Annotated in this window: 95 protein-coding genes and 1 pseudogene; 49 read left to right on the plus strand and 47 right to left on the minus strand. The window is 65.5% G+C overall.

From position 1 onward, the window contains the following. Positions 1-262 precede the first annotated feature (262 nt). The gene (locus V7E00_RS17320; RefSeq protein ID WP_333574157.1) at positions 263-481 is read left to right on the plus strand and encodes a UvrB/UvrC motif-containing protein; all 219 of its coding nucleotides are present in this window, start codon (positions 263-265) and stop codon (positions 479-481) included. A 338-nt stretch (positions 482-819) separates the two neighbouring features. Here the strand turns inward: V7E00_RS17320 and V7E00_RS17325 are convergent, their stop codons facing one another. The 4 genes from V7E00_RS17325 to V7E00_RS17340 all read right to left on the minus strand — a co-directional run bounded on the left by V7E00_RS17325 (position 820) and on the right by V7E00_RS17340 (position 2,771). Next, positions 820-1,293, minus strand: coding sequence for an alpha/beta hydrolase (locus V7E00_RS17325; protein ID WP_333573901.1), 474 nt, complete (start codon positions 1,291-1,293; stop codon positions 820-822). 140 nt (positions 1,294-1,433) lie between these two features. Next, entirely contained in the window at positions 1,434-1,580 is a 147-nt protein-coding gene (locus tag V7E00_RS17330; RefSeq protein ID WP_333573902.1) for a hypothetical protein, read from the minus strand. A gap of 28 nt (positions 1,581-1,608) precedes the next feature. Further along, positions 1,609-1,905 (minus strand): putative quinol monooxygenase, encoded by a 297-nt coding sequence (locus V7E00_RS17335; RefSeq protein WP_333573903.1) that lies wholly within the window; start codon positions 1,903-1,905, stop codon positions 1,609-1,611. A gap of 71 nt (positions 1,906-1,976) precedes the next feature. After that, positions 1,977-2,771 carry a type 1 glutamine amidotransferase domain-containing protein gene (locus V7E00_RS17340; protein WP_333573904.1) on the minus strand — a complete coding sequence of 265 codons (795 nt, stop codon included), beginning with the start codon at positions 2,769-2,771 and terminating at the stop codon, positions 1,977-1,979. A 120-nt stretch (positions 2,772-2,891) separates the two neighbouring features. Here V7E00_RS17340 and V7E00_RS17345 point away from each other — a divergent pair, with 120 nt between their 5' ends. Further along, entirely contained in the window at positions 2,892-3,788 is an 897-nt protein-coding gene (locus V7E00_RS17345; protein WP_333573905.1) for a LysR family transcriptional regulator, read from the plus strand. Between the two features lie 175 nt (positions 3,789-3,963). Here the strand turns inward: V7E00_RS17345 and V7E00_RS17350 are convergent, their stop codons facing one another. Beyond that, positions 3,964-4,374 carry a (R)-mandelonitrile lyase gene (locus tag V7E00_RS17350; protein ID WP_333573906.1) on the minus strand — a complete coding sequence of 137 codons (411 nt, stop codon included), beginning with the start codon at positions 4,372-4,374 and terminating at the stop codon, positions 3,964-3,966. Positions 4,375-4,825: 451 nt separating this feature from the next. Between V7E00_RS17350 and V7E00_RS17355 the strand changes: the two genes are divergently transcribed. Continuing rightward, positions 4,826-5,827 (plus strand): SGNH/GDSL hydrolase family protein, encoded by a 1,002-nt coding sequence (locus V7E00_RS17355; RefSeq protein ID WP_333573907.1) that lies wholly within the window; start codon positions 4,826-4,828, stop codon positions 5,825-5,827. A gap of 397 nt (positions 5,828-6,224) precedes the next feature. Beyond that, complete coding sequence (locus V7E00_RS17360) at positions 6,225-7,424, plus strand: cation:proton antiporter (protein WP_333573908.1); 1,200 nt, start codon at positions 6,225-6,227, stop codon at positions 7,422-7,424. Positions 7,425-7,481: 57 nt separating this feature from the next. Here V7E00_RS17360 and V7E00_RS17365 read toward each other — a convergent pair whose 3' ends face one another. Further along, the gene (locus V7E00_RS17365; RefSeq protein ID WP_333573909.1) at positions 7,482-9,389 is read right to left on the minus strand and encodes a BCCT family transporter; all 1,908 of its coding nucleotides are present in this window, start codon (positions 9,387-9,389) and stop codon (positions 7,482-7,484) included. Between the two features lie 1,065 nt (positions 9,390-10,454). Between V7E00_RS17365 and V7E00_RS17370 the strand changes: the two genes are divergently transcribed. The 5 genes from V7E00_RS17370 to pelA all read left to right on the plus strand — a co-directional run bounded on the left by V7E00_RS17370 (position 10,455) and on the right by pelA (position 18,791). Next, positions 10,455-13,478, plus strand: a complete 3,024-nt coding sequence (locus tag V7E00_RS17370; RefSeq protein WP_333573910.1) for a TonB-dependent receptor domain-containing protein — start codon at positions 10,455-10,457, stop codon at positions 13,476-13,478. A gap of 127 nt (positions 13,479-13,605) precedes the next feature. Further along, positions 13,606-14,613 carry a glycoside hydrolase family 43 protein gene (locus V7E00_RS17375; RefSeq protein WP_333573911.1) on the plus strand — a complete coding sequence of 336 codons (1,008 nt, stop codon included), beginning with the start codon at positions 13,606-13,608 and terminating at the stop codon, positions 14,611-14,613. A gap of 409 nt (positions 14,614-15,022) precedes the next feature. Further along, entirely contained in the window at positions 15,023-16,618 is a 1,596-nt protein-coding gene (locus V7E00_RS17380) for a family 43 glycosylhydrolase (RefSeq protein ID WP_333573912.1), read from the plus strand. Positions 16,619-16,628: 10 nt separating this feature from the next. Continuing rightward, positions 16,629-17,435, plus strand: coding sequence for a rhamnogalacturonan acetylesterase (locus tag V7E00_RS17385; protein WP_333573913.1), 807 nt, complete (start codon positions 16,629-16,631; stop codon positions 17,433-17,435). Between the two features lie 63 nt (positions 17,436-17,498). Next, positions 17,499-18,791, plus strand: coding sequence for a pectate lyase (gene pelA, locus V7E00_RS17390; protein ID WP_333573914.1), 1,293 nt, complete (start codon positions 17,499-17,501; stop codon positions 18,789-18,791). A 23-nt stretch (positions 18,792-18,814) separates the two neighbouring features. Here the strand turns inward: pelA and V7E00_RS17395 are convergent, their stop codons facing one another. The 3 genes from V7E00_RS17395 to V7E00_RS17405 form a co-directional block, all read right to left on the minus strand. Then, complete coding sequence (locus tag V7E00_RS17395) at positions 18,815-20,185, minus strand: DUF1501 domain-containing protein (protein WP_333573915.1); 1,371 nt, start codon at positions 20,183-20,185, stop codon at positions 18,815-18,817. An 11-nt stretch (positions 20,186-20,196) separates the two neighbouring features. Beyond that, positions 20,197-21,867 carry a DUF1800 domain-containing protein gene (locus V7E00_RS17400; RefSeq protein ID WP_333573916.1) on the minus strand — a complete coding sequence of 557 codons (1,671 nt, stop codon included), beginning with the start codon at positions 21,865-21,867 and terminating at the stop codon, positions 20,197-20,199. Positions 21,868-21,982: 115 nt separating this feature from the next. Further along, positions 21,983-22,381: a TlpA family protein disulfide reductase gene (locus V7E00_RS17405; RefSeq protein ID WP_333573917.1), complete on the minus strand. Its 399-nt coding sequence runs from the start codon at positions 22,379-22,381 to the stop codon at positions 21,983-21,985. 112 nt (positions 22,382-22,493) lie between these two features. On the opposite strand from V7E00_RS17405, the gene V7E00_RS17410 reads away from it, so the two are divergent. Beyond that, positions 22,494-24,449: an energy transducer TonB gene (locus V7E00_RS17410; RefSeq protein ID WP_333573918.1), complete on the plus strand. Its 1,956-nt coding sequence runs from the start codon at positions 22,494-22,496 to the stop codon at positions 24,447-24,449. Positions 24,450-24,467: 18 nt separating this feature from the next. Here V7E00_RS17410 and V7E00_RS17415 read toward each other — a convergent pair whose 3' ends face one another. Next, on the minus strand, positions 24,468-25,448 hold the full coding sequence (locus V7E00_RS17415; protein WP_333573919.1) for an SDR family oxidoreductase: 981 nt from the start codon (positions 25,446-25,448) through the stop codon (positions 24,468-24,470). 89 nt (positions 25,449-25,537) lie between these two features. On the opposite strand from V7E00_RS17415, the gene V7E00_RS17420 reads away from it, so the two are divergent. Then, entirely contained in the window at positions 25,538-26,635 is a 1,098-nt protein-coding gene (locus tag V7E00_RS17420) for a lactonase family protein (RefSeq protein ID WP_333573920.1), read from the plus strand. Here V7E00_RS17420 and V7E00_RS17425 read toward each other — a convergent pair. Continuing rightward, positions 26,606-28,102, minus strand: coding sequence for a DUF4403 family protein (locus V7E00_RS17425; RefSeq protein ID WP_333573921.1), 1,497 nt, complete (start codon positions 28,100-28,102; stop codon positions 26,606-26,608). The genes V7E00_RS17420 and V7E00_RS17425 overlap by 30 nt on opposite strands. A 96-nt stretch (positions 28,103-28,198) precedes the next feature. Beyond that, positions 28,199-28,750: a hemerythrin domain-containing protein gene (locus V7E00_RS17430; RefSeq protein WP_333573922.1), complete on the minus strand. Its 552-nt coding sequence runs from the start codon at positions 28,748-28,750 to the stop codon at positions 28,199-28,201. Positions 28,751-28,941: 191 nt separating this feature from the next. On the opposite strand from V7E00_RS17430, the gene V7E00_RS17435 reads away from it, so the two are divergent. Genes V7E00_RS17435 through V7E00_RS17450 form a run of 4 tightly spaced genes read left to right on the plus strand, consistent with a single transcriptional unit; the run spans position 28,942 to position 32,301 of the window. Further along, the gene (locus tag V7E00_RS17435; RefSeq protein ID WP_333573923.1) at positions 28,942-29,853 is read left to right on the plus strand and encodes an ABC transporter ATP-binding protein; all 912 of its coding nucleotides are present in this window, start codon (positions 28,942-28,944) and stop codon (positions 29,851-29,853) included. Continuing rightward, on the plus strand, positions 29,850-30,602 hold the full coding sequence (locus tag V7E00_RS17440) for an ABC transporter permease (RefSeq protein ID WP_333573924.1): 753 nt from the start codon (positions 29,850-29,852) through the stop codon (positions 30,600-30,602). Before V7E00_RS17435 ends, V7E00_RS17440 begins: the two co-directional genes overlap by 4 nt. A 32-nt stretch (positions 30,603-30,634) precedes the next feature. Next, positions 30,635-31,693: a sensor histidine kinase gene (locus V7E00_RS17445; RefSeq protein WP_333573925.1), complete on the plus strand. Its 1,059-nt coding sequence runs from the start codon at positions 30,635-30,637 to the stop codon at positions 31,691-31,693. Then, entirely contained in the window at positions 31,690-32,301 is a 612-nt protein-coding gene (locus tag V7E00_RS17450) for a response regulator transcription factor (protein WP_333573926.1), read from the plus strand. The genes V7E00_RS17445 and V7E00_RS17450 overlap by 4 nt, the downstream gene beginning before the upstream one ends. On the opposite strand, the gene V7E00_RS17455 is transcribed toward V7E00_RS17450, so the two are convergent. After that, positions 32,298-33,734: a carboxylesterase/lipase family protein gene (locus V7E00_RS17455; RefSeq protein WP_333573927.1), complete on the minus strand. Its 1,437-nt coding sequence runs from the start codon at positions 33,732-33,734 to the stop codon at positions 32,298-32,300. The two genes, V7E00_RS17450 and V7E00_RS17455, sit on opposite strands and share 4 nt — an antisense overlap. Positions 33,735-33,901: 167 nt before the next feature. Between V7E00_RS17455 and V7E00_RS17460 the strand changes: the two genes are divergently transcribed. Further along, positions 33,902-35,107: an alginate export family protein gene (locus tag V7E00_RS17460; protein WP_333573928.1), complete on the plus strand. Its 1,206-nt coding sequence runs from the start codon at positions 33,902-33,904 to the stop codon at positions 35,105-35,107. A gap of 118 nt (positions 35,108-35,225) precedes the next feature. Continuing rightward, positions 35,226-36,665: an MFS transporter gene (locus V7E00_RS17465; protein ID WP_443019216.1), complete on the plus strand. Its 1,440-nt coding sequence runs from the start codon at positions 35,226-35,228 to the stop codon at positions 36,663-36,665. A gap of 835 nt (positions 36,666-37,500) precedes the next feature. On the opposite strand, the gene V7E00_RS17475 is transcribed toward V7E00_RS17465, so the two are convergent. Both V7E00_RS17475 and V7E00_RS17480 read right to left on the minus strand, forming a co-directional pair. Then, on the minus strand, positions 37,501-38,655 hold the full coding sequence (locus tag V7E00_RS17475; protein ID WP_333574158.1) for a YdcF family protein: 1,155 nt from the start codon (positions 38,653-38,655) through the stop codon (positions 37,501-37,503). Then, positions 38,655-41,156 carry a TonB-dependent receptor gene (locus tag V7E00_RS17480; RefSeq protein ID WP_333573930.1) on the minus strand — a complete coding sequence of 834 codons (2,502 nt, stop codon included), beginning with the start codon at positions 41,154-41,156 and terminating at the stop codon, positions 38,655-38,657. Before V7E00_RS17480 ends, V7E00_RS17475 begins: the two co-directional genes overlap by 1 nt. 135 nt (positions 41,157-41,291) lie before the next feature. Between V7E00_RS17480 and V7E00_RS17485 the strand changes: the two genes are divergently transcribed. Next, on the plus strand, positions 41,292-42,413 hold the full coding sequence (locus V7E00_RS17485; RefSeq protein WP_333573931.1) for an ROK family transcriptional regulator: 1,122 nt from the start codon (positions 41,292-41,294) through the stop codon (positions 42,411-42,413). 7 nt (positions 42,414-42,420) lie between these two features. On the opposite strand, the gene V7E00_RS17490 is transcribed toward V7E00_RS17485, so the two are convergent. The 5 genes from V7E00_RS17490 to V7E00_RS17510 form a co-directional block, all read right to left on the minus strand. Next, positions 42,421-45,369 carry a sensor histidine kinase gene (locus tag V7E00_RS17490; protein ID WP_333573932.1) on the minus strand — a complete coding sequence of 983 codons (2,949 nt, stop codon included), beginning with the start codon at positions 45,367-45,369 and terminating at the stop codon, positions 42,421-42,423. Between the two features lie 125 nt (positions 45,370-45,494). Beyond that, positions 45,495-45,848 (minus strand): response regulator, encoded by a 354-nt coding sequence (locus tag V7E00_RS17495; protein WP_333573933.1) that lies wholly within the window; start codon positions 45,846-45,848, stop codon positions 45,495-45,497. Beyond that, positions 45,817-49,263: a CheR family methyltransferase gene (locus tag V7E00_RS17500; protein WP_333573934.1), complete on the minus strand. Its 3,447-nt coding sequence runs from the start codon at positions 49,261-49,263 to the stop codon at positions 45,817-45,819. Before V7E00_RS17500 ends, V7E00_RS17495 begins: the two co-directional genes overlap by 32 nt. Further along, the gene (locus tag V7E00_RS17505) at positions 49,260-49,820 is read right to left on the minus strand and encodes a PAS domain-containing protein (RefSeq protein ID WP_333573935.1); all 561 of its coding nucleotides are present in this window, start codon (positions 49,818-49,820) and stop codon (positions 49,260-49,262) included. The genes V7E00_RS17500 and V7E00_RS17505 overlap by 4 nt, the downstream gene beginning before the upstream one ends. Before the next feature lie 135 nt (positions 49,821-49,955). After that, complete coding sequence (locus tag V7E00_RS17510) at positions 49,956-51,851, minus strand: NPCBM/NEW2 domain-containing protein (protein WP_333573936.1); 1,896 nt, start codon at positions 51,849-51,851, stop codon at positions 49,956-49,958. Between the two features lie 114 nt (positions 51,852-51,965). Here V7E00_RS17510 and V7E00_RS17515 point away from each other — a divergent pair, with 114 nt between their 5' ends. After that, the gene (locus tag V7E00_RS17515; RefSeq protein ID WP_333573937.1) at positions 51,966-53,492 is read left to right on the plus strand and encodes a tryptophan halogenase family protein; all 1,527 of its coding nucleotides are present in this window, start codon (positions 51,966-51,968) and stop codon (positions 53,490-53,492) included. Here V7E00_RS17515 and V7E00_RS17520 read toward each other — a convergent pair. Next, entirely contained in the window at positions 53,489-54,853 is a 1,365-nt protein-coding gene (locus V7E00_RS17520) for a cation:proton antiporter (protein ID WP_333573938.1), read from the minus strand. The two genes, V7E00_RS17515 and V7E00_RS17520, sit on opposite strands and share 4 nt — an antisense overlap. Positions 54,854-55,054: 201 nt before the next feature. Between V7E00_RS17520 and V7E00_RS17525 the strand changes: the two genes are divergently transcribed. The 6 genes from V7E00_RS17525 to V7E00_RS17550 all read left to right on the plus strand — a co-directional run bounded on the left by V7E00_RS17525 (position 55,055) and on the right by V7E00_RS17550 (position 59,141). Further along, positions 55,055-55,273 carry a type II toxin-antitoxin system Phd/YefM family antitoxin gene (locus V7E00_RS17525; RefSeq protein ID WP_333573939.1) on the plus strand — a complete coding sequence of 73 codons (219 nt, stop codon included), beginning with the start codon at positions 55,055-55,057 and terminating at the stop codon, positions 55,271-55,273. Next, positions 55,274-55,762 carry a PIN domain-containing protein gene (locus V7E00_RS17530; protein WP_333573940.1) on the plus strand — a complete coding sequence of 163 codons (489 nt, stop codon included), beginning with the start codon at positions 55,274-55,276 and terminating at the stop codon, positions 55,760-55,762. It abuts the gene before it with no gap. 50 nt (positions 55,763-55,812) lie between these two features. Beyond that, positions 55,813-56,061: a glutaredoxin family protein gene (locus V7E00_RS17535; protein ID WP_333573941.1), complete on the plus strand. Its 249-nt coding sequence runs from the start codon at positions 55,813-55,815 to the stop codon at positions 56,059-56,061. A gap of 171 nt (positions 56,062-56,232) precedes the next feature. Beyond that, positions 56,233-56,505 (plus strand): hypothetical protein, encoded by a 273-nt coding sequence (locus V7E00_RS17540; protein WP_333573942.1) that lies wholly within the window; start codon positions 56,233-56,235, stop codon positions 56,503-56,505. A 198-nt stretch (positions 56,506-56,703) separates the two neighbouring features. Then, the gene (locus V7E00_RS17545) at positions 56,704-58,017 is read left to right on the plus strand and encodes an MFS transporter (RefSeq protein ID WP_333573943.1); all 1,314 of its coding nucleotides are present in this window, start codon (positions 56,704-56,706) and stop codon (positions 58,015-58,017) included. Continuing rightward, positions 58,014-59,141: a glycoside hydrolase family 68 protein gene (locus V7E00_RS17550; protein WP_333573944.1), complete on the plus strand. Its 1,128-nt coding sequence runs from the start codon at positions 58,014-58,016 to the stop codon at positions 59,139-59,141. The genes V7E00_RS17545 and V7E00_RS17550 overlap by 4 nt, the downstream gene beginning before the upstream one ends. Here V7E00_RS17550 and V7E00_RS17555 read toward each other — a convergent pair. Beyond that, positions 59,138-60,163, minus strand: coding sequence for a LacI family DNA-binding transcriptional regulator (locus V7E00_RS17555; RefSeq protein WP_333573945.1), 1,026 nt, complete (start codon positions 60,161-60,163; stop codon positions 59,138-59,140). The genes V7E00_RS17550 and V7E00_RS17555 overlap by 4 nt on opposite strands. 148 nt (positions 60,164-60,311) lie before the next feature. On the opposite strand from V7E00_RS17555, the gene V7E00_RS17560 reads away from it, so the two are divergent. Further along, a complete protein-coding gene (locus tag V7E00_RS17560; protein WP_333573946.1) occupies positions 60,312-62,822 on the plus strand; it encodes a TonB-dependent receptor domain-containing protein in 2,511 nt (836 codons plus the stop codon). 58 nt (positions 62,823-62,880) lie between these two features. Here the strand turns inward: V7E00_RS17560 and V7E00_RS17565 are convergent, their stop codons facing one another. Continuing rightward, a complete protein-coding gene (locus V7E00_RS17565; RefSeq protein ID WP_333573947.1) occupies positions 62,881-64,950 on the minus strand; it encodes a M13 family metallopeptidase in 2,070 nt (689 codons plus the stop codon). Positions 64,951-65,092: 142 nt separating this feature from the next. On the opposite strand from V7E00_RS17565, the gene V7E00_RS17570 reads away from it, so the two are divergent. The 3 genes from V7E00_RS17570 to V7E00_RS17580 all read left to right on the plus strand — a co-directional run bounded on the left by V7E00_RS17570 (position 65,093) and on the right by V7E00_RS17580 (position 68,252). Then, positions 65,093-65,482 carry a nuclear transport factor 2 family protein gene (locus V7E00_RS17570; RefSeq protein ID WP_333573948.1) on the plus strand — a complete coding sequence of 130 codons (390 nt, stop codon included), beginning with the start codon at positions 65,093-65,095 and terminating at the stop codon, positions 65,480-65,482. A gap of 92 nt (positions 65,483-65,574) precedes the next feature. Continuing rightward, the gene (locus tag V7E00_RS17575; protein WP_333573949.1) at positions 65,575-65,736 is read left to right on the plus strand and encodes a hypothetical protein; all 162 of its coding nucleotides are present in this window, start codon (positions 65,575-65,577) and stop codon (positions 65,734-65,736) included. A gap of 104 nt (positions 65,737-65,840) precedes the next feature. After that, positions 65,841-68,252 carry a TonB-dependent receptor plug domain-containing protein gene (locus V7E00_RS17580; RefSeq protein WP_333573950.1) on the plus strand — a complete coding sequence of 804 codons (2,412 nt, stop codon included), beginning with the start codon at positions 65,841-65,843 and terminating at the stop codon, positions 68,250-68,252. An 87-nt stretch (positions 68,253-68,339) separates the two neighbouring features. On the opposite strand, the gene V7E00_RS17585 is transcribed toward V7E00_RS17580, so the two are convergent. Next, complete coding sequence (locus V7E00_RS17585) at positions 68,340-68,708, minus strand: response regulator (RefSeq protein WP_333573951.1); 369 nt, start codon at positions 68,706-68,708, stop codon at positions 68,340-68,342. A gap of 395 nt (positions 68,709-69,103) precedes the next feature. Here V7E00_RS17585 and V7E00_RS17590 point away from each other — a divergent pair, with 395 nt between their 5' ends. After that, positions 69,104-69,544, plus strand: coding sequence for a response regulator (locus V7E00_RS17590; protein WP_333573952.1), 441 nt, complete (start codon positions 69,104-69,106; stop codon positions 69,542-69,544). 178 nt (positions 69,545-69,722) lie between these two features. Here the strand turns inward: V7E00_RS17590 and V7E00_RS17595 are convergent, their stop codons facing one another. Both V7E00_RS17595 and V7E00_RS17600 read right to left on the minus strand, forming a co-directional pair. After that, positions 69,723-70,304: a PEPxxWA-CTERM sorting domain-containing protein gene (locus V7E00_RS17595; protein WP_333573953.1), complete on the minus strand. Its 582-nt coding sequence runs from the start codon at positions 70,302-70,304 to the stop codon at positions 69,723-69,725. 195 nt (positions 70,305-70,499) lie between these two features. Continuing rightward, the gene (locus tag V7E00_RS17600) at positions 70,500-71,309 is read right to left on the minus strand and encodes a hypothetical protein (protein WP_333573954.1); all 810 of its coding nucleotides are present in this window, start codon (positions 71,307-71,309) and stop codon (positions 70,500-70,502) included. A 156-nt stretch (positions 71,310-71,465) separates the two neighbouring features. On the opposite strand from V7E00_RS17600, the gene V7E00_RS17605 reads away from it, so the two are divergent. Next, positions 71,466-71,834: a hypothetical protein gene (locus V7E00_RS17605; RefSeq protein ID WP_333573955.1), complete on the plus strand. Its 369-nt coding sequence runs from the start codon at positions 71,466-71,468 to the stop codon at positions 71,832-71,834. 62 nt (positions 71,835-71,896) lie between these two features. On the opposite strand, the gene V7E00_RS17610 is transcribed toward V7E00_RS17605, so the two are convergent. The 3 genes from V7E00_RS17610 to V7E00_RS17620 all read right to left on the minus strand — a co-directional run bounded on the left by V7E00_RS17610 (position 71,897) and on the right by V7E00_RS17620 (position 73,707). Next, on the minus strand, positions 71,897-72,835 hold the full coding sequence (locus V7E00_RS17610) for a DUF3829 domain-containing protein (RefSeq protein ID WP_333573956.1): 939 nt from the start codon (positions 72,833-72,835) through the stop codon (positions 71,897-71,899). A gap of 24 nt (positions 72,836-72,859) precedes the next feature. Further along, positions 72,860-73,099, minus strand: coding sequence for a hypothetical protein (locus tag V7E00_RS17615; RefSeq protein WP_333573957.1), 240 nt, complete (start codon positions 73,097-73,099; stop codon positions 72,860-72,862). A gap of 200 nt (positions 73,100-73,299) precedes the next feature. Then, positions 73,300-73,707: a DUF3597 domain-containing protein gene (locus V7E00_RS17620; RefSeq protein WP_333573958.1), complete on the minus strand. Its 408-nt coding sequence runs from the start codon at positions 73,705-73,707 to the stop codon at positions 73,300-73,302. 132 nt (positions 73,708-73,839) lie between these two features. Here V7E00_RS17620 and V7E00_RS17625 point away from each other — a divergent pair, with 132 nt between their 5' ends. Next, positions 73,840-74,421 carry a DUF4142 domain-containing protein gene (locus V7E00_RS17625; RefSeq protein WP_333573959.1) on the plus strand — a complete coding sequence of 194 codons (582 nt, stop codon included), beginning with the start codon at positions 73,840-73,842 and terminating at the stop codon, positions 74,419-74,421. A 137-nt stretch (positions 74,422-74,558) separates the two neighbouring features. Here V7E00_RS17625 and V7E00_RS17630 read toward each other — a convergent pair whose 3' ends face one another. Continuing rightward, positions 74,559-75,554, minus strand: coding sequence for a sigma-70 family RNA polymerase sigma factor (locus V7E00_RS17630; RefSeq protein WP_333573960.1), 996 nt, complete (start codon positions 75,552-75,554; stop codon positions 74,559-74,561). 576 nt (positions 75,555-76,130) lie between these two features. Next, positions 76,131-76,313: a hypothetical protein gene (locus V7E00_RS17635; protein WP_333573961.1), complete on the minus strand. Its 183-nt coding sequence runs from the start codon at positions 76,311-76,313 to the stop codon at positions 76,131-76,133. 250 nt (positions 76,314-76,563) lie between these two features. On the opposite strand from V7E00_RS17635, the gene V7E00_RS17640 reads away from it, so the two are divergent. The 3 genes from V7E00_RS17640 to V7E00_RS17650 all read left to right on the plus strand — a co-directional run bounded on the left by V7E00_RS17640 (position 76,564) and on the right by V7E00_RS17650 (position 79,688). Then, complete coding sequence (locus tag V7E00_RS17640; RefSeq protein ID WP_333573962.1) at positions 76,564-77,442, plus strand: hypothetical protein; 879 nt, start codon at positions 76,564-76,566, stop codon at positions 77,440-77,442. Between the two features lie 373 nt (positions 77,443-77,815). Beyond that, entirely contained in the window at positions 77,816-78,094 is a 279-nt protein-coding gene (locus V7E00_RS17645) for a hypothetical protein (RefSeq protein WP_333573963.1), read from the plus strand. Positions 78,095-78,098: 4 nt separating this feature from the next. Beyond that, positions 78,099-79,688: a methyl-accepting chemotaxis protein gene (locus V7E00_RS17650; protein WP_333573964.1), complete on the plus strand. Its 1,590-nt coding sequence runs from the start codon at positions 78,099-78,101 to the stop codon at positions 79,686-79,688. A gap of 338 nt (positions 79,689-80,026) precedes the next feature. On the opposite strand, the gene V7E00_RS17655 is transcribed toward V7E00_RS17650, so the two are convergent. Then, on the minus strand, positions 80,027-80,815 hold the full coding sequence (locus V7E00_RS17655) for a DUF1206 domain-containing protein (RefSeq protein ID WP_333573965.1): 789 nt from the start codon (positions 80,813-80,815) through the stop codon (positions 80,027-80,029). Positions 80,816-80,994: 179 nt separating this feature from the next. On the opposite strand from V7E00_RS17655, the gene V7E00_RS17660 reads away from it, so the two are divergent. After that, a complete protein-coding gene (locus V7E00_RS17660; protein WP_333573966.1) occupies positions 80,995-81,438 on the plus strand; it encodes an META domain-containing protein in 444 nt (147 codons plus the stop codon). 106 nt (positions 81,439-81,544) lie between these two features. Further along, a complete protein-coding gene (locus V7E00_RS17665) occupies positions 81,545-82,240 on the plus strand; it encodes an aspartate/glutamate racemase family protein (RefSeq protein ID WP_333573967.1) in 696 nt (231 codons plus the stop codon). A gap of 218 nt (positions 82,241-82,458) precedes the next feature. Here V7E00_RS17665 and V7E00_RS17670 read toward each other — a convergent pair whose 3' ends face one another. Together V7E00_RS17670 and V7E00_RS17675 are read right to left on the minus strand one after the other, a co-directional pair. Then, positions 82,459-83,208: a porin family protein gene (locus V7E00_RS17670; protein WP_333573968.1), complete on the minus strand. Its 750-nt coding sequence runs from the start codon at positions 83,206-83,208 to the stop codon at positions 82,459-82,461. Positions 83,209-83,293: 85 nt separating this feature from the next. Then, positions 83,294-84,232 carry a PEPxxWA-CTERM sorting domain-containing protein gene (locus tag V7E00_RS17675; RefSeq protein WP_333573969.1) on the minus strand — a complete coding sequence of 313 codons (939 nt, stop codon included), beginning with the start codon at positions 84,230-84,232 and terminating at the stop codon, positions 83,294-83,296. A gap of 341 nt (positions 84,233-84,573) precedes the next feature. Between V7E00_RS17675 and V7E00_RS17680 the strand changes: the two genes are divergently transcribed. Next, complete coding sequence (locus tag V7E00_RS17680) at positions 84,574-85,353, plus strand: LytR/AlgR family response regulator transcription factor (RefSeq protein ID WP_333573970.1); 780 nt, start codon at positions 84,574-84,576, stop codon at positions 85,351-85,353. Here the strand turns inward: V7E00_RS17680 and V7E00_RS17685 are convergent. Continuing rightward, positions 85,347-86,405, minus strand: coding sequence for a sensor histidine kinase (locus V7E00_RS17685; RefSeq protein ID WP_333573971.1), 1,059 nt, complete (start codon positions 86,403-86,405; stop codon positions 85,347-85,349). The genes V7E00_RS17680 and V7E00_RS17685 overlap by 7 nt on opposite strands. A 466-nt stretch (positions 86,406-86,871) precedes the next feature. Between V7E00_RS17685 and V7E00_RS17690 the strand changes: the two genes are divergently transcribed. Next, positions 86,872-87,948, plus strand: coding sequence for a phosphatase PAP2 family protein (locus V7E00_RS17690; RefSeq protein WP_333573972.1), 1,077 nt, complete (start codon positions 86,872-86,874; stop codon positions 87,946-87,948). Beyond that, positions 87,948-88,685 carry a fatty acid desaturase gene (locus V7E00_RS17695; RefSeq protein WP_333573973.1) on the plus strand — a complete coding sequence of 246 codons (738 nt, stop codon included), beginning with the start codon at positions 87,948-87,950 and terminating at the stop codon, positions 88,683-88,685. Before V7E00_RS17690 ends, V7E00_RS17695 begins: the two co-directional genes overlap by 1 nt. On the opposite strand, the gene V7E00_RS17700 is transcribed toward V7E00_RS17695, so the two are convergent. The 4 genes from V7E00_RS17700 to V7E00_RS17715 all read right to left on the minus strand — a co-directional run bounded on the left by V7E00_RS17700 (position 88,621) and on the right by V7E00_RS17715 (position 93,495). Next, on the minus strand, positions 88,621-89,883 hold the full coding sequence (locus V7E00_RS17700) for a glycosyltransferase (protein WP_333573974.1): 1,263 nt from the start codon (positions 89,881-89,883) through the stop codon (positions 88,621-88,623). The genes V7E00_RS17695 and V7E00_RS17700 overlap by 65 nt on opposite strands. A 124-nt stretch (positions 89,884-90,007) precedes the next feature. Beyond that, positions 90,008-91,036 carry an SDR family oxidoreductase gene (locus tag V7E00_RS17705; protein WP_333573975.1) on the minus strand — a complete coding sequence of 343 codons (1,029 nt, stop codon included), beginning with the start codon at positions 91,034-91,036 and terminating at the stop codon, positions 90,008-90,010. A gap of 346 nt (positions 91,037-91,382) precedes the next feature. After that, entirely contained in the window at positions 91,383-92,402 is a 1,020-nt protein-coding gene (locus V7E00_RS17710; RefSeq protein WP_333573976.1) for an AraC family transcriptional regulator, read from the minus strand. A 124-nt stretch (positions 92,403-92,526) separates the two neighbouring features. Continuing rightward, positions 92,527-93,495, minus strand: coding sequence for an alpha/beta hydrolase family protein (locus V7E00_RS17715; RefSeq protein WP_333573977.1), 969 nt, complete (start codon positions 93,493-93,495; stop codon positions 92,527-92,529). Between the two features lie 252 nt (positions 93,496-93,747). On the opposite strand from V7E00_RS17715, the gene V7E00_RS17720 reads away from it, so the two are divergent. The 5 genes from V7E00_RS17720 (at position 93,748) to V7E00_RS17740 (ending at position 99,493) form a co-directional block, all read left to right on the plus strand. Next, positions 93,748-94,350: a glutathione S-transferase family protein gene (locus V7E00_RS17720; protein ID WP_333573978.1), complete on the plus strand. Its 603-nt coding sequence runs from the start codon at positions 93,748-93,750 to the stop codon at positions 94,348-94,350. Positions 94,351-94,463: 113 nt separating this feature from the next. Continuing rightward, entirely contained in the window at positions 94,464-95,216 is a 753-nt protein-coding gene (locus tag V7E00_RS17725) for a helix-turn-helix transcriptional regulator (protein ID WP_333573979.1), read from the plus strand. Between the two features lie 157 nt (positions 95,217-95,373). Continuing rightward, complete coding sequence (locus tag V7E00_RS17730) at positions 95,374-95,652, plus strand: HU family DNA-binding protein (protein WP_333573980.1); 279 nt, start codon at positions 95,374-95,376, stop codon at positions 95,650-95,652. Positions 95,653-96,008: 356 nt separating this feature from the next. Then, complete coding sequence (locus V7E00_RS17735) at positions 96,009-97,493, plus strand: ATPase domain-containing protein (RefSeq protein ID WP_333573981.1); 1,485 nt, start codon at positions 96,009-96,011, stop codon at positions 97,491-97,493. Beyond that, complete coding sequence (locus V7E00_RS17740; RefSeq protein WP_333573982.1) at positions 97,490-99,493, plus strand: response regulator; 2,004 nt, start codon at positions 97,490-97,492, stop codon at positions 99,491-99,493. The genes V7E00_RS17735 and V7E00_RS17740 overlap by 4 nt, the downstream gene beginning before the upstream one ends. 49 nt (positions 99,494-99,542) lie before the next feature. On the opposite strand, the gene V7E00_RS17745 is transcribed toward V7E00_RS17740, so the two are convergent. From V7E00_RS17745 to V7E00_RS17770, 6 genes are all read right to left on the minus strand, one after another. Next, positions 99,543-101,399: a M61 family metallopeptidase gene (locus V7E00_RS17745; protein ID WP_333573983.1), complete on the minus strand. Its 1,857-nt coding sequence runs from the start codon at positions 101,397-101,399 to the stop codon at positions 99,543-99,545. A 5-nt stretch (positions 101,400-101,404) separates the two neighbouring features. Further along, positions 101,405-101,644 (minus strand): DUF6894 family protein, encoded by a 240-nt coding sequence (locus tag V7E00_RS17750; protein WP_333573984.1) that lies wholly within the window; start codon positions 101,642-101,644, stop codon positions 101,405-101,407. 85 nt (positions 101,645-101,729) lie between these two features. Then, the gene (locus V7E00_RS17755; RefSeq protein WP_333573985.1) at positions 101,730-102,875 is read right to left on the minus strand and encodes an alpha/beta fold hydrolase; all 1,146 of its coding nucleotides are present in this window, start codon (positions 102,873-102,875) and stop codon (positions 101,730-101,732) included. Positions 102,876-103,063: 188 nt separating this feature from the next. Continuing rightward, positions 103,064-103,417, minus strand: a complete 354-nt coding sequence (locus V7E00_RS17760; RefSeq protein ID WP_333573986.1) for a hypothetical protein — start codon at positions 103,415-103,417, stop codon at positions 103,064-103,066. Continuing rightward, a complete protein-coding gene (locus tag V7E00_RS17765) occupies positions 103,371-104,120 on the minus strand; it encodes a DUF2161 family putative PD-(D/E)XK-type phosphodiesterase (protein WP_333573987.1) in 750 nt (249 codons plus the stop codon). Before V7E00_RS17765 ends, V7E00_RS17760 begins: the two co-directional genes overlap by 47 nt. A gap of 2 nt (positions 104,121-104,122) precedes the next feature. Then, positions 104,123-105,571, minus strand: a complete 1,449-nt coding sequence (locus tag V7E00_RS17770) for a hypothetical protein (protein ID WP_333573988.1) — start codon at positions 105,569-105,571, stop codon at positions 104,123-104,125. A gap of 234 nt (positions 105,572-105,805) precedes the next feature. On the opposite strand from V7E00_RS17770, the pseudogene V7E00_RS20110 reads away from it, so the two are divergent. From V7E00_RS20110 to V7E00_RS17785, 3 genes and pseudogenes are all read left to right on the plus strand, one after another. Further along, positions 105,806-106,078 (plus strand): annotated as a pseudogene (locus V7E00_RS20110) (transposase); the annotation flags it as partial. A gap of 177 nt (positions 106,079-106,255) precedes the next feature. After that, complete coding sequence (locus tag V7E00_RS17780) at positions 106,256-108,388, plus strand: TonB-dependent receptor (protein ID WP_333573989.1); 2,133 nt, start codon at positions 106,256-106,258, stop codon at positions 108,386-108,388. Continuing rightward, on the plus strand, positions 108,388-109,455 hold the full coding sequence (locus V7E00_RS17785; protein ID WP_333573990.1) for a PepSY-associated TM helix domain-containing protein: 1,068 nt from the start codon (positions 108,388-108,390) through the stop codon (positions 109,453-109,455). The genes V7E00_RS17780 and V7E00_RS17785 overlap by 1 nt, the downstream gene beginning before the upstream one ends. A gap of 682 nt (positions 109,456-110,137) precedes the next feature. Here the strand turns inward: V7E00_RS17785 and V7E00_RS17790 are convergent. After that, positions 110,138-111,676 carry a tryptophan halogenase family protein gene (locus V7E00_RS17790; RefSeq protein ID WP_333573991.1) on the minus strand — a complete coding sequence of 513 codons (1,539 nt, stop codon included), beginning with the start codon at positions 111,674-111,676 and terminating at the stop codon, positions 110,138-110,140. A 105-nt stretch (positions 111,677-111,781) separates the two neighbouring features. After that, positions 111,782-114,859 carry a TonB-dependent receptor gene (locus tag V7E00_RS17795; protein WP_333573992.1) on the minus strand — a complete coding sequence of 1,026 codons (3,078 nt, stop codon included), beginning with the start codon at positions 114,857-114,859 and terminating at the stop codon, positions 111,782-111,784. On the opposite strand from V7E00_RS17795, the gene V7E00_RS17800 reads away from it, so the two are divergent. After that, entirely contained in the window at positions 114,798-114,971 is a 174-nt protein-coding gene (locus tag V7E00_RS17800; protein WP_333574166.1) for a hypothetical protein, read from the plus strand. The genes V7E00_RS17795 and V7E00_RS17800 overlap by 62 nt on opposite strands. Positions 114,972-115,343 lie beyond the last annotated feature (372 nt).

A 115,343-nucleotide genomic window follows, 5' to 3' on the forward strand; every position in this document is an offset into this window, starting at 1 on the left:
CCTGAAGGCCGCAGGTTCAAATCCTGCCCCCGCAACCAACAAAAAGCCGCTGACCTCACCGGGTCGGCGGCTTTTGTCGTTTCCGCGCTCCGCGACAGCTGCGCCGCATCTCTGGCGGCGTCCAGCAGCGGGCATAAGGCGTTCAGGATCGGCGGCTCGACTGCCGGCCCGAACGTGAATTTAAGCCTCGAAAGATGCCCCCTGTACGCCCGCCGTGCGTTGCTCCCAAGTGACCGTAACGATCGAGACCCTGCAGCAGCAGATGGACGACGCCGTGGCCGCCCTCGATTCCGAGACGGCCGCGCGGTGTCGCGACAGGATCAGTGCCATGCCGGGGGCGGCGCTACAGCCGCGGAGGCGGAAGCCGCGCGCTTCGAAGGGCTTACGCGCCAGGCCCCAGGCGCCATGGGACTGGGAACCAGCCAGCAAAGGATGGTCCCGCCCACCGGCTGGCATCCTCCGCCCAAGCCTGATCCGATGACTGCGGGGCGTTCGACACGCGGCCGCGCCCGCAAACCCTCATATCATCCGCTCGCAGGAGAGGCATGGTGGAGGCGTTTTCCAGCCGGGCTTTCCGCGCCTCCTGATTGCCGATCACCGTCGCAGCGTAGATCTCGCGAGACCGCCGAGCAGCTCTGTATGCAATTGTCGAGCTCGGTGCTCGAGCTGTTTCAACAGCAGTGCTCTGCACACTCATTGCGGCTGTCCTGATGAACGAGCCGGTGGGTCTCTCGTTCGAACTTTCCCGCGAACAGCCGTGCTGGCAAACGACGCCGCGCCGCCGATCGGGAAGGATCGTCGGCGCGGGCCTGCCGGGCCTCAGCGCCCAACGGCGCCGGCGCGTTCGATGAAGCTGGCGACTGCGTCGGGGTGCGAGAGCATCACCGCGTGGCTGCTGGCGATTTCCTCCACCGTGCCGTGAGCGCGCTTTGCCATGCCACGCTGGGCGGTGGGAGGCACCATGCGGTCCTGCGTGGTGACCAGGAAGTAGCTGGTCTTCGCATGCCAGGCGGCTTGGCGAACCACACCGTCCACGGCTTCCAGTCCCCAGGGAACCTGCTCGTCGGCCAGGAACGCGCCAGTGGCGGGATCGACATCGGCGGCGAACGCCGTGGCAAACTTGGCCGGATCGACGATCAGAAAGCCGTTTTCCGGCGACAGCAGCGGGGCGCCGGCTTCACCGGGGACCGGCTTCGCGGCCAGCGTGGCAACCGATTCGCCGGTATCGGGCGCAAAGGCGGCGAGATAGACGAGGCTGCGCACCTTGGGATCGTTGCCCGCCTCGGTGATCACCGATCGCCATGGGAATGGCCGACCAGCACCACCGGATGCCGCGCCTTGGCGATCGCGCGGCGGGTGAGGGCATCGTCGTCGAGCGTGATCGTGGGGTTCTGGACCACCAGCACCTCGTACCCGTCGCGGGTCAGGCGGTCTTACACGCCGCGCCAGCCCGAGGCATCGACGAAGGCGCCGTGGACCAGAACGACGGAGGCCGGCTTTTCGGCGGGCTGGGCGAGAGCGGGGACCGACAAGCCGAGCGTGGCGGTGAGGGCGAGCAATGTGGCGAGCGTGCGAGTCATCGGATTCTCCCGGTAAGGGTGGGGGTGATCAGGCGACGGCGAGGGGGGTTAGTGGGATCGCGGTCCGCTCGGCGAGGTCGGCGATCTTCGCGGCATAGGCCTGGAAGTGCGGGCTCGCGCGGTGGGCGGTAACGGCATCCGCATCGACATAGAGTTCGTCGAGCACGAAGCGAGCGGGGTCGTCGCGGTCCTGCCAGAGATCGTAGCGCAGGTTGCCCGGCTCGGCGCGGCTGGGCGCGAGCATCGCATCGAGCAGCTGGCGGAGTTCCGCCACCTTGCCGACATGGGCGGTGAGGATCGCGACGGTTTTCACGTTGGTGGACATGATGGGATTCCTGTTCGGTCGGGGAAGGGGGGTGGAGCGCAGGCGCAGCGCTCCACCGGTCATGCGGGTGCTCACCCCTGGGCGCGGTCGAGCGCGTCGACCAGCGCGGCGGCGAGCTGGTGGTCCGAGGCGGGATTCTGCCCGGTGATCAGTTCACGGTCGACGACCACGTTCGGCGCGAAGTTGGTCGCGGTGACCGAGACGTTGCCGCCCGCGGTGCGCAGCGCGCGCTCCATGTCGAACAGCAGCTCGCCGCCCAGCAGATGCTGCTCCGCGATCTTCTCCTCGCTCGCCGAGAATACGGTCATGCCGTAGCCGGCATAGATCCAGTCCTGCCCCAGCGCGGCGGCCTTTGCTGCGTCGCCGGCGGCCAGCGCCGCGCGATAGGCAGCGGCCTCGGGCAGCGCGGCCAGGACGGCGACCGGACCGTGGCAGAGCAGCGCCGTCGGCTTTCCGGCCTGGTGGAAGTGGCGCAGGATGGTGCCGGCATCGGCATCCTGCATCAGGTCGACCGCGGGGGCATGGCCGCCCGGCACGAACACGCCGGCGAACCGGTCCAGCCCACCCTGGATGACGGCGCGCAGCGTCTGCACCGCGTTCATCGCGGGTGCGTCATCGAAGAAGGCGCGCGCCCGATCATAGGCGGCCTGGTCGCCGCCGAAATGGTCGACCGTGTCCGACACGGCGTCGATAATCGGCTTGGTGCCATCGGGCGTGGCTAGGACGACGTCGTAGCCCGCATCGATCAGCGCCAGCGTGGGGACCACGGTTTCGTTCAGATACTGGCCGATCGTGGCGCTGCCGCCGCCGCGCAGCTCGATCTGCGTCGCGTTGGAGCCGAGGATGAGGATGGTGCCCTTGGTCATGGGGAGAAGCCTTTCATGCGGTGCGCCGCAACCGCTGCGGCAGGTGAACAATGGCCCCGCGCGACATATACCAGAAGTTTATATTATTGATTTCAGATATGCTATTTGCGATATGACTGCATGCGCTACGACCTGAATCTGCTGCCGATCTTCGTGGCGCTGATGGAGGAGCGCAGCGTCACCCGCGCGGCGGACCGGATGGGGATGACGCAGCCGGCGCTGTCCAACGCGCTCGCCAGGCTGCGGCTGATGTTGCAGGATCAGCTGTTCATCCGCGAGCGCTACGGCATCCAGCCGACCCCGATCGCGCTCGAACTGGCGCCGTCGATCGCCGAGGCGCTGGCCCGGCTCGACGATGCGGTGCTCGGGCAGCAGGAGTTCGATCCCGCCACCGCCGAACGCCTGCTGACGATCGCGCCCAACGGCTATGTCGAGTTCGTGCTGGTGCCCGCGGTGGTGGCGCGGCTCCAGCAGGTGGCGCCGGGCATCAAGCTGCGGCTGACCCCCTATGGCAACGACCTGGTGGAAACCGGCGTCGTTTCGGGCACGACGGCGTTGGTGCTCGGCCGGGTGATCGACCCGCCCGACAATCTCGTCATCCAGCATGTGATGGACGAGGGGCTGGCCTGCGTGGTGCGGGCGGGGCATCCGGAGGTGGGAGACAGCATCACCCGCGAACAGTTCGAGGGCATGAAGCACGTCAACATCGTGCCGCCGGGGCGGATGCGCGCCGGGCTGTTCCAGGCGCTGGCGCAGCAGCAGCTGAAGCGGGACGTGGCGATCTCCGTCACCAACTTCTTCGCCGTGGCGGAAATGATCGCGGTCACCGACTATTGTGCGACGCTGCCCGCGCTGATCTGCCGCAGGCTCGCGCATGATCCCCGGCTGAAGGTGCTCGAGGCGCCGGTCGACCTCGGCACGTTTCCGGTCGAGATGGCCTGGCACGTCCGCTATCGGCATGACCCGGCGCATCGCTGGCTGCGCAACCTCATCAGCGAGGTTGCGACTGCGTTGTAACGTGTGGCGATGCGACCGCCATTCCGGATTGATGGCGCGGCGATAACCTGGCGGGACGGCAGCCCTGCTGCGTGGCATCTGGATCACCACCGATGCGCCAGGTGCCGAGGCCGAGCTTGGGAATGACGCCGATGGCCAGCGTTTAGCTTTCGCTGCGTATCATGTTGCGTGCTCCTTACTTCCCGTCCAGCGGTGCCATGTATTCCTCGTCGGTCACCTTTTCCATCCAGGTCACCGGGGTGCCATTGATCGATTCCTGAATGGCGATGTGCGTCATGCTCTCGTGCGCCGTCGCGCCATGCCAGTGTTTGTGCTCTGCCGGGCACCACAGGACGTCGCCTGCGCGGAATTCGAGCTTCGGGCCACCGGCGATCTGCGTCCAGCCGACCCCTTCGGTAACGATCAGCGTCTGGCCTGCCGGGTGGGCGTGCCACGCAGTCCGCGCGCCGGGTTCGAAATGCACGAACGCGCCGCTGACGCGCGAGGGATCGGGCCGCTGGAACTGACCGGTGATGGTGACCCTGCCGGTGAAGTAATCGGCCGGGCCGTCCACGGTCTTCATGTCTGCCTTGCGCGTGATGTCCATGATCCTGCTTCCTTCCTGCACCGGACGACGTTCTTCAACGCCCATGAGAGCAGCAGGGATTGTTGCAGGTAATCCGGAAGCTGCCCGCGTCGCCGCGGGCGGCGATGACGGAAGACAACACATAACCCTTCGACCAGCGGACCATTAGCCCCGGACCACTGCACGCTGTGATGAGCCGCGCTCATCATCGGAATGCCAATAGCTGGGCGCTACAGAGACCTTCACGATGCGATTTTTCCATCGTTGCGTTGGCGGCACGCACGCAAGGTGGCCGGACCTTGACTCGAGGGCCGTTATCCGCGGACATTTCTCAGGCAAGCCGCGCATGGTCCTGCGGCGACAGGGAGGCAGAATGCGGAATTGGATCCTCGCGGGAAGCGCGTTGTTTGCGCTCACCGCCGCTTCGGAGCCCGTCCGAGTGTCAAAGGTTGCAGCACCGGCGCGCGCGCCCGTGCTTCTGCCATCCCATGTCGGCGGCCGGGTGGTGGCCGGCACGGCGCCGGGCAGCTATCTGCGGCAGTGGCCCGGCACCTATTTCGAAACTGCGGTGCAGGGAGAAAGCGTGCTCTTCCGCGTCGGCAGCGGCGATGTCCGTCTGCATGTCACGGTGGACGGGACCATGGTTGATACGCTGGTGAAGCCGGCGGCAGGCTTCTACCGCATCGGCGGCATGGGATCCGGCAAGCACCGGCTGCGCATCGAGGTCGCTTCGGAAAGCCAGGCGGGCCCCACCGAGTTCGGCGGGTTCTTCAGCGACGGCGCTGCAAGGGCGGTCCGGCTGGACAGCGCCGCTCGGCAGATCGAGTTCATCGGGGACTCGCACACCGTAGGCTATGCGAACACCTCGACCAAGACCGACTGCACCCAGGAGGAGGTCTGGCAGACGACCGACAGCTCGCTCGGGTTCGGCCCGACATTGGCCCGCGCCGAACATGCCGAATACCGAATCCACGCGATCTCGGGTCGCGGCGTGGTTCGCAACTATAACGGCTTCGCAGCCGCCAAGATGCCCGAGGCCTATGCGCACGCGCTTTTCGACCGCGACGATGCCGCGGTCGCGCAGCCCTGGGCCCCGCAGGTGATCGTCATTGCGCTCGGCACGAACGATTTCACCACGGCGCTGCACGAAGGCGAACCCTGGAAGGATCGTGCGGCGCTCCACGCCAGCTACGAGGACCGCTATGTCGCGTTCGTTCAGGACCTGCGCGCCCGCCATCCCGGCGCGTTCTTCGTGCTGTGGGCGACCGACATGGCGGAGGGCGAGATCAAGGCCGAGGTCGCCCGCGTCGCGGCGCGCCTGAATGCGCAAGGGGAGCGTCGCCTGGCCTATCTGCCCATCGACGGGCTGGCACTTTCCGCCTGCCACGGCCACCCGTCGCTCGCCGATGATCGCGAGATCGCCAGGCGCATCGGCGAGGTGATCGACGCCCAGCCGGATGTCTGGAAGAAATAGCAGCCGAGTCATCCTGTCGGAAGGCTAATGATGAACTAGGAGAAGTTCATGTACTTGACCTCACCGGCAAGGGTGCGGTTCTGCGTCGGCTCCAGGTTCGGTCCGCCGAAATGGCGACACTGCGCTTCGTTCGATAGAAGTCAAAGAACTCAACTCTAATCGGTTCGGCATCTGCGGGCAGTGTGACCGGCAGGTATGGGGGCCGCACACTGCCGCGCCTGAACGCCCCCGACGAGCCGCGGTGGACGACGACGTGCAGACTCCGTTTTCGGACGAAAAGGCCGCTCTCGGAGGATCGCCAAGGCTTTGCCCTCGTCCCGGTGGCGGTTCTTCCCTAGAAGGCTCGCTGATCCAGGCGCGGCAGCGATAGTCGGCCTCAAGTAGAAGGAACCCGCCCTTGGGCACCATCGGTCTTCCCGAACTCGGCACCTTGCTGATCGTCGCGTCGCTGGTAGCGATGATCTCGCGGAGGATCGGGCTGCCGTACACCGCCGGGCTGGTGCTGGCGGGGATCGCGCTCGCCTTTCTCCCGGTAGGTGCCGACCTGCCGCTGTCGCGCGAGCTCATTTTCAACGTGTTCCTGCCGCCACTGATCTTCGAGGCCGCGCTGCAACTACGCTGGTCGCGCTTCCGCGAGGAGCTGCCGCTCACCGTCGTGCTTGCCTTTCTGGGCGTCGCCATTTCCGCGCTGCTGGTCACCGCGGGCATGCACTGGCTGCTCGGCTGGAGCTGGCTGGGTGCGGCCTTCTTCGGGGTGCTGATCGCGGCAACCGATCCCGTATCGGTGATTGCCGCGTTCAAGGAGATGAAGGCGGAGCCGCGGCTCAGCATGGTGGTGGAGTCGGAAAGCCTGCTCAACGACGGGGTGGCAGCGGTGGGCTTTGCGATCCTGGTTTCGATTGCGGACGGGGGCGGGCTGACGGTGGGCGGTGTCGCGACTTCGCTGCTCTGGACCGTATTCGGCGGCGTCGTGATCGGCAGTGTGATCGCCTTCGTGGTACTAACGGTTGCGGGCCGCACCGAGGACCATCTGGTAGAGGTGACGCTGACTACGGTCATCGCCTGGGCCAGCTTCCTGCTCGCCGAGCATGTCCATGCGTCGGGCGTGTTTGCAGCGCTGGCCGCCGGGATCATCGTGGGGGCGATCGGCCCGCGCGGGTCGATCTCGGTCGCCGGGCGCCAGCATGTTCAGGACTTCTGGGCTTACGCCGCATTCCTCGCCAATTCCTGCCTGTTCCTGCTGATCGGCAGCCACGAGGCCCACCAGCCGATTGCACTTGTGAGCGGCGCGCTGGTCGCCGGCATCCTGCTCACGTTGCTCGGACGCGCGGCTGCGGTCTATCCGCTGGCGGCGCTGTTCGCCGGGACGAGGCTGCGGTTGCCCGCTACCTACCAGCATGTGCTGGTGTGGGGTGGCTTGCGCGGTGCAGTGGGTCTTGCACTGGCGCTGGCGGTACCTGGAAACGTGGCGGAGCGTAGCGCGATCGTGGTTCTGACCTTTGGCGTGGTAGCCTTTTCGATCTTCGCCCAGGGGCTTACCATGCCGCCGCTGCTGCGCCGATGGAAGCTCACCGGCGCGGAGGATGCAGAGCATTGACGCGGGAGCCGAGGATGATGGCCTTGACTTGCGTTTGCTATGCCGTGCGAACGCGCCCTAGCGGGTTCGCCAGCGCTCCAGCTCGCTGAGCAGATCCCCGGTAATCTGCTTCGTCGAAAAACCCGTGAGATCGCGCTTTCGCACGTTCGGGCTAGTCTCCACGCTCAGGGTCCATCCAACGCTGCGGCGTGCCTCCGATGCTTCCAGCGCGGTATAGGCTGCGAGTGGTCGTGCGCGGGGCCGCATGCGATAGGTGAACGGCCGATCGCCCTGACCGTCCACGGTGAGCGTGATCTCGCCCTCCTCGATCTCGAGCCGCAGGTCGGTCCAGCCTTCCTCCTGCATCGCCGCGTAGACGGTGCGGAGCGCGGGCTCGCCGTGCCCCGTCATCTGTCGCAGGATATCCGCACGTCGTGCGGGGGACACCAGCCGCTTCAGCCGCTCGCTGATCGCGGCCGCCTCGTCGGGCAGCGTCACGCCGGCCAGATCCGCATTGGTCTGCCGCACCAGGCCAAAGGCCAGCAGCAGCATGATGAAGCAGAAGGGCAGCGCGGCGAGCAGAGTTGCGGCCTGCAGCGCGCCCAGTCCCCCCGCGATCAGCAGCAGCGCGGCGGTGGCGCCGAGAAGGACGCACCAGTACATCCGCTGCCAGCGCGGGGTGTCCTCCTTGCCCCCCGAGGCCAGCGTGTCGATCACCAGTGCGCCGGAATCCGCGGAGGTGACAAAGAATACCGCCACCAGCAGGATCGCGAGGGTGGAAGTGACGCTCGCGGCCGGGAGGTATTCGAGGAACCTGAACAGCGCCGTCGACAGATTGGCCTGCACCGCTTGCGCGATGCCGCCAGAGGCCGTGCCCAGGTCGAGCCAGATCGCGGTGTTGCCGAACACGGTCATCCAAAGGAACGTGAACGCGGTCGGCACGAACAGCACGCCGATGACGAATTCGCGAATCGTGCGGCCGCGCGAAATCCGCGCGATGAACATGCCGACAAAGGGCGACCAGGCGATCCACCAGGCCCAGTAGAACAGCGTCCAGTCCGCCATCCAGGCGCGGGGCTCATACGCGTAGAGCGTGAAGGTCCGCATTATGAAATGATCGAGATACGTCCCGAAATTCTGGACCAGTGCCCGCAGCAGGAACAGTGTCGGGCCAAGCGCCATCACGAACAGCATCAGAAGGACGGCGATCGTCAGGTTCAGTTCCGACAGGCGACGCACCCCGCGATCGGCGCCGCTCAGTACCGAAAGGGTTGCAGCCCCCATGACCAGCACGATCGCCACGATCTTCCAGGTCAGCGTGTCGGGAAGACCATAGATGTAGCCCAGGCCCGCCGTCATCTGCGACACGCCGAATCCCAGCGACGTGGCGACACCGAATACCGTGCCGCACACCGCAAAGATGTCGATGGCATCGCCCAGCGGGCCATGGATACGCTTGCCGAGGATCGGCGCCAGCCCCGATCGCAGGGTGAGCGGCAGGTTCTTGCGATAGGTGAAATAGGCGAGGCTCAGCCCGACCAGTGCATAGATCGCCCAGGCATGCACGCCATAATGGTGGAAGGTGATCGCCATCGCCTCGCGGGCGGCGTGGATGGTGCCGCTCTTCGCCTCGGGCGGGGAGATATAGTGCTGGATGGGCTCGGCCACCGCAAAGTACATCAGGCCGATTCCCATGCCCGCGGCGAACAACATCGCGAGCCAGGAGAGATAGGGGAAGTCCGGTTCGGAGTCGTCCGTGCCCAGCTTCAGCTTGCCGGCGGGGCCGAAGCCGAGCGCGAGGACAACGACGACGAACACCGCCACCGCTGCGATGTAGAACCAGCCAAAGGTCTCGATCGTCCATGCCTGGGCCGCCTTGAAGGCAAGGTCGGCGCGGCCGGGCAGGGCGATGGTGATGCCCAACAGGGACAGGATGAGCGCAGAAGCGCCCCAGAACACGCGCGGGTTGATTTCACTTTTCAGCATACGTGCACACGAGATGCGTCATATTGGAAACGGGGGCAGATTGAAAGAAGCTGTGGGCAGGCGCAGCGCTTTTCGACGAACGGGTGATCAGCCTCGAGCCCGCACGTAACCAGCGATCTGCGCGTCGCACGGGCGCCACGGCGAGGTAGCGGGTCACGTTGTCGAGCGTCGCTGTACGGAGTTCTGCCTTCTCTAGGCTGGTGGCCGTGGCCAGCAACCCAGGCCTCATGCCCACCGCAAACGCTGCGAGAAGCGTCGACAACAGGCAGGGGAAGCATAGCAATCCCCTATCCAGAACGCAGTTTCATTGGGCCGATCCTTTGCACGCTCCGACATTGTTGAGGAGGCTCCACGCACGATTGAAGCCGAGGTCGAAGAGGGCGCGGGCGACGCTATCGCCTCGTACTGGCCGATCGCGCTCGGCACGTTTTGCTCAAGATATCGAGACAATTGAAAGAGATGCGGCGAAGCGCTGCTGTTCTGCCGGCAAGTCGCCGGGCGCTCCTCGAATCTCCGCACCGCTCGCAGAAGATCGCTTGGCGTGTCGCTTCAATGCGCCGGGATTAGAGCCACAGGTTGCCCCGCTTCGACCTTGTCGAAGCACTTTAGTTCTGCGCAACATAGATTTGGGAAGAATTGCTTACATGTCGGAGGGGTAAATATGGCGATGGTACCATCTCTGATCGACGGCGCCCGAGTATCTCTGCGCCTGTACCAACATAATGCAAGAACATTTGCATGGGTTGGCTAGCTGGCTTGGTAATCCGAGAAGATGCAAATAAAACAATTTTCGACTTCCCTGCAACGAGGTCATTTCTGCAGGATGCGCGTCTGAGGGTCAGGTGGAGCTTCCCTATAATCAACGGTGGGGAAGGTTGATTTAAGGCGTAGTATTTGTCTTGCGAACTCGCATGGCGCCCTTGTCTCCGTCCTTCGATGCGGCCACCAGCTCTTTAAAGTCCCTTTAACGCAATGGCTCATAACGAGCGCCCGCCACCGCGCCGTGTCAGGGCGTGTGCGCAAACGACAAGAAGTCGCTGCGGCGGTGAAACAGGGATGGGCTTGATGACATTGAAGAATTCCGCACTTTCTGCGTTGCGTTATGGGGTCTCGACGGCGGCGTTGCTGGCGGCGGTTGCCGTTCCGGCATATGCACAGGATACAACCCCGGTGCAGGTCGCGGATGCCGCAAACGAGCAGGCGCCGCAGGCATCCGCCAATCCGCCGGCGGTCGAGGCGGGCGAGCAGGCCCCCATCGTCGTCACCGGCACGCTGTTCCGCGATTCGAACGCCAGTTCGATCTCGCCGGTGACCGTGCTCAGTTCCGCGACGCTGCAGCGCGCCAACATCACCACTGCGCAGGACGCCATCCGCTCGGTCTCGGCGGACAGCGCGGGCTCCATTTCGACTGGCTTCAAGGGTGGCTTCTCGGCCGGCGGCGCCGCCGTGTCGCTGCGTGGTCTCGGTGTCTCGTCGACCGTGGTGTTGATCGACGGTCTCCGCTCCGCGAATTTTCCGCTCAATGACGACGGCCATAATTCCTATGTCGACCTGAACTCGATTCCGTTCAGCATCGTCGACCGCATCGAAGTCCTGAAGGATGGCGCTTCCTCCACCTATGGTGCGGATGCGATCGGCGGCGTGGTCAACCTGATCAGCAAGAAGAACTTCAAGGGCCTGGAAGGCTCGGTCCAGGGCGGCACCACCGGCCAGGGCGACGGCGCCCATTATCGTGCGACGCTGACCGGCGGCGTGGGCGACTATCGCGAGCAGGGCTGGAACTTCTACGTGAACGGTGAATATACCTATGACGGGTACATCACCAATCACTCCCGCGGCTATCCGTTCAATACGCTCGACCTGCGCCCCAGCGGCCTGGACGATCGTAACCGCAACGACGATTCGCTGACGACGCCGAATCCCCAGGCCGTCGTGACCCGCGTGACCCAGACGGACCTGAACAACCCCTTGGCCGGGCAGATCACGTCGCCCACCAACCAGTATCAGCTGCTCAATCCGAACGCGTGCCCCTACGGCACCTTCACCGTGAATACGTCTACCACGCAGGGCACTGGGTGCGCCCACAACCTGCCGGACGAATATTTCATCATCCAGCCGAAGCAGCAGCGCTATTCGACGACGGCGCGTTTCACCGCGCGTCTGGGCGATCATCTGGAAGCGTTCGCGACGGGCAGCTACTCGCACTCCGAGGTGACGATCACGACCGCGCCGCAGGGGATCCGTCAGAGCCAGCCTTTCGGAGGCGATAGCGCCTTCGCATCCAACAATCCCGGCATCGTGTTGCCGGTCTATGTCTGCTCGACCGGGGTGAACTGTGCCGATGCGGCGGACAAGCGGCTGAATCCGAACAATCCCTATGCCGCTGCCTATCGTGACAACCCGCGCGAGGGCGCTGCGCGCATCTATTACCTCTTTGGCGACATTCCGGCCGGCAGCTTCCGCTATGTCGACGTATTCCGCACGTCGGCGGGCATCTCGGGCGACCTGGGCAATGGCTTCAAGTTCCGCCTGAACGGTGTCTATGCGCGCGACAATTTCCGCGTGACGCAATATGGCTATGTCAACATTCAGGGTTTGCTGAACGCGATCAACACGGGCGCCTACAACTTCGTCAATCCGGAGCAGAACACGGCTGCGGTTCGCAATCAGATTTCGCCGACCCGTGCCACGCCCTCCTACTCCACCATCGCGACGATCGGGGGGTCGCTGATCAAATCGCTGCTGGAACTGCCCGGCGGCAGCCTGAACGTTGGCGGCGGTTTCCAGGTTCGTCGCGAGACGCTGATGAACCGCAACCAGAACGCGGAGCTTTCCTACTACTCCCTGACCACCTCTTCGGCGCAGGGTCGTCAGACGGTCACGGCGGGCTTCTTCGAAATCGACGCGCCGTTCACGCGGACGTTGGACCTGAACCTGTCCGGCCGATACGATCACTATTCGCAGGGCTATAGTCACTTCTCGCCCAAGATCGGCGCGAAGTTCACCCCGATCGAGCAGATCGGGTTCCGCGCTACCTACTCGCAAGGCTTCCGCGCGCCGACCTTCGCGGAATATAATCCGGCCAGCAGCTATGCCGGCTTCTCGTCCTTCCCGCTTCCGCCCAGCTTCGTCGCGGCGCACGCCAACAATCCTGCCTACACGACTACCTACAACATCGGCACCGGTGCCAAGGGTAATCCTGACATCCTCCCGGAAGTCTCGCGCAGCATCACGTTCGGCACGATCATCAAGCCGACGCGCTGGTTCAACATGACGGTCGACTATTACAACATCAAGAAGTCGAACCTGATTGTCGCCGGCCCGCTCGCGGCCAAGGCTGCCGACGAATATTACAAGCAGACCACCGCTGCCGCCGGTTGCGCCGCGCTCGCCGCCGTCGGTCCGGGTTACAAGTGCAACGTCATCGACGCGCCTGATCCGTTCAACCCGACCGCGCTTCCGCGTCTGCTGATCTATGACGTTCCTTACGTGAACGCCAACTATCAGCTGAGCTCGGGTATCGACATGCAGGCGAACGTGAACGTTCCGCTCGCCGATAACGTGCGCTTCTTCAGCCGCCTCGACGTCACCCGTGTGCTTCGCTTCGACCTGGTCACTCCGGAAGGCGTGGTGCAGAAATATGCGGGTACGCTCGGGCCGTACAACCTTTCCTCCGGTGGCGGCACGCCGCGCATCCGCGGAAACTGGCAGAACTCGATCGAAATCGGCAAGTTCTCGTTGACGACGACAACCTACTATGTCGGCCGGATCAAGCAGGTCGCAGCCGATGCGATCACGCCCGTCAACAACACGATCGATCTGTCGTGCGCCAACAACAAGGCGCCGATCGTAAAGAACGGCGACAAGAGCTACCAGTGCTTCATTCGCCCGTTCATCTACACGGACCTGAACGCCGCGGTGAAGGTGAACGACCAGTTCCGCTTCTTCTTCAACGTGCAGAACCTGACGAACGCGCGCGCCCCGCTTGCTGCGGGTGCCTATACCAGCAACCCGAACTATCTGAGCAGCTGGCACTATGCGGGCCTTGTCGGCCGCAACTTCAGCGCGGGTGCAAGCTTCAACTTCTGAAGCTGAACCACGCGCGTAAATGGATCGGGGCGGCCCTGGTGCCGCCCCGATCTGCATTCGGCCCCTGCGATCCGCAATTGACCGGCGCGCCCCCCGGGGTAGGGTGACGGTACGAGAAGCGGAGGGGATGATGCACAAGCACCGGGCGTGGGTGGCCCTGACAGCCCTTTTCCTGGCAGGTGCAGCATCGCCAGCCTCTGCGCAGAAGGCCGACGCGCCCGCCCCGGGATCGAACCCGATCATCCGCGACAAGTTCACCGCCGATCCGGCGCCGCTGGTGGTGAAGGACAGGCTGTACCTCTATGTCGGGCACGACGAGGCACAGCGCGACGAGATGTTCAACATGCGCGAGTGGCTGGTCTACTCGACCACCGACATGCGCCACTGGACCGATCACGGCCCTATCCTGCGCGTCGCCGATTTCAAATGGGCCAAGCAGGACGCCTGGGCGTCCCAGGCGATCGAGAAGAACGGCAGGTTCTGGTTCTATGCCGCCGTCGAGCATGACGCGACCCATCCGGGCAAGGCAATCGCCGTGGCCGTATCGGACAGCCCGACCGGGCCGTTCGTCGACGCGAAAGGCGCCGCGCTGATCACCAACGAGATGACGCCGAAGGGCACGCATAGCTGGGAGGACATCGATCCCACCGTCTTCACCGACGATGACGGCACCACCTGGATCGCTTGGGGCAATCGCCAGTGCTACATCGCCAAGCTGAAGCCCAACATGGTGGAGCTCGACGGCCCTATCACTGAAATCACGCCGCCGCATTTCGAGGAAGGCCCCTGGCTGCACAAGCGTGGATCGCTCTATTACCTGACCTATGCGTCGCTTGATCGTGCCAAGCATCGCGACGAGAAGGTCTCCTATGCCACCGCGCCGTCGATCCACGGGCCCTGGACCTACCGGGGCGAACTCACCGGGTCCGGAAAGTACAGCTTCACCATCCATCCCGGCATCGCCGAGTTCAAGGGCAGCTGGTATCTCTTCCTGCACAACGCGACGCTGACGATCGGGGACCTCAACGGCGCGATCGGGCGACGCGCGGTAACGGTCGAAAGGCTGGAGTATAACCCCGACGGCACGATGAAGCCGGTGGTCCAGACCGAGGCGGGGGTCACCGCCGCGAAGTAGCGTGGAGGCAGGTTCACGACCGGCTCGCCCGGCGCATCGATCCCCGGGCGGGTCGTGGCGCCCTAAAGGGGGCACGTTGCGGTTTGGAGGTCGGCGAGCGCGCGTTTCACCCAGGGGGCGGCGTCGCCGAACAGCGGCTGGTAGCCGGTCAGCGCCAGCGCCGCGGCTTGCGAGGGCGGGTTGGCGGGGTCGCTGCCCCAGTTGTTGCGGATCGTGACAGGGTGGCAGATCGCCGCCGGAATGAGAACGGCAATATCAGCATACGCTTTCCTTCCGTTGAGAACAGCCGCGAAATTAAAGCCATAGACCGCCTTGTGGCGACCTTCGCACCGAGCTAGCTTGAGAAACCGGTGTCATTTGGCGAAGCCTGACTTTGCGGCAAGACGAACGGATCGACGGAGGGATGAGGATGCGGCTGACTCGACGGGACGCGTTCGGCGCGGCGCTGGTGGGGGCCGGGGCAGCGCTGGTGCCCGGGCGCGGGGCCGCAGCGCCTGCCGCTGGCAAGGCACCCGACTGGAAGCGCGGTTTTGACCAGCAGCGTATCTGCGATTTGGGGGACGGGCGCTTCCTCAATCCTCTGGTTTCGGGCGACCATCCGGATCCCGCCATCCTGAAGGACGGCGCGGACTATTACATGACCTTCTCGAGCTTCGACTCCTATCCGGGCCTCACCATCTGGCACAGCCGTGACCTGGTGAACTGGCAGCCGCGCCAGGCGGCGCTGCGCAGGAACATCGGGTCGGTCTGGGCGGTGAGCCTGGAGAAGCACCAGGGGCGCTATTTTCTCTACATCCCGGTAAAGGCGCAGCCCAATTCGATCTTCGTGATCTGGGCCGATCATATCGACGGGCCGTGGAGCGACCCCATCGACCTCAAGCTGCCCAACCATATCGACCCCTGCCATGCCGTGGGGGAGGACGGCTCGCGCTGGCTGTTCCTTTCCGGCGGGGATCGCATCCGCCTTTCCGAGGACGGGCTGTCGACGGTGGGGCAGGTGGAGCATGTCTATGATCCCTGGCGCTATCCGGACGACTGGGACGTGGAGGGCTTCTCGCCCGAGGGCCCGAAGATCCATCGCCATGGCAAGTGGTTCTACATGATCACCGCCGTCGGCGGCACCGCCGGGCCGCCGACCGGGCACATGGTGATCGCGGCGCGCGCGCGCTCGATCCATGGTCCGTGGGAGAACTGCCCTCAAAACCCGCTGGTGCGCACCACCAGCCTGGACGAGAAATGGTGGTCGCGCGGCCACGCCTCTCTGGTCGAGGCGCCGGACGGCAGCTGGTGGTCGGTCTATCACGGCTTCGAGAACGGGTACTGGACGCTGGGCCGTCAGGCGCTGCTCGATCCGATCGAATGGACGGCGGATGGCTGGTTCCGGATGCAGGGCGGCGACCTGTCGCAGCCGATCGGCAAGCCGAAGGGCGGCACCGCGGTGCCGCACGGCCAGCCCCTGTCCGACGACTTCAGCCGGCCGCTCCAGCTTGGCGGCAAGTGGAACTTCTTCAAGCCCGCGCCTGACGAGGCTGCCCGCGCGCGGATCGAGGACGGCGCGCTGGTGCTCAAGGCGCGCGGCAAGGCGCCGGTCGATTCCTCGCCGCTGCTGCTGATCGCCGGCGACACCGCCTATCAGTTCGAATGCACCATCGAGATTGCCCCCGGCGGCGTTGCGGGACTGGTGCTGTTCTATGACGAGAAGCTCTATTGCGGGCTCGGCTTCGACGAGAAGCGGTTCGTCACCCACCAATACGGCATGGAGCGCGGGCGCCCGGCCAACCCCCATGGCAGGCGTGTGCGGATGCGGGTGACGAACCAGCGCCACATCGTCTCCTACCACCTGTCCGGCGATGACGGGCGAAGCTGGCAGCGCTTCGACCGCGGCATGGAGGTATCCGGCTATCATCACAATGTCCGCGGCGGTTTCCTGATGCTGCGGCCGGGCCTGTATTCGGCCGGGGAGGGCGAGGCCCGCTTCCGCGACTTCCGCTTTCGTGCGCTGTAAGGAGAGGGTGATGCGCTTGTCGTTCGTTGCGTTGCTGGTGTCCGCCGCCGCTGCCCCCGCGGTCGCGCAGACGGCGGCACCCGCACCCGCGCAGAAGATCGTGCCGTCGAAGATCATCCTGGTGGGCGACAGCACCACCGCGGTGGTCGGCGGCTGGGGGCCAAGCTTCTGCGCCGATCACGTCACGTCGTTCCTGGCGTGCGTGAACCTTGCGCGAGGCGGCCGCAGCTCGGGCAGCTACCGCGCCGAAGGCTCGTGGGACGTCGCGCTCGCGGAGATGCGCACGCCCGGCTACAAGGACATCTGGGTGACGATCCAGTTCGGCCACAACGATCAGCCCGGCAAGCCTGGCCGTTCGACCGATCTCGCGACCGAATTTCCGGCCAACCTCGCCCGCTATGTCGACGAGGCGCGTGCCGCCGGTGCCAAGCCGATCCTGGTGACGCCGCTCACCCGCCGGATCTTCGTGGACGGCAAGCTTCAGGACGACCTGGAGCCCTGGGCCGCCGCCGTGCGCAAGGTCGCGGCCGAGAAGAAGGTTCCGCTGATCGACCTTCATGCCGAAAGCCGCGCGGCGGTCGCTGCGATGGGCGAGGCGGAGGCTGACAGGTTCGCGCAGGTGCCGAAGGGCGCGGTGGTCGCCGATACGATCGCACCCCCCAGCCTGACGGAAGTGCAGGACCTGCCCTGGGGGCAGCGCAAGCTGTCGTTCGATCGCACCCATCTCGGCCGCACGGGCGCCGACTATTTCGCCCGCATGGTCGCTCTGGAGCTTGCCGAGGCCGTGCCCGCGATGCGGCCCGTGCTGCTGCCCTGAACGGGCGCTTCGTGGGAAATGCGCCGCGCCGGTGCGTCCGGCGGCGTGGAAGAGGAGATCGTGATGCGCATCTTTAAGGCGGCCCTATGCGTCGCGCTGGCGGTACCGGCGATGGCCGCGGGTGCCGAGGAGATCGGCCGGATGACGCCGGCGGCGCCGATCACCGACGCGCGCATCGCGCAGCTTCCTCCGGCCGAGCAGCCCGCCTGGCGCGCCTATCTCGCCCGTTCGCGCGCGCTGATGGCTGCCGACAAGGCGGCGCTCGCTGCCGAACGTGCCGATGGCGTCCGCCCGGCCAGCCCGCCGACAGGGCCGTCCGGGGGCGCCGGCATGCCGCTCGACCGGCCCGCCTCCTGGTATGCCGGGCCGGTGGCCCGCCAAACCGCCGACACGATCGTGAGCTTCCAGACGCCGGCTGGCGGCTGGGGAAAGAATGTCGATCGGTCGGGCCCGCCGCGCCAGCGCGGGCAGGCCTATGTGCCCGAGGAACATCTGCCGCCCAGCGCTGAAAGCGACATCCAGGCCGATCCCGCCTGGCGCTATGTCGGCACGATCGACAACAACGCCACCACCTCCGAGCTGCGCTTCCTCGCGCGCGTCCAGGCGGCGCTGCCGGGGCACGAGGGCGACCCCTATCGCGCTGCCCTGGCCAAGGGCGTACGCTATCTTCTCACGGCGCAATTCCCCAATGGCGGCTGGCCGCAGGTCTTCCCGCTGCAGGGCGGCTATCACGACGCGCTGACCTTCAACGACGATGCGCTTGCCGATGTCGTTGCGCTGCTCACCGAGGTCCGCGCGCGGCGCGGCGACTATGCGGCGCTTGCCCCGGGGCTGGCGGCGGAGGCGGGGGCCGCCGTGGACCGCGCGCTTGCCGTGATCATGAAGACGCAGGTGGTGATCGGCGGCACGCGGACGATCTGGGGACAGCAACATGACGCGCTGACGCTCCAGCCGGCAGGCGCCCGCAACTTCGAGCCGGCATCGCTGTCCAGCTACGAAAGCGCCAGGCTGCTGGTGCTGCTGATGCAGCATGGCGGCAGGTCGCCCGCGGTGCAGTCGGCGGTGCGCGACGGCGTCGCATGGCTGCGCGCGCACGCGATCTATGGCCAGGAATGGACGGCCGCCGGCGCCGACGGGCGTCGGCTGGTGGCAAGGCCCGGCGCGGGCCCGATCTGGGCGCGCTATTATGATCTCCGGTCCATGCAGCCTGTCTTCGGCGACCGCGATCGGCGGATCCTCGACGACGTGAACGCGGTCAGCCTCGAGCGGCGCAACGGCTATAGCTGGTTCGGCACGCAGCCGCAAAAGGCGCTGGACCGCTATGCACGCTGGCAGGGCGCCCCGACCGGCAACTAGCGCAGACGGCCGCGGCGAGCGGCTCAGGCGCGGAACAGCGCCAGCGGGCCGCGCCCGGCGGTGCTCCAGGTTGCCCAGTTGGGGAAGACATAGGACATGTCGGCATCGGCGACGCCATGCCAGCGCGCGATCGCGCCGAGATATTCCTCCTGCGCCACGCCCGGCACGAACCGGCCTTCCCTGGTGATGTCGTCCGCGCCGCCCAGCACCGGGTCAGGGTAGCTGCCCAGCACGGCGCCTGGTGCGACGTCGCCGCCCATGACGAGGTGGTTGCTCCCCCAAGCATGATCGGTGCCGGCCTGACCGTTGCCGAGATAGGTGCGCCCGAAATCGCTCATCGTGAAGCTGGTGACATTGTTCGCCAGACCCAGCGACCCCATCGCCTTGTGGAAGCCCGCCATCGCCATGGCGAGATCGCCGAGCAGATTGGCATGAAAGCCCGTTGCGGTATTGCCGGTCTGCACCTGGCCGGCATGGGTGTCGTAGCCGCCCTGGCTGACCAGGAAGTTCTGGCGAGCATGGCCCAGCGTGCCGCGCGCCGCAATCATCCGCGCCACCACCATCAGCTGCCTGGCGAGATCGCTGGTGAGTGCCGCACCGGTTGACGGATTGACGAAGAAGGCGTCGGTCGGCGCGGTGCCGACGAGGATGGTGTTGGCGGTCGTCGCCTGGTCATAGTTGCGGGTCAGCGTCTGCGCCACCCCGTCGAGCAGTGCGCTGCCGTCGGCATTGGCGCCCAGCGCGGTGATCGCGCTGTTCTTGGCACTGCTGCCGGCGCTGTAGCCGCTGCGCGCGGGCAGCCCGCCGCCCGTCGGCAGGATCAGCGGCGTGGTCTGTCGGCCGAGCACGCCTACGGTCGATCCCGCCAGCGACATCACCGGGGGCAGGCTGCTCGCGGGCATCTTGTCGGCGATGCGGCCCAGAAAGCCGTCGCGGCTGGTCTCGCGAGCGCGCAGGCCCTGCCAATGATCCTGCTCGTCGGCGTGGCTCATCAGATTGGCGGGGCGCAGGTCGCTGCGCGACTGGTAGGTCGCCTTGGTGAGCGGCGCGAACAGCGTGCCGGCGTTGAGCACCAGGCCCAGCGAGCCTTCGTCCCACACCGGGCGCAGCGCACCCATCGCGGGATGGAGCGCATAGGCGCTGTTGGTCAGCGGGGTCAGCGCGGCGCGCTGGATGCCGACGCTGCCGCGCGACGCCAGATAGGCGCTGTGCCGGGCATCGGTGGGGATCACCATGTTCCAGCCATCGTTGCCGCCGAACAGGAAGATGCCGACCATGGCGCGATAGGATCCGGTGGGCGCGGCGATGGCGGCGGTGCGGCCGAACTGGCCAAGTGCTGCGAGCGCGCCGGTGCCGGCGGTGAGGCGAACGAAATCGCGACGGGAAAGCGTCATGGGGAAATTCCTCAGCGATCGACCAGGAACATCGGGCTGGTGCCGGCGATGTAGAGCATCATCTGCGCGCGCTTGCGGGCCTGCAGCTTGGGATCGGCATTGGTGACCGCCGTGCCCGCTGCCTTCAGCGCGTCGCGCTGCCCCTTGGTAAGGCCCTTGGCGAAGAACAGCAGGTCGATCCGATCGCACATGCCGTCGACGTTGTCGCCGAACGCCTCCCAATCGGCCCAGACGGGCGCCGTGCCGGACGTGCCGGGGATGGTCGTCACGGCCGCGTATTCGGTGCGGTTCGCATCGCCGCTCACCGTCCAGTCATAGACCAGATTGTGCAGCCGCACCTGGTTCGCCAGGGTCAGCAGCTTGGAGGCAGGGCTGCGCAGCGTGGCATTTCCGGGCAGCGGAAAGTCGTCCGGGTAGAAATTGAACACCGACGGCGCCCGCATCACCGGCTGTCCGAAACTGCCGTCGCGCACCTGAAAGACAAAGCCGTCGGTAGTGAAGCCGATCGCGCGGGCAAGGCTGGTCATCGCCAGCACCGGCTCCTTGAGCTTGCCGGCGTTCGCTCCCTGCGGTGCCCGTGCCTCGGCATCGGTGAGGATTGCGCGGACCACCGCCTTCAGGTCGCCGCGCACCCCGCTGCCATTGTTGGCGAATACTGCGGCGATTCGGCCAATATAGGCAGGTGTCGGGTTGGGCGTGACGAGATGGGTGATCAGGTGCCGCGCGACGAAGGGTGCCGTTGAAGCGTGGTTGAACGCCGCATCGACCACGGCGGCGATGCTCGCCTGCTGCGACGCGCCCGCAGCGACCACCGTGCCGAGGAAGCGCTTTTCGGCGCTGTCGTACCGGGCCGGGGCAACGATCATCGGCTGGGCATAGGCAATGGCCAGATTGTCGGTCGCCGCTGCGGTGCCGACGCGCGCATAGGTCCAGCCGGTCAGCGCGCGGGCGATCTCGCGGATGTCGGTCGCGGTATAGTTGGGGATGGGGCCGCCGCTCGCATCGCGCTCAATGCTGCCGTCCATGCCCAGCTTGTCCGGACCCATGGTGAAGAGCTGGAGGAACTCACGGGCGTAATTCTCCGACGGCGCGCCCTTCCGGCTATCCGCCATGTCGAGATAATCGCCCATAAAGGCGTTCAGCGTCACCGCCAGCAGCAGCTCGCGGTAATTGCCGAAGGCGTGCGTGAGGAACAGCTGGTTGAACGCAGCGATACCGGCCGTCGAACGCACGGCGGCTTCGGAGGCGACGATCATCTGCGACAGCGCGAAGGCCACGCGCTGGCGCAGCTGGTCTGGCGCGGCCACCGCATCGGCGTAGAAGCGCATCGCGACCGGGGTGCGGGTGAAGCGCTGCGTCGAGCAGGCGGTGTCGCCCCCTGCACAGGAGTCGGCGCGCACGTCGACGGCGAGGTCGCCATAGGTGCTGCCGGTCGCGGCGAACTGTTCGTCCAGCCATCCATTGACCCCGAGTGTGCGGATCCGGTCGACCAGCGCGACGGTGGGACCGAAGCTCGCCTGCTGGGCGAGCCGGACCGAATCGTCGAGCGCGGTCCCGACGGCAGGCGCCGGTGCGGGGGTAGCCGGGGTGGATACCAGGCCGCCAGCCGATCCACCGCCGCCGCTGCCGCCGCCGTCACACGCCGCGAGCACGGCCAATGCCAGGGCGGATCCTGCCGCCATGGCTCGTTTCGTTACGCTTGACACGCCCCGCGCTCCTTTGATCGCGTACTGGGAATGCCTTGGTTATTAAGGGGATAAGGTTAATTGCCGGCTCGCGCTTATGGTTAACCAGCGGTTACCGGCGACAGGCGGTAACCATCGCGGCGGCCTTGCCGGCATCCAGCGTCTCGGCATGGGCGGCGCAGATATGGCCGTCGCGATCGGTCGCAAGGCTGAACGGCAGGCCGGCGCTGCGCCGTTCGACTTCCGCCGTAAGCCGGCGAAGCGTTGCGCGCTCGGGCTGCCAGCGCTGCGCCGCCGGAACTGCAGCCAGCATCGCCCGTGTCGCCCGGCTGTCGTCGAACGGCACGATCAGGATTCGGTACGGCTTCGCGCCGCGCCCGATCTCGGGCAGGAGGGCCAGTTCGCCGTGGCAGGGCGCACACCAGGACGCGACGAACAGCAGAATCGTTTCCTGCGGCACGCGTGCAGGCTCGGCAGACTGCGCCTGTGCTTCGCGTAGAAACAACAACATGCACAGGATTCCGCAGAAACTTCGCACCACAGCAAGCATCGCGCTCGACATCCTTATCGGAGCATGATCTGAAAGGCCGTCCTTTTGGGGGAGGGGTAGCATAATGTCTTCGATGATTCTCGCTTTACTGTTGGCGGGTGCCCAGCAGGCCGCGCCGCAACAGGCCGCCGACACGCCGACCCCGCAGCAGCTCTTCGACCAGGCGACCAAGGCCGCCGCCGACGGGCAGTGCGAAGCAGCCGTGCAGGCATTCGAGCAGATCGAGAAGAATGCCAAGGTGATGGCCGACCCGATCGTCCGCGCGGCGGTGGACGTCCGCAAGGGCTATTGCCTGGCGCAGCTGGAGCGCAGCGAGGAAGGGCAGGCGGCGATCCGCCGCGGCCTGCCGGTGCTTGCCGCGAAGGGCAGCGGCTTCGCCGAAGAGGTCCGCCAGGCGCATCTGGCGCTCGGCAAGTTTGCCACACTCGACTTCGACTATTCGGCCGCCATCGCCGAATACAGCCTGGCGCTGGAGGGCACGACCGGTAGCGATCGCATCCGGCCGTTGATGGCGCTCAGCCAGGCGGCGATGTTCGATCAAGATGGCGCGGCCGTTCGCTATGCCGCCGAGGCGTACGGCATCGTCAACGCCGATCCCGCCTTCGACAAGAAGGCCAAGGCGGTGGTGCAGACCCAATATGCCCGCGCCCTGCTCAACGCGGGTCGCGCGCCGGAAGCCTATGCCGAGCTGAAGGACAGCCTGCGCAAGCAGGGCGGGCTGACGATGAAGGTCGGCGTGGCCGACGTCACTACCCGCTCCGACCTGGCGATCGCCGCCTGGCTCAACAACGACAAGGACAAGGCCTTCGAATATCTGGCCTATACCGGCGCGGGGCACTTCGAGAAGTCGCCATTCGAGCGCGCGCGCGACATGAGCCTGCCGCCCTGTGGCGAAGCGACGGGGCTGAAGCCGGAAGACATCGCCGTCGTCCAGTTCTCGCTTGCCGAGGACGGCCATGTCGAAGGCGTGCTGCCGATCTATGCGCCGGCCGGGCGCGCCGCCGCGATCGCCTTTGCCCGCGAGGTTGCCGGCTGGTCCTGGATGCCCGAGGACGTCCGAACCATCCCCCCGCTGTTCCGCTATACCACCCGTGTCGAGCTGCGTTGCACCACCGGTGCCGAGCGTCCCGCGCTTACCCTGCCGCTCGCCAACGCCACGGCCGAGTGGCTGGAAAGCAAGGGCGTCGCCGATGCCGGATGGCAGGCGATGCCCGACGCGAAGTCCGCGCCGCTCGAGCGCGCGGCGCTTGCGGCTGCCCGGTCGAAGAAGGATTCCCTCGCGATGTTCGCCGCCGCCGTTTGGCTTGGGGGTAACAGTGTCGCTGCCGAAGGGGAGCGCAAGGCGCTGCTCGGCGAGGCGGTGCAGCTCAGCGAAATTCTGGCGGCACCTGCGCCCGTCCGCGCCTATGCTGCGATCATGAAGGCGCAGGCAGACCGCGCGAGCCGGGGCGGCGCGTTGCGTACCCTGCTGAACCGCCCGGATTTTCAGGGCGATCCGCTGGTCTCCGCAACGCTGCGCCTGCTCCTCGCCATGCCCGGCTATCGTTCACGCGGCCCGTCCGACGCGGACGGATTGCTGTCCGCCGTCGTGGCAACGCCGGGATTGCCTGAACGGCATCCGCTGAAGATCGCGGCATGGCTGCAACGCGCCAATCTCGCGGCGTCGAAGGGCGACCTCGATTCCGCGCGTCATGCGTTCGACCAGACCGGCCTGACCAGCCGGCAATGCGCCCTGCTGGGCCTGAAGCCCGCCGTGCGCAGCACCGGCGATCTCAGCAACGCCTTCCCCCAATCGGCGCAGCGGCTCGGCTTCGAGGGGTGGGCGCGGACCGAATTCGACGTGACGACGGACGGCAAGACGATCGCGCCGCGTGTCGTGAGTGCCTATCCGGCCTTCGTGTTCGATGGCGCGGCAGCCGCCGCGGCCAAGGGATTCCGCTACACCAGCAGCTACCGGCCGGAGGATGGAGTGGCCTGTACCGCCCAGGAGGCGCCGATCTCCTTCCATCTGGGGCGGCCCGGCCAGTAAGTGGCGGCGGCCGGCGCGTCACACGGCGCCGGTGCCGCCATTGGCGCCGAACACGCTGCCGTCGGTGTAGCTGAATTCGTTCGAGGCAAGCGCGACATAGAGCGGCGCGAGTTCGGCCGGCTGGCCGGCGCGGCCGAGCGGCGTGTCCTGACCGAACTTGCCCATTTCGCCCGGCAGCTGGCCGCCGGCGACTTGCAGCGGCGTCCAGATCGGGCCGGGCGCCACGGCGTTGACGCGGATGCCCTGCTTGGCGAGCTGCTTGGCCAGCCCCTTGGTGAAGATCGCGATGCCGCCCTTGGTGGTGGCATAGTCGAGCAGCTCCTTCTCCGGCATGAAGGAGTTGACCGAGGCGGTGTTGATGATCGCGGAGCCCGGCTTCATCAGCGGGATGGCGGTCTTGGTGATCCAGAACATCGCGTAGAGATTGGTCTTGAGCGTGCGATCGAACTGCTCGAAGCTGATCTCGGCAATCGAGGCCTTGGACTGCTGATAGGCGGCGTTGTTCACCAGGATGTCGAGCCCGCCTAGCTGGCGGTGCGCGCGGCCGACCAGGTCGACACAGAAGCCCTGGTCGGTCAGGTCGCCCGGCAGCAGCACCACCTTGCGGCCCTCGGCGCGGAGTAGCTTGGCGACGTCCTGCGCGTCCGGCTCTTCGCTGGGGAAATAGTTGATCGCCACATCGGCGCCCTCGCGCGCGAAGGCGATCACCGCAGCTCGGCCGATGCCGGAATCTCCGCCGGTCACCAGTGCCTTGCGGCCGACGAGCTTGCCCGATCCGCGATAGCTGCGCTCGCCGCAGTCGGGGACCGGCGTCATCTCGCGCTGGAGCGCCGGCCATTTCTGGCGCTGCTCGGGGAACGGCTTGTCGGTATATTTGGTCTGCGGATCGGGGGCCGGTCCGCCGTTCGCGGCTTGCGCGAAGGCTGGTCCGGCGGCAGTAGCGGCGCCAGCGGCAGCGGCACCCTTCAGTAGATCGCGGCGGCTCGGTTCGTCGGTCATGGCGCTGCTCCCAGTTGCGAGGGGTTCAGCGCGCGAAGCGGGCGAAGGTTCAGCGTTGACGGCAGGAAACCGAAAGGCTTCAATAGGATATGACTATCTCTGTACCTCCGCTGACGCGCCGCGCGCTGATCGGCTCCGCCGTGGCGCTGGGCAGCTGCCCGAGCGCGCTCTTCGCCCGTGGCGCGGGTGGCCTGATCGCAGGCACCTATGTCAATGAAGGCGGCCCGGGGCTGGTGCCGCTGTCGCGGGGCGCACAAGGCTGGACCGCCGGTACCCCGGTGGCGACGATCCGCAACGCCTCGTTCGGCGTGCGGTCTGCCGCGACGGGAGTACGCTATCTGCTGGACGAGCAGAGCCAGGGAATGTTGGGCGTCTACACCGGCGGCCTGGAGAAGCTGGCCATGACCTCGACGCTCGGCGCCGACCCGTGCCATGCCGCGCTCTCCGCCGATGGCCAGCGGTTGGCGGTCGCCAACTATTCGAGCGGCAGCGTCGCGCTGTTCGCGCTGGATGGGGCGGGGCGGCCCATCGGCGCGGCGCGGCGCATCCAGCACGAAGGCAGCGGCCCCAATCGCGAGCGCCAGACCGGGCCGCATGCGCATTGGGTGGGCTTCGCGGCCGGCGGCCGCCAGCTGCATTCGGTCGATCTGGGTGCCGACGCGGTGTTCCTCCACCGGCTGGGGGCAGGGGACGACGTCGACACCAGCATCGCCTATCGCACCGAGCCGGGCGCGGGGCCGCGCCATCTGGCACGCCATCCCAGGTTGCCGATCGCCTATCTGGTCACCGAACTCGCCAACACGGTGACGGTGCTGCGCGCCCATCCCGACGGCCGGTTCACGGCGCTGGCGACGCTCTCTACGCTGCCCAAGGGCTTCACGGGTGCCTCGGCGGGCGCGCATATCGCCGTCAACGCCGCTGGCACGCGGCTCTACATCTCCAACCGCGGGCATGACAGCATTGCGGTGTTCGCGATCCAGCGCGACGGCAGGCTCACCCTGCTCCAGCATGCCGATTGCGGCGGCCATTGGCCGCGGCTGTTCCTGCTGCGCGAAGCTGATGGCGAGATGCTGGTCGCCAACGAGCGCTCGGGCAATATCGCGCGCCTGCCGCTCGGCCGCGACGGGCGGCTGGGCGCCGCCGCCAGGGGCGTGACGCTACCGGGCGTGGTGTTCCTGTCCGCCTGAACCCGGCCGGGCCAGTCGCACCGTCGCAGTGCCTTCGGCCCAGACCGGCAGGTACAGGCCTTGTCCCGATGCCTGGAGCGTGCCCGTGCGGGTGCGCTCCAGGCTTGCGTCGATCCGCAGCACACCTTCGCGGCGGCTGGCGATCGCCCGGCTGACCTTGCCGAGCAGCTTGGCATAGTCGCGCTCGAAATTCTGGGTGAGCGCGGCGGCGATGAAGCTGCTCATCCCGGGTGTGTTCATCAGCTGCAGGATCAGGTCGCCCCCGGTCATGTCGGTGGTGCCGCTGACGCCCAGATTCTGGAAGTCGACGCGGCGCGAGTTGGGCAGGTTGACCGGCGTCGCGGTGAGCCACACCGTGCCGCGGGTCCGGCCAATGCGCCCGCCGACATCCTCGGCCGAGAACAACAGGCCCACCGCCATCTGGCCGCCCCTGGTGCCGTAGATGGTCGCCTTCTCGAACTGCGCCCGTACCGGGCCGACGCCCGGCACCTCGAATGGTCGCGCCTGGCGCTTGACCAGCGCCTTCATCAGCACCGGCTCCAGTTCGCGATAATCGGCGATCACCGGCAGGAACAGTGATACCTTGCCCACGTCCCCCTGCAGCGGCTGCATCGGCGGCAGCGGGGTCGGGGCAGGGTCGGCCGGGCGCTGGCCTACAAAGGTCTCGGTGGTTGCCTCCATGCCCAACCGCAGCTCGAGCCGCTTGCCCGTAATCGAATAGCCGCCATAGCGCAGCTGCCTCGGCGTCACCCGCATCCACACCGGCGGGTTTTCGCGGTTGAGCGACAGGGTGGTGAAGGCCGAGCGCCAGGCTTGCTCGATCTTCTGGCGGACGCCCAGTTTCTGGAGCTCTCTCGGCAGCTCGCGTTCGAGCTTGGCTATCACGAGCGCGAGCTTCCGGTCGGCTTTGTCGGTGAACTCGATGCGCTGGCCCAGAATGTCGACATGCGGAGCATCGGCCCAGGCATAGTCGATGCCGATCTTGCCCCGCGGGTTCCAGTCGGGGGAGAGCGACAGGCGGATCACGGCATGCGCCGTCGCATCCGCGGTTGCCGTCTCGCGCTTCAGCACGCCGCCAATGTCCTCCGCCCGCACGACCGCGTGGAGCGGCATGGCGAGCCGGATGACTTGGCCGGATCCGCCAATCGTCATCCGCCCGCGCGTGACCGCACCGACGATGCGGCACTTGATCGTCGGCGTCTTGACCTTGGCAATGCCAAGGTCGAGCTTCTTGGGCCGCACGCAGGGTTGGTCGGGCTTGTCGATCTCCCACAGGCGGTGCGGCACCCCGCGCTCCAGCGTCGCGGCGAGATCGTCGAGATTGGCCTCGAGCGGCAGCGTGAGTGTGGAGAGTTCGGGCTGTACCTCGATCCGGTCCTTCGCGTGCGGCGGAGCGCCGCCGCCGCGATTGCCGGAGCAGCCGACCAGCGCGAACAGCAGCAACGCCGAGATGAACCGCCCGCGCATTCGATACCCCTTGTTGCCTTACCGGAACAAGGATGCAGAACCGCCGGAACCGCGGAAGCGTTCCGGGGGCGACACGGGCCGCCCCCGGCATGGCGGTCAGCGGGTAAAGAGCGGGGTTTCCTGCCCCATGTACCGCGCATATTCCTCGGCATAGCGCGCAGTGACGCGCTGCTGGTCGGCGGGACCGGCGGATTCGATCAGCTTGGGATACCAGGTCCCCTCTTCCGAATAGACATGGTGGAGCACCGCGCCGCGGATATGCTCGAGCTTGTCGTGATAATCCTTGCTCGCAGGATCGAGCCGCTCCAGCAGGCCGAGTTCCATCTTGGCGGCGGACTGTTCCTGATAGGCGAGCTCGGCATGGCCGACCTGGTGGTCGGCTGCGAGCGCCGGATAGACCGAGACTTCCTCCGCAATCGAGTGGGCGGTGAGCAGCAGCGCCAGTCGCTTCTGTTCGGCGCCGCGTTCCGAAGGTGCGGCGGTCCGCAGCCGTTCGAACTGTGCCTCGATCTCGCGGTGGTGCCCGAGAATTTGCGAAAGCCAGTCGCCGGGGCGCGCCAGCGCCTCCGCCTTCGCGGTCGCGTCGCGGCGGTCCTGTTCGGTTTCGGGCGGCGTGATGGCGGCGATTGCCTGATCAAGAATCGACATTGGGTGGCTCCGTCTTGGTGGCAGTTGGAGCCTAAGCGGTTGTGATTTCGCCGTGTTCCTGTTGCGAGTGACAATCATCCGGGGACGCGCTCCCCCTGCGCGATGGCATGGGCCCGGAGGTGACATCTGTCACTGCCGGATGGGCGGCGCGTGCGGCAGGATCGGCGCATTCTGAAAAGGGGTTTTGAGGGATGACCGAAGATCTTGCCGCGGTGGCGCGGCTATCCGGCGTATCGAAGCGGCTCGGCGGCCGCGCCGTGCTCGACGGGCTGGACCTGGGGATCCGCGCCGGCGAAGTGACGGCGCTGCTGGGGCCGAACGGCGCGGGCAAGACGACATCGGTCGCGCTGCTCACCGGAAGGCTCGCCCCGGACGCGGGAACAGCGGCGCTGTTCGGGCTGGACCCGCGCCGCCCCGCCGCGCGCCGGCGGCTCGGCGTCATGCTGCAGAGCGCGGGCCTGCCCGACGTTCTGACCATTCGCGAACTGGTGACACTGCATTCCGGCTATTATCCGGATCCGCGCCCGCTGGACGAGGTGCTGATGCTCGCCGGCATCGCGGACCTGGCCGATCGACGTTGCGGCGCGCTCTCGGGCGGGCAGGCGCGGCGAGTGCAATATGCACTGGCGATCTGCGGCCGCGCCGACCTGCTCGTGCTCGACGAGCCGACGGCAGCGATGGACCGCGGCTCCGCGCGGACGCTGTGGGGCACGGTGCGGGCCCTTGCCGACGACGGTGCGGCGGTACTGCTGACGAGCCACGACCTTGCCGAAGCCGATGCGCTGGCCGACCGGGTGCTGCTGATGGACGCCGGCCGGATCGTCGCCGACGACACCCCCGCTGCGTTGCGGGCGCGGGCGGGCGGGTCGGTGATCCGCTGTCGCGCCACGCTCGAGCCCAGGGCCGCCGCGCTGCTTCCGGCGGCGCGTGAAGCGATGATGGAGGGCGCGGACCTGCGCATCCTCACCGCCGATGCCGCGCGGACGGTGGCGGCGCTGCTCGCCGCGGACCCTGCGCTGTCCGCACTGCGTATCGCCGACGCCACACTGGAAGATGCCATCGCGACGCTGCTCGCGCCGGCGCAGGAAAGGATCGCCGCATGACCGCACTTGCTCTTCCGGCGGGCGTCTGGCGCCGCGAGGCGCTGACCGAAGTGAAACGCAGCCTGCGCCTGCCGCAGTTCCTGCTGCCCACCGTGCTCACCCCGGCGGGCTTCTACGGGCTGTTCACCCTGGCGCTGCCGCACGATCCCGCACCCGGCTTCGCGGCGGCGACACTGGCGGGATACGGCGTGTTCGCCGCCACAGGCCCGGCGCTGTTCGGCTTCGGTGCGGGCGTGGCGGTGGAACGCGAGCAGGGCCTGATCGAGCTCAAGCGCGTCTCGCCGATGCCGGCGGGCGCTTATGTAGGCGCCAAGCTGGCGGCGGCGGTGACCACCACCGCGCTGGCGCTGGTACTGATCGATGCGCTGTCGATCATCGCCGGCGTTCGGCTCCCCGCCGGCACCTGGGCGTTGCTGACGTTGCTGCACCTTGCCTCCGCCATTCCCTTCGCGCTGATCGGCTTCGGCATGGGCATGCGGATGAGCGCCAAGGGCGCTGTCGCCGTTGCCAATGCGCTGTTCCTCGGCTGCTCGGTCCTGGGCGGGCTGTGGATCCCCAGCCGGTTGCTGCCGGGATGGATGCAGGGCCTGGGTGCGTGGACGCCTTCCTATCATCTGGGCCAGCTGGCGCGCATGATCGTCGGCGCGGATACGATCGGCAGTCCCTGGATGCACGCAGCGGCGGTGCTGGCGATGACGGTGGCGGGCATCGGCTGGGCGTGGACCGGCTGGCGGCGAAGCCCGGCTTGACCGGATCGGCCCGGATCCGCGAAGCTCGCACCATGCATCCCACGCAAGCCCGCTACCGCGGCACCCCCTGGCCCTGGCTCGTCTACCTGGTTTTCGTGCCGTTCCCCTGGCTGTGGGCGCGGCCCGGCCCGAACACGATCCTGGCAGCGGCCGTTGCAGTGGCGATCTTCCTGCCGGTCTATCTGCTCTCGTTTCGCCTGTCGGACCGGGCCATGCCGGTGGCCGCGGCGGCGATGGTGCTGATCAGCCTGGCGGTGTCGCCGCTGCCGCTGGGATGGACCACCTTCAGCATCTATGCCGCCGCGACGATCGCTCGCCTGCATTCGCGCAAACATGCCGCGATCGGAATCGTCGTCATTGCGCTGATTACGCTCGCGGCCGGTTTCCTGTCGCGCCAGCCGCTCGCATTTTGGGGGCCGAGCGTGTTGTTCATTGTCATGACGGGCGTGGTGACCATGTCGACCGTTGCCTTCTACGAACGGACGCAGGCGCTGCTCGCATCGCAGGAGGAAGTGCGGCGGCTCGCCGGCACCGCCGAGCGAGAGCGGATCACCCGCGACCTGCACGACGTGATCGGCCGCACGCTGACGCTGGTGGCGCTCAAGGCGGATCTGGCGGGCAGGCTGGTGACTCGCGATCCGGAGGTGGCACGCGGGGAACTGGCGGCCATCGCCGAAGCCGCGCGATCGGGTCTCGCCGAGGTGCGGGCCGCGTTGGCGGGGCAGGTGGGGGGCAGCCTGGCACATGAAACCTCCGCTTCGCTCGCGGCGCTGGAAACGGCGGGAATCGAACCGATCGTGATGGGCGATCCTGCCGCGGTGCCCGCCGATGCCGGCGCGGTGCTGGCGATGACGCTGCGCGAGGCCGTGACCAACGTGATCCGCCATGCCGGGGCACGCCGCTGCGCAATCGGCTTCGAGGCGGGCCCCGGGGATGCCCGGCTGGTGGTGGAGGACGACGGGGTCGGGGTCTCCTTCCGCGAGGGCAATGGACTGCGTGGCATGCGCCAGCGGCTGGTCGCGGCGGGCGGGCGGCTGGAACTGCAGGCGCTCCAGCCCGGCACGCGGCTCGAGGCGAGCGTTCCGGCATGAGCGCGATCCGCATCGTCATTGCCGAAGACCAGACGCTGGTGCTCGGGGCAATCGCCGCCTTGCTCGCGCTGGAGCCGGACTTCGCCATCGTCGGCCGGGCAAGCGACGGCGACGGGGCGCTCGCGCTGGTGCGCAGCCTCGAACCGGACGTCCTGCTCACCGATATCGAGATGCCGGGCCGCACCGGGCTCGACTGTGCGCAGATCCTCGCAGGGGAGAAGTCGCGGACGGCGGTCGTGATCGTCACGACCTTCGCACGTCCCGGCTATCTCGCCCGGGCGCGCGCCGCCGGGGTGCGCGGCTATCTGCTCAAGGACACGCCAGTCGACACGCTTGTCGCCGCAATCCGCACCGTCGCTGCCGGGGGCAAGGTGATCCCGCCCGAGCTCGCCGCCGTGGCATGGGAAGCCGGCAGCGATCCGCTCACCGATCGCGAGCGGGATGCGCTCCGGCTTGCGGAGGAAGGGCTGTCGAACAAGGACATCGCCCGCCGGCTGGGCCTGTCGCCGGGCACGGTTCGCAACTATCTTTCCGAGGCGGCGAGCAAGCTGGGCGCGGCCAACCGTATCGAGGCCGGCCGCACCGCCCGTGCGAACGGCTGGCTCTAGGGCTTGGCGGCGCGCGCCGCGTCGATCTCTGCACCCCAGGGATCGCGCCCCGCCACCGCCATGCCGTCGGCAGCAAAGTCGAGGATCACGTCGTCCTTGGTAGTGAAGCGCGGCCACGCCGGGAGCCCGGCGCCGTTCGGATCTCCCGTCTTGGCGAAGCGGACGAGATAGGCGCTGATCGTCTTGCCCATCTGCACGTCCCTGGCTGTGGTGGCCGCGCCGTACTTGATTGCCGCATTGTCGAAGAAGAACGGAATGTCGGTGGCATGGCCGGCGCCCGGCTTGCCGATCGAGTCCGCCACATAGGAGAAGCGGTACGCCCACACCGGCACCTTCTGCGCAGCGATACGCGCGCTGGCGTCGCGCGCGCCGGCAATCATGAAGCCGGTCGTGCCGCCCATGTCCGCGCTCGTCGCGCCGATCAGCATCGGAACATGCGCGAAACTGCCGCTGGCATAGGCCTTTTGCTGGTCGACGAGCAGCTTGCCGTCGAGCATCGGCCCGCCATAGGTGCGCGGGCCCGGCCTGGGCTGGAACAGCTCGATCATGCTGAGCCCGTCTGTCACCGCTTCCGCGCTCAGCGCGCGCAGCTTGTCCAGTGCATCGGGAGCGGCGGGATCGATGCCGTGGGCGCGGGCGAGATTCTCGCCGATCGCCTCGGCGTCGTGCAGCGTCGCGTTCTTGGCGGTCTCGCCATTGCCACCGGACATCACCACCGCCTTGTGGAACAGCCCGCGCGCCAGGGGGGAGGTGACCAGCGTGTGGACCGACATGCCGCCCGCACTTTCGCCGATGATCGTCACATTGGCGGGGTCGCCGCCAAAGGCCGCGATGTTCTGGCGCACCCATCGAAGCGCGGCGATCTGGTCCATGAAGTTGTAGTTGCCGAGCAGCCCGTGATCCGGATCTTGGCGGCTGAGCTGCGGGAGAGCAAAGCTGCCGAAGCGCCCGACCCGGTAGTTGAAACTGACGAACAGCACCCCCTGCTTCGCCATTGCCGCGCCGGCATAGGTCGGCGGCGATGAGCCCCCGTTCACGAAGCCGCCGCCATAGATCCACACCATCACCGGCAGCTTGCCCTTCGCCGCCGCCGCAGGTTTCCAGACGTTGAGGTAGAGGCAGTCCTCCGCGGGCGCGGTGCCGAGCGGTGCGGCGTCGCTGGGGAACGGCTTCTGCATGCAGTCATGGCTGTATTCGGTTGCCGGGCGGATGCCGCTCCACGCGGTTACCGGCTGCGGCGCGCGCCAGCGCAACGGGCCGACGGGCGGCGCGGCGAAGGGGATGCCCTTCCAGCTCGCGACGCCGTCCTCGACCATGCCCTGCACCTTGCCCGCCTGGGTGGCGACCACCGGGCCGCCGGCCTGCGCCATCGCTGCACCCGCCGGCAAACAGGCTGCCGCCCCGCAGATCAGTGCCGTTTTCCATGCCCGCATGTGTCCATCTCCCATCCGCTTATCCTTGCCCTGCTAGCCGGATTTGCCCTCGGCCGCTCTAGAATAGTGGCGAGGAACGGGCTTGGATCCCCGGGCCGGACAAACTTTGTAACTGGGAGCGGTGCGAGGGGAGGGGTAGCGCCGCCGTTTCGCGGAGAACGGAGCACATGCGTTTCTGGATTACCACTGCCGCAGCGCTGGCTGTCGCCGGCCCTGCCTGGGCACAGCAGATTGCCATCAAGCCCCTCGTGGAGGTCCGGGCCCGCTATGAACATCTTGATCAGGCCGAATTCGCGGACGCTGCGGACGCAGTAACGATCCGGGTGCGCGCCGGCATGGAGCTGAGCCATGGCCGTTTCGCGGCCCTGGGCGAGGCGCAGGGCAATCTTGCCGTCGTCGGCACCTATTATGACGGGCTACACGGCCTGCCCAACCGGCCGACGATCGGTGATCCGGAGAATGTCGCCATCTACCGCGCCCAGCTGCAATATCGCTCGGCGCCGCTCACCGTCACCGCCGGGCGCCAGCGGATCATGCTCGACGACGAACGCTTCGTCGGGGCTGCGCAGATCCGCAACAATGGCCAAACCTTCGACGCGGTGCGCACCGAGATCGTGCCGGTGAAGGGCGTGAAGCTCGACCTTACCTATGCCTGGGACGTGCGCACCATCTGGGGCACCGAGGGGCGGGGGGCACGCCAGCGCGGGGTGGGCGGCCACAACGTCTTCGCCAATCTCGGCGCGGCCACGCCCCTGGGCACGCTGACCGGCTTCGCCTATCTGGTCGACCAGGACGAAGCCGAGGTGCAGGGCTTCCGCCTGTCCAACCAGAGCTATGGCATACGACTGGCCGGCGCCCGTGCGATCGGCCCGCAGGCGAAGCTGCGTTACCAGCTGAGCTGGGCTCGCCAGTCGGACTATCATCATAACCCTACCCGCTATCAGGCGGATTATTGGCTGGCCGATGCGGCGCTGGACGTGCGCGGCTGGACGCTCAACGCTGGCTATGAGGTGCTGGGTGCCGATGGCGGGCAGGCGCTCACCAGTTTCCAGACCCCGCTCGGCAGCGTGTTCAAGTTCCAGGGCTGGGCCGACAAGCTGACGACCACCCCGCCCAACGGCGTGCGCGATTTCTATGCGGGCGGCGGCTATGGCTGGAAGAAGCTCGGCAAGATCGACGCGCTGTCGCTGCAGGCGGCGTGGCACCGCTACCAGAGCGATCGGCTGGACCAGCATTATGGCGACGAGTGGAACCTGCTCGCCACCGCCAAGCTGCGCAAGACGCAGATGTCGGTCCGCTATGCCCGCTACGAAGCGGACCGGTTCGCCACCGACACGAGTCGCTTCTGGTTGCAGCTGGACTGGGCCTATTGAGCCAGCTGCGACGGCACCGTCGCCAAACTGACATGGTTGCGGCATAGCAGCGGCGAGGATCCGGACTCCCACCGCACGAAAGACGCTGCCGATCGCCCGCATCGCTACAGAAGGCCGGATGCTCGCCTACGCATCGGGCAATTTCGGCAAGGCGCTGGTCTTCAGCGGGGCGGATCTGACGATCCTGTTCCTGTTGACCGACGTGCTGGGGCTGCGCGGCGATACCGCCGCCGGGGTGATGCTGTTTGCGGTGCTGGGCGACCTGGTGTTCGATCTGCTGGCGGCTCGGCTGGTGCTGCACTGGCGGGCGGCGGGTCGCGGCTATCGCTGGACCGTGGCCATTGCGGCGTTGCCGTGCGGCGCGGCCTTCGCACTGATCTATGCGATGCCCGTGCTCGGGCCGCATCGTGCCTGGACGCTGGCGCTGGCGATCCTCGTGTTTCGTGGCGCCTATGCGGTCGTCGACGTGCCGCACAACGCGATGATGGCGCAGGTCAGCCGTGACAGCCGTGCGCGAGGACGTGTTTCGGGATACCGGCTGTTCTTCAGCACCGCCAGCGCGCTCGCTATTGCTGGCATTCTCACGCCGCTGGTCCAGCAGGCAGGGCGCGCCCGTCACTTCGACGCGCTGGCAGCTACCGGCATCGGCGCGGGACTGGTCTTCGCGCTGACCATGCTGCTCTGTGCCGGCGTTTCCGGCTCCCGCGGCGGTGCCGTGCCGGCGCTGCGCGGAGACCGGATCGCCGTGCCGCTTCGCGATCCGATGGTCTTGGGCATGGGGGCGCTGGCGCTGCTCACCGGCTTCGCCATGCCCTGCTTCGGGCGCATGCTGATGTACCTCGGTACCTATGTGGTGGCGCGGCCGAGCGCGGTGACGCTGCTGCTTGCGGCGATGACCCTCGGCCAGTTCGGCGGGGTGCTCGGCTGGACCGCGCTCACGCACCGGATCGGCAAGAGCCGGCTGCTGGCTGCCGGTCATGGGGTGAGCGCGCTCGGCCTGGTGTTTTTCGGGCTTTGCACTGCCTGGCCCGCTGGGCAGATGGCCGGCGCGGCGCTGATCGGCTTCGGCTTCGCCAGCGTGTTCATGCTGCCCTGGGGGCTGCTCGCCGACGCGGTTGACGTAGTAGAGTGGCGACATGGCCGGCGGTACGAGACCGGGCTGTTCGCCTTCTACCTCGTCTTGGTAAAGGCCAGCGGCGCCGCATCCGCCGCGATGATCGGCTGGGTGCTGAACGGGCTCGGTTATGTTCCTGGCGCTGTCCAGGCCGGCAGCGTGCGCATCGGCATGCTGGGCCTTGGTCTGGGCATTCCGCTGGCCGGCGCACTGATGGCGATGCTCCTCCTGCGCCGCTTCACGCTCGACCATGGCCGCCATGCGGCGCTGCTCCGCGCGCTGGCGCGGCGTCAGGCGGGCGCGGAGCCGGTCTCGGGATCGAAGTGGGGATTGGAGAAGTCCAGCGGCGCGGGCGTCACCTTGACGGGGGGCGCAGCGCTTTCGGTCCAGGCGCGGCACAGCATGTCGCGCAGCATCGCTGCGCCTGCCGCCGTCCGCTCGTAGATCAGCGCCCGCACCTCCTTGTCGGCGGGATTGGTAAAGCCGTCGCGCTGTTCGAGCTGATAGACCCGCTCCATGCGGTCGCCCGACTGATCGAGAAAGCCGAGGACCGCGTCAAACATGTCGCCCTGCTGATGCGCAGGAGTGCCGATGCGCGGCGCGATGTCGGCCACGGTGAGCCCCATGGCATCAACGAAGCGGCTCTCGAACCGGCCATGGATGCTGCGATCGCGCGTGTAACCCTTGGGATTGGGCCCAAGCCAGCCATCGGAGTTGACGGAGTCGTGCAGCGGCTGCGCGCCGTCGCCGATATAGTGGCCGAGGCGAATTGCCTGGAAGGCGCATTGCTGCTCGGGGACCGAGGCATCGCCGCCGCTTGCCTGTGCGGCGCGGATCGCGCGCATGCACACGATCAGTCGCTCATAGGCTTCCATCGCCGCATAGGGCAGCGTGCCGGTCCAGCGGACATTGGTGCGCGCGGCGGCCGCGGGGTCGCTGCCCTTGATCGCCTCATGCTGCTTGTAGAGCGCGATGATGAAAGCATAGCGCGAGCGCGGGATCGGCTTCAGGAAGGCAAACTGCTCGCGGAACCAGCCATGGTTGGGATCTTCCTCGATCTTCGAGAAGCCTTCCGCGTCCCCGCGCCAGCTGTCCGGCAGCGTCGCGGACGCGGCGATATAGTCCGCGTAGCGGCGCAGGAAGGTCGGGCCACCCTCCGGGATCGCCTGGAGCGCCGCACGATCGATCACCGCATGTGCCGTGTGGCCCCATGCATGGGCGACGGCGGGAGCGAGCAGAAGGGCGGCGGTGAGGGCGAAGCGGCGCATCGCAGTTCCTTTCACGGGTCGAGCGGGTCGCGCGGGTCGACGCGTTCGGAGGCGGGGGAGGGGCGGAACACCAGCTCGGTCGGCGACACGCGGCGAACGACCTTGCCCGGCTGGTAGCCCAGCTCGGCGGCGTTGCGTTCGGCGAATTTCGCGCTTTCGATATAGGCGCTCTGGAAAGGGTTGCAGACGATCAGCGTCTCAGCATCCAGGGGCGCGCCGAGGCGCTTGAGCAGACGGCTCGCGTTGCGCAGATTGGTCGTGGTGTGCCGGGCATAAGGCTCGATCACGATTGCATCGGCAGGGATGCCATAGCGTTCGATCAGCGCCTTGCGCATCTCGTCGGCCTCGGTGAAGGGCGTCGCGCGCGGATGCGCCCGGCCGCCGGTGACGAGCAGGAAGGCGATGTCTCCCTGCGCGAAGCGGCGAGCGGCGAGCCGCAAATGATATTTGCCGAAGGGGCTCAGCGGCTCGCCTTCGATTTCGGGGCCGACGCCGGTGACGATCATCGCGGTGTAGCGGGTACGCGACCAGTCCAGCGCCTTTGCCCGCGCCATCGGTGCGGCATTGGCGCCGTCAGTCAGCGGTTCATGATCGACTGCATCGGTGCGGTTGCTGAGGTCGATCAGCGCCAGCGCATAGTCGATGCTGGGATCAAGACGCTGCGCCGATCCGGCGCGGGGTGTCTCGGTCAGCCAGTCAGCGGCCTGGAGCCGCGTCTGCTGGTCCTGCGGCGACACGGTGCCCGGGCCGTCGATGGCGGTGGCGGGCAGCGCCCCCAGTGCATAGGTGCGCACCACCACATTGATGCCGGCGATCTCGCGCCCTGCCTGGGCAGCGCGGCCGTCCTCGGCGGCGGGGAGGCCGTTCTCCGCAGCAAGCGCGCGGCGGAGCGCGTCGGCCTCGCGCTCGTTCCACACCAGTGCCTGGGCGCGGCAGGCCAAATCCGCCGCGCAGGCTGCGCGACGTTCCCGCCGCGCGCGCACCACGCTCTCCATCCCCGGTGCCCGGGCGATCCGTTCGAGCACCGCCGGGTTGTGCCCGGCGGCGTCGAGCAGCGGGAACAGCCGCGCCGACAGCGCCGCCATCTTCCCGTCGTCCGCCTCGGCCGAGGCCGGAACGGCGAGCGCCGTCACCGCGAGCGCGGCGGCGGAGAGCAGGGCGCGCATCACCAGCTGCGGCTGACGATAAGGCGGAAGTTGCGGCCGAACAGCGGGCGGCCGTAGATCGCCTGGCTGGTGCCCTGTCCGGCCAGCTGGTCGGTGCGGGTATTTCCTTCGGTCAGGCCGTGGGCGTTGAACAGATTGTCGCCGGCGACCTGGAGGTGCCACTGGCCGAGATCGATCGAGGCGCCGGCGCCGATCGTCTGGTAGCCCGGCATCGCGGTGCGGTTGAACAGGTCGACGTAGCGCCGGCCGACCCATTCATAGCGGCCGAAGATCGCAGCCTTGTAGCCGCCCACGGTGAAGTCGAAGCTCGGCCGCACGTTGCCGAAGAACTTCGCTTCGCGCACGATCTGGTTGCCGTTCACCGCGCTCGGGTCCGCGCCCGAATTGTTCTGGAGATTGGCATATTCCGGGTTTTGCCAGGTTACCGAGCCGTCGAGCGAGAACCAGCGAACTGGCACCACCCGGCCATCGACCTCGACGCCCTTCACGGTCGCCTCGCCGATGAAGGGAAGCGACTGGTCGTTGCGGCCGGTCACCGGGTTGAACGCCGCGAACGAGGCGTTGAACGGGTTGAACTTGGTGTAGAAGCCGGTGGCGTAGAGATAGTTCGGGCCGAAGCTCGCCTTGAGGCCGACCTCATACTGGCGCGCCTTGGTCTTGACGATGGTGGCGTTGATGCCCGTCACCACGCCGAGCTGCGGCGGAACCTCCAGATTGGAGATGCGGCCATAAGCGCCGAAATGGCCGTTCAGGTCGTAGTTGGCGCCGACCGTCCAGTTGGTGGCATTCGGCTTCAGGCGCTGATCGAGCACCTGGCCGGTAAAGGCGCGGGTGGTATCGTCGGCGAGGGTGGTCGTGTCGCCCAGATTGATCTGAGTGGTGGGCAGCGCGATGCCCTTGTAGCTGTAGCGCTCAGTACGGATGCCGGCGTCGATGCGCAGCCCGCGGGTGATGTCCCAGGTATCGTTCGCGTAGAAGGCGATCATCTGTGCGTCGCCCTCGCCCTTGTTGAGCGTGGTGGTGTAGCGCAGCACGCCGTTCTGCGTGACCGAACCGAGCACCTGGCCCGTCGCCGAATAGGCGAGCAGGTCCAGCGTCCGCGGCTGGCTGCGCACCTCGATCAGCATGTCCTGATAGGCCTGCAGCAGCGTGTTGCCGTAGAAGGCGCCGTACACGCCCAGGCGCACGTCGTGGCTGCCGATGCCGGTTTCGAACTTGCGGGTGACGCTCAGGTCGCCCTGCACCGAGTAGAAGTCCGATTCCGAGGCGCGATACTGGCCGGACATGACCAGACCCGACGCGGTAGCGGGATCATAGACCGAAGCGCCGCTCGTGCCCGCGAAGGCATAGCCGAGCCGCGCCACATTCGCGCCGAAGGCCGTGCGGGCGGCGGTCAGGTAGCCGGCCGCGAATGTCGCCGCGTCTGCGGGATTGGTCGTCGAGTAGAAGGCATCGAAGCTCGACTTGCCCTTGGTTCCGCCGACCTTGGCGGACACCTGCCAGCCGTCGAAGTCCGCGTCATAATCGACTGCCGCGTTGAAGAAACGCATGTGGCGGCCGTTGGAAAGGTCGCGGGTCATGCTCTGCAGCGCGCCGGCGCCGTCGCGATACTTGATGTTGACGTTGCGCAGCGAGGGCGAGTTCAGCGTGCCCTCGAAATAATCGATGTAGTTGTTGAGCGAGACCGAGGGGTTGCGCGGGTCGGCGGTCGGAATCGGCAGATAGAAGACGTTGTGGTCGTTGACGTATTCGGCCGAGATCTTGACCGTGCCGTTGCTCAGCTGGTGCTTGATGTTGGCGCGGATCTGGCCGCCCTTGTCACTGGGGAAGCCGGCATAGCGATAGCCGTCATGCTGGCGGAGGAAGCCACCGATCGCGAACGTGGTGCTGTCGCTGATCGGCCCCGACTGCATGGCGTCGAGCCGGTAGAGACCGGTGTCGCCCAGGGTCACCTGCGCCTTGCCGCGCGCCTGCTGGCCCCCCGTGACGGTGATGTTGTTGGCGATGGCGGCCGCGCTGCTGGCATAGATCGGGGCCGGGCCGCCGCGCACGATCTCGACTCGCTCGGTCATGAGATCGTAGCGGTTCATGCCTTCGCCGGAGTTGAAGAAGACGCCGTCGATTTCGTGATAGAGCGGCAGGCCATCCTGCTGGAAGATGAGATAGCCGCGATCGGTGGGAATGCCGCGCACGCGGGTGATGTTCTGCACCTCGCCGCCGGTCGCCTCGACCTGGATGCCGGGAACGGTGCCGAGCAGATCGGCGAAGCTCTTCGGCGCGATCTTCTGGACGTCGGCCTGGCCAAGCGAGTTGATCGCGTAGGAAACGTCGAAGCGGCGCTGCGCGCGTGCCGAGCCGGTGATGATGATGTCGCTGCCGGCATCCTCGTCCGCCTGGGCTGCATCGGCGGCGGGCGGTTCGCTCTGCTGCGCAACGGCGGGCGCGGCCAGCAGGGCGACGGCGTTCGCCGCACAGCTTGCGGCGAAATGGTGCTTCTTCATCGGATCGTTTCCCCCGGGGATTCTGAACGTGCCAGGCCGATGCGGGGCATGGATGACAGATTTATTTATTTCTGGGGAAATTAATCGTGAAGTCGGGCTGAGCCTGCTATTTCGCTACCGAAGATGAGACATCCGGTGATCCCTCTGCTCGACGAAGAGAAGCGCCTGCTCTGGCAGTTGCGGACCCGTGGGCCGCAAGCACGATCAGCGCTGGCCGAGACGCTGCAGATCAGCAACGGCGCGGTCTCCAAGTTGACCAAGGCGCTGATCACGCAGGGGCTGGTGGAGGAACTGCCTGCCGAGGCGCTGGCAGGGCGGGGACGCCCCACGGTACCGCTGCGGATCTCCCCTGCCGGCGGCTATGCCGTCGGCGTGGCGATTTATGCCGGCCTGCTGGAAATCGCGCTGGTCGATTATGCCGGAGGCGTGGTGTCGCTGACCTCGGAAAAGATGGTGCCGACCGATCCGCACGACTTCGCGCGCCATGTCGATCGCCGCATCCACGATCTCGCCATCGAGCACCGCCTGCTCGGCAGCCGGCTCTATGGCGTCGGTTTCAGTGTGCCAGGTCCCGCGCTGTCGGCCGACGGGAACCGCTGGCACGTGGTCCGCAACCTGCCGGGATGGAAGGACGCGCCGCTACGCACGATTTTCGAGGATACGCTGCGGCTGCCGATCTGGATGGAGAATGACGCGACCGCGGCGGCGCTGGCGGAATATTATCTGGGAGGGTTGATTCGGCGCTGCACTACCGCCGTGGTGATCCTGCTCGGGCACGGCGTGGGTGCCGGAATCGTCCATGAAGGCCGGCTGATGCGCGGAGAATCGGGCGGGGCCGGGGAGATCGGCATGTTCTATCCGGGCGATCGTCCCCGCCCGACGACGCTGGACCTGATCGCGACGCTGCAGGCGGCCGGCTGCAGGGTGGAATCGCTCGCGGACTTCGCCGACGCGATTGTGGGCCACGAGTCCACCATCGATGCCTGGCTGGAGCGCGCGGCAGACCAGCTGCTCCAGACGATCAACTCGGCGCTCGCCTGGTTCGATCCAGGCGCGATCCGGCTGATGAGCCCGTTGCCCGCCGCCATCATGCGCGGCTTGTCGGATCGGCTGAACCGCCGCGCGATTACCTGGGGCGATCACGTCGCAGCACGAACTTGGGGGCGATACGCGATCGAGATTTCCGAGCTGGGCGGCGCAGGGTCCGCGCTGGGCGCGGCGCTGCTGCCGATCCACGCCTCGGTTGCGCGCGTGTGACCGGCGCCTAGGCGTAGGCGGCCCTGCCGGGGACGCGGATCTCCAGCCGCGTGCCGCCCGCGCGATCGGCGGCGATGGCAAAGCGTCCGCCGAGGCGTTCCGCCCGCTCGCGCATGCCGATCAGGCCGTAACGCCCCGCCGCCGCGGCGCCCAGGCGATCCGCCGGGATGCCGCGCCCGTCATCCCGCACCATCAGGCGGAACTGTCCGCGCCCGTAGCGCAGCTGAAGGCGCAGCCGGCTGGCATCCGCGTGTCGCACCGCATTCGCTGCCGCCTCGCGAACGATCGCGGCGATTTCCTCGGCCACCGGTGCGCATAGCGGGCGGATCCGGCCGACCTCTTCGATGTCGAGCTGCAGGGCGCCCTGGAGGATCGGGGCGAGCTCGGCCGCCAACCGAGGGCGCAACGCGACCGGCCCGGTGGTTTCGCGCAGCGCGCGCACCCGCTCGCGACCCTCGAGCAGCACGTCGTCCGCCCGATCCAGTGCACCCTCCAGCAGGCGTCGCGCGTCATTCTCGGGCGGCAGCTGCTCGACCGCCGACTGGAAGTGCAGCATCAGCCCTTGGAAACCCTGGAGCAACGTGTCGTGCAGCTCACGCGCGATGCGAAGGCGTTCCTCCAGCTGCGCCTGGACCCCGACCCGGGCGCGCGCAACGACGACGGCCAGGCGGCGCCGGATCATCAGCCACAGCAGCAGTGCCGCGGCGACCGCGCACGCCAGCGCGAACCACCAGGTCTGGTAGAAGCGCGGGGCGATGCGCAGCACGAGCGTCGCTCCCTGCGTGTTCCACAGCCCGTCGTTGTTCGCCGCGATGACATGGAAGCGATAGCTGCCCGGCGCCAGATTGGTGTAGAGCGCTTCGCGGCGGTCCTGCACATCGTTCCAGTCCTTGTCCGCGCCTTCCAGGCGATAGCGGAATCGGTTCGCTTGCGGATCGGTGAGGCTGAGCGCGGTATAGTCGATCACCAGCTGGTCGGTGCCGGCAGGAAGGTCGACGCGGCCGCTGCTCACATCCCAGCTGCTTGCGTTGGCGGTAACACCCCGGATGACAACGGGCGGCGCAAGGCCGTTCCGGGCAATGTCGGCAACGTCGATACAGGCAAGGCCCCGGTTCGTCGCGAACCACAGCCGGCCCGTGGCGTCTTCGGCGATGTCGCTCCCCAGCATCACGTTGAGGTTGGAGCGCGCGCGAAAATCCTCGTAATAGCCGAAACGCTCGATCGGCAGCGGCGTGCCCGGCCGGGCGAAGGCGGCGTCGAGTGCCGCGCGCGAGACCCGCAGGATGCCGTTGCTTCCGATCAGCCAGATCTGGTTGTCGGCGGTCGGGCGGATCCCCATGATGCCGGTGAGGAACGGATAATCGCGGGCAGTGAGCTGGGCGAGCTGTCGCCCGTCCCAACGGGCAAGCCCGGCTTCGCCGCCGACGAGAAGGCGTTTCCCGTCCACCTGCAGGCTGGTCGAGGCGCCGATCCTCTGTGCCTCGCGCGGCCAGAGCAGCACCTCTCGCCCGCCGCGGTACAGGCGAAGGCCCCCGCTGGCGCGGCCTACGATCAGCCCATCCCCGAACGGGAGCAGCTTGCTTACCGTGCCGGTGCGCAGGCCACCCTCGCCGGGAGCGGGAACAAGGCGGTTGCCGGATAGCCGGTAGACCTTGTCCATTCCGGACCAGAAATCGCCCTGCCCATCGAGCGCACACACCACCGACAGCGGATCGCCGACCTTGACGACACGCTGCAGCCGGCCCCTGTCCAGCTCGAGAAGGAAGTTGCCGATCAGGCTGAAGGTGAGCAGGCGGCGATCATCGCCACAAAGTACGCCGATCGACTGTTTGGCGAACACCAGCTCGGGTGCGGCGGTGCCCGCTCCGATGCGATAGACGCCGGCGAGCCCGGCAATGAACAGCGCATTGCCGTCGGCACTCCGCACGAACCCGGTCACCAGGGCGTCGTTGGACGCGATGCGGAGAATATTGCTGGCGGAGAAGCGATCCAGCCCCGACTCCGTGCCGATCCACACATTGCCCTCGCGGTCCTGCGCCATGGCGACGGTGAGCGAGGAGGTGAGGCCCTGGGAGGCGCCGAGATGCTCGGCGCGCGCGCCGCGACGTTCGTCAAGCGAGAAGCGGGCAAGGCCCTCGTCCAGTCCCGTCACCCACAGCTTGTTGCCGCGATCGAACCGCATGCCGCGGCGCACATAGGGCGTGTTGGCGCTGCCCAGCGGTAGGGTCGCACCCGTCCCGTCGATCCGGCGCAGACCGGTGTTGTCTCCGATCCAGATCCGTCCCTGCCGATCCTCGGCCAGCGCTGCGCTGCTGGCGGCGCGGACCGGCAGCCGCTCGAACCGCGCCGCGCCCGGGCGCATCACCAGCACGGCGGGCGGCGAGGAGACGTAGATGCTGCCATCGGTGGCGGCCAGAAGCGGCCCCATCGGCCCGCCGGCAAAGCCTTGCGCCGCGCCGATCTTCGTCCAGCCCCGGTTCCGGAGGCGCGACAGCTGGAACTCGCCGCGGCTGTCGGCACTGACCCAGATCGAGCCGTCGCGCGCCTCGACGATCGCGTCGACCCCGCCGCTCGGTTTCCAAGGGTTGGCGTCGCGAAGCTTTCCGCCGCGCAGAACCGCAATGCCGCCATAGTCAAAGCCGACCCACAGGTCGCCGTTTCGGGCGGCGAGCAGCGCGGTAATCTGCAGCGAGCGTCGGCGGTTGTCCTGCAGGGGAGTCACGCGCTCGAAGCGAATGCCGTCGAACCGGTACAGCCCGGTCGCGGTGCCGAGCCACAGAAAGCCGTCCCGGCCTTGCACGATCGCGCGAATGTTGGAGGGCGCCCCGTCGCGTAGCGTCCAGCGGGTGTGCCGCAGTTCGGCGAGCGGCCGATCCGCCGCCGCGGCTCGGGCACCGCCCGAAAGCAGCAGCGAAGCGCAGATGCCGAGCACGAGAAGGCGGAGCCCACTCTGCAACGCCGATGCTGTTCCCGCGATACGATCGCCAACCCTGCCCATCCGCTTGCGGTAGACGAGCTGGCTCGCACTTGCACTAGGGCGCCCACCCCGCCCGCTGCCATGGCGGGCACGCCACCACGCGATCAGCGCCCGAACACGGTCTCCACCGCAGCGCGCAACGCGCTCGGCGAGCAGGGCTTGGAGCACACCAGCGCCTGCGGATAGCGGCCCCGGAGCGACGTGGCGTCTGCATGGCCCGAATGGAAGATGATCGGCACGCCAGCGTCGCGCAGCACGTCCGCGGCGGGGAATACCTCGCCATCGGTCAGTCGCACGTCGAGGATCGCGCATCCCGGGAGATGGTTCGCCACTGCCTGCAGCGCCTCGGCAACCGAGACATAGGGGCCATCCACCGCAAAGCCGGCTTCTTCCACCACGTCCTGAACATCCAGCGCCACGAACAGCTCATCCTCGATGAGCATCACCGTCTTCGTCATTCGCAAGCACTTTCGCAGGCAGATGGATTTGGATGGCGAAGACATGGTCCTCCGCCGATCGGGTGACCGTTACGCCAAGCTGGCGTGACGAGGTTTGTACCAGAATCGTGCCGAAGCCGGTGCCCGACTCCACCGAAACGGGCCGATCTCCCGTCTCGCGCCAGTCGAGCCGTACGCCGTCGGGCACGGCTTGCCAGACCACGGAGAGTTCCCCGTCGCCTGCACCAAGTGCCCCGTATTTGACCGCGTTCGTCGCCCATTCGTGCAGCATCAACGCAAAGGGCGACAAACAGGTCCGATGAATCTTCACGCTTGGGCCGTCAATTTCGATCGTGGCATGGTCCCGATATGGTGCAAGCGTCGCCTCCACCAGATCGGCAAGCTCGATCGATTGCACCGCACCCGCAGGCGCCGCGAGCGAATGGGCGCGTCCGAGCGCCGCGATCCGCTCGCGCATGTCGTTGGCGAAGCGGGTCACGTCTTGATGGCTGCGCGCGCCGGCGGAGATCATCCCGCTGACGATCGCGAAGAGGTTCTTCACGCGGTGGTTCATCTCGCGCAGCATCAGCTCGCGCGTTTCCGCCAGCGCATATTCGGGCGTGACGTCGATCGAAACGCCGACCAGCCGGCGCGGCCCGGCACCCTCCACCAGGCGACCGAACGTCTTGATCCGGCGAACCTCCTCGCCGTCGAGGATGCGGTAGCTGATCTCGAGATCGCCGCCTTCGGCGATCACCTGCGCCAGTTCCAGGTCGAAGGTCGGGCGGTCCTCTGGATGCAGCCGATCGAGCCGCGCCTCGGGATCGTCGAGGGGGACGCTGGTGGGGATGCCGAGCACATGGCGCGCATGATCGTCGACCACGGTCTCGCCGGTATCGACGCGATACTCCCACACCGCGATGCCGCCCGCGCGGATCGCCATGTCGAGCCGCTCGCGTTCGGCCGCCAGCGCGCGTTCGAGCGAAAGCGCATCGGTGATGTCGGTCAGCACCAGCGTGGCGCCGTCGGTCGTGCCGTTCTGCGCGCGATAGGGCAGGGTGCGCATCGAAAGGGTGCGGCTGCCGTCCTGGGTGCTCACCCGGCGCTGGAGGGGGTCCGCGCCGGCGATCACCGCCCGCGCATCGGCCAGATAGTCGTGGCCTGCCAGCCGGCTGGCAACGTCGGCAAGGGGGCGGCCGCGATCGCTCGGCTGCAGCGGAAACAGTGCGGTTGCCGCTTCGGTGAAGCTGCGGATGCGCAGCTCGGCATCGAGCACCACCACGGCGAGATCGGTTGATTCAAAGAAGTTGCGGAGATCCGAATTGGCGACGGTGAGCTGATCCACCTTGCTCTTCAGCTCGTCGTTGACGGTGGAAAGCTCCTCGTTGGTCGACTGGAGCTCCTCGTTCATCGACATCATTTCTTCGTTGGAGCTCTTCAGCTCCTCGTTCGCGGTCTCCAGTTCCTCGACGGTGGTGCGCAGGCGGTGGCGCGTGACGCGAAGCTCGTCCTCGAGCGCATCGAGATGGTCGTCGCCTGCATCGAGTTCGGCAGCGTCCTCGTCGAGCGCGGGGCGGAACGGCGCTGTCTCGCGAAACACGAACAGCAGCGTGCCATCGGGCAGCGGATCGCACACCACGTCAATCGCCTGGGCGCCATATTCGGATTCGACCGTTACGTCGCGCGCCACCACCCGCTTGCGCTGGTCGCGCCCGGCGCGGAGCAGCGGCCCCAGCACGTTGCGAAGACCGGGGCGGGCGAGGCCGATCGCGCTCGATCCGCCCGTGCGCGTGACGGGGAAATCGAAATAGCGGCCGAGCCGGCCATAGGCGGCGATGATCACGCCCTCCTGATCGAGCACCATGCTGGCAGGCGCATAGCGATCAATCAGCCTCCGGACCGCCGCGGTCTCTTCGGCGCCCACGCGGCCCGACTGGCGCTCGTGCCGTTCCTCGCGCGGGCTGCGTGCGCGGGCGCTGCCCGGCAGGTCAATCGGGTAGTTGGGCGCGCCCGGCGAGCGCTGGAAGATCCGCGCCTGATGGTCGATTGCAGGGAAGAGGTGCTCGAACCGCCCGATCGTCTCCGAAGGGCCGAGAAACAGATAGCCCTCCGGCCGGATCGCGTAATGGAGCAGCGGCATGACCGATTGCTGCAGGCGATCGTCGAAATAGATCAGCAGGTTGCGGCAGGATACCAGGTCAATCCGCGAGAAAGGCGGATCCTTGACCAGGCTGTGGTTGGAGAAGCGGATCATGTCGCGGATCTGCGGCACGATCTGGAAGCGCTCGCTGTGGGGCAGCGTGTAGCGCTCGCGCATCGCCGGCGGCAGGTCGATCAGCGCCGATGCCGGGTAGACACCGTTGCGCGCGATCTGGAGCATCTGCTCGTCGATGTCTGTTGCGAAGATCTGCACACCGGTGGACGGCAGGGCCAGCTTGCGCGCAGCCTCGGCGAACAGCATCGCCATGCTATAGGCTTCCTCGCCCGAGGAGCAGCCCGGGATCCAGACGCGGATGTCCTCCTCGCCGGTCCAGCTGCGCATCAGCGGCTCGATCACTTGGGTGCGCAGCCGGTCGAACAGGTCGGCATCGCGGAAGAAACGCGTAACGTTGATCAGCAGGTCGCGAAACAGCGCCTCGCATTCGTCCGTGTCGGTCTTGGCACGGGCGAGATAGGCGCGACCACTCGTCATGCCGAGGACATGCATCCGCCGCTCGATCCGGCGTACGAGCGTGGTGCGCTTGTAGCCGGAAAAGTCGTGGCCGACGGCGGTGCGTAGCACCTTGCACAACTCGTCGACATGGTCGGCGACCAGGGAAGCCTCTTGCTGCTGCTCGCCGCCGCCGGTGCGGTGGAAAAACGCCTGCAGGCAATCGAGCATCTGGCGCGGCGCCTTGACGAAGTCGACGAGGCCGGTGCCCACCGCCGAGAGCGGCATGCCGTCGTACCGGGCGCTTTCGGGCTCCTGCACCAGGCAGACGCCGCCATGTTCCTTCACCGCACGCAGGCCGATCGTGCCGTCGGCGCCGGTGCCCGAGAGAATCACACACGCGGCGTTGCCCTGCTGGTCGGCCGCGAGCGAGAGGAAGAAGTCGTCGATCGGGCGGCGCAAGCCCCGCGGCTGGGCGAAATCGGTCAGCTCCAGCCTGCCGCCGCGGATCACCAGGCCGTGGCCCGGGGGGATGATATAGACCTTGTCCGCCTCGATCTGCTCGCCGCCTTCGCACTGGAGCACTTCCAGGCTGGTCTGGCGGTCGAGCAGCTGCGCCAGCATGCTTTCATGGTTCGGGTCGAGGTGCTGGACGATCACGAAAGCCATGCCGGTAGGCGCCTGCGCAGGCGCGAGCATTTCGCGCAGCGCTTCCAGCCCGCCGGCGGAGGCGCCGATCCCCACCACCGGCAGCGTGGCGGCTTTCGCGTCGAACGGCGCGTTCACAGGAAGCTGCTCGTGTCGAGGTCGGACAGCGTCATCTTCGCCTGCGCGATCGTCGCTGCGGTGTTCGCGATGGTAATCAGCGTCCCCTCGACTGCGATCCCGCTGTCCGCCACCACGGAGCCAAGGCGGGCGATCGTGTGTCCAAGCGCCGCGTCATAATCGGTCAGCCGCTCGGGCTGGGTGCGGCTGACGTCGAACTGCGAGGCGAAGATATACCGCGCCTCGCCGGTGAGCGCGCGCAGCTTGGACATGTAGAGCAGGTTGACGAACGGCGTGCCGTCCTTGCGGAAATTCACGATTGCGGTGCGGACGCTGGTCTGGGCATCGTCGCCGAGAAAGGCGTGGATGCGGGTGCGCGCCTCGCTATTTTCACTCTTTCGCTGAAGGAAGCGGCAGTTCTGGCCGACGATCTCGCTCGATGCATAGCCGGTCAGGTCGCGGAAGCGCTGGTTGGTGAGCAGCAGCGAATGATCGCCCGCCGCTTCGCCAAGCGAGAGCGCGACCGGCGAACTCTCGAAATAGTCGCGGAGCGCCGGGGGAAGGTCATCCGGGATCATGTCTGCTGAAGCCTCATTGGGGAAGCAGAACGACCTGTCCCGGAAACTGATCCACGATAGGCGGGATCCCGGGGCGAGACAAGTCGAGTCCAACGACGCGCAGCAGCTTAGTAGTTGATTTCGCTATCGTTCCAATCAGCGATGGAAGGCAGCGTCGCCCCACACGAGCGGCAGCTTCTCGTTGACCGCCCCGGTCGATCGCGCGACAAGCTCGACCAGCTTCACGCCGCTGACATCAACGGTGAGGGGCAGCGCCGCGGCACCTCGCCGCACCGGCTTGCTGGTGCCGAGCAGGCGCCGGTCGCCATAGATCTGGAAGGTGACGCGGCGCGTCGGATCGGTGGCCGAGTCATCGACGCCGACCGAAACCGTGAATTGGCGGTAGCCGGCATTGCGCACCTCGAGCCGCGAATTGGCAAGCACGCCAAGCCCCGCTGTGAAATGCTTGCCCGCGACTGCGAGTTCGCGTCCATAGGGCGTGGCGTCGGCCTGCGCGCCGCCCCAGCCCGCGTAGAGCGGCCGCTGCCCGGCGCCGCGCGTGCCGCTCCACGCAACGACAGCCCGATGGATCGTCGGATCGGCCATCGGTGCGGTCACGCCGTCCACGGCGGGGTTCACGCTGCCGGGCAACTCCGAGAGATAGAAGCCGTCGGCGAGTAGCCGCGTGCCCTTGGCGCGAAACACCAGCGTCTCGTGGGGCGCGAGCTTGAACGCCGCTTCCCTCCGGAAGCTGGACTCGGCTCCACGCCACAAGTCGGTTAATGCAATGGGCGCATCGTCGCGCAGTTTCAGATGCTGCGCGGTGAGGGTCGCCTCCATCGGCGCGGCGGTTCGGTTGAACAGCGCGACGGCCTTGTCCCCGTCCGCCAGCGTCTTGACGAGGATCTGGAAATCGTCGCTGTCGAAGGCGAGGACTGCCTGATTGCCGGCAGGATCCTGGTCGATCGCGATCAGCGCCGCATTGCCGAAGATATCCATCAGCGCCTGCGGCGTGGTGCGCAGGTCTGCGCCGATCAGCAGCGGCGCCGATGCCATCGCCCAGAGCGCGAAGTGGGAGCGCGCCTCGGTGAGATGGTTCGCGTCGAATTCGCCCTTGCCGATGAACAGCATGTCGGGGTCGTTCCACGAGCCGGGATGCGCATAGAGCGGGCGTCGCGCCGCAGTATCGAAATTGGTGAGAAGGCGCGTCCAGTGCGGCGTGATGTCATCGCTGGTGCGGTAGATATTGCCCACGTCCTTCGCCCAGCTGCGCACGTCGGCCGATCCCCAGATGCACAGCGACAGGAGGTAGTCGCCATCGGGATCGGCGCGCACCAGCGCGGCCTTCACCTGCTCGAACATCGCCCGAACTGCCGGGATGTTCGAGCGGTTGACACTTTCCAGATCCAGGATGGGCGCAAGCGCGCGATAGCGGCCCGCACGGACCAGCGGGCTGTCCTCGCCATAGGCGCGCAGGCCGCAGCCGTCGATCTTGATGTAATCGAAGCCCCATTCGCCGAAATAGAGCGGGATGTCCCGCTCGATATGGCCGTAGAGCCCCACTTCGCGTTCGAGGACGCTGCCGCGGGGCAGGTTGGGCTCGTTGGGGCCATAGGCCTGGGCGCAGGTGTTGCGGCCGAGATCGGTGTAGATTCCCGCCTTCAGGCCCATTCCGTGCAGCCTTTCGGTCAACGGCTTGAACGAGGTCGCGCCGTCGGGCGTGCGGGCGGAGGGGAACTTGTCCACGCGGACCAGCATCCGGCCGTCGGCACGGCGATGGTCCCACCAGCCTTCGTCAAGGTTGATGTAGCGATATCCTTTCGCCGCGAGGCCGGTATCGACGATCTTCTGTGCCGAGGCGAGCACCTTCTCTTCATCGACATCCGTCGCGAAGGCGTTCCAGCTGTTCCAGCCCATCGGCGGAGTGGGCGCGCGGCCATCGGTGTTGGCGGACCAGCGTCCGGTGGGCGCAAGCGGATCGCGAGGCGCGGCCTGCACGCTCGCCGATGCAAGCAACAGCGCGGCCATGCCTGTGAACGTCCTGATCGCCATGCTGCTTCTCCCCGCGTTTATTTGTCCGACTAAGCGCAGCCTCGGGACGGACGCAAATGCTTTCGCGGGTCTACCACCATTGCCCGAATCCACGGCGCGGCCTAGCAAGAACCCATGAACCCCATGCGGCGGATCCTGATCCTGGGTGGCGGCACGGCGGGCTGGCTTACTGCCGCCTATCTCGCCCGCTATCTTGGCATCGCGCAGCAGCAGCGCTTCGCGATCACGCTGTTGGAATCACCTGCGCTGGGCATCGTCGGCGTAGGGGAAGGTGGTTTCCCGACGATCCGTGAGACGCTGCAGTTCCTCGGCATCGACGAGCGCAGCTTCGTGCGACGCGCAAGCGCCACCTTCAAGCAGGGCATCCGCTTCGACGACTGGCTGCATGCGCCGCGGCCGGACGGCACGCGGCACCAGTTCCTGCACCCGTTCGAGGCGCCTTTCCACACCGAGGGCGCGGGGCTGGTGCCCTATTGGCTGCTCCAACCCGAGGGGCGGCGGGCGCCGTTCGCCGAAGCGATGACGATCCAGAACCGGGTTGCCGCGCAGGGACGTGCGCCGAAGCGGGTGGAGGAGGCGGGGTTCGGCGGGCCGCTCACCTATGCCTATCACTTCGATGCGGTACGGCTGGCGCAGCTGCTGCGCGAGCGGGCGATCGAACTCGGCGTGACGCATCTGGAGGGGGAGGTCTTCTCGGCCCACACCGATGGCGAAGGTGCGATCGACCGGATCGATACGCGCGAGCATGGCAGCCTCACCGCCGATCTCTATGTCGACTGTTCGGGCTTCGACGCGGCGCTGATCGGGAAGGCGCTGGGCGCGCCCTTCACCTCGGTGCGCCACCAGCTGTTCACCGACCGCGCGCTTGCCTGCAAGCTGCCCTATGCCGATCCCGAAGCGCCGATCGCGACGACCACCGTCGCCGCAGCGCACGAAGGCGGCTGGACCTGGAACATCGGCCTGCAGCATGCCCGCGGGATCGGCTGCGTCTATTCCTCGGCGCATCTGGACGACGCCCGTGCGGCGGAGATCCTCGACGCGCATCTTGGCGGCGCTGCGCACGAAGCGCGGCTGATCCCCTTCGAGCCCGGCTATCGCCGCCAACCCTGGGTGAAGAACTGCGTGGCGGTAGGGCTTTCCGGCGGCTTCCTCGAACCGCTAGAGGCAACCGGCGTGGTGTTGATCGAAGCGGCGGCGGCGATGATCGCAGAGCTGTTTCCGCATGCCGGGCCAGTCGATGCGCCCGCCGCCCGCTTTAATGCGCTGATGACCGCGCGCTACGAGCGGATCGTCGACTTCCTCAAGCTTCATTACTGCCTCAGCCGCCGCGACGAGCCGTTCTGGCGGGACAATCGCGATCCGGCTTCGATCCCGGAGACGCTGCAGGCGCTGCTCGACCAATGGCGACACCGCCCGCCGAGCCGGTTCGACTTCCTGCTCGACGTGGAGAGTTTCGCCTTCTTCAACTATCAGTACATCCTGTACGGGATGGACTTCCGCACCGACCTCACCGCTGCACGGGAAGGGTTTCCGCATGCCGAGGCCGCCGCGCGTCAGTTCGCGCGCATCCGTAGCTTCGGCGCGCAGGCGGTGGCGGATCTGCCCGGTCATCGTGAGCTGATCCGCCAATTGGCCGGCTAGACGGTCGCCAGCTGCCCGTCGATTGCGTCGAGCTCGCCGCTCTCCCGCGCCTTGCGGCCGTAGACCGCCTCGAACAGCGGGGTCGCCATGACGGTGGTGATGATCGCCATCAGGACGAGCATCGAGAACAGCGTCGGGCCGATGATGCCCTTCTGCAGGCCGATGTTGATGATGATCAGCTCCATCAGTCCCCGCGAGTTCATCAGCGCACCGATGCCGAGCGCGGTGCGATTGTCCTCGCCGGCGATCCGCGCCGCCGCCCAGCAGGCACCGAACTTGGCGAGCACCGACACGGCCAGGATGCCCAGTGCGACGAGCAGCAGCGACGGCGAATTGACCATGTCCATCCGGGTGTTGAGCCCCGAATAAGTGAAGAACATCGGCAGCAGCAGCACGACGGCGAGCGGCTCCACCTTGCGCTTCAGCTCCTCTACGAACAGCCCGCGCGGCATGCAGACCCCCATCAGGAAGCCACCGAAGATCGCGTGGATGCCGATCGCGTCCATGAAGAAGGCGGACATGCAGAACAGCATCATCGTGACGGCAAGGATTGGCGTGGTCATCTCGCCGCGGGCCTCGACGATGCGGCCGAGGGGCGCGAGCAGGCGCCGGCCGAACAGCAGCATGAAGCTTGTGTAAACGGCCGCGCCACCGATCGCGAGCACCGCCACGCCCGGGCCTGCACCGAAGGTCGCCAGTACCAGGGCCAGCACGCACCAGGAGGCGGCGTCGTCGAATGCGCCGGCGGTCAGCGACAGCGTGCCGAGCGCGGAGTTGGCGAGGCCGCGCTCGTTGATGATGCGCGCCAGCATCGGAAAGGCGGTAAGCGCGATGCACGCGCCCATGAACAGCGTCGCGTTGGCCTGGCTGATGCCCGGCGTGAACAGCCCGGGCACGGTAAGCAGGCTGGGTGTGATCAGCGCCGCCAGCAGGAAGGGGGCGGCGATGCCGGCAGCTGAGACCCCTGCCGCGCTCTTCGCCTTGGACTGGAAATGGTCGAGCCGCAGCGTCAGCCCCACCATGAACATGTAGAGGCCCACGCCGAGCTGCGCGCCGGCATAGAGGACGTTGCGCGTTTCTTTGGGAAAGACCGCCAGCTGCAGGTCCGGGAAGAACAGGCCAAGCAGCGACGGCCCAAGCACAACGCCTGCGATCATCTCGCCCACTACCTGTGGCTGCTTCAGGAACTTCTGCCCGATCCACCCTACCACCCGGCAGGCGAACAGGATGATCGCCAGCTGCAGGAAGAAATGAATGCTGAAATCGCCAGGGGCATAGGTCTTGGCCGCGTGCACGGCCGGTCCGTGCGGGTTCAGGACGTCGGTAAGCGCGTGCCAGGCGCCGGTCAGCAGCTCGTTCATTCGGTCAGATCCCCTCGTGCGCCCGGCATCTGCTGCGCCGGCACGAGCCCCTAGGGAGACGGTCGCACAGCGCTCGGCAAGCGCGGATCGCAAGCCGGCATGCACTTTTCGGCGTGCGGCCGAGCGAGTGTTGCCGCGGCTCCACAAGCTAGGTACGTACCTACATTGTAGCGCTATCAAATCTGCCTCCGGGACCCCGCAATGAAGGTGATCAGCAGCCGCGAATTCAACCAGGACGTGAGCGCCGCGAAGCGATTCGCTCGCACGGAGCCGGTGTTCATCACCGATCGCGGCAAGCCCACCCATGTGCTGATGAGCATCGCCAGCTTCCGCGCCTTCAGCGGCGAGCGCGAGAGCATCGTCGATGCACTGGCCGCAGCCGAGCCGTTCGACATCGACGCCGCAGCCGGCCGCTGGTGAATGTACCTGCTGGATACGCCCGTACTGCTCGATCTGCGCAAGGCGCGTAGCGGCGGCGGAGATCCCCGCCTTGCCGCCTGGGCCGGCGGGGTGCCGCGCGAGCAGTTGTTCGCCTCCGCGCTGGCGCTTGCCGAAATCGAGGCGCTCGCAGCCAATGCGCCTCGGGGAGAGGGGGCTGCGGCGATCCGCCGCTGGATCGACGACCAGCTGGTGCCCGCCTTCGGAACGCACCTTCTTCCGGTAGACACGGCCGTGGCGCGCAGACGCGGTCACGTGGCACTGGCAAGCGATCGGCACGCGCTGATCGCGGCGACCGCGCTCGAACATGCGCTGACGCTGGTCACCTATGACGCCGCGGCCTATCGCGGCGTGCGGATCAAGCTGTTCGATCCGCGCCGTTACGATCCCGAAGAGGAAGCAGATGATTGGCGCGCCGCCGCCGCGCGCAGCGGCCCGGTGTGGTTTCGCAATCTCTTCCTGCGCAGTTGACCGTCGCAACCTGTGCGGCTTCCAAGCATTTGCATTGCAAGGAGATTGCCATGGCAGACGAGAAGCGCGCGACCCTGTACCGGATGGTGCTGCCGGATCATGTGTGCCCGTTCGGCGTGCGGGCTCGCGAGTTGCTGCTCGAGCGCGGCTATGAGATCGACGATCAGGTGCTCCGCACGCGCGACGAGGTCGAAGCCGTGAAGGCGAAGTTCGGCGTCGCCACCACGCCGGTGATCTTCCTGGGTGCAGAACGCTTCGATGGCGCCGACTCGCTGCAGCGCGCGCTCGCCGACCGCTAGGCGGCGATACCCGACAAATCGCCGATCGGCTGGAGGGCTTTGGCTTTCCGCGGCGCACTCGATTCGTCTCGTTCGCGTTACAGCGTCGGAACAAAGCGTCACGTTGTCGATTTCCGCTCCCAACGCTTTTCCGCCAACGAATTTTCGACTGTACCAACGTAAAGGGCAAAGATGATGAAGAAGATGCTCGTGCTCGGCGCCGCTGCCGGCCTGATCGCGCTCTCGGCGTGCAACAACACCCCGCGCGAACAGGCGGCTGACAACATCGAGGCGAATGCCGAGAACGTCGCCGACAACATCGAAGCGGTTGCCAGCAACGCCACCACCGATGCGGCGCAGGACAATCTGCAGAACCAGGCCGATGCCGTGCGGGCCGAAGGCGACGCCAAGGCCAAGGACATGCGCACCCACGACGCGGACACCAATCTGCACAACGGGATGTAATTCCGGAGCTTTCCGGTCCGGGTTCCCGCCGTTCCCACGCAGGCGGCGGGCCCTAGCGAAGGGCGCTCGCGATCGCGGGCGCCCTTTTGCATGCGCGGCGCCTGGCTTCATCATTGTTGCAATCGATTGTTGCTTCCTGGCGCATAACGTTCCATAAAGGCAGGATAGAACAGACGGGCCGGGTGGAGAGGCGCGACGATGAACCCTGCTGATGGCAAGCCGCGCCTGTCGCTGTGGCGCATCCTGGAAATGAACCTCGGCTTTCTCGGCCTGCAGTTCAGTTTCGGGCTGCAGCAGGGCAACATGGCCCCGATCTACTCCTATCTCGGCGCGTCCGAGGCGTCGCTGCCGCTGCTGCAGCTTGCAGGCCCGATGACCGGGCTGCTCGTCCAGCCGATCATCGGCGCGATGAGCGACCGGACGGCCAGCCGCTGGGGCCGCCGCACCCCCTATTTCCTCGTCGGCGCGGTGCTGTGCTCGCTTGGCCTGTTCTTCATGCCGCTCAGCAGCTCGATCGTGATGGCAGTTTCGCTGCTCTGGCTGCTCGATGCCGGCAACAACATCACGATGGAGCCATATCGCGCCTATGTGTCGGACCGGCTGGATGCCAGCCAGCATGGTCTCGGCTTCCTGACGCAGAGCGCCTTTACCGGTCTTGCCCAGATGCTGGCGTTCCTCACGCCGTCGCTGCTCGTGTGGGCGGGGATGAACCAGGATTGGGTGGATGCGCACCACATCCCCTACACCGCGCGGGTGGCGTTCATGGTCGGCGCGGTGCTGGCGCTGGGTACGATCCTGTGGTCGGTGCTGCGGGTGCCGGAGCTGCCGCTGACCGCCGCCGAGCGCGCCCATATCGCGGCCCAGCCCAAGTCGGTGCGGGCGACGCTGGCGGAAATCGGTTCGGCCATCCGCGACATGCCGCCGGCCATGCGCAAGCTGGCCCTGATGAGCCTGTTCCAATGGTACGCGATGATGGCGTACTGGACCTATGTCATCCTCGCCGTCGCCCGTTCGGTCTATGGCACGGCGGATTCGGCCGCGCCCGGCTTCCGCGCCGCGGTGCTTACCAACGGCGAGATCGCCGCCTTCTACAACGCCGTCGCCTTTGTCGCCGCCTTCGCGATGGTGCCGATCGCGCGGAAGATCGGCGCCGCGCGGCTGCACGCGGTCTGCCTCGTCTGCGCCGGCATCGGCATGCTGTGGCTGCCGCAGGTGCAGGACAAGGCGATGCTGTTCATTCCCGCCATCGGGCTGGGACTTGGCTGGGCGAGCATGATGGGCAATCCCTATGTCATCCTCGCCGGATCGATCCCGCCCGAGCGGACCGGGGTCTATATGGGCATTTTCAACATGATGATCGTCATCCCCATGCTGCTCTTCTCGATCACCCTGCCGTTTCTGTACGCGCCGGTGCTCGGCGGGGACGCGCGGAACGTGCTGCGTCTTTGCGGCGTGCTGCTGTTCTGCGCTGCGCTCGCCGTGTGGACCGTGCGGGAGTGCAAAGCGGCATGAAGGCGCGGTCGGAATGGACGCGCGCGGCCGTAGCAGGCGTCGCGACGCAATCGGGCGCGGCGCTGCCGTTGCTGCCGCAGGGCGTCACCGCACCCTTCGCGGGCATGGACCTGTGGGACATGTGGCCGATCGCCCGCCGCGACGGCAGCACCGTGCGGCACGGGGGACGCAGCTGGTGGTTCTTCCTCGCGGCACCCCGGCTCGCCGATCCCGAAGGCCGCCACGACCTTGCCCGCATTCGCTTGACCAGCCACGGTGAGGACGGATGGCGCGATCACGGCGATGCCTTCCCCGATGGCTTCACCCCAGGCTCGCGCGAATGGTCCGGCTCGGCGATCCTCGAGGACGAGGACGGGACGCTGGCCCAGTATTTCACCGCCGCCGGGCGGCGCGGCGAGGCGGCGCCCACCTATGCGCAGCGGCTGTTCGTCAGCCGCGGCAGCTTCCGCGTCGATGGTGACACCCCCGTGCTGGGTGGGTGGAGCACGCCCGAGGAGATCGTCGTCGCCGACGGCGCCTGGTACACGGTGGCCGACGAAATCGTCGCGCCGCCGCACGGCATCCAGGGTTTTCGCGATCCCGGCTATTTCCGCGACCCGGCCGATGGGGCCGAATACGTCCTGTTCACTGCCAACGCCGCCTGGAGCGACGCGCGGGTGAACGGCGTGATCGGTATGGCGCGACGGGACAAGGGCGCGTGGCGGCTCGAGGCGCCGCTGGTCGCCGCGATCGGCGTCAACAGCGAGCTGGAGCGCCCGCACATCGTTGTCCGGGACCACCACTATTTCTGCTTCTGGAGCACGCAGGGCCGCCGCTTCGCCGAAGGGATCGCGGCGCCCACCGGCCTTTATGCGATGGTCGCGGACTCCATGGCGGGTCCGTGGCGTCCGGTGAACGGCACCGGGCTGGTCGCCGGCAATCCAGCGGAAGCGCCCACCCAGGCCTATTGCTGGTGGGTCACCGGGGAGGGCGAGGTACTCAGCTTCGTCGATTATCCCGGCGTCGGGGCAGCAGCGGCAGAGCGACTGGCCAACCCGTCCGAACGTCGGCGGATCTTCGGCGGCGTACCCGCGCCGTCTTTCCGCCTCGCCTTTGAGGGCCAGCGGGTGACGCTGGCGCCCTAGGCCGAGTCCCGCACCACCAGTTCCGGCGGCATGACGAGCGGGCCTGCCTCCTGTCCGGCAATCCGTGCGAACAGACGCTCGACCATCGCGCGGGCGCCGCGGGCGATGTCCTGCCGGACGGTGGTGAGGCGCGGCACGGTCTGCAGGCCGAGCGGCAGATCGTCATAGCCGATCACCGGCACGTCGCTCGGCACCGCCATCCCTTGGTCGGCAAGCACCCGCAGCGTCGTCATCGCGATCATGTCCGATCCAGCGGCGATTCCGTCGATACGATCCAGATGGCGGGTAAGATGGGCGGCGATTTCCTGCTCCATCATGTCCGAGGCGAGATGCGTGTCGAGCTGGAGCGGTGCGGGCAGCCCGGCGGCGGCGGCAGCGGCACAGATCCCCTCGTAGCGCTCGCGCAGCTCCGGCGCGCGGATCTCGCCGAGAAAGGCGATGCGCCGCACCCCACGGGCGATCAGATGCTCGGCAGCCATTCGTCCGCCGGCGACATTCTCGGTGCCGACGGTGCAATGGACCTGCCCCGGCACGCGGCTGCCCCAGGCAACCAGCGGGCGATAGCGCCGGGCAACCCGCTCGATCGCTTCCATCTGGTCCGACTGGCCGATCAGCAGCACACCGTCGAGCATGCCGGAATCGACGATTCGCTCCAGCCAGTCCGCTGCGTCGGGAATGATGCGCGACAGCATCACGTCATACCCATTCTCGGTCAGCGCATCGGCCAGATGGCCGAGGATCGTCATGAAGAAGGGGTCGGAAAGGTGCTGGCGACGCTCATGGCCGAGCGGCACCACCACGCCGACCACGCCGGTCTTCTGCGTGCGCAATCGGCGGGCCATCTGGTTGACGCGGAAGTCGTGCGCGGCCGCAAGCGCCTGGATGCGCTGGCGCGTTTCGGGGTTGACCAGACTACTGCCCGCGAGCGCGCGCGAAACCGTGCCGGTCGACACACCGGCAAGGCGGGCGAGGTCGGCGAGGGTGCGGGCCGGCCGATCGGAAGGCGGTGCATCTTGGCTCACGGGAAGCGAGTCTGGCCTTTGCGGCGGCAATCCGCAAGCACACACCGATACGCACAATTACGGAACTTGTTGCAATCGATTGTAATGCGGCATATACGGGAAGCTGAAGGGTTCCAAGAAGGAGGACCCGGTTCAGGGAGAGAGGCTCATGGCCACGTCTGTGCGCGCCAATCATTTCCGCCGCCTGCTGCTGATCGGCAGCATGTTCGCCGTTCCCGCGCTTCCCGCGTTCGCACAGGAAACCGCCCCGCCGGGGGATGCGGCACCGGGCCAGGAATCCGAAGCCAAGGAATATACCGAGATCGTTGTCACGGCCGTCGCGCGCGGCCGCGATCGCCTCGACACCGCGATTTCGACCAGCTCGCTGAAGGCGGACGACATCCAGAAGGCCGCGCCGCGTTCGGTCGCGGAGATCTTCCGCACATTGCCCGGCATCCGATCGGAAAGCTCCGGCGGCGAAGGCAACGCCAATATCTCGATCCGCGGCCTGCCGATCGCCTCGGGCGGCGCCAAGTTCCTGCAGCTGCAGGAAGATGGGCTGCCGGTGCTCGAATTCGGCGACATCACCTTCGGCAATGCGGACATCTTCCTGCGCGCCGACCTCAATCTGGCGCAGGTGGAATCGATCCGCGGCGGCTCGGCATCGACCTTCGCGTCGAACTCGCCCGGCGGCGTGATCAACATGATCTCGAAGACCGGCGACGTCGAAGGCGGCGCGGTGCAGGCGACCGCCGGCCTCGACTACAAGGACTATCGCCTCGACTTCGATTACGGCGCGAAGCTGAGCGATAGCCTGCGTTTCCACATGGGCGGCTTCTACCGCCAGGGCACCGGCCCGCGCCGCATCGGCTATGACGGCAACAAGGGCGGCCAGTTCAAGTTCAACGTCACCAAGGACTTCACCGGCGGCCATATCCGGATCTACGGCAAGTTCCTTGACGATCGCGCGGTCGGCTACCTGCCGATGCCGGTGCGGGTGACCGGCACCAACGGCAACCCGACCTATCAGGACCTGCCGAACTTCCGCTCCAACCGCGACCAGTTGCTGACGCCCAACTTCACCCGCAACGTGACGCTGGACGGCAACAACAATCTGGTGACCGACGATGTGCGCGACGGCCAGCACCCGCTGGTCAAGTCAATCGGCTTCGAGGCCGAGACGCTGCTCGCCGGTTGGACGATCACCGATCGCTTCCGCTATTCGGACATCTCCGGCCGCTTCATCTCGAACTTCCCGGCCAATGTGGATTCCGCGAGCAGCATCGCGACGTCGATGGGCGGGGCAGGGGCGACGCTGGCCTATGCCAGCGGCCCCAATGCGGGCCGGGCGATCAGCAACCTTGCCGGGCTGAACGGCAACGGGCTGCTGGCGCAGATTGTGGTATTCGATACCAAGCTCAACAGCCTGGACAACATCACCAACGATCTGCGCGCGAGCCGGGCGTTCGACCTCGGCACCGGCAAGCTGACCGCGACGGCCGGCTTCTACAAGTCGCGCCAGACCATCGATACCGACTGGCTGTGGACCTCCATCCTTACCGATGTGCGCGGGGGCGGCGAGGCGGCGCTGGTCAATGTCCGCCGCGCGAACGGCACGGCGGTGACGCAGGACGGCTTCTACGGCTATAGCGCGGCCTATTTCGGCGGCTGCTGCCGGCGCAGCTACGCTGTCGACTACAACGTCAACGCGCCGTTCGCCTCGCTCAACTATCAGGTCGGCAAGGTCTCCATCGGCGGCAGCGTACGCTATGACTTCGGCGATGCCAGCGGTTCGATCGCGGGCGCAGATCTTGGCGGCGGCCGGGTCGGCACGGCCAGCCGCGACATCAACGGCGACGGCGTGATTTCCGATGCCGAGACGCGGGTTGCGGTGATTCCGCTGACCAGCCCCGCGCCGGTAAACTACAACTATCACTATTGGAGCTACTCGACCGGCATCAACTACCGCTTCGTCGACTATATGTCGGTGTTCGCGCGCTACAGCCGCGGCGGTCGCGCCAATGCCGATCGCCTGCTGTTCGGCCCGGCGGTGAGCACCTCCGATGGCCATCTGGTGAGCGAGGCGGCCGCGGTCGACTTCGTCAACCAGGCCGAGGTCGGCGTGAAGTATCGCCAGGGCCCGCTGACGCTCAACCTCACCGGCTTCTGGGCGCGCACCGAGGAGCAGAATTACGAGGCGACGCGGCAGGTGTTCATCGATCGCACCTATCGCGCCTATGGGCTGGAGTTCGATGGTGCGGTCCGCCAGGGGCCGTTCAGCCTGACGGCCGGTGCCACCTGGACCCATTCCCGGATCGTCGCCGATGCGCTGAACCCGGGCGTGGTCGGCAACACGCCGCGTCGCCAGGCCAATCTGATCTTCCAGGCCACGCCGCAGGTAGAGCTCGGGCGCGCGTCGATCGGCGCGAACGTGGTCGGCACCACCAGCAGCTATGCGCAGGACAACAACCAGCTCAAGCTGCCGGGCTATACCCAGGTCAACGCCTTCGCCCAGTTCCGGCCCATCCCGAAGCTGCTGGTTTCGCTGAACGCGAACAACCTGTTCAACGTGCGCGGCTTCACTGAAGCGGAAGAGGGCGCGATCCCCGCGAACGGCATCGTTCGTGCCCGTTCGATCAACGGCCGCACGATCAGCACCTCGGTGCGGATCGACTTCTGACGTTTCCTCAAGAGGGCGGCCGGAGGACCAATCCTCCGGCCGCCTTCTTTCCTTCCGATCACCAGATCCGAACGCGATCCGCCGGCGCCAGATACTGCTTCTGGCTGGGATCGATGTTCCAGGCAGCATACCAGGCGTCGACGTTCCGCAGCGGGTTCACCGCGCGGATCTGCCCCGGCGAATGGGGATCGCTGACCAGCTGCTGGCGGAGCGCTTCGTTGCGGAAGAGCGTCCGCCACACCTGACCCCAGCCGAGGAAGAAGCGCTGGTCGCCGGTGAAGCCGTCGAGCACCGGCGCCGGCTTGCCGCCCAGTGAGGCATGATAGGCGTCGAGTGCGATCATCACGCCGCCGAGGTCGCCGATATTCTCGCCCATCGAGGCGCGGCCGTTGATGTGCAGGCCCGGCAGGCCTTCGAACGTATAGGCCTCATACTGCGCGCCCAGCCGCACCGCCTGCGCTTCGAACTTTGTCGCGTCCTCGCTCGTCCACCAGTCGCGCAGCACGCCATTGCCGTCGGACTTGCGACCCTGGTCGTCGAAGCCATGGCTGATCTCGTGCCCGATCACGCCGCCGATGCCGCCATAATTGACCGCATCATCCGCCTTGGGATCGAAGAAGGGCGGCTGCAGGATGGCCGCCGGGAACACGATCTCGTTCTTGACCGAGTTGTAGTACGCATTGACCGTCTGCGGCGTCATGCCCCACTCGGCCTTGTCGACCGGGCCGCCCAGCCGGTTGCGGCGATAGTCCCATTCGAACTTGCCGGCGCGCTCCGCATTGCCGACGAGGTCGCCGGGCTGAACCTCCAGCGCCGTATAGTCGCGCCACTTGGTCGGATACCCCACCTTCACGGTGAAGCCCTGGAGCTTGGCAAGCGCCTGCTCCTTGGTCGCGGGGCTCATCCAGGCAAGATTCTTGATGCGGCCGGCGAGCGCGACGCGCAGATTGCCGACCAGCACGTCCATCTTGGCCTTGCTCTCGGGCGGGAAGTAGAGCGCCACATAATCGCGGCCCACGCCTTCGCCGATCGCCCGCTCCGTGAAGGAAACGGCGCGCTTCCAGCGCTCGCGCTCCTTGGGCTGACCGTTCAGGAACTTCGAGCGGAAGTCGAACTGGGCGTCGGAGAAGCGCTTGGAGAGAAGCGGCGAAATGTCGTCGGCGATGCGGAAGGCCTGCCACGCCTTCAGCGTCTCAAGATCGGTATCGGCGAAGACCTGCGCGATCTTGGGCACGGCGCTGTTCTGCGCGACGATCACCCGGCTGGCCCTGGTGAGCCCGGCCGCCTGCCAGAACGGATCCCAGGCGAAGCCCGGTGCCCGCGCCTTCAGTTCGGCGATCGTCACGGGGTTGTAGGTCTTGTCGCGGTCACGGCTCTGTGCGCGGGTCCAGTGCGCCTCGGCGATGCGCGTTTCCATCGCCACCACCTTGTCGGCCGCGGCTGCCGCATCGGGCCAGCCTGCCATGCCGAGCAGCTGCGCGACATATTGGCGGTAGCGCGCCACCTGCGGAGCAAATTTGGGATCGAGATAGAGATCACGATCACCGAGCCCCAGGCCCGACTGGCGCAGGTACAGCGCATAGGTGTCCGGCTGCTTGGCATCGTCGCTCACGCCGACGCCGAAGAAGCTGGCGCCGAACCCGCCCATCGATGCGCCCATCTGCTGCGCCAGCGCGGCCTTGGTCTTGGCGGCCATCACCGGCTGGAGCCGCTGCAGCAGCGGCTGGGCGTCCAGCTTTTCGATCGCCGCCTCGTCCATGAAGCCCCGGTACAGGGTGGCCGCCTTGCGGCGGTCCGGGTTCGCGGCGTCGGTGGCGCTATAGCCTTCGATCAGGCTGCGCAGCCGCATTTCGGACAGGTCCCGCAGCACCGCGAAGGCGCCGAAGGACGAGCGATCGTCCGGGATCTTGGTACGATCGGTCCATGCCCCGTTGACGAAGCGATACCAGTCATCGCCCGGCTTCACGCTGCGATCCATGCCGGCAATGTCGAAGCCCCAGCTGCCATAGCGGGTCGCGTCGGCGCTGGGTGCGGCAGGCGTGGATTGTTGCGGATTGCGACTGAGCGCAGGGGCGGCAAGCGCCGCGATCGACAGGGTAGAGGCCAGGAGGACGTGCTTCAGCGCCAAGGAAAGTCTCCAAATCAGGCAGTTAGCCAGAGGTGCAGACAGTCTACACAGCAGGCGCCGCGTGGCAATCCATCGCGGAAAATCGACGGCTCGTCGAGCCTTGGATCTTGCCGCGCAAGACGGGCAGGGTAGAGCGCTGGACATGCAGCTTTCTCCCGAACTCGCGATCCGTGCGGCGCGGGCCGCGTTCAACCAAGCCTTGGCGTCCGGCGACCTTGCCGCCATCGGGCCGCTGCTCGCGCCGGACGTCGTTCTCGTCGCCGGCACCGACAGCGCCGTGATCCACGGCCGCAAGGCCCAGTTGCAGGCCTGGAAGCGTGAGTTCTCGGCGAAGGCGCGGAGCATCTACAGCCGTATCCCTGATGCGGTGCTCCTGTCGCCGGTGGCGCCGATCGCGTTCGAGCATGGCCATTGGCAGGGCGTCTCGGCGGCAGACGGCACGCTGGAGGCGAGCGGGACCTACACCGCAAAATGGCGCGAGATCGGCGGCCTGTGGAGAATAGAAGCCGAGCTGTACCTGACGCTCGCCTGACCCTCGCCACACGGAACGAAGCAGCGCCGCATCGGTTGAAGCTGCTGAAACCGCCCCCTTTGGGACAATCCTCACGTCCCGGGAGACGTGCCATGCCGACAACCCGCTTCTTCTTCGAACGCCGCGCGCAGGAAGAGCGCGCCCGTGCTGCCGCTTGCGGCAACCCCGTGGTCGCAGCTGCCTTCCGCAAGCGCGCGGAGGCGTTCCAGCGCCGCGCCAACGCGCAAGGCGAGGACAGCTTCGAACCCCTCTGAGCGCGAAAGCGCCCCGCGTTTCGCCCCCCCAATCTTTTCTTTCCTGCATTCCCACTCTGAAGATGGGAGATCGCGTTTCGACAAGCGTAATCCAGGGGTTGAACATGCGTACCTTCCGCACCGGGCTGCTGATCGCAGCCTCCACCATCGTCCTGACCGCCGCCACGGCGCATGCGCAGCAAGCGGAGGCGCCGGCATCGCCGGCGGATGCCGGTACCGCGGGCGGCGCCGACGAGATCGTCGTTACCGGCACGCGCAGCGAAGGCCGGTCGCGGCTCGATACCGCGTCGCCGGTGGACGTGTTGAGCAGCCAGGCGCTCAGCCGCCAAGGCACGACCGAGCTCGGCGCGGCGATCGCCGCCGTTGCACCCTCGATCGACTTCCCGCGTCCTTCGGCAACCGATGGCACCGACGCGATTCGCCCGGCGACGCTGCGCGGCCTTTCGCCCGACCAGGTGCTGGTGCTGGTCAACGGCGTACGGGTGAACAGCTCGGCACTGCTCAACATCAACGGCGCTGTCGGCCGAGGCTCGGCAGCGGTCGATCTCAACACCATCCCGACCGCGGCGCTCGAGCGGGTGGAGGTGCTGCGCGACGGCGCATCGGCGCAATATGGTTCGGATGCCATCGCCGGCGTGATCAACCTGCGGCTGCGCGAGGCCCGCTCGGGTGGGGCCGCCTCGGCGACCTATGGCATCTACCACACCGACATCGATACTGCGCGGGGCAGCCGCAGCACCACCGGCGAGCCGGTCTTCACCGCCTCGGCCTGGCAGGGCTTCGGGCTGGGCGACGACGGCTTTGTGACGGTGACTGGCGAATATGTGAACCGGCAGGCGACCAATCGCGCCGATTTCGATCCGCGCGTCACGCCGAGCCGCGTCACGGGCCGCTTCGGCGATCCGAAGGTCGAGCAGTACACCGGCACGATCAACGCCGCGAAGGGCATTGGCGGCGGCTGGCGCCTCTACGGCTGGGGCAGCTACCAGGACCGCGATACGCGCAGCGCTGCCTTCCCGCGGCTGGCCAGCGCCACCACTGCGCTCGCCGGCTATCCCGACGGCTTTCTGCCCATGATCAACACCAAGTCGACCAACGCGGTCGGCGCCGTGGGCGTGAAGGGCAGCCTCGGGGACTGGGGCGTCGATCTTCATGCCGGCTATGGCCGCAACAAGATCGCCTTCCGGACCATCGATTCCGCCAATTACGCCTATGGCGCGGCAACGCCGAAGAACTTCTACGACGGCGCGCTGATCTTCGACCAATGGGTCGCCGGTCTCGACGTTCGTCGGCGGTTCGATGTCTTCGAGTCGCTCAACCTGGCCTTCGGCGCCGAGGGGCGGCGCGAGGGCTACAAGATCACGCCGGGCGAGGCTGCTTCCTACGACGCGCCGGCGACCGGTGCGGTGCCGGGCGCTTCCCCGGGCGCGCAGGGCTTTGCCGGTTTCGCACCGGTCAACGCGGTGGAGCAATCGCGGCGCAGCGTCTCGGCATATCTCGATCTCGAAGCGCAGGTAACGCACGCGCTGCTCGTGGACGTGGCGGTGCGGGGCGAGCATTATTCGGACTTCGGCGACACGGCCAACGGCAAGTTCTCCGCGCGGTACGACGTGGCGCCGTGGCTTGCGCTACGCGGGACCGTCTCCACGGGCTTCCGCGCGCCGAGCCTGCAGCAGCAATATTTCACCTCGATCGCGCAGGTCGTCCAGAATGGCACCCCGATCCTCACCGGCACCTTCCCGTCGGTCGCCCCGGTGGCGGCGGCACTGGGCGGTCTGCCACTCCGCCCGGAGAAGTCGACCAACCTTTCCGTCGGAACGGTGATCCGCGCGGGCCGATTCGACCTCAGCGTGGATGCCTATGAGATCCGGCTGCGCGACCAGCTGGGCCTGTCGGAAAACCTCGCGGCAAGCTTCAGCCCGCAGGTCGCGGCGATCCTTGCCCCGTTCAACGTGCCGCAGGCCCGCTTCTTCCTCAACGGCCTGCGCTCGCGTACCCGCGGCATCGACGCGGTTGCGCACTATCGCCTGGGCAACCCGGCCGATCCGGCGGGGGCATTCGACTTCACCCTGGCGGGCAACGTAAACGAGATCGTGGTGACCCGGGTCCCGACCAACACCGCGACGGTCAATCCGGCGCCCGTACTGTTTGCCCGCAGCCGCGTTTTGACGATCGAGCAGGGCACGCCTGGCGAGAAGGTGACGGGCACGATCGACTGGTCCAAGGGCCCGGTCGGCCTCACGCTGCGCGGCACCTATTATGGGGATGCGAACCAGCCCGGCACCAACCCGGCGGCAGACATCCATACGGGGCGCCACCTGATCAGCGACCTCGAGCTGCGCTACCAGCCCCGCAAGGGTGCCCAGGTGGCAATCGGCGCCAGCAACCTGTTCGACGTCTATCCCGACCGTTCCATTCCCGCGAACAACACGAGCGGCGTGATCGGATTTCCCTATTACTCGCCGTTCGGCTTCAACGGGCGATATCTGTACGCCCGGCTGGGCGTGAACTGGTGAAATGAGGCACGGCGGACGAGATGGACCGTCCGCCGTGCAACGCTCAGGCATGCGTGCAATTATGTCAGCGTCGCTACGGCGGGGCGATCAGCCGATGGCGTTCATTCTGACTGCCCTGGTGAGCTGATGGGGGCGATACGGCTTTGCGAGGAAGACAGCGCCCATAGCATCATCCTTGATGACGGACGGATCGTCTCCGGAGGAGATTATCACGTGGACCAGGGGGTCTGTAGCACGGATTTCAGCAGCTAATTCAAGCCCGTTCAGCGATCCGGGCATGTGAAGATCCGTCAGCAGCACATCGATGTCATGCGTCGCGGCGAGCGCAAGCGCTTCCGCAGTGCCAGCTGCTTCCAGAACGTCGAAGCCTTCATCTCTTAGAACAGAAGACGCCAGTACGCGGATATAATCCTCGTCGTCGACGATAAGGATAGTCGAAGATATCTCGCGTCCCATCCTCAATCCCTAGCATGCTGAAATGAATTCGGGATGCACTCATTCCACAACCTAAGTTTGGTTGACGTGCGTTTACCACGTCTTGTTTGGAGCATCGGCTTTTGAACGCTCCTAACGCTTGGTTGCTCCAGACCAAGGTCTAAGTACCTAATTGCCGACGCCGCTCGATTCCGCCAGAAGATCGATGCCGAGCCAGTCTTTCAGATGCGCCGGTGCATCGGCGCCGGAGCTTCCCCCGCTCCGAGCCACACAAGGAAGAGCCCGCCTCCCCCTAGGCGGGCTCTTCTGATGATAAGGGTCGCGCACGCATCCGCCCGAGCAATGACGTCCTGACTTGGGGCAGCCTTCGTCGCGGCGGCTGATTTCGCCCGTCCGCTTCCGTCGAGCCTGGGCACGTGCGGAGCTATTTTGAGGAAGAGCAACTCGGGCTGCGCTTAGACGTTGAAGAACTGGAGGCATATATGGCCCGCTCAGAAGAGCCTACAGTGCTCGTTGTCGAAGATGAGACGTTCGTGCGCATGATCGCTGCAGACGCTCTAGCGGAAAGCGGCTTCCAGGTTCTTGAGGCACCAGACGCTGTCGAAGCGCTGGACCTTCTGGAAAAGCATCAGGTTGCGGTGGTATTCACCGACATCAACATGCCGGGGGCGATCGACGGCTTGGAGCTGGCAGATATCGTCGCGAAGCGCTTCCCGCGTGTGAAAGTGATCATTACGTCGGGCAAACAATGGCTGGAGCCGGACGAACTCCCTGACGACAGTCTCTTCCTGCCGAAGCCCTACCGGCCCAAGCAGCTGGCAAAGCTTGTCGAGCAACAAGCGAGACGTGCTGTTTAGGAGTGGCTGATCCTCAGCCGACGTGCAAGCCAGGCGGCAGTTACCCGCGGCTCCCGATCCCGGCCTGCAACTAGCCGGATCGACGGTTCAGAAGGGCGAGCTCCGCGGGTATTTGGACTGTCGCGTGGTCCGGGTGGCGCCGCTGCCCTTGCCGGCACGGCGGCGCCACCGAGTGCCGTCAGGAGAAGCGCGTCAGCGCCACTCGGCGCCGGCGAACTGCCATGCCGGCACAGGCGAAGCCGCCGATCATCATTCCCCAGGCAGCCGGTTCCGGAACAGCGGAGTTGCCGATGTTGACCGTCAGCGTGTCATTGGAAGAGCGGAAGACATACTGACCCTCCTTCAGACCGAGCCCTGCGATGGTGGTGTTGAGGTAGGTCGATGAGCCGCTCAGGCGAGCTCCTGATTGATAGCCAACAGGCAGGCTGATCGCCCCCATATACTGCGCGAAGCCGAACACATCGCCGCTCGCAGACGAGGCAAGCTGTGATCGCTGAAGATAGCCGAGGCCAGGACCAGTGATGCCGGTAAACATGTCGATCGGCGCGGAAATGCCTAGGGTCATAGATCCAAAGGCAGGGTTGATCCTGGGAGAACCTTGCAGATTGGACGCGTACAGCTTGAGTCCGCTGGTGTTGAAAGTGCCCGATCCTTTGAGAACCACGGACGCGCCATTTTGCTGCACATTGATAATGATGGCCGCTTGCGCTGACAAAGGCGCGCAAACTGCTGCAAGCGCAGCTGCAAGAAGTGCTTTCATGTCAGATTCCCCTCATGCGACATTACGGTCGTCAGCGCTTAGTCTGCCAGAAGGTCATGGTAAATACCTGAACATATTACACATTTGTTGCGGAGCGAAGAACGCTCCTTTGCAAACCGGTAAAGGTGTACTGGCCCGAAGGACTCGGTGTCGTGGTAGCCGTGATCGCCGATTTGCTTGTAAGCCGTACCGACCTCAACGACACCACAGCGCGCCGCTCACCAGATGCGGCTTGGGGCAGGCGCCTTTGGGAAGCGGCAACGGCGATCCAGGACGCCAGAACCCCAGCCGCCGGTGCAGGTTCGGCATTTCTGAATCGATTACTGCGAGCGGATTGCCGTCGCCGTAGCGCGTGGCGCTGCGGTAGCGCAGGACCTCGGCGTAGCGATTGTCGGAGCCGACGCGGTTCACGGTCATCCAGAAGCCGAACGGCGCATCATCGGTCGGCTCGGCCGAGACGATGGCACCGCGTAGCGGCCCCTCGGCGATGTACCGGACTTCCTGATTGTTGTTATGACCCGTACGCCGATCGTAGGCGATAACGAACGCGTCCTTGGTACGATCATAGGCAAGCACCACCGTCGCGATCCGCTGATCCCCGTTCATGCTCTGCAGGCTGCCCAGCTGGAGCAACAACATGGGCTTGCCTGCGGCAGGATACACAATCCGGGCGTCGTTGAGATAATGTGCTTCGGAAAAGGTGTCGCGCTGGCCGCGCACGGTAAGAGCACCGTCCAGCGTCGTTGCGCAGGTCTTTCCACGATCTTTGCTGATGCACAGCCGTATCTCGCCCGGAACCTTTGCGTCAGGTTCGCCTAGGATCGGATCAACGATGTCGGGTCCTTGGCGCGTCGTGAACATCCAGGGAGAGCGCGTGTTGAAGGCCCTTGCGAGATCGATGGTGCGCGCGGCCGCCTTCCCTTCAGGTGGTGCGGCAGGCGCAGCCAGGCTGCCCGACGCAGCGAGCGCCAGTGTCGCTGCTATCAGCAATTTGCCCGCGTTCATCGAGAGTCTCCGTCTTGTACGAGAATGCTGCCAGGACCGCGACGCGCGCTTCGCAGAAGCCATGCAGCGGCCAACGAGCAACGAGCAACGAGCATAGGAACTAGCTATACCAGCACATGCAGCTATAGCGACCGCCACGATCCGATCTGGGGAAAAATGATGTACATCCTGCCACTTATTCTCGCGACAGCCACTGCCCTTGCGAGCGGGGCAGCAGGGCAGGCAGGCTCCGTCATCCCCGCCAAATTCCGCGGTGAGTGGGCGCGCACGCTGGGAGACTGTACCCTGCGCGGAGGCGAGAACAGCGCCGGCTTCACCGTCAGCGCCAGAACCATCGTCTACTACGAAGATCACGAAGAGGTGAAGCAGGTTCGAATGACCGGGCCCAACAGCCTTGCCTATACGAGCAAGTACATCTCAACCGATGGCGAGGAGCCTTCCAAGGGCATCCTGCGCCTTTCCGCGGACGGAGGTCGAATGCTGGGCTCCGATCGTTCGACGGATCTCGTCCGCTGCGTCAAGTAGCAGCGTAGAGTGCAGCGGGGGGCTGCCAGCTTCTTCGGCCTGGGATGCCCTCGGCCGCTTCTTCACCAGGTGGCAGCCTCCACGGCGCTATTGTAGCTTCCCACCATATGCTCGGCATGCGTCGGCCGCCGGGTTTCCTTGAAGGTCCGGTAGCTCCCCAGCATCGATGACAGGTAATGAAGTTCTGCAGGATCCTTCCCGCCGGACTTGGCTGCCGCCGCATGCGCGGCCGCGATCGCTTCGTCGATGATCGCTGCGTCCCTGTCGGCCAGGGCGAACAGCGACGTGTCAGGCGCCTGAGCTGCTGCGAAACGCTTGACCATCGCGTTGGCCTGGAACATCGCCAAGCGTCGATTATAGTCCAGGACCTTGCCTTCGGCCTTCAGCTTCTCGAGCGCTGCAGTGTCGCGCTTCACTGTCTCGCGATCGAGCATTTCCCCGAACCGCTTCAGGTCCGCATCTGCAGCATCGAGCTCGGCGAGCATCTTCGGGTCCTCCTTGCGCCCGCGCGCCAGCTTGTCATTCAGATAGGCCTTGCTGGTGTAATAGGGCGCCAGGTCCGCGAGATGCACCCGCGCCGCGGTCAAGGATGCGATCAGCGCGTCTGCAGCCCCGTTAAGGTCAGCGGAAGCGCCCGATAGCGCCCGAGCGGCCTTCAATTGCTCGATTCCTTTGTCGATCCAGCCCGCGTCGACCAGAAACTCGCCCTCGGTCGTGGCATGTGCGACATCGGCCTTGCGATAGTTCGCCGCCTTTTCAGTGAAGCCCAACGGGCCGAGCAATCGATTATGTGCCTCGATGAAGGCGTTCAGCTGGTTCGACGTCGCGGCACCGAAAGCGGCGCTTTCCTGTTCATTGCCGGATTTTCCGATCTTGTCGCATGCGCCGAGGCAAAGCGTCGCTGCGCCCAGCGCTGCCGTTACGAATTTGAAGGGTTTCATGCTGTTCCCGTGAATCTTGCGCGCGATTGGCGCGATTGGCGTTGATGGCCGGCCGAGCAACGCTCGATGTTTCGCTGCTGGTCGTTAGAGCCAGGTGCGGCCATCTGGCCGCGAACAGCCATAGGGCGGCAGCTGACTCGGAAAACGCTCCTGGAGCTTGTGGCAGCCCCAACTGCGCAACGGCTTCGGCGCATAGCTGTTCAGTGCAATGCCAACCTCGTCATACGGACTGCTGGAACGTGCCACATACAGGTACCAACGCCCACCAAACATGACCGCCGCGGCGACGATCACGACACAAAAAACTTGAACAACCTTCTTCACTTGAGCCCCTTTTTGACGACGCAGGGCTGCCCGTTGCAGGCCGCCCCATCAAACTCAACCCTTCGGACGCGCCGATCAGCTTGATCGGAGGCCGCTCCCGGGCGAGGTCCTGGCAATGGGGGGGGCGCCTGCAACGCACCTGGCTCGAGCCGACCTCAACGCCTAGGAAGCGCAGAGGCCATTCGCCTCTGCGCTCACCCTCACGCGTTCCGCAGGCTGTCAGGCACGACGCCGCCGTTCTCAGCCAGCTTGGCCATCACCGCCCGATGCAGCGCGATGTTTTGTTCAGCGCTTCCGTCGGCTCCAGCGTGGACGTTCAGCTCCTGCGCAAGCTCCTTGCGTGCGGCCAAGCTCGAATCGAGGTCGAGGAGCTTGAGCAGATCCACGATGGATCGCTGGTAATCGCCACCGCCGCCCTTCATCGCAGCCATCTCGGAAAGGACGGCCCCCACATCAACAGCAGCCGCTGGCTCTGGAGCGGACGCAGTTGCAGCCGGGGCAGGGGCTTGAGGAGCAGGCGAAATCGGCGCGCTTTGGGTCGACGGTGCGGGAGCTTCCGTGGGTTTGTGCCCGAAGATCCGGTCGCGGATGCTACTGAAAATGCTCATGCGTTTCTCCTTACAGCGCCGTTGCGTCGGAGCGCACAACGCCCTGCGCCGCAGAGAGTTCGGCGGAACGGCGGCTTCTTGGCGGCGTTCCCTAATCGCCTGGACGGGTCAGGCCGGATACGGGAGAGAAAAATGCACGCTGTTCGCTGGACGATGCTGGGCATCGCCGCAGTCGCACTGGCCGGTTGTGGGTCGAAGACAGAGACGCACACCAACGATACCGTGGTCACCACGGGAAATGCGGAGGCGAGCGTCGGAGCCGGTGCCAACGCCAGCGTCTCGGCTTCCGCGGGCAAGTCGTTCGCGGACGCGGCAGCCGCAAGCGACGCGTTTGAAATTGTCAGCTCGCGGCTTGCGCAGCAGCAGGCAAGCAGCGCTGCCGTCAAGAAATTCGCCGACGGCATGATCAAAGCACATACCGAGTCTACGGCGAAGCTGAAGTCGGCGGCTTCCGCCGCGAGCCCCGCGATCATGCCGGACGCGGCGCTGACGGCGTCGCAGCAACAGAAACTGGATGCGCTCAAGCCGCTGAACGGTGCTGCCTTCGACACAGCCTATGCTGCCGCTCAGGTGGAGGCGCATCAGCAGACGCTGGACGCGCTCAAGGCCAATGCCTCCAACCAGGAGGTGCCTCAGTCGCTCCGGAGCTTTTCTACACAGCTGATCCCCACGGTCACCGCGCACCTCAACATGGCCAGGTCACTGGCCAAGTAAGCTAGGGGAGGCGGCACTCGTGCCGCCTCTGACATGCGCTACACTGGAACGGCACTCTCCGGCGGCGCGATGCTCAGCCGGAGAGCGGCCAAGCACGCTGACCTCGCGGGCGCTGGGAGCCCAACGAAGCGGAACAGCTACCGCGACAGCGCAACGGCAGGGTCGATGGCCGGCTGGTAGCTGGATTCGAACGGCCCCACGGCCGCGACATGCGACAGGCGATTATGCGGAAGTGCAGCGTCAGCAAGGATAGACGCCTTGCCCGCGCGGGCCTGAGGCCGCTTGGTGGCCGGCCGGCCGGCCTCTGCCATGACGATGAAGCGTGGATCGGCTGCAGCGATGCCTGCAATAGCCTTGGCGGCCCGCTTGGTGATCTGCCGAACGCGTTCCGCCGTCACACCTGTTTCGGTTGCGAGGTGCTCGAGGCTCGCACCATGGAAGAGGCGGCCTTCGACGATCTCCCGCTCGCGCGCGATCGTGGCTTCCAGCTTTTCAACGTCCGCTGCGGCAACCCCGTTCACGCGGAGGCGCGGCAGTTCCTTGCGTAGGGCTGCTTCCTGCCGTTTGCCCAGGGGACGGCGAGCAAGTGCCTCCATCCCTATCTTGCGCAAGTGATCGACATAGGCGTCGATGAGAGACGACGTCGCGCCGTCAGCAAGATACTCCGAAGCCGCGAATTCTGTCCGCTCGAGGGCAAACTCGTCCTGCACGGCGTCGAGGAACGATCCGGTCTCGCCATCAGCGTCCGCCATCGCATTCAGAGAGACGGTGGTGGCGGCAACCCTCTTTGCGGAGGGTCGCTGGTCGGTCATCACGCGGAACCGCAGGCTCTGAAGCTCGCCGCGGATCTGCCAGTTCACGAAGGTCGTGAACTGCGCCTTTGCGGGATCATATGCTTCCACCGCACGGTGCACCGCAATCGCGCAGCACTGTTCCGCATCTTCAAAGTGGTGGGTAAGGCCGTACTGTCGCACGAAGTGGCGGACGCGGGGTGCGATCAGCTTCATGATCTGTCCGTGTGCACGGTCGATATTCACACGCTGCCGGTTGGTCGACGCTGCACCGTCCTTGGGGCGGTTCTCGAGAATGATTGCAACTGCCGCTTCGAGCGCGAGCGTGGTCTTGGACGTCATGATCTTCCCCTGGTTCGCTGCCGAACGTCGGGGCGTCCGGGCACCAGGAGAGAATGACGTTTACCAGTTAACGAACTGGTAAACGTCTGTTTAGGGGGAACTGCGTATCGAGCTCCGTAAGTTAGGCGCCGTAGCTTCCATGTGCACCGGGGGCACCTCTGGCCTCGTCAGCATACCAACTTAGTGGCGGGGCATCGGCTTATGGCCCAGCGGCAGGTGATACATGACGGCAAGGTCGTCGCGACGGTCGACCGCTTGCCCGCACATCGGACAAACCTCGAAATGCTGCAGTTCGTCCATCGCACGGTTCCGGCTGAGCTCTCGGGAAGAGCGTTCCTCGTGGAGCGCCGGGGCCACAAAATTCATCATCGACAAGCCCGTTGTTAGCGTTTCCTTTACCATATAGAGGCAAGCGCATGTGATCGGGGAAATCGCGCGAAATTTCTTGTCGCGCGCACCGGCGCCGGTGCACCCGATGCATATTCCCGAGCCTCGCAGGATCGAAACCCCACCTGCTCGGCAGTGCAAGGCTGCCGCGCTAGGCGTGAGCCCGTTGCCGTGAGCGGTGCCGACCGCTCACCAAGCGCGTGGAGCACCGCCCAGGCGCTGCGCGACAGCTTGCTCGATTTCGTTCAGGTCTGCTTGGCTGAGGACCCCGGCCACGCGCATCTTGCGCATCAGCTCATCAAGCAGCGCAGCGAGAAAATGTAGTTCGGCTCGTTCGGATTGAGCGTCTTCACCAACTGTATTCGCGTCCATATCGATCCCCTTAGCCGGCGGTATGGACTGCAAGTATTTGATCGATCCTACAAAGAAAAAGGATAACGGAGAGCAAACCAGAATTTTTTGGGCAATAGAGTGCCGGCTTACGAGGCCAGGCTCGGGGTCTCTTGGCGTGGCAGCGGAACCGCGGCGTGAGCGGGCAAGGTGCATGAGCAGCTCGGCGCCCTTGCGGCCGCTCCGAAGCGCTTCCGGAACATTCGTCGAATAGCACCATAGCGTTCATGAAGTGACGCCGCTCTTGAGTGCTGCGTACCACGAGGTAAGGTTGCGTTGGGGGATTTTGCTGATGCCTTACCGTCACGCACATCTGTGGCTGCTCGCTCTGTTTCCGTTGATAGGAATTGCCTTTTGGCCTGGTTATCTGGGGCAGTTTGGCAGCGCTCCTTTCGCACTTCACGCTCATGGCATGACCGCTGCGGCATGGCTGATCTTACTTACGGCACAAAGCTGGTCGATTCATGCACGGCGGGCGAAGTGGCATCGCACAGCCGGACGTGCTACCTTTGTCGTACTGCCGCTGTTTGCAGCAGCCGGGCCGCTCGCTTTGCAAGGCATGGCTTTATTGTGGCGGGACAGCGCAGATCCATTCCATTCGGCATTCGGTTCACGGCTGGTCATGGCGGATATGGTGGCTGGTCCATCCATCGTGATCCTGGTGTGCTATGCATTTCTTCACCGGCGAAAGGTTCAAATCCATTCGGCGGCCATGTTGGCGACGGCGCTGCTGGTCCTTCCGCCGGTCATCGGCCGCCTTTTGCCTGCGATCCCCGGCTTCCCGCACGGTGGCTGGGCTGGCTTCGCCGGCTTTCGTGCAGCTTTTCAGCTTGCAGAAGCGATCACCCTTGTGATGGCGCTGTGGCTAGCAAGCCGCAGCCCGGCCGCGCGCGGCGGCTTCGGGTTCGTAGCCCTGGTGACGGCGATGCAGATGATAGGGTTTGAAACGGTCGGGCAGACCGATCTCTGGAATCGATGGGTGATTATCCTCACAGAAATGCCGACGGCGCCAATGTCGCTCGGGGCTGGCGCTGTTACGTTGGTGCTCCTGCGGTGTGCGTGGAAAGCGCCCGCAAAAGCCATCGCCAAGCCTCGGGTTGACGCGGCCTAGAAAAAGGGCGCGGCAAGCGCTCCAAGGCGCGTTCAGGCTCAAAGCGGCATTGATCCGCCAAATCTAGTGAGGGCTGGCGGGTAAGCGCCCACTTTCTGCCGTCTGGTGTGTGCGGCCAAAGCCCAGCAGGGCTGGGGAGCCCTGCGACTCGACGCCTGTATTCGGCGTTTCGCAGCGGCGCTGCGAACGCACGAATAACATCGGCGTATTCTCAGACCAGAAGGAATGAGGCGGCTTTGCGGCTTTCGGCACAAGGATTTACGTAGATTCCTTCAGTGGGCTCTTAACCGCTCTGCAGCGACGTTCAGGCTTAACGGGACCCATGACACTGGGTTCAAGCCCCCCTCTTCGCAAAATGGCTGGCCGGGTTGCCATGGCAGCGCAAGCGGCGCTCGTGTTTGCATCCTCGTTCGTCGGGCTTGCCCCCCCCGAACACGGCTCCATGCTGCTGGTGCCTCTCACCTCGCAGGCTGCTCGGAACATCGACGTGCTTGTCGTACGATCTGGAGCCGTCGTTACCGGCATCGGCTATCTTCCGAGCTCGCGCTTCGTGCAGGGCGAGAGGATGCGCTTGTTGCCCCAGATGCTCAGAAACGGCGTCCTCGTTGTTACCGGTTCCCCTCCCATGTGCGGCAAACCTCAAGGAAATTGATGCGATGAACACGCTTTCGCTGAACGCGCTGCGCCTCGTCGGGATGCGCTTCCTCGCGGCCCTGATGGCCGCCATGGCACTGGCCAACGTTGGTGGCGCGATGGTTGCCGGAGACTGGCCTCTGGGCCTTATGGCCAGCGTGTTGGTCGCTTACCCGATCTTCCTTGCACTGAAGGGCGCCGTTGACGCTCGAGCTCGCATGGCAGTCACCATGACGATCGTCGCACAGCCGGCGTTATTGCTCATCCTCTTCAAGGGCGAACCGTGGCAGGTTGACCTGCACATGATCTTCTTCGCCGCGCTGGCCGCGAGTGCTGTTCTCTGTGACCCGAAGGCGTTGATTGCGGGAACCGTCATCGTGGCCGTGCACCACCTGCTCTTGGGTATGCTCATGCCCGACTGGGTGTTTACCAACGGTGGCGGCTTGGGCCGCATCCTGCTGCATGCAGTCGTGCTGATCGCTGAAGCGGGAGCGTTGGTCCTGATGGCGAGCAGCATGACCCGCATCCTCGACGCACTTCGGCTTGAGAGCCAACATCGAGCCGAAGCGGAGGCAGCGACATCCGAGGAGCGCCAGCAACAGGCGGACGAACTCCGCTCCATCATCAACAACGTTAGCGGCGGACTTGCAGCGCTGGCAGATGGAGATCTGACGCAGTCCCTAAAAGGGCGTTTGCCAAATGCCTACCGCACCCTGGAGCAGGCGTTTGATCAAACGCTCGATCAGCTTCAGTCTCTCCTCTCTGCGATAAGCGAAAGCGCGACAGCGATCCATGGCGGATCTACCGAAATTGCATATGCATCGGAGAACCTCGCAAAACGGACCGAAGCGAATGCTGCCGCCCTCGAGCAGACGACTGCAGCCATATCCCAGATCGACCAGCGTCTGGTCGAGACGGCGAGCGCAGCGCGGCAGACGGTCACTCGCGCGGAGGCCGCAGTGAGCACCGTCGATGCTGGCCGGGCGACCGCCAGCGAGGCCGCTGAGGCTATGGGCAAGGTCCATGATAGCGCCAAAGGCATCGACAGCGTTATCGAAGGCCTGGACAAGATCGCATTTCAAACTCGGGTTCTTGCCATGAATGCGGCTGTGGAAGCCGGGCGCGCCGGAGAAGCAGGCAGAGGGTTTGCGGTTGTCGCCGACCTGGTGTCCGCCCTGGCCATGCGCGCCGAGGAGGAGGCTGGCCGAGCAAGGGACCAGCTGACGACAACGCAACTGCAGGTCAAGAGCGCGGTAGACATGGTCTTGCGCGTTGGAGATGCCTTCACCAACATCACCAATGACGTCGATGAGGTTCGCTCGCAACTTTCGACCATGGCCTCTGCGAACCAGTCGCAATCGAAGGCCGTGAACGAGATCAGCATTGCCCTGGCGGACATGGATCGGTCCACGCAGCAAAATGCCGCCATGGTTGAGGAAACCTCTGCAGCTGCGCGGCAGCTGGCGCAAGAGGTGACGGTGCTCACCGAGCAAGCGAGCCGCTTTCACTCGCAGCGGACAAAGCTTCCCATCCCTGCCGCCGATACAAGTGTCTCCGCTCGTACCGCACGGCCGAGGGCAACGCGCCAACATCAAGTCGGCGCATCAGGCTAGGTCAGCCGGTGAGAATCCGCGCATGAGCAGTGGACGTTCGAGGTTTGGCCCACCCAGCCCTGCTGCCGGTGTGGGTCGCGGGCGTCAGCGTCGGAAGGGGGGGGAGGGCATGTGTGCCAGTCAGCTGCGCGGGCTACGGAGCCTGTGCCCGCGTTCTGAAAGTGGGTGCTTCGCCAGCCACGCGGCCCCTCGTTGAACCTGACCTGCTCTTCTCGAACAGGACGATGCTCTCCGTACGCGGCGGCGCGAGATCGTGAATGAGCCTCGTCGGTTCGCTACCGGCGGCTGCCGATCCTGCTGCGGCTCGAAGGCGTTTCCCGGAAGCAAGCGCTCAATGCTCAACGGCGGCTCTTGGCCCGCTGCAGAAGTTGTTCGGCGGGCACATCCTGCAGGACCCTGTAGCGCGCCTCGATCAGCCCGAACACACCGAAGGCCAACAGACCCGAGGCCACCACTATATCAAACGGGTTGTCGAGCCAGGTCAAAGCCTGCGCAGTTCCTCCTGCCTCGCTCGCCTGCTCATCCAAGCCTGCGAGAAGGAGGAAGAAGCCCGAGATGGAGAAGACACAGCCTCTAGCGGCGTAACCGGCGCGCCCGCTCCATAGCGCCCAAGGTTGGCGCGCGACATGTCGTTCCAGATGTCGCAGGAATCTGGCCCTTGCGGCATCGACCAGCTGCACGACGCCGGCGATAAGGAGGATAACGCCGCCCGCAACGACCAGCGCCCCGCCGGCGGGTAGATGCAACGCTGTTCGGGCGCCCTCCCGCGTTCCGTCGCCTGCCGACGCCACCCCCTGGATCAGGCGTATGGCTTGCCAGGAGAGGACAAGGTGAACCACGCCACTTGCCGCTGCGCCTATTCGCTGCATCACGCCTTTCCGGTCCAAGCCATGGCGCTCGATGTCGAAGGCCGCGTCGCTAAGTCGCCAGAGACTGTAGGCGAGCAGACCTGCAGTCATGACGATCAGCAACAGCTTGCCGCCACCCTGTCCGAGGTACTGCAGCGCACCGCTGGGGTCCTCGGCACGTCCGGTAGTGATGATGAGCAGGGCAATAACGATGTATAGAAGCCCACGCACTGCAAAGCCCAGCCGGGTCAATTTCTGTAGCCGCGCGTTCACGTCCATTGCACCCGTCTCCCTCAGACTGCAGCAACGCCATCGCCACTTGGCCGTTCCGCGGAAGAGACGAAACCGCCGACGACTTGAAGCGCGCGTTCTGGTGCGCTCAGTCGGATGGGGGCGAGCGGCTCAGCGGCTAGAAATCCCCTGTTCAGCAGTCGAGGTCGACTATCTGCGCAGGGAGAATGATGATGCACTTCCAGCTGATCCTCGCTGCTTTGTGCGCTGCGCTGCAGGCTGCTCCTGCCACGAACCAGGGTCTCGGCCGCACGTCGAATTCGACGATGCCGACACTTATTGACGGCGAGTGGACAGTGCAGTTGATCGATGGCCGTCCCCCGGTGCCAAGTCACCCCCCGAGGCTGTCGTTCGCGGGCGGATCCCTGAAGGGGAGCACCGGTTGTCACCCCCTGGCAGGCCGTTTTGAATTTAGCCGCGGTCGCGTGCATTTCGGGCACATCGTGATCGATAAAGGCGGCTGTCCTTCGGTCGCACTGGACACTCAGGAGCGAAAAATCGCCAACGTCCTGCACGAACGTCTCGTCGTTTCGTCAAATCGCGCAGGAAAGCTGGTGATGACAAGCGCATCTGGGAACACGATCACGCTTGTTGGGCACAGTAGGAAGTAGCTGCGTCTCGGCCTGAAATACTCACCCACCATGTTCATCAACCCAGTTTTGCGGGCTTCGCGGCAGCGCGGTTTGAAATACGGTCGAATTGCGATAGGACGTAAAGATGAAGATGATCGGCTTGATTGGCGGCATGAGCTGGGAGAGTAGTGCCGAATATTACCGCCTTATCAACGAAGGAGTGCGCAGCCGGCTTGGCCCGACCGCGTCAGCCAGGTGCGTGCTGTGGTCCTTCAACTTCGCCGAAATTGAGGAGCTGCAGCACGCGGGAGACTGGTCGAGGTTAACCGAGCGCATGGTCGAAGCGGCGCGCCGACTTGAAGACGCGGGAGTGGACATGCTCCTGATCTGCACGAACACGATGCACCGTATGGCGGCCGACGTGGAGGCGGCAGTGAGCGTGCCGCTGCTTCATATCGCCGATCCAACCGCGGAGTCCTTGAAGGCCGCAGGCATAAAGAGGGTCGGCCTTCTCGGTACTGCCTTCACGATGGAGCATGACTTTTACAGAGGCCGGCTCAGCGAGAAGCATGGGCTTGAAGTCATTGTTCCTGGCAGCGAAGATCGCGCCGAAGTCCATCGCATCATCTATGAGGAACTCGTCGCGGGCAAGATTGTCCCAGCGTCACGCGTGGCCTATCGCGCAGTCATTTCCCGCTTGGTGGAGCATGGAGCGGAGGCGGTGATCCTCGGATGCACCGAAATCATGCTGCTGGTCGGTGCGGAGGACAGCAGCGTTCCGCTTTTCGACACCACCAGCCTTCATGCCGCGGCTGCGACGCAGATGGCGATGTCCAGCTAAGCGAGCCTGTCGCGTGAAGAAGGAGAAGCGAGCATGTACGCGCCAGTTTCACGCCTGCATTCAGTATTTAGGTCCCGGGGATGATCGTTGGAACGCGGGCCGGAGCTCGCCGGCGCACTCCCAGACGGCCGCTCGAAGGCGTGGAGCCGCCTCGATGCCCCCGCGCGAGAATGTTCTCCCCGGCGAAACTCCGGCACATGCCGACATCTACACCCGCATCAAAACCGCGTGCCCGCGCCGATAAGGATCTGATGACGGTTCGTATCCGGCATATAGAGATTGCCTCCACCGTAGTTGGAGTACCGATACTCTACCTTTGCGTATATGCTGCTGGTCAGCCGGTGCTCGAGTCCGACGCCCGCCCGTATCCCGTCCTGTTTCGACCGAATTTCGGAGATGTCGTAGCGGCCTTGACCGATCATCTCGCGGAGCACGACTTTCAGCGCTGCGTTGGTCCAGCCTGCCTTGAGATACAATAGGGTGCGAGGCTCGACCTGGTATCCTACACGCGCCATCACATCGATATCGCGGCCTGGGGTGAAGGTGAAACTATCTGCACCCGGTTGGACCCGCTCGTCGGCATCATGGGTGACGCCGATGCTTGTCTCAAGCCCCACCACGACGCGGGGAGATACGGCGGTATCATACCCCAAGGTGCCGCGAATGTGCGCTCCGTCCAGCGTGTGCGGAAAGTCCTGATACCGCTTGTCGCCGATGAGGCTATCATAGCCAGCGCTCAGTTCGACTCTCGGTCCGGTGAACTGTTGCGCGTGCGCCGGAAGGGCGAAACCAACGACTGCTCCCGCAATGGCAATGCCCAGATGATGTTTCCCCCAGGAAGTGGCACCGCGCCTCTTGGCGGAGGTTCGCGGCCGCGAGGCGGCGGCCGTAACGGTTGGCGCAGAAGACATCCGGCTTCTCCGTTTCTGTGCCGCGTCGCGTGAAATTTTTCCCAAGATCTTCCCCATGTACTTTTCCCCGAAATTTTGATGTCTGTCGCCGGATTGCAACGTGATGGGGCAGCCGCGGCCGGCGGCCGCGGCTCCCGTCTGGTCAGGCGATTGCCATCGTTGCCCGACGACGTCGGATGGTCGCGCCCGCAAATCCGAAGCCTGCGATCAGCATTGCCCAACTGCCCGGCTCAGGAACGCCGGGCACCTGAACCGAACCTGGAGTGCCAGATCCGAAGATGGTGTGCGTGACGAAAGATCCCTGCTGGCCCGCACCAAGAGAAAACCCGTTCGTGAGCCCCAGGGCTACATCGTAGCCGGGACCGGCGTCGATGAAGCCATCGCCATCTAGGTCGCCGTTCACCCTGTTGTTGAGCGGCTGTCCCGCGCTCATGCGGGGGCGCAGCGCCCCATATTGATCCACGTCGAAGCCGAGGGAAGTGCCCCCCTCGTTGTAGATACCGATGAAGGTAGCCAGATCGTTGCGACCGGTCGCCGCGTCGGTTTCGAACAGTATCGTATTACCAGCCGACGTCAGCTTGCCGCCGCCGTCATTGCCGTTCCCGCCCGCCCCGAAATTAAGGTCGCCATCGAGATAGCGGCCGAAGGTGAGGTCCTGCGCCTGGCTGGCCTGATTTGTGAACGCATAGGACTGGGTCAGCATCGTTCCCGTTTGAACGCCGTTGCTGATCAGATCGGACAGCGTCTGCGTCAGGGTGAAGCTGAGCGTGCCGAGCGTGAAGGTGCTGATGCGCTGCCGTGCATCGCCGGACACAAAGCTCGCTTGAGCGTTCGCAAGATCGAAAATGCTTCCGCCGAAACCAAGGTAGAGGGTGGATGCGTAAACAGCATCTGAGCCGCCTACCATGCCCAGGGGATTGTAGATCGCACTGCTGAAAGCACCGGTGTTACCGATATCGATCGACAGCTGGCCGTCGCCAGTGCCGTTGGTTAGGGTCGCGGCCGCAGCCTCGCAGGCGCCGAACGCAAGAGTCAGGATGCCCGCGGCCATCAGACCGCGCGCTTTGAGGGTGATAGCCATACATGCACTTTCTTTGTGCCCTTTCAGCCGGCTTACTGCGCCGGGGCTGATGAGCGAGTTGAGCAACTTGGTTTTGCCGAGGCGCCTTGCGGCGCACGGCGTACTGGCTGCACAGATCCGAGGGCATCGCCGCCCCGCTAGAGCAGGACGAACGCCCGCTCGGCATCAAGCTCTGCAGCGTCCTCGCGACTAGGCGGCCGCTCGCAGAGTGTCAGGAAGTAAGCGATCGATGACAATGGTTAGTCGATGAAGGTGGAGCAGGCGCGACGAACGACGTATCTCGGACGACGAACAGCACATTCTGTTGGCGACGCAGCGCCGCTATTCTATGCTCGTCTCATATGAACAAGCTTTCCATTCTTATCGTCGACGATGAACCGCTGGCGCGTCAACGGCTGAAGATTCTGGTGGAGCGCCATCAGGAGGCCAGGATCGCGGGCGTTGCGCGCGACGGGGAGGAGGCGCTGGAGGTGCTGCACACCCTCCGACCCGACGTTGTGCTGCTCGACGTGGAGATGCCGGGTCTGAACGGCTTCGACGTCGTAGAACGTATAGCGCTAGACACGCCGCCTAGCATTATCTTCGTGACCGCCTTCGACCACTATGCCGCACGCGCCTTTGAGGCACGCGCGATCGACTATCTGATGAAGCCGGTTCAGCCACAGCGCCTGCATTCAGCGCTTGAGCGGGCGCGTCAGCAAAGGGATCGGTTGGACGCGGAAGCACGGCTAGCCGAGATGATGGAGGTGATTGCCAATCTCCGTAGAGGTGCGACAGTCAATCCGGGCAGCCGATACGAGCAGCACCTGTGGGTCAAGGCGCGGGGAGAAAGCGTCCGCATTACGTTGGCTGAAGTGTACCTGATAGAATCAGAGCGAGATTATGTGCGGATCTGGGTAGATGGGCGCTCGTTCCTTCATCGCGAGCCGCTGAGCTCTCTCGAGGCCAAGCTCGACCCCGAGATGTTCGTGCGAGTTCACAGGTCGAGCATAGTGCGTCGTGATTGCATCGCGGCCATTGGTCGCTCGTCGGCCCGCACGCCGCTCCTGCGACTGCGGTCCGGTGAACAAGTCCGGGTGGGCCGCAATTATGCAAGCCTTTTCACCAGCCCGCGTCACTGATTAACGGGAATCCGTATCTCACTAACAAAGCCGCCCTCAAAGCGCTGGGCTGAAATGGAGGCGGCTGGGCCATAGCGCGTCACAAGACGCTCCCGGATGTTCTCGATACCGATGCCGAGTCCAGGCTGCACTTCGTTTGCAGGCTTGGCGTTATCCTCCACGCGAAGGATCAACAGCTCCTCCCGAATGCTGGCGGAGGCGCGGACGAGCACGGGCGTACGCGAATGGGCGACGCCATATTTGACCGCATTTTCCGCCAGCGGCTGTAGGAGGAACGGGAGAACTTGCAGTTCCAGCAGGGTCTCGGGGACCTCGAGTTCGAATAGCAGTCGCTCCTCAAATCGAACGCGCTCGATCTGCATATAAAGAGCGACGGTGGCCACCTCTTCCTTCAATGGCACGGGCAAGCTCGGATCGGCACGGAGCGATCGACGGAGGAACTCTGAGAGCAGGCCCACCATCTCTTCTGCTGCGTCCGGCGCGCCCGATAGTATCAGGCTAGATATTCCGTTGAGTGCATTGAACAAGAAATGCGGATTCATTTGCAAGCTGAGGGCGGCCATACGTGCGTCCGAGGCAATCCGCTCCGCTCGCAATCTCTGCGATCGCTGAATCTCTGTCCGACGAGCTTCAATGAGGAAAATAAACAACGCTCCGGTCGCGATGCACATGTACAGGTGCGACAGGAAGCTCCGGCCAAACCTTTGACGGATGATCGAAATATGAGTAGAAGATATCTGCGGGATAACTCCCAGCAGCCAGTTCTCAATCAAGTTGACGACCGATTGTGCAAATGCGACTGCAACAGCTGCGATGAGTACAACGATCCACCGCATTACCGGTGGTCTACCCTCCTGAGAGTATGCGATCGGGTAAAGCCCGAAGGCTAGCATCGCCACGATCAGAACTGCGGGAAGGTCTAGCGGCAAGTCGCGAATGAAGCCGGTTCGTCCCGCCACCAGCTCCGCTACTACATAACTGCCATACGAGATGATAAGCCAGACAATCGCTGTCAAGGCCAGCGCCTGCCGAGCCGTTGCCTTCAAAGCCATCTCATTTCGATCAATTTTCGGCAAATGTGCACTTTCACTTCTATGCTGCTACCAGAAGATGCCAAGCGCGGGCGAAAGCAAACGTGCAGATATAGTCACCGAAGCGCGCCATGATCGAACCCGCCAAACTGATTACCGCATGCTTCTAGCGAAAGCGACGACTTAACTACTACTCTATGGTGTCAAATGTCCGAGCTCGATCAACCGCCAGGGTCTACTTCGCCCGTCCGGGGGTGATCGAGGTATCTGGTTGAACTGAATGGGCTTTCTCGTGTCACGGTTTCACCGCCTGGCGTGCTGTGCGCTCTCACCACAATGTATGAACTGCCCGAGCTGCCGCTCGTTCAAGTCGCTGCTGTTCAGATGCCGTGGCTGCCCCGCGCGAGCGTGCTTCCGCGGCGCTGAGGCCTGGTTGGAATAGAACAGACGTGGTGAACCCTGTGCGACTGCCTTGCGTTGAGAGAGGATGCCGCAGCTCTCCACGAGGTTATCTCCCGACACTGTGTCCTGGACCTGCCTGTGTGGCCTGCTCGCGGCATGCCTGTGGCTGGGGCCGGCGAAGGGCTTCGATGTATCATTCCCCAGGGCGGTGCTGCCGATCCTGGGGCTCGCGGTGCTCCTGGCGGCGCTGATGGTCGGGCGATTGCGCCAAGACGACCGGCTGGTTGCCGGGGCCACAGCCTTCTTGCAAATGACCCTGTTCACCCTCCTCGGCGTTGTTTTCACCTATCTTCTCGCCGCCGACGCGCGGCCTCTGTGGGACGATGATCTTGCGACGGCAGACAGGTGGCTTGGTCTGCACTGGCCAGCGATCCTGAACGCGGCGGCCGAGTTGCCCGCCGCGCTGCTGCTGCTGGCGGGCGCCGCCTATCACAGCCTTGTGGTGCAGATGATGTTGTGCATCGTCGTGCTCGCCTGCTCGGAGCGCTACGATCGCCTGCGCGTCCTGATCGCAGCCGCCATTCTTTCGGGGACAATAACGGTGCTCGCGTCCGGCGCGATGCCGGCGCTCGGCAACCTGTTCGATCCCGATCGCTACGGGAGACTTTGGCCATCGGTAGCATGGTTGGACCGCAGTCTCGTCGCGGGTCTTCGGGACGGCACCATTCGACAGATCGACCTGTCACACATGACAGGTATTGTCTCCTTTCCCAGCTACCATGCGGCCCTTCCGGTGATCCTTGTGTGGGGTCTTCGCCCGATAGCGGCCTTGCACCTTCCCGCTGCACTCTGGGCAGCACTCACAATTGCAGCAACGCCGCTGTTCGGTGGCCATTACGTCGTTGACGTTTTCGCGGGGCTGATGCTGGCGGTAGCTACACTGATGGTCGCAAGGCGACTGCCTCTCCGGGGATCCGATGGTGACCAGTTGTTTTCATCAAGCCCTCGCGCGTCGAGCCCAGCATATTGCCGAGACGGCATGCTTCGGCAGCGGAGCGGACGTCCGGCTCGCGGCGGCGCACTGCTCCCGGATATGCCGCGCTGGCGCCGCACCGAGCGGCGTTGCTCTTGTTCAAGATGCGAAGGGAGCCTCCTTCTGTGATGATTAGCGCGACGCACGAACATCGGGGGAGGAGAGGCTTATGGATAGCGGCAGCTATCGGTTCGGCATGGCTCGCGGTCCATGTTGCATGCATTTTCTGGTGGCGCTGGAGCATCGAAGCCGTTCCATTCGCCGTTTTTGTCGTCCTGGTGCAGGCTTGGCTCAGCACCGGGCTGTTCATCATTGCCCATGATTGCATGCATGGCTCACTGGCACCCGGGCGCCCGAGGTGGAACGCCACCGTGGGGGCATTATGCCTTGGCGCCTATGCGGGGCTCTCCTACGCCGTCTTGCTGCCCAACCACCACGCCCACCACGCTGCTCCGGGAACTGTCGACGATCCCGATTTTCACGCCAGCGCACCACGGCGGCTGCTTCCATGGTTCGGATCGTTCTTCCGAACCTATTACACGCACGGCCAACTCGCCCGCATTACCGCGGCGGCCATCATCTATCTGCTGCTCGGAGCGTCGCTCCTCAACATCGTCATCTTCTGGGCGATCCCGGCGCTCCTGGCGCTGGGGCAATTGTTCGTGTTCGGGACATATCTGCCGCATCGTCACGACGGCCGGCCTTTCGCCGATATCCATAATACGCGAAGCAACAAGCTTGGCCCGATGCTCTCGCTGATCACCTGCTTCCACTTCGGCGCCTATCACCACGAACATCATCTCAGTCCCGGGACGCCGTGGTGGCGACTGCCGGCACTGAGGCGTCAGCGCCAAGGACGGCATTGATCGCTGTGGCCGCATCCGCGGCGCCGCCACCGGCGGCAATTTCGGCAGAGATCGTGCCGGCTGCATTTCGATAGCTCGGGTCCTGAAGGACCGCCTGCAGCGCGCCGGCCAGATCGGCGACACCCAGCCTGCGCGGGGAAAGCACTCGACCTGCACCGAGGCGGGCCAGCCGAGCGGCGGTAGCAGGCTGCTCAAAGCCGATCGGCAGCGCCACGATCGGCACGCCCGCAGCCAATGCATCCAGAACTGTGTTGAAGCCGCCATGCAGCACCGCGGCAGCGCACTGTTGGAGGACGGACGACTGCGGCCAGAAGGCACGCACAAGTGGATCACCCGGCAGGGCGGTTTCTTCGGCTTCTGAAAGTCCGCCGCCGTGACCGATGACGGCTCTCGCGCCGATTGCCGCGCATGCCGCTGCCATGGTGGCAAAGAGGCTCCGCCGTCCACCCTGGAGTGTGCCGAGCGAGCAGAAGACGAGGGGACGTCCGTCCTGCGGCAGGGTCGACGCCTCCCTTTCAGGCGCTCGCCAGGGAGACCCATAGTGGAACGCCGGCGGCAAATGGCGGCGGGGGAAGTCAAGTCCGCGTGGACACTGCGCAACCTGTACGCGTGGTGCCGGAGAATCGGGCGATAGCTGCCATGCTCTGCGCCGGGCATCCAGTACTCGCGCCACCGGTCGCATCAGCCAATTGGTGACGGCGTACCCGCCGCGGTTCCTGAACCGGCCCAGCGCATCTGGTCGGTAGCGCCAGCCGACAAAGGGAGGCGGCACATCGGCCTCCCCAAATAGCGGCAGGCCCGTGACGGCGACAGCATAGGGAAGGTTGAGCCTTTCGGCGATCAGCGGGCCGGCAGGCTCCACTGCGTCTGCCAGGATAGCAGTGGCACCTATTCGCTCCAGCACTGCCGGCGCTTCCGCGAGCAGCCTGTCGCTCATCTCCGCGGTCGCGCCGATCATGCGGCGCAGGCGGGCAGGTCCGTTCGGATCCTTCAGCGTCTCCAGATACTCGTCCAGCGTTGCCTCTGTCCCGCGAGGCAGCGGATGGAACCTGATTGCCGGCTCCGTGATGTATCGGCGTGCTGCGCCCAGATGCACGATCGATACCTGCCAGCCGCGGTCGATCAGCGCCTTGGCCAATATCTGCACCGGGTTCAGATGGCCGGGCAGCGGGGACGTGATGATTGCCAGGTGTTTCATCGACGAGCGGTTGCATCCTCCATGGCGAATATCACGCACAGGGGCTCAGCATCGCTCTCGTCGCGGGTCAACGCTCGTCTCGCGAGGGCCCACCCGCAGGACGCTCGGCGGAGGGATGCAGGTATCAGGGACGGGTCGATACACGACGCGGCTTCAGGACACGGGCTAGCCCGATCAGCGCTCCCACTCCCAGAGCCATGGCGCCGCCCGCGACATAGGGCAGCTTCTGCGCCTCCAGAGCAAGACTGGTTTTCCGCGTGTGCACGCGCTGGGATCCGTGGACGCTCCCGTCACTCCGCGGCTCGTGCAGATTGTCTCGCCGGTCTGCCGCACCAGGGTCGCCGGGCTTCTGCTGCATGCGTGTGCCGATGACTTCCATGGCCAAATCGGTCAGTCGCGGGGCCACTTGCCCGATCAACGAGCTTAGAATGCCGCCGCCGCCGACATAGAGCTCTCGGCGCGGTGTCGCGCAGGCGAACAGCACTGCGTCCGCTACCAGCGCTGGATCGTAGAGCGGCGGGGGCAAGCGCGGTGGCTCGCGCATGAATGTGCGCGCATGCTCTGCATAGGGCGTGTTGATCGCGCCTGGCTTGATGAGCGTGACTGAAATGCCTGCTCGCTCCCGTTCCAGTTCCATTCTCAAGGTGTCGGTCAGCGCTTGCACCGCATGCTTGGTCGCCGAATAGGGGCCCTGCTGGATGATCGCACGATCGCCGAGGATCGATCCCAGGTTGATGATGGCGCCGCCGCCGCGCTGGCGCAGGTGGCGCACAGCGACCAGACACCCGTGCAGGGTGCCGAAGTAGTTTACGTCGAAAGCGCGCCGGTGATCTGCAACGGGCACCTGTTCGAGGGTTCCATAGGTCGCCGCTGCCGCGTTGTTGATCCAGCTGTCGAAGCCACCGAAGCGCTCGATTGCTGCCTGGGCGAGCCGCTCCACGGCATCCTGTTCCGCGACGTCGGTCGGCACGACCATCACGCGGCCGCCCTCATCCTGCAACGCAGCTTGAATTTGCTGCAGAGCTTCATGGTTGCGGGCAGCAAGGACGACGGCAGCGCCCTGGCGCACCGCAGCTCTGGCTGTTGCGAGCCCGTTGCCGCTGCTCGCCCCGGTGATCACCAGGACCTGCTCATTTAAGGCTTTCAACTTCATGGCTTTGGCAGAGCGTTTGGCCTGCACCGCAGTTCCCGGACCGACCCCGGATGCGCGCTTGAAAAACAACGATCAGCTTGGAACGTCCAGGGTCCTGGGGCAGGCCTGCGTTGTGAGCGGTCACGGCAAGAGTGGAAGGAATCCCGGCGCAACGCGCACAATTCCTCCAGTTCCGGGTATGAGCTTACCGAAAGCCGCCGTTCCCTCCGCTTTCGAGTACCGCTGGCGCGGGCTGAAACCTGGGGTGCGTTTAAAAGCAGCTTCGGGCTGAGGCCATGAAAAGGCGAGGGGCAGTGACGGCGCTGGTCCACGTTTTGTCCGGCTTCCCTCTGCGCACGTGCTCGGCTCAGATCGGCCGCGTAGAAATATTGTGGCTCCTCCAAGCCTGTGGGGTGACTCCCTCCCACATCCTGAACGCCCTATAGAATGAAGTCGTGTCTTGGAATCCAAGGAGGCAGGCGACCTCCGCTACGTCGGCATACGGGTCGGAGAGAAGCTTGCGGCTGAGCTCTTTGCGCGCCTCCTGGACCAGCGCGCGGAAACTGCTCCCTTCGTCGGTGATGCGCCGCTGCAACGTGCGCTCGCTCGTGCCAAGGTTGCGCGCTACGGTTGAGACTTCGGGACGGCCACTGGCAAATCCCCGTTTCAGCGCGTCCTTCACCTGTTCCGAGAATGAGCTGCGTGGCCTTAGCCGGCTGAAGCTCTCCTCCAGCGCAGGGATGAGGATTTCGATCAGCTCGGCGTTATGTCCGGGAAACGGACGATCGAGATCGGCGGCCTTCAAGACAAGCGTGTCGCGCGCCTGGCCGTTCAATATCGGGCACCCGAAAAAGTTGGTCTGTTCGGTAGTCGGCGACCCGCTACGGGTCAGCTCCAGTCGTAGCGGAGTGAGTTTCTGGCCGGTTCCGCGCCGGCCGAGCGACAGAAGGAATGCGAAGCTTACATCGACGGAGAGATCCGGTTCAGGCGCTTCGGCATAGAACCACTGTTTGAAGATGTGGACCTCCGAACCTCGCTGTTCGATCACGATCCTCTCCGGCATCGTGAACTGCTTGAATCGCGCGATGCGCGCGAGGCCGTCCTGGAAGTCGGAGGCGTGGCACGCAGCCACGAACATGGGCTGGTGGCCTACCGAGTCCGTCGCCTGTACGAAACGCAGCCAATAGTCCGCGTTCCTCGCAAGGTCCGAGATAGCAACCCACAACGAGAAGAACTGCGTGGTGCTCACGAAGCGACGGGTGTCGAGGTGCAGCGTCACGGGAAGGCGGGCCTGGCGCAGCACAGCCACCGGGTTCAGGCCGGTCACTTGCAGCGCCGACCAGAAGGATTGCTGCAGGCGGCATTTGTCGGGAGTGCTGTTGGTCATGTTGGCCACCTCACGAGAGCCCGAGTTGCTGCATCGGTCAAGGGCGCCGCGCATTCCGGTGCGCCGCGCGCTTGAAGCGAGTCAGCGGGGCCCAAGTAGCGCCACGTGGTTGCGCTGGCTCATGTCACTTGGCGTCAATGCGGGCGTGGTTCGCGCAATGCGAGAGGAGTGCGTGCTTTGCCATCGGCCACGCCTCGTCTCCTTCGTACAGAGCCGAGCGGAGATAGGCCCAAGTCGTTCGAAGGACGATCTCCATGCGTTCTGGATCCTCATCGTCAGTTTCCCTGGCGTCATAGCCCGCGATACCGCCCAAGCCATGCTTGCCGCCGATGACGGACATCAAGTTGTCCGCGCCCGGGCTGTCGTGAAATGCGTCGGCATGCCAGGCCGGGCCGCGGACCGTCAGGTGCGGAGAGGCGTCTTCTTCGCCGACGACTACCAACGTTGGCGTGCTCAGATGCGAGAAATCAGGGTTGAAGAAACTGTAGCGGTCGGCGGCCATCTCACTCAGCGAAGCTCCGCCATTTCCTGGCGCCGTCAGCATGACGCCCGCTGCGATCCGCGAATCGTGCAGGTCGATATCCTGCGCATTCGGATCGTTAGGATCGGTCAAACGGGCCCCCAGCAGAACGCCTGCGGTTTGGCCCCCCATCGAGTGACCGATCACAGCAACGCGCGTTCGATCGATCCGCCCAGCAATCGACGGTACGGCAGTCTCTATTGCCTCGAGCTGATCGAGAATAGCGCGCATGTCCTCGACGCGCGAGCGCCAGAACAGCGGGCCGCCAGCGGCGTCGGCCGGCATGCCCGCGACCTTTGAATTGAGGTGCGTAGGCTGAATTACGACGAAGCCGTGACCTGCGTAGAAGTCAACGAGTGGCCCGTAGCCATCTTTCGACGGAAGGTAGAGCGAAGGCCCATGCCCGTGCGAAAGCAGCACCACCGGCAGATTATATCCGCTAACCGGCGCTGTAATGCGCAGTTCAAGCGGAAGCGGGCGATCCTCCACCTTGAGGACCACGGGACTGATGGAGATCGTCTGCTGCGGATCGCTGACTGGGATCAGCAGTGCCTGCTTGATGAGATTGTTCATGTTCCTGGCTCCATCCGGCCGGGACAGATGTCGTGGCCGAGTGAAGTGGTACTAAGCGGCCTGCCGCTTTCGAGCATTGGCATTCGCCGCCAATCCACTTGCATTTTGCGCCAAGCGGACAGGCACGCTCCTGCATCTCGCCGGAACACGTCCGGTCGATGCTGTCGCGCGCGCTTCGATGCTGCCACAACGCTGGCAACAGCCCCTGGCTAACCGCTCTCCGAGGCCATCACGGCCACGGGAGACCAACTGATGCTGACGCTTTTCCACGCCCCACGCTCACGATCCACTCGAATCCTCTGGTTGCTGGAGGAACTCGGCGCTCCCTTCCACCTGCACCACGTCACAATATCTTACATGGACGGCAGCGGCGACGGCCCCGACCCGGCCAATCCGCACCCTGACAAGAAGGTGCCTGCGATCCTTTCTGATCAGGAGCTTGTGACTGAAAGCGCCGCGATCGCCATATATCTCGGCGACCGACATCCTGACGGCGGACTGTCGCCATGCATCGGAGATCCCGATCGTGGCGCCTACCTCACCTGGATCAGCTGGATCGAGGGCGAGTTCGGCCCTGCCATCTTTCAGCGTATGGGGGCCGGCCCGGACGCTGCGGTGCCGCCGTCTTTCGAAGCGGCACTGCGGCGGCTCGATGGCGCGTTGTCGCAAGGGCCTTATCTTCTCGGCGAGCGCTTCAGTGTCGCCGACGTGATGCTTGGCGGCACACTCGGCTGGGCGCGTCATCTGCTACCCGCAGAAGGGGTGATCACGGCTTATCTCACCCGTCTCGCCTCGAGGCCGGCGTTCAGCCGAGCCATGGCACGGGATTCAATGCGATCGCATCGATCTGGATGACGAGGAGATGCCCCCTGGGCGGAGGCGCGTCTCAAGCCGAGTCTTCGCTCCGCCAAGGTGAGCGCTTGATTGCCCTCGCACCCTACAGGTGCGGCTTGTAAGGACTTGCACCCATGCGTCGAGCTGATCGCCTGTTCGAAATCGTCCAGCACCTTCGCCGTGCATCGGGGCCGCTCACCGCGGCAGCGATCGCAGCAGAGCTGGAGACGAGCCGGCGGTCAGTTTACCGCGACATCGCGGCACTCATTGCCCAGCGGGTCCCAATCCGCGGAGAGGCTGGGATCGGCTATGTTCTGGAACGCGGGTTCGACATGCCGCCGCTGATGCTGACCTCGGATGAGGTAGAGGCCGTGGTACTCGGGGCGCAATGGGTGCTAGTTCATGCCGACGATGCGCTTGCCCGCGCCGCTGCCGACGTTCTTGCCAAGGTCGCCGCCATCATCCCCGAAGGGCTGCGTCCAGCCATGGAAGATCCAGCGGTGATCACGCCGCCGAACTGGGGCGAGCGCCTGGATGCGGGCGTGGACGTCGCCCGGTTGCGCGCTTGGAGTCTGCAGGGGCGCAAACTGTGGATCCGGTATTCTGACGGGGCTGGGCAGGAATCGGAGCGGATGATCTGGCCCTTCCTTGTCGGCTATATGGATCGAGTTCGAGTGGTGATCGCCTGGTGCGAGCTGCGGCAAGGCTTTCGCATGTTCCGAACCGACCGGCTTTTGCGCGTAGAGTTCCGGGAGGAGCGCTATCCCGAGCGCCGAAGCACCCTGCGTCAGAAGTGGCTGACAATGATGCGGGAGCGACGGGAGGCGCAGACGGCATCGGGCAAGACCTTCGCTAACATGGACGAGGCGGGGACTGGTCACAGGTAAGATCGCGTTTCGGCGGATCGCCTCTTACGGATTGCGTCCACCAGCCCTTTGCCGGCGCCGGCATGGACCACTAGGTGAAATCCCCAGGACTGTGCTCATCACTTGGCAAGAGTGCGCGCGTACGGCTCCGCTCGCAAAGGCATGAGGAGCAAGAAAAATGGTCCGTTCTGAATTAGTTGATAGCCTTTCGCGCGACAATCCTAGCTTGTCACTGCAGGAGGTGGAGAGCATCGTCTCCCTCTTCTTCGAAGAGATCGTGGCTAAGCTCAGTGCTGAAGGGCGGGTAGAGCTTCGCGGCTTTGGCGCGTTTTCTACGCGGGCTCGCGAGGCGCGTATCGGACGCAACCCCGCTAGCGGCCAACCCGTTGCGGTTTGCGCTACTCGACTCCCCTACTTCAAACCGGGGAAGGAGATCCGCCAGCGCCTGAATGTATGATTGGGTAAATCGGCTCGGAAATGCCTGCTTCCGGTCGGGTGCTTCGTGACGGCCTAGAGAGGGCGGACATCAGCCCGTCTGCTCTGGCGATCGCAACTAGGTTTAGCAGTCACTCACCGCATCCTTCAGAACGGCAGGGGTGCGACCGCTTGGCGCATTTGCGATCCGTAACGCCGAATGTCTAACCGCAGACGCCAATCGGAATAGAACCCCTCAGCCGCTCTCTGACGATCTGGGCCTATCGCAAGCGGCCTGCACTTGCTAACGATCCGGAACTAAACGCAATTCACGGCCGTACGGTCGGGAGCGGGCTCACCTGCAAGGTACCCGTTAGCAGACGCTCCGCAGGAGACCATATGACCGGCGTGAATACCCAGGCAGCCATGGGAATCGGGGGGCTCGACGACGTGCTGAGCGGCGGCTTGGAGCGGGGACGTGTGTTCCTCCTCGAGGGCAGCCCCGGCACGGGCAAGACCACAATAGCGCTGCAGTTCCTCCGCCAGGGTGCGGGAGCGGGAGAGCGCTGCCTGTACATCACGCTGTCGGAAACCGAGGAAGAACTGCGCGCCACCGCCACGGCACATGGCTGGGATCTGCAGGGCCTCGAATTGTTCGAACTGGTGCCGCCGGAGAATTTGCTCGACGAGGAGCAGCAGCAGAGCCTGCTCTATTCCTCGGACCTGGAGCTTGGCGAAACCACCCGCCGAATCTTCGACGTGTTCGAGCGCATCCGCCCCGATCGCGTCGTGCTGGACAGCCTGTCGGAAATCCGGCTGCTCGCGCAAAGCTCGCTCCGCTATCGCCGCCAGATCCTCGCGCTGAAGCATTATTTCGCGCGGCAGAACGCCACGGTGCTGATGCTGGACGACCTGACGACGGATGCAAACGACAAGACCGTGCACTCGATCGCGCACGGCGTCGTCCGGCTCGAGGAGCTTGCGCCGGAATATGGGGCGGAGCGCCGGCGGCTGCGGGTGATCAAATATCGCGGCCGGCGGTTCCGCGGCGGCTTCCACGATTTCGCAATCGAGACCGGCGGCGTGCGGGTCTTCCCCCGATTGGTATCCGCCGAACACAAGCGGCCGGTGGATCGCACGGTGCTGGGCACGGGCATGGCCGAGTTCGACGCGCTGCTCGGCGGCGGGGTCGAGCGCGGCTCCAGCGTGCTGGTGCTCGGCCCGGCAGGCACCGGCAAGTCGATCATGACGCTCACCTTCGTGCGGAATGCCATCGCACGCGGCGAGCGGGCGGCGATGTTCGTGTTCGACGAGGAGCGCGGGTTGCTGATCGAGCGGGCCAAGGGTCTGGGCATCGACTTGCAGGCGATGATCGACGCCGAGACGCTGGTGCTGGAACAGGTGGACGCCGCCGAACTCACGCCGGGTGAATTCTCCGAACGGGTGCGTGTCTGCGTCGAGACCCACGGCGCGCGTACGGTCGTGCTGGACAGCCTCAACGGCTATCAGGCCGCGATGCCGGGGGAGAATGCGCTGGTGCTTCACGTGCACGAGCTGCTCCAATATCTGAACCGCCGCGGCGCCACGACCTTCCTCACGGTCGCGCAGCACGGCCTGGTCGGCGACATGAAGTCGCCGGTGGACGTCACCTATCTGGCGGACACGGTCATCCTGCTGCGCTATTTCGAGGCGCTGGGCCGGGTGCGGCGCGCCGTTTCCGTCGTCAAGAAGCGCACGGGTCCGCATGAGGACACGATCCGTGAATATCGCCTCGGCGAACGTGGGCTAACGCTCGGGCCGCCTCTGGCGAACTTCCAGGGCGTGCTCCGAGGGGTACCGGTGATGGTCGGCGAGGCGGCCCTGCTCGACGATCCCGAGACGTGAAGCACAGCACGCTTTCGGAGCGGGCATTGGTGCTCGCCCCGCGCGGACGGGACGCGACGATCGCCGGGGCGATGCTGAACGAAGGCGGCATTGAAGCGACCCCCTGCGGGTCGCTGCTCGCGCTGATCACCGAACTGGACGCCGGCGCGGCCTTCGTGCTGGTAACCGAGGAGGCGATCACCAGCGCCGATCTGAATCCGCTCGCCGACTGGCTGTCGCACCAGGAGGAGTGGTCCGACATGCCGTTTGTGCTGCTCACCACTCGGGGCGGCGGCCTCGAGCGCAACCCGGCGGCGGTGCGGTATCTGGAGGTGCTCGGCAACGTCACGTTCCTTGAGCGCCCCTTCCACCCGACAACGCTGATCAGCCTCGCACGCTCGGCGCTGCGTGCGCGCAAGCGGCAATATGAGGCCCGGGCGCGCCTCATCGAACTTCGTGAAGGCGAAGCGCGGTATCGCACATTGTTCGACACGATGGATGAGGGCTTTGCCGTCATCGAGTTCCTAGACGGGCCGGAGGGCCCGCTGTCGGACTATGTCCATGTCCAGGCCAACCCCGCCTATGCGCGGCACACCGGCATCGCGAACGTCGTGGGCCAGAAGGTGCGCGAGATGGTGCCGGATGAGGCCGAGGGCTGGATCGCGCTGTACCGGCAGGTGCTCCTTTCAGGCGAGCCGATCCGGTTCGAGCGCGAACTGGTCGCCACCAGCCGCCATCTCGAGCTGTCGGCGTTCAGCATCGAACCTGCCAGCCGCAGGGAAGTCGCGGTCATCTTTCAGGACGTGACCGAACGGAAGCGCGCCGAACAGGAACTCCGCGAGTTGAACGAAGGCCTGGAGGCCCGCGTCACTGCGACCGTCGCCGAGCGCGAGACGGTCATCGCCCAGCTGCACGAGGCGCAGAAGCTGGAGACGATCGGCCAGCTGACCGGTGGCGTCGCCCACGACATCAACAATCTGCTGACCCCGATCACCGGCGCGCTCGACCTGTTGAACCGGCGCTACGGCGCCGACGATCCGCGTTCGGCACGTTTGCTCGACGGCGCGCTGCAATCAGCGGAGCGCGCGAAGATTCTGGTCAGCCGCCTGCTGGGCTTTGCCCGCCGGCAGGCGCTGGAAACGCGTGCGGTCGACATCGCGCAGCTGTTCGAGGGGATGCGCGACCTGATCGCCAGCTCGATCGGCCCTGCAATCGAGCTGCGCATGCTTCCCGTACACGATCTGCCCGCGGGCATCGCGGATCCTAACCAGCTCGAACTCGCCATCCTCAATCTGTGCGTCAACGCCCGCGATGCAATGGAAGGCGGCGGCGTGCTGACGATCGCCGCCGATCGCGTCATGCTGGGCCCCGACAGGGTAAGCAAGCTCGACCCCGGCGCCTATATTCGCATCTCGGTAATCGATACCGGTGCGGGCATGGACGAGGTGACGCTCGCCAAGGCGGTCGAGCCATTCTTTTCGACCAAGGATGTCGGGAAGGGGACCGGTCTCGGCCTGTCGATGGTGCACGGGCTGGCGGCGCAGCTCGGCGGGGCGTTCGAACTGCAGAGCAGCATCGGCCGAGGCACGCGCGCGGACCTGTATCTCCCCGTCGCTCGCGCCGGGGCCGCCCCCTCCGCGGCCCGGGTGCCCACCGTCGGCAAGCCCATGCGCCCGCTACGGCTGCTACTGATCGACGACGAGGAGCTGGTTCGCCGCGGCACGGCGGAGATGCTCCGCGAACTAGGGCACGAGGTGCACGAGGCAGCGGGCGGCGCGCAGGCGCTGGCGAAGCTTCGGACCGGCATCCAGATTGATGCCGTGGTGTCGGACTACATGATGCCTCGGATGAACGGCGCGGAAGTGGCAGAGCGTATCCGCGAGCGGCTTCCGCACATGCCGATCCTCATCGTCACCGGCTATGCTGGCGGCGATCTGGACCTGCTGCTGCCGCAGCTCGCCAAGCCGTTCCGGCAGGCCGATATCGCGATCGCCATCGATCAACTGATCGCCACGGCATGAACAGGCAGTCTCAGTCTTGTTGTCACCGCATCGCCTGGTAATGGCCAGGCTAGTCGGACCGGCGCGGGCGCAGGATGTCCTCGAGACGATGCTTGGCCCCGTCTACCGGCTCCAGATGAGGATAGCGGTGGCCGGAGCATTCCGGGAAGGCTACCCGCCGCTCGCGCTTCCCGGTGCGCACCAGCACCTCTAGCGGCCCGCGGCACCCGGCCACCGCCTCACGCAGGAACGCGAGGGAGAAGGGCTCGCCCTGCACCTGCACCAGCGTGGAGCCCACGGTGAGCCCCGCCGCGAAGGCGGGGCCCTCCCACAGCACTTCGCTCACCGCGCCGTCTGCCGCGACCGTCAGCCCCAGCGAGAAGCTGAGGTTCAGATTGCCCGCGACCTTCTCCGTATTCGCCCAATAGGCACTGGGTTCGGGACGGTAGACGAGCCGGTACCCGCCACGATCGATCCCGGCGAGCGGGGCGCCTTCGTGCTTGCCTTCGATGCGGGCGGCGAAGAAGCCCTGCCAATCGAACGGCGCGAGCCGCTCCAGCGCTGCGACGACGTCCTCGAACACGTAGGTACGCGTGCCCCAATCCCCTTCCGCGTCAGCGCCGAAAAAGCTGCGGGCGAAATCATCCAGCGACCGCGCCTCGCCGCTCAGCTCGCGGATTCGCGTGTCGACATCGAGCCAGACGAGCGCGCCCTCGGAATAATAGTCTTCGCTGCGCTGCCAGCTCGGCCAGGGCAACGGCGCGCGCGCGGCAATGATCGGATCGCGCGTCGTGTCACTCATCGGGCGCCAGCGGCTGCCGGCACGCACTTCGTGGGTGGCAGCCGTAAGCGCCATCGCGCCGAGCGCATGTTCCGTCGTCCAAAGGCCGGAGCGTGCACACAGCACCCGGTCCCAATATTGCGTCTGCCCCTCATACACCCACATCAGGCTATTGCCGATCGGCCGGTCGAAGCTGGGCGTCCAGGAGTCCGCACCGCGTCGGTGCTTGCCGTTCCAGCTATGGACAAACTCGTGCGGGATGGTGTCCCGGCGCGAGAAGGTGGCATCCCAGTCGGTGAAATAGCCCGGCAGCGTCGCGGCCTCGCAGGAGCGGTGATGCTCGACGCCGATGCTGTCGATCGTGTCGCTCAGCGCGAACAGCACCTCGTAGCGATCGAAGGGCCGGACACCGAACAGCAGGTCCGCTTCCCGGATCAGCGCGCGGTGGGGGGCGATCTGCGCCGGGGTGGCTTCCAGCTGATCGGGCCCGTCCGCCGCCATCGCCAGATGCACCTGCGCCTGATCGTCCAGCGCGACGCGGCGGAAATGACGCCCGGCAAGGACCGGCGAGTCGACCAGCACGTCCAGCGGCACGGGCGGGAAGCAGAGGCGGTCGCCGTCGCGCGCGGCTTCCATCGCGCAGCCATGCCGCCAGCCTTCCGGCAGAAGCAGGGTAAGGGCCATCTGGATCCGGCGCGCGAAGTGCCCCGCTGGATACAACAGCACGGTATTCCACTGCAGCATCAGCAGATCCGCGCCGACCACCACACGCCCCTGCGCAGGGTCGGTCGGCGACAGGAACTGAAAGCGCGCCTCGATGGTGTCGACTCCCTCCGGCACGTCGACAAGGAAGGCCTGCACGTTCACCGGATGGCGCTTCCATCGCAGATCCTGTCCCGCTGCTTCTACGACCAGTCCCGCGAACAATTCGATCGGCGCCTGGGGGGCGTGGTAGCCGGGCAGCCATTGCGGGAAAAGCAAGGTCAACTCTCCGGCGCGCGCGACGGGCATCGTCTCGCGCACCCGAAAGATCCGCCGCTCGACATCGCGGGCGTCGACCTCGAGGGTGATGGTGCCGGGATAGGGCACGTCTTCCGGCAGGGCGACAGGTGCCGGTTCCGGCACCGGCTGTGGCAGGCGACACATCGCGGTTACGAGATCTGCCGGGCGAGGTCGGCAAGCAGGATGCGCGCTACCGGCTGATGATCCTCATCCTCGATGTCCAAGCTGCCGTGCAGCGCACAGGGCGCGCGGCGGACATGCTTGTGCAGCAGCATACGCCCCACCTGATGCGCCGCGATCAGCGCCTGGCGCAGATCCGGCAAGTCGCGCTGCTCGCTCAGATGCGCAACGTTGTTGGGAGTTCGGAAGCAGAAACGATAGCTAGGCATGAGACTGAAATGCTAAAGATTTCCTCTCGTTGCAGCCAATTGATCTGATTTAGCAACTTCGCACATCGGGCAGCGGCAAACACGATCAGAGCGGCGTCGGGCCCCGAAACTGCAGCGACTGCGCGAAGCCGAGGATCGCCGCGTGATAGGCATCGGCCTGTTCGACCGGCCCCATGTGATTGGCCCCCTCCACGATGTGCAGCCGGCCCCGCGGCGCAGTGCCGGCGATGTACTCGGAGGCTTCCGGCTTCGTCACGATGTCCTTGCTGCCGCCGAGCACCAGTATCGGAACCGGGCAGGCGCGAAGCGCTTCTTCGGAGCTCCAACGAAACATCGCGAGATCGCCATGCGCGGTCACCGCAGGGTTCTGCATCGTCATCAGGCGCGCGGTGCGGTCCAGCTGGGTCCGCGTCACGGACCTGCCGAACCCCAGCCGCGTCGAGAGATGTGACGCGCCGCTGAGGTAGCTCTGCCAGGCGCCCAGCCAAGCCAGCGGCTGCAGGAGGATGGTAAGCCGCATCAGCGGCTCGATCACCGGCCAGCGCAGTGCCTGCGCCAGACCGCTCAGGATCATCGTCTTGAGCGGATTGATGTAGGTGGTGTCGAGAAGCACGAGGCCGCGCACTTCGCGGCCGAACAATTGGGGCTGATCCCGCGCGAGCGTCTGAAGGATCATGCCGCCGATGCTATGCCCGGCGAGCAATGCGGGGCGTCCGCCGGCAAGCTGCAGGACCGAGGCGAGATCCTGCGCAAAGCCCCGCATGTCGACCTTGGCGCGGGCGCGCTTCGACTGGCCGAGGCCGGGCAAATCCCAGACGATCAGCTGGAAATGCGGCGCCAGGTCTCGTTTGGCATAATGCCAGATGCGGCTGTCGAGTGACCAGCCATGCGTCAGGATCAGGGGCGGGAGATCGTCGGATCCATGAATCTCCACATAAAGCCGAGCACCCGTCGGGCTATCGATATAGGTGCCGTTTCCCCGCTCTAGCCGCATCGGGTCCGTGTCCCGGCGCGCCACGAGCAGAAGCACCATGGATCGGCCCAGCAAGGACCAGGCGAGCAAGCCGCCCCCCGTCCAGAGGCGCCAATCCTCCCGAACGCGCCGTAGCGCACCGTCAGCATCGCGCACCCATTCCCCGTCATACCACGACCACAGCAGATAGGCAGCGGCTGCCAGCAGAAGGAGCGACAGGATAGCGAAGAATGCGCGGAGAACGGATAGCGAGCCCATGATCTCTCCTAAGGGAGTATGACGGTCGCGAACGGATCGTACGCTATGGTCGTTCCACGCAATAACAGTAACTTAGGATAGCAGTTCAGCCGACCTCGAGGCGTTGTTGCAACCCCGCGGCCTACGCCGGTGGCTCGGCACCCGCGGTTGCGTCGAGACGGCAGGCGGATGCCCTGCGTTGATCGGCCCTATCGCTGCGGAAGGCGAGCCCTGAAGCGGATGACGGAAGCTTCAGCGTTGCGCTCCAGGTTGGCCATGTATGCCGCCCAGCCGGCCGCGATTTGTTTGTTTGCCGCTCGCTCGGCGCTGTCGACCGTCTTGCCGCCCTTGACCATATCGCTGATCATGTCGTCGCGGACGGAGGCCTTGAGCCCAGGTTCTTTGTCTTTGCACGCCTGTATCGCGGCGCGAGCCACGGCATTCGCGGTTCCGGACGCGTTGTAGAGCTCCCCTACCTGGTGAACTACACAGGTGACGTAATCCGTTACGACGGGATCATCGTCTTCCTGAACCTGCAGGAGAAAGAGGGCGGCCATCAGCATCGGGGCCGTCTAGCAGCCGCCGGACGGTTGACAAGCTTTCAAGACCCTTCAACATGGCCGCACCAGCCTCAGATAATCTGTAATGTCCGGGTTTTTCTCTGAGGAACCAGCCGTACACATTCCGCAGCAGGATCTGGCCCGCGTCTTCCGCGAGGTGCTTCAGGTCGCGCGGTCGGGCTACGCCGCTACCGATGGCCTCGGCGCAGGCAATCGCCCGTTGCCGATAGGCCGTCATGAGCGGTTGGCGTGTGGAGCCTCCTTCTGCGGGATCGCCTCTACGATTCGCGTGCTCCTTAAAGATCCGCGACCGCCGCGGCAGATCTGGCCGAGGGCGGTAGGGTGACGGCTCGGCCAGAACGGAGACCGTGCCGAGCTTCAGATCTACCACGAGGAGGCCGACCCCCAGCAAGCGGCACAATCTCATGACACGTCCGTCGCGATCTCGTCCTTTCCGGCGGGAGATCACCGCAAGGTAGATCAGGTCCGCGCAGCGTAAGCGGTCGACTGCTTGAAGAACGAGTTCCAAGGTGAAGGAGAGCTTCAGCTCAGCGACGATAAGTACCGGCGGCTCATCACCGCGAACAGCGACCACGTCGCATCCGCAGACCTCGCCCTTCACGTCAAAGCCTTTCGCCTCGAGAAATGCTTTCACTGGCCGGTACAAGGCCGTTTCGGCGATGCGGAGAGATTCTTGAGCGGCCATCGCTAGTTGCCAGCATCCACTTGGGCGCCCCCGGCTGCTCGTATGGACAAAGCAAGCGTAGAGTGCACGGGCCCCACAATTGCCTCCAGCACGCCGCAGGCGCTGCCCGCCTCGAAGCACCCGGTGATCGAGCCCGCTGCGGTATCGTAGGTAGTCACCACGTATTCGCCGTCGTGCAGTCCTGGGACGATCAGCCTAGCTGCCGGCGCGTCCCACCGCGGCTCGACCATGCCCTGTGAAGAGAGGCTGTCGGTTCGGATAGTCCAGATCAGCGCTTGGCGCTCGTCCCCACATCCAACCAAAGCGAGCCCAGGATCGTCGCAGCAGAGCTCGGCCGAAACATTGCGGCGACGGAAGCGGGTCCAGTCGATCAGCGGGAGAAAGTCGGCCAGTGCCCGCTGGGCGGCGCGCATCCCATGCGTTAGCACGTGCGGATGCCGGTTGGGCCACCGCATGCCTCCACCGGCCCCCCCGCTCGCCAAATGCGCCCATTGAATGTGGCGGAAGTACTCGTCGTCGAACGCGGCAGGCAAGGTGCGCTTCTTGTCCTTGAAGCTGTGGATTGGCCCATGCTCAGAATCGAACACCGGCCGGTCGCCCGCTTCCTCAACGGCGGTCCGCATCAGACGCGCAACTGCGAGCGCAGGGCTGACAGTGTCTTGAGGGGAGTCGATCGTGCCGGTCTCATAAAGATGCGTGTTTGCGAAATCGAGTGCCGGGTGCCGGAAGATCGACTCGGCCAGCGTTGGGTGATTGATAAGTTCCGGACCGAAGACTGACACGGTCTGGAGGTGAGCGAAGCCGTGCCGCTCCCTTTCGTATTTCCGCAGCCAGGACGCTACGTCAGCGATGAATGGAGCAGCGGTTGCTGGGTCATCCCCTCCATGCGCCGGATGAATTTCGTTCCAGAGGTCCCAGGCGAACAGGGCAGGGCTGCTGCCCCAGCGGTCGCTCGCGAATGCGAGCCGGCGCTTGATCGCCGCCCGCATGGTTGGTGAGGTCAGCCATTCGGCTTGTGACGCACAGACGCCGCCATTCGCTCGATTGTAAGGATGGTGGCGCCATCGGATCCACATGAAGAACGTGTCGTAGGGCGTCAGCAATACTCGCAGGCCTACCTTCTCAAGTAACCGAAACAGGTCATCCCAGAACTGAACCATATTGGGCGCGAAGCGCCCTACGGGACGCTCCAGGTACCGGTTTTCGCCGTGGCAATACTCCAGCATCAACCGGATCACGGTGACGCCCTGCTCCTTCAGCCAGACGAGGTGACGCTCAACAGCGGCCGGGTCACGGCGACGGAACAGCGGCGAGAGTTCAGGCCAGGTAACCGCATCATTGTGCCCGATCGGTGTCCAGGGCGTCCCGTGTTCGGTGAGAAAATAGGGGAGCCCACGCTGATCGTGAATGCGAGCAAGCGGCCTGTCGACGAGATCTGAAATCGGAATCACGTTGGCGCGCTTAACTAGAGCGCGACAGCTTGGCTATGTCCGGCGTCGCGCATGTTGCTGATTTTGTTGAGGTGTTCAGCGACGCCGTGGCATGGATCAGACGGCTGAACCGAGGACACTGCACTACGACGCGCCCACTCCCAGAGGTTCGGAGGCCGGGCGCGCCTCCTAGGGCTGGGACACATGAACGGGATTCCCTTGCCGTGCGAGTCGTGATTCACCCTGCACGTTGACGTGGAGGGTGAAACGCCGGGAGAGTTCTGGCTGAACGACGAGCAGTGGGATCGGCTACGACCGTTGCTGCCAAACAAGCCGCGAGATGACGACCGTCGGGTGATCAGCGGCATCGTCCATGTGCTGCAGGCGGGCTGCGGTTGGAAGGACGCGTCGTGCGCCTAGGTCCGTGCAACGCTGTACAGTCGGAATACGCGGTGGTCGGAAAAGGCGGCGTACGCCCAGGCAATCGGTTTCAGGCGACGCGGGCGCTACACGAAGATCCATGCCATCGCCGTCTCCGGAGGCAAGCGGACAAATGCCTCTGCCATAAGGTGCCGTCGCTCGGACCCAGCGGCGGGACAGCCTGAGCCCCGTGCACCACCGGGATAGAGGGTGTCGAACCTGCTAATGCGAGGCCGTTGCAAAGATGGCGACTATTTCCTATCGCGCCCCGAAAAGGGGAAGACGATGAAGTTTGCCATCGGCCTGATCGCCGCAGCTACCACCTGGACGGGAAGTGCCGAGGCGCAGGAAGGCCGCGCCGGCGAGGATGCGCACGAAAACGCGCGCGACGATATCGTCGTGACTGCCGCGCGGACCAAATTGCCGGCCAGCGCGCTGCCGCTGACGGTGGACGTGATCGATCGCGAGACCTTGTCGCGCCAGGTGGCGGTGTCCGGTTCCACCGTAGATGCGGTTTCGGCACTGCTCCCGTCCTTCTCGCCGACGCGCGAGAAGATTACCGGCTTCGGCGAGACGCTGCGCGGCCGATCGCCGCTCTATGCGATCAACGGCATCCCGCAGACGACGCCGATCCGCGACGGTGCGCGGGACGGCTATACCATCGATCCGTTCTTCATCGACCGGGTAGAGGTCATCTACGGCTCCAATGCCTTGCAGGGCATCGGGGCAACCGGCGGGGTGGTCAATCAGGTCACCGTCGAGGGCCCCAAGGAAAATGGCTGGAGCGGGCGGACCCTGCTCCAGGGGAATAGCGGCGACGACTTCTCCGGCGACTCGCTTGGCGGCAAGGTCGCGGGCCTGGTCAGCGTCCGCAGCGGCCGGTTCGATGCCACCGCCGGCGCGGCGTTCGAACGGCGCGGCGTGTTCCTCGACGGGCGAGGGCGCCGCATCGGGCTGGACGGCAACCAGAGCGAGATCCAGGATACCGACAGTCTTTCCTTTTTCGGGCGGGCTGGCTTCGACTTGTCCGATACCGCCCGCATCGAGGTGATCGCCAACCGCTTCAGGTTGGAAGGCAACAACCATTACTTGCCTGTCGACGGCAACCGGGCGCTGGGCATTCCCGCCACGAGCCGCCGCGGGCAGACGCCCGGGCAGCCATCGACCGGCCTTGCGGAGATGGTGTCGGCCTCGCTCACCGACGGCGATCTGGCCGGCGGGGCGTTCACCCTTCAGGGCTTCTACAACCGCACCAGCGACACCTTCGCCGGCGGCATCCTGGCGACGTTCCAGGATACGCGGATCGCCCCGGTGGGCACGCTGTTTGACCAGTCGCGCAACGTGTCGCGCAAGATCGGCGGCAAGATCAGCTATGAGCGCGCCGTGCCGGGATTCGAGGCGCTGACGCTGACCGCGGGGTTCGACGCGCTGATCGACCGTACCAAGCAGGATCTCGTCCAGACCGGCCGCGCCTGGGTGCCGCAGACCGATTTCCGCAGCCTGGCGCCGTTCGGACAGGCCAATCTCAAACTGTTCGACGGCGTCGTGCGGCTCGCCGGAGGCGTGCGCTACGAGAATGTTCAGCTCAACATTCCAAATTACACGACGCTCGCCAGCGCCGGCGCGCGGGCGGTCACAGGTGGCAAGCCGTCGTTCGAACGCGCCTTGTGGAACGGCGGCGTGGTGCTGGAGCCGATCAAGGCGATCCGCGCCTATGGCAGCTATGCGGAAGGCTATACGATCGCGGATATCGGGCGCGTCCTGCGCGGCATCAGCCAGCCCAACATCCGCATCGCCGACTTCATAGACCTGACCCCCGTCGTGTCGAACAACCGAGAGGTCGGCATGGAGGTGAACCAAGGGCCGCTGGAGGCGAGTGCCACCTATTACTGGTCGTCGAGCGATTTGGGCCAGGTGCTGGTGCGTGCCAGCGACGGCATGTTCAACGTCATGCGCCAGCCAATCGACATCGAGGGCCTGGAAGTGAACCTCAACGTCCGCACCCCGCTGCCGGGGCTGAAGCTAGGCACCGGCTTTGCCCATGTCAGCGGGCGCACGGACACCAATGGCGACGGCAGGATGGACGCCGATCTCGATGGTGCCAACATTTCGCCCGACCGGCTCAACCTTAGCATCGACTATGGTCGCGGCCGCTTCAGCGCGCGCGTGCAGGGCCGCTACTATCTGTCACACCGGTTCCAGGGGCAGCCGATCGCCAATGATTTCGTAGGCTACCGGCTGTTCGACGCCTATGCTGCATACGAACTGGCGGCGGGTCGCGTGATGCTGAGCGTGCAGAACGTCGGCAACACCGACTATGTCACCTATTACAGCGACACGCAGGGACCGACCGACAATGCCCGCTTCTACACGGGACGCGGGCGCAATTTCACGCTGAGCTGGCAAGCCGGGTTCTGATGCACCTCCTGTCCTTGCTCCATCGCTGGATCGGCGCAATCGGCGGCCTGTTGCTCGCGGTGCTGGGGCTGACGGGCACGCTGCTGGTGTGGCGGGACGAACTGACCTTTGTGGCGCATGCCGGAGATCCCGTTCGGGCCGATCCGGCTTCGCTGGCGAAAGCCGTCGCCCACGTCTCGCAGGGGGCGAAGCCGGTCGACCGCATCACCTTCGCGGGCGACGGCCTCGGGGTCCATCAGGTGATCTTCAAGGACGGCAGCGGCGCCTATGTCAGCCAGGCGGGGGAGACGGTCGCCCGCTGGTCGGCGTCGTGGCAGCGACCGGAGCTATGGCTGTTCGATCTCCATCACCGGCTGCTGATCGGCGATGCGGGCGAGACAATCACCGGCATCGCCGGTATGGTGGGCCTGTTCTTCGTCGTCACGGGGATTGTGCTGTGGTGGCGCAGCCGGCGCCGCTTTCGCCTGCGGGCTTGGCCCGCGACGATGAGGTCGGGTGCGATCGTCCATCACCACCGCGATATGGGCGCGGTGGCTGCGCCCTTGCTGCTCGTCTCGCTGGTAACAGGGGCGCTGATGGTGTTTCCCGCCCTGGGCGGCGGCCTGATTGCCGAAGCACGCTCGCACCTCCCGAAGGTGGAGGAGCACCGCGCGGCGCCGGCCAGCCGGGACGTGGCGCCGCTTTTCCGGGCTGCAGCGGCGACCTTCCCGGGTGCCGAGTTCCGCCGCCTGCAATGGCCGCGAAAGGCCGGGGCGCCCATCGTCCTCCGGCTGCGGCAGTCCTTCGAATGGACTCCGAATGGCCGCACCTTCGTCTATGCCGACCCCGTCACATTGGGCATTCTCGGCCGTGCCGATCCCGCCGAGGGAGGCACTGCGGCATCGATACGCGAGAAGCTCTATCCGGTCCACGCTGCCAAGACCGGAGGTGTGCTCTGGAAGCTAGCCATGAGCGCGTCCGGCCTCGCACTGGCTTTGCTCGGGAGCTTGGCAGTGTACGCATTCTGGCGAACCCAGTGGAATATTCTTGGAGCTAAACGCAGGATGTCTAAGGACAGGCCTCAATAAAGCGGCGCAGGACCTTGTTCAAATCGAGCGGTGAACGTCGACTAGCGGCCAACTCTCGCCGTTCCGATCCGCTTGCGGTCATGTCGGTGTACGCCGAAACTGTCACTGTGATTTCAACAGCGGCCGTTCTGGCGGCAGCGGGCATGTGCCGCGCCATCGGAACCTAGCGACTGAGAGCATGTTTTCTAATCGACAGTGCTCGAGGTGTGAAATGCGGGAATTTCGGAAGATCGGATCGTCCAGCCCTTTGGGTTTTGAGCTGCAGCACCGGGAGCTCGACGCTCCACACCGCCCCCCGAACCGCGCGGAGCGGCGACGCCAAGCTCGGCAGCAGCATGTTGACCGTCCTTCCTGTGCCTGTTGCCAAGCCAAGGCTTGATGGTTGAGTGGCTGCTGAGCTTGCGCCCTCAAGAGGTCGATCAACGTTCCTGAAGGTGGAAGCAGTCGGATCGCTCAATCGGTGCGGTGCGCGGCTAAAAGGGGGGCGTGAGCAGACCGGCGGCATTGGCAGCACGAGCCGGGATCATCGACGCCAAGCAGCCGAAAATGGTAGGAAGCACGGCCATCTTCCGTTCGCCCGCCGCTCCTACGGCTATCTCGACGTGCTGATCGTCGGAACCGTTTTTCTATCCGCCCGCGACATAGAGGCGGCTCGACCGATGGAGTTTGCCAGGCCCGGACGTTAGTAGTGCGTCCCGGAGGCCGGTGCCGCACAGTACCGGGTGATGAACTCCTCGTGGCGCGGCATAAGTCCGACATTCGCCGCGACTACGTTTTCGACATGGCCGATCAGCCTAAGCAGGTCCTCGTCGCGGACCCACTCGACCGCCGGGTGATAGCTGCGCGGCTCGATCCCTTGCCCCAGCATCACCTGGACCCAACTGGTCAGCCCAAACATCTCGGCACCGTTGCGGAAGAACTGCCCGTTCGCGCGGAACAGCTCTAGGTTGGCTGTCAACGTGTCGGGGAGTGCCATCGTTCGCACGTGATTCCAAAAATCGGAGTCATCTCGACGGGTGGCGCAGTAGTGGAGAATGATGAAGTCGCGGATTAGCTCATATTCGAACTGCGCCTGCGCGTTGTACGTGTCCCGCAGTGCCTGATCGCAGCGCGTGTCCGGGAACAATGCCATCAGCCGGTTGATCCCGGCTTGAATCAGGTAGATCGCGGTGGATTCCAGCGGCTCATCGAAGCCGCCGGCGAGGCCGATCGCGATAACGTTCTTGTCCCAGAGCCGGTGCCGCTTGCCGGTGGTGAAGCGCACCAGCCGCGGTTCGCCGAGTGCCTCGCCGTCGAGATGGGCGAGCAGGAACGCCGCCGCTTCGTTGTCGCTTATCGCGTTGCTAGCATAGACATAGCCGTTCCCAGTGCGGTGCTGGAGCGGGATGCGCCACTGCCAGCCCGCCGGCCGCGCAGTGGAGCGGGTATAAGGCGTCGGCGGCCCCATCTTCGCGCATGGCACCGCCAGCGCGCGATCGCAGGGAAGCCAGTGCGTCCAATCCTCGAATCCGACGCCCAGCGTGTCTCCAATCAGCAGCGCGCGAAAACCGGTGCAATCGATGAACAGGTCGGCGGCGATCACGTCGCCGCGCTCCAGTGTCACGCTGTCGACGAAGCCCGTCTCGCCGTTACGGTCGACTGCGATCACCTTCCCCTCGATGCGCGTGACGCCCTGCGCCTCGGCACGACGGCGTAAGAAGGCGGCGTAGCGCACCGCATCGAAATGATAGGCATAGGCGATTTCAGCGAGCGGCGTGTTGGGCGGCGCGTCGCTGGGCGGCACCATGAACTTGCCGAGCGGCGCAGCCAGCGTGTTCAGAGAATAGGCGCTGATATCCTTCGCCTTACCCGCTGCGCGCGCCTTCAGCCAATATTGGTGGAAGGGCAGCAGCCCCAGGTCGCGACCGATCGTGCCAAAGCCATGAACATAGCTGTCGCCGATCTTCCCCCAGTCGTTGAACTGAATGCCGAGCTTGAAGCTGCCCTGGGTCTGGCGGATGAACTCGGCCTCATCGATCTGGAGCAGACGATTGAAAGCAGAGAGGTGCGGCACGGTCGCCTCGCCCACGCCGATCAGCCCGATCTCCTCGGATTCGACGAGCGTGACGCGGATGGAGCGTCCAAACGACTTGGAAATTGCCGCCGCCGTCATCCAGCCGGCCGATCCGCCGCCGATCACCGCGATGCTGCGGATCGTCGCCTGCGATTGCTGCTGCTGCATTCTATTTTCGAACTACTCTCCGCACGATCCCAGCCCGCGGCATCGCGCAACAAAAGGAAGCGGGCGCCCCGCAGGGATCGGAGCGCCCGCCTCGTCCGGGGTGAATTAGAACCGCAACCCGGCCGAGAATTTCACCATGAACGGCGTCCCCACAATCGCGCCCTTGGTGTCAAACGCGGCTGAGGTGGGCAGTCCGTTGGTGCTGGTCGTCACGATGGCGGCTGGATCGTAGTTCTTCCAGTTGAACAGATTGAGGATGTCGACACGGCCATAGGCGGTCGCGCTGTAGGGCAGCGCGAAGTTCTTGGTGAACTGGACGTCGATGTCCTTGTAGCCGAGGAAATCGTTCGGTTTCAGGATAGCGATGCCGGCGGTGCCGCCGCCGATCGCGTTGTACGGATTGCAGCCGGGGATGCCGGTATCGCAGCCATAGATCTGGCTGACCGATTGGGAGGTTGCCAGCGACACCTTGCCGCCGAACTGGATGCCCCAGGGCAGATCGTAAGTGCTCGTCATCACCAGCCGGTGCCGTGGCACCGCCGTCGAGCGGAGCGTGGGATAGCCGCCGATCGTCGGGTAATCGAACAGGTACATATTGCCGGCGGAGCCATAGGCATACGAGTTGTTCTGTGCCGCCGCCGAATAGGTATAGGATACCGTAGCGCTCCAGCCGGAAACCTTGGTGTAGGGCTTCTGCGCGGCCAGCGAGACCTGGAAGTTGCGATCCTTGAAGCCGTTATCCCACAGGATCAGCGAGCCGATCCCGGGCACGCCCTGCGCCCCCCACTGGCTGCCATTCTGGTAGAAGGAGCCATCGGCATAGCGCCCACCCCAATGGCCGTAGATGCCGTCGTAGCTCGCGATATAGGCGAGCGTCGCCTGGGTGTTCCAATCGCCAATGCGGTTGCGGATGCCCAAGCTGAACTGGTCGGCATAAGGTGTCTTGATGTTGTTGTTGATCAGATCGACCTCGTGCGAAGTCGGGCTGGTCTGCAGCGTCGCCAGGCCCGAGGGCGTCAGATAGGCCGGATCCCAGGCATAACAGTGGTTGACCGGATTGACGTCAGCCTGCGTCTTGCACTGCCCGCCGCCGAAGTTGTCCAGCGTCTGGGCCGACGGGAAGAAGACCTGGGGATTGTTGTTGAGCGCGATCTTGGTCGTTTCCAGCGCAAGCGTGCTGAACAGGTTTCGATTGTACGTGCGGGCATAGCCGCCGAACACCACGAACGCGCCGTCACCATGGAAGTCGTAGGTGAAGCCGATACGTGGTGAGAAATTGTGCGGCGCCTTCCGGTTGCTGCCGGTGCCGACATAATCGTTGATGTTGATGCCAGGTGCGCCAGGCACGCTCGTCGCCAGCACCTGTGCATAGGTCTTGCTCGTAGCACAGCTGGTCGCCCCGGCGCCGCAGAACGGGCTGTCGAGCGCTGCCACCACCGGCGCGGGGGTGACATAATTCAGGTAGGCAGGCACCTCCTCATGATCCCAGCGGATGCCGAGATCAAAGGTGAGCTTGTCGTTCACCTCCCAGTTGTCCTGCAGGTAGACGCCGTACTGCTTGTCCGTCGTCGTCACGTTCGGCGAGTAGCCGGGTACAACGTTGGCGAACTGGACCTGCCACGGCGTCGCGCCGACGCCGTCGGAGCTCACCGCGTAATAATAGGCCGCATTGGTCAGGTCGGTGCTGGCGTTCTGCGTCTTGAGCTTGACCGCGCTGTAAGTGGCGCCGACCTTGAACGTGTGATTGCCGCCGAAATTGACGTTTGAGAAGGTCAGGTTGTCCGCGAACGTCCAGCCGCGCTGCCGGTTGACAATGCCGACCCCAGAGCCCGGACCGCCGACATTGATGATCGAGGCGCTGTTCTGCTCGCTGTTGAACGCGGTCGGCGCGTTGGGGAACCAGGAATATTGGAACTGCGGCGCGGCCTTGGTCGGCAACGCGGCGGAGTTGGAATCCTGGTAGGACACCCTGAACTCGTTGACCCAGCGATCGGTGCTATGCTGCCAGCGCACGTCGCCGCGCTTGACGTCGTTCTTGTAGGGCACCGCCGTCGATGCCGCATTCTGCCCGCTGGCGCCGGTGATGTTGGTCTCCAGCCGCAAGTTGCCGGTGAACTCGATCCGATCGTTCGCCGTCGGCTCGATGTCGATCTTGCCGAAGTAGAGATTCTCCTTGAACGGGTTGGTCACCGCGCCGAACTGGCTGGCGACGTTGGCCGGAAGCAAGGCGATCGCCTGGGCCGGCACGGCACCGTTCGGGAACACGGTGTTCGAGATGGCGAGGCTCTTGTGCTCCCAGGTGAAGAAGAAGTGGGCGACGTCCTTGATGATCGGCCCGCCCAGCGCCGCGCCATATTCCTTGCTCGACTGGCGCGCCTTATTGGCCTCGCTCGGCAGCGAGGCACGCAGATTCTGGTCGGTATAGTTGCCGAAGACCTCACCGTGGAACTTGTTGGTACCGGACTTGGTCTGCGCAATGATGATCGCGCTCGACGCGTCGCCATATTCGGCGCTGTAGTTCGAGGTGACGACCTTGTACTCGCCGATGGCCAGCTGCGGGAACGGGTTGCCCGGGTCGCCCTCACCGCTGGCACCGCCGCTACCGGCGAAGCCGCTGCCGCTGCCGCTGGTGCCGCCGCCGCTGCCGACATAATCCTTCCAGCTGACGCCATCGATATAGATGTTGGCAGCGGAGTCGAGCTGCGCTCCGCCGCGGATGGAGGTGTTGCCCTTTTGATCGCGGGTGAATTGCATGCCGGGCACGGTGTCGGCGAACTCAAGGAAGTTGCGCGTCGACTGCGGTAGCGAGGCGATGTCGTGTAGCGTCACGATCTGGTTGACCTGGGACGAACGCACTTCCACAGTCGGGTGCCTGCCGGTCACAACGACGGTGTCCTTGCCGCTCTCCGCCGTGCCTGGCTCTAGATCGACCACCGAAACCGACGCGACGGACAGCGCTACATCAGCGCTGAACCCGTCGCCCGCTGTGATATGGTAGCTACCTGCAGGCAGACCCACGATAACGTAGGTGCCGTCAGCGTTGACAGTCGTGCGACGTACGGCACCTGTGTTCACCTCGGTCGCAATAACGGTGGCGCCAGCTGGCGCGTTGCCGCGAACCGTGGAATTGGACGTCTGCGCTGTGGCCGAGGTTGCTATCAAAAGCGCAACGCAGGTGGCCAAGGCGGATTTACCGGTCGAGCGGCTACGTACTGTTTTCTTCGTCATCCTCATCCCACTTTTTATGCTGTCGCCTCAGCATCAGCCCGCGCGACAGCTCAGCAATGATTTGTAACCGGTTACATAACGATGTAACCGGTTACAACTGAGCAACCGAAGCGAAACGAAATTTTCAGTCGAGTGTGGCCGATCCGACGCACCTTTGTATCTCCGGCTCCGGACCGTGCCGCGCCTTCGGGCTTGCCGAGAGTGGCACTTCAATGGCGCTGAACACTTTGTGCGGACGAGTGCGGCGCATCGGACCCGGTGCGCACGCCGCCTGTCGCGACGCTTCAACCATGCGGCTCGCGCTGTCAGGTATTGCGCCGTCGGCCGCTTCGGCGAAAGCGGACAAGCCGTTCCCGCATCAAGAGTAGCCACCCACGCCCCGCGACGCGGCTGTTAGGGGCTGAAGCAGCGGTTGCCGGCCTAGTCGCGCAGCGTCGCG

This window comes from Sphingomonas sp. (assembly GCF_036731925.1).
In the GTDB taxonomy this organism is placed as follows: Bacteria; Pseudomonadota; Alphaproteobacteria; order Sphingomonadales; family Sphingomonadaceae; genus Sphingomonas.

Coding starts and splice junctions, on each gene's coding strand:
- V7E00_RS17320 (WP_333574157.1), top strand. CDS start 263: ATGGACGACGCCGTGGCCGCCCTCGATTCCGAGACGGCCGCGCGGTGT.
- V7E00_RS17330 (WP_333573902.1), bottom strand. CDS start 1,580: ATGACTCGCACGCTCGCCACATTGCTCGCCCTCACCGCCACGCTCGGC.
- V7E00_RS17335 (WP_333573903.1), bottom strand. CDS start 1,905: ATGTCCACCAACGTGAAAACCGTCGCGATCCTCACCGCCCATGTCGGC.
- V7E00_RS17340 (WP_333573904.1), bottom strand. CDS start 2,771: ATGACCAAGGGCACCATCCTCATCCTCGGCTCCAACGCGACGCAGATC.
- V7E00_RS17345 (WP_333573905.1), top strand. CDS start 2,892: ATGCGCTACGACCTGAATCTGCTGCCGATCTTCGTGGCGCTGATGGAG.
- V7E00_RS17350 (WP_333573906.1), bottom strand. CDS start 4,374: ATGGACATCACGCGCAAGGCAGACATGAAGACCGTGGACGGCCCGGCC.
- V7E00_RS17365 (WP_333573909.1), bottom strand. CDS start 9,389: ATGCTGAAAAGTGAAATCAACCCGCGCGTGTTCTGGGGCGCTTCTGCG.
- V7E00_RS17370 (WP_333573910.1), top strand. CDS start 10,455: ATGACATTGAAGAATTCCGCACTTTCTGCGTTGCGTTATGGGGTCTCG.
- V7E00_RS17375 (WP_333573911.1), top strand. CDS start 13,606: ATGATGCACAAGCACCGGGCGTGGGTGGCCCTGACAGCCCTTTTCCTG.
- V7E00_RS17380 (WP_333573912.1), top strand. CDS start 15,023: ATGCGGCTGACTCGACGGGACGCGTTCGGCGCGGCGCTGGTGGGGGCC.
- V7E00_RS17385 (WP_333573913.1), top strand. CDS start 16,629: ATGCGCTTGTCGTTCGTTGCGTTGCTGGTGTCCGCCGCCGCTGCCCCC.
- pelA (WP_333573914.1), top strand. CDS start 17,499: ATGCGCATCTTTAAGGCGGCCCTATGCGTCGCGCTGGCGGTACCGGCG.
- V7E00_RS17395 (WP_333573915.1), bottom strand. CDS start 20,185: ATGACGCTTTCCCGTCGCGATTTCGTTCGCCTCACCGCCGGCACCGGC.
- V7E00_RS17400 (WP_333573916.1), bottom strand. CDS start 21,867: ATGGCGGCAGGATCCGCCCTGGCATTGGCCGTGCTCGCGGCGTGTGAC.
- V7E00_RS17405 (WP_333573917.1), bottom strand. CDS start 22,381: ATGTTGTTGTTTCTACGCGAAGCACAGGCGCAGTCTGCCGAGCCTGCA.
- V7E00_RS17410 (WP_333573918.1), top strand. CDS start 22,494: ATGATTCTCGCTTTACTGTTGGCGGGTGCCCAGCAGGCCGCGCCGCAA.
- V7E00_RS17415 (WP_333573919.1), bottom strand. CDS start 25,448: ATGACCGACGAACCGAGCCGCCGCGATCTACTGAAGGGTGCCGCTGCC.
- V7E00_RS17420 (WP_333573920.1), top strand. CDS start 25,538: ATGACTATCTCTGTACCTCCGCTGACGCGCCGCGCGCTGATCGGCTCC.
- V7E00_RS17425 (WP_333573921.1), bottom strand. CDS start 28,102: ATGCGCGGGCGGTTCATCTCGGCGTTGCTGCTGTTCGCGCTGGTCGGC.
- V7E00_RS17430 (WP_333573922.1), bottom strand. CDS start 28,750: ATGTCGATTCTTGATCAGGCAATCGCCGCCATCACGCCGCCCGAAACC.
- V7E00_RS17435 (WP_333573923.1), top strand. CDS start 28,942: ATGACCGAAGATCTTGCCGCGGTGGCGCGGCTATCCGGCGTATCGAAG.
- V7E00_RS17440 (WP_333573924.1), top strand. CDS start 29,850: ATGACCGCACTTGCTCTTCCGGCGGGCGTCTGGCGCCGCGAGGCGCTG.
- V7E00_RS17445 (WP_333573925.1), top strand. CDS start 30,635: ATGCATCCCACGCAAGCCCGCTACCGCGGCACCCCCTGGCCCTGGCTC.
- V7E00_RS17450 (WP_333573926.1), top strand. CDS start 31,690: ATGAGCGCGATCCGCATCGTCATTGCCGAAGACCAGACGCTGGTGCTC.
- V7E00_RS17455 (WP_333573927.1), bottom strand. CDS start 33,734: ATGCGGGCATGGAAAACGGCACTGATCTGCGGGGCGGCAGCCTGTTTG.
- V7E00_RS17460 (WP_333573928.1), top strand. CDS start 33,902: ATGCGTTTCTGGATTACCACTGCCGCAGCGCTGGCTGTCGCCGGCCCT.
- V7E00_RS17465 (WP_443019216.1), top strand. CDS start 35,226: ATGCTCGCCTACGCATCGGGCAATTTCGGCAAGGCGCTGGTCTTCAGC.
- V7E00_RS17475 (WP_333574158.1), bottom strand. CDS start 38,655: ATGCGCGCCCTGCTCTCCGCCGCCGCGCTCGCGGTGACGGCGCTCGCC.
- V7E00_RS17480 (WP_333573930.1), bottom strand. CDS start 41,156: ATGAAGAAGCACCATTTCGCCGCAAGCTGTGCGGCGAACGCCGTCGCC.
- V7E00_RS17495 (WP_333573933.1), bottom strand. CDS start 45,848: ATGACGAAGACGGTGATGCTCATCGAGGATGAGCTGTTCGTGGCGCTG.
- V7E00_RS17505 (WP_333573935.1), bottom strand. CDS start 49,820: ATGATCCCGGATGACCTTCCCCCGGCGCTCCGCGACTATTTCGAGAGT.
- V7E00_RS17510 (WP_333573936.1), bottom strand. CDS start 51,851: ATGGCGATCAGGACGTTCACAGGCATGGCCGCGCTGTTGCTTGCATCG.
- V7E00_RS17515 (WP_333573937.1), top strand. CDS start 51,966: ATGAACCCCATGCGGCGGATCCTGATCCTGGGTGGCGGCACGGCGGGC.
- V7E00_RS17520 (WP_333573938.1), bottom strand. CDS start 54,853: ATGAACGAGCTGCTGACCGGCGCCTGGCACGCGCTTACCGACGTCCTG.
- V7E00_RS17525 (WP_333573939.1), top strand. CDS start 55,055: ATGAAGGTGATCAGCAGCCGCGAATTCAACCAGGACGTGAGCGCCGCG.
- V7E00_RS17530 (WP_333573940.1), top strand. CDS start 55,274: ATGTACCTGCTGGATACGCCCGTACTGCTCGATCTGCGCAAGGCGCGT.
- V7E00_RS17535 (WP_333573941.1), top strand. CDS start 55,813: ATGGCAGACGAGAAGCGCGCGACCCTGTACCGGATGGTGCTGCCGGAT.
- V7E00_RS17540 (WP_333573942.1), top strand. CDS start 56,233: ATGATGAAGAAGATGCTCGTGCTCGGCGCCGCTGCCGGCCTGATCGCG.
- V7E00_RS17545 (WP_333573943.1), top strand. CDS start 56,704: ATGAACCCTGCTGATGGCAAGCCGCGCCTGTCGCTGTGGCGCATCCTG.
- V7E00_RS17550 (WP_333573944.1), top strand. CDS start 58,014: ATGAAGGCGCGGTCGGAATGGACGCGCGCGGCCGTAGCAGGCGTCGCG.
- V7E00_RS17560 (WP_333573946.1), top strand. CDS start 60,312: ATGGCCACGTCTGTGCGCGCCAATCATTTCCGCCGCCTGCTGCTGATC.
- V7E00_RS17570 (WP_333573948.1), top strand. CDS start 65,093: ATGCAGCTTTCTCCCGAACTCGCGATCCGTGCGGCGCGGGCCGCGTTC.
- V7E00_RS17575 (WP_333573949.1), top strand. CDS start 65,575: ATGCCGACAACCCGCTTCTTCTTCGAACGCCGCGCGCAGGAAGAGCGC.
- V7E00_RS17580 (WP_333573950.1), top strand. CDS start 65,841: ATGCGTACCTTCCGCACCGGGCTGCTGATCGCAGCCTCCACCATCGTC.
- V7E00_RS17585 (WP_333573951.1), bottom strand. CDS start 68,708: ATGGGACGCGAGATATCTTCGACTATCCTTATCGTCGACGACGAGGAT.
- V7E00_RS17595 (WP_333573953.1), bottom strand. CDS start 70,304: ATGAAAGCACTTCTTGCAGCTGCGCTTGCAGCAGTTTGCGCGCCTTTG.
- V7E00_RS17600 (WP_333573954.1), bottom strand. CDS start 71,309: ATGAACGCGGGCAAATTGCTGATAGCAGCGACACTGGCGCTCGCTGCG.
- V7E00_RS17605 (WP_333573955.1), top strand. CDS start 71,466: ATGATGTACATCCTGCCACTTATTCTCGCGACAGCCACTGCCCTTGCG.
- V7E00_RS17620 (WP_333573958.1), bottom strand. CDS start 73,707: ATGAGCATTTTCAGTAGCATCCGCGACCGGATCTTCGGGCACAAACCC.
- V7E00_RS17625 (WP_333573959.1), top strand. CDS start 73,840: ATGCACGCTGTTCGCTGGACGATGCTGGGCATCGCCGCAGTCGCACTG.
- V7E00_RS17630 (WP_333573960.1), bottom strand. CDS start 75,554: ATGACGTCCAAGACCACGCTCGCGCTCGAAGCGGCAGTTGCAATCATT.
- V7E00_RS17635 (WP_333573961.1), bottom strand. CDS start 76,313: ATGGACGCGAATACAGTTGGTGAAGACGCTCAATCCGAACGAGCCGAA.
- V7E00_RS17645 (WP_333573963.1), top strand. CDS start 77,816: ATGGCAGCGCAAGCGGCGCTCGTGTTTGCATCCTCGTTCGTCGGGCTT.
- V7E00_RS17650 (WP_333573964.1), top strand. CDS start 78,099: ATGAACACGCTTTCGCTGAACGCGCTGCGCCTCGTCGGGATGCGCTTC.
- V7E00_RS17655 (WP_333573965.1), bottom strand. CDS start 80,815: ATGGACGTGAACGCGCGGCTACAGAAATTGACCCGGCTGGGCTTTGCA.
- V7E00_RS17660 (WP_333573966.1), top strand. CDS start 80,995: ATGATGATGCACTTCCAGCTGATCCTCGCTGCTTTGTGCGCTGCGCTG.
- V7E00_RS17665 (WP_333573967.1), top strand. CDS start 81,545: ATGAAGATGATCGGCTTGATTGGCGGCATGAGCTGGGAGAGTAGTGCC.
- V7E00_RS17670 (WP_333573968.1), bottom strand. CDS start 83,208: ATGGGGAAGATCTTGGGAAAAATTTCACGCGACGCGGCACAGAAACGG.
- V7E00_RS17675 (WP_333573969.1), bottom strand. CDS start 84,232: ATGGCTATCACCCTCAAAGCGCGCGGTCTGATGGCCGCGGGCATCCTG.
- V7E00_RS17680 (WP_333573970.1), top strand. CDS start 84,574: ATGAACAAGCTTTCCATTCTTATCGTCGACGATGAACCGCTGGCGCGT.
- V7E00_RS17685 (WP_333573971.1), bottom strand. CDS start 86,405: ATGGCTTTGAAGGCAACGGCTCGGCAGGCGCTGGCCTTGACAGCGATT.
- V7E00_RS17690 (WP_333573972.1), top strand. CDS start 86,872: ATGCCGCAGCTCTCCACGAGGTTATCTCCCGACACTGTGTCCTGGACC.
- V7E00_RS17695 (WP_333573973.1), top strand. CDS start 87,948: ATGATTAGCGCGACGCACGAACATCGGGGGAGGAGAGGCTTATGGATA.
- V7E00_RS17700 (WP_333573974.1), bottom strand. CDS start 89,883: ATGAAACACCTGGCAATCATCACGTCCCCGCTGCCCGGCCATCTGAAC.
- V7E00_RS17705 (WP_333573975.1), bottom strand. CDS start 91,036: ATGAAGTTGAAAGCCTTAAATGAGCAGGTCCTGGTGATCACCGGGGCG.
- V7E00_RS17710 (WP_333573976.1), bottom strand. CDS start 92,402: ATGACCAACAGCACTCCCGACAAATGCCGCCTGCAGCAATCCTTCTGG.
- V7E00_RS17715 (WP_333573977.1), bottom strand. CDS start 93,495: ATGAACAATCTCATCAAGCAGGCACTGCTGATCCCAGTCAGCGATCCG.
- V7E00_RS17720 (WP_333573978.1), top strand. CDS start 93,748: ATGCTGACGCTTTTCCACGCCCCACGCTCACGATCCACTCGAATCCTC.
- V7E00_RS17725 (WP_333573979.1), top strand. CDS start 94,464: ATGCGTCGAGCTGATCGCCTGTTCGAAATCGTCCAGCACCTTCGCCGT.
- V7E00_RS17730 (WP_333573980.1), top strand. CDS start 95,374: ATGGTCCGTTCTGAATTAGTTGATAGCCTTTCGCGCGACAATCCTAGC.
- V7E00_RS17735 (WP_333573981.1), top strand. CDS start 96,009: ATGACCGGCGTGAATACCCAGGCAGCCATGGGAATCGGGGGGCTCGAC.
- V7E00_RS17745 (WP_333573983.1), bottom strand. CDS start 101,399: ATGTGTCGCCTGCCACAGCCGGTGCCGGAACCGGCACCTGTCGCCCTG.
- V7E00_RS17750 (WP_333573984.1), bottom strand. CDS start 101,644: ATGCCTAGCTATCGTTTCTGCTTCCGAACTCCCAACAACGTTGCGCAT.
- V7E00_RS17755 (WP_333573985.1), bottom strand. CDS start 102,875: ATGGGCTCGCTATCCGTTCTCCGCGCATTCTTCGCTATCCTGTCGCTC.
- V7E00_RS17760 (WP_333573986.1), bottom strand. CDS start 103,417: ATGCTGATGGCCGCCCTCTTTCTCCTGCAGGTTCAGGAAGACGATGAT.
- V7E00_RS17765 (WP_333573987.1), bottom strand. CDS start 104,120: ATGGCCGCTCAAGAATCTCTCCGCATCGCCGAAACGGCCTTGTACCGG.
- V7E00_RS17780 (WP_333573989.1), top strand. CDS start 106,256: ATGAAGTTTGCCATCGGCCTGATCGCCGCAGCTACCACCTGGACGGGA.
- V7E00_RS17785 (WP_333573990.1), top strand. CDS start 108,388: ATGCACCTCCTGTCCTTGCTCCATCGCTGGATCGGCGCAATCGGCGGC.
- V7E00_RS17790 (WP_333573991.1), bottom strand. CDS start 111,676: ATGCAGCAGCAGCAATCGCAGGCGACGATCCGCAGCATCGCGGTGATC.